Origin of the sequence: Ruminococcus sp. RTP21204st1_B2_RTP21204_210225 (assembly GCF_040914135.1) — a bacterium.
GTDB classification, from domain to species: Bacteria; Bacillota; Clostridia; order Oscillospirales; family Ruminococcaceae; genus Hominimerdicola; species Hominimerdicola aceti.
Window position 1 is genome coordinate 55,120 of record NZ_JBCPGA010000003.1, and the last position, 107,701, is coordinate 162,820.

At 45.1% G+C, this 107,701-nt stretch carries 111 protein-coding genes, 1 tRNA gene, 1 riboswitch and 1 other annotated feature (1 of these 114 cut by a window edge); of the genes, 60 read left to right on the plus strand and 52 right to left on the minus strand.

Annotation, left to right across the window (positions count from 1 at the left end):
- On the minus strand, positions 1-616 hold the 5' portion of the coding sequence (locus AB5123_RS01875) for a glycoside hydrolase N-terminal domain-containing protein (RefSeq protein WP_368364483.1). Its footprint begins 1,664 nt before the window's first position; only the first 616 of its 2,280 coding nucleotides appear in the window; the start codon lies at positions 614-616; its stop codon lies beyond the left edge, outside the window.
- Between the two features lie 180 nt (positions 617-796).
- Here AB5123_RS01875 and AB5123_RS01880 point away from each other — a divergent pair, with 180 nt between their 5' ends.
- Positions 797-1,264: a hypothetical protein gene (locus tag AB5123_RS01880; RefSeq protein ID WP_038672616.1), complete on the plus strand. Its 468-nt coding sequence runs from the start codon at positions 797-799 to the stop codon at positions 1,262-1,264.
- An 84-nt stretch (positions 1,265-1,348) separates the two neighbouring features.
- Here AB5123_RS01880 and AB5123_RS01885 read toward each other — a convergent pair whose 3' ends face one another.
- Genes AB5123_RS01885 through AB5123_RS01920 form a run of 8 tightly spaced genes read right to left on the minus strand, consistent with a single transcriptional unit; the run spans position 1,349 to position 7,110 of the window.
- On the minus strand, positions 1,349-2,116 hold the full coding sequence (locus AB5123_RS01885; protein WP_038672614.1) for an urease accessory protein UreD: 768 nt from the start codon (positions 2,114-2,116) through the stop codon (positions 1,349-1,351).
- The gene (gene ureG, locus AB5123_RS01890) at positions 2,113-2,724 is read right to left on the minus strand and encodes an urease accessory protein UreG (RefSeq protein ID WP_002851818.1); all 612 of its coding nucleotides are present in this window, start codon (positions 2,722-2,724) and stop codon (positions 2,113-2,115) included. The genes AB5123_RS01885 and ureG overlap by 4 nt, the downstream gene beginning before the upstream one ends.
- A 36-nt stretch (positions 2,725-2,760) precedes the next feature.
- Positions 2,761-3,435, minus strand: coding sequence for an urease accessory protein UreF (locus AB5123_RS01895; RefSeq protein WP_117858858.1), 675 nt, complete (start codon positions 3,433-3,435; stop codon positions 2,761-2,763).
- Positions 3,436-3,451: 16 nt separating this feature from the next.
- Positions 3,452-3,940, minus strand: a complete 489-nt coding sequence (locus AB5123_RS01900) for an urease accessory protein UreE (RefSeq protein ID WP_051706758.1) — start codon at positions 3,938-3,940, stop codon at positions 3,452-3,454.
- Between the two features lie 15 nt (positions 3,941-3,955).
- On the minus strand, positions 3,956-5,668 hold the full coding sequence (gene ureC / locus AB5123_RS01905) for an urease subunit alpha (RefSeq protein ID WP_278340099.1): 1,713 nt from the start codon (positions 5,666-5,668) through the stop codon (positions 3,956-3,958).
- A gap of 3 nt (positions 5,669-5,671) precedes the next feature.
- Positions 5,672-6,352, minus strand: coding sequence for an urease subunit gamma (gene ureA / locus AB5123_RS01910; protein WP_002851772.1), 681 nt, complete (start codon positions 6,350-6,352; stop codon positions 5,672-5,674).
- A gap of 33 nt (positions 6,353-6,385) precedes the next feature.
- The gene (locus AB5123_RS01915; protein ID WP_117957507.1) at positions 6,386-6,703 is read right to left on the minus strand and encodes a hypothetical protein; all 318 of its coding nucleotides are present in this window, start codon (positions 6,701-6,703) and stop codon (positions 6,386-6,388) included.
- Positions 6,700-7,110 (minus strand): hypothetical protein, encoded by a 411-nt coding sequence (locus tag AB5123_RS01920; RefSeq protein WP_302413918.1) that lies wholly within the window; start codon positions 7,108-7,110, stop codon positions 6,700-6,702. The genes AB5123_RS01915 and AB5123_RS01920 overlap by 4 nt, the downstream gene beginning before the upstream one ends.
- A gap of 499 nt (positions 7,111-7,609) precedes the next feature.
- Between AB5123_RS01920 and speB (AB5123_RS01925) the strand changes: the two genes are divergently transcribed.
- The 18 genes from speB (AB5123_RS01925) to AB5123_RS02010 all read left to right on the plus strand — a co-directional run bounded on the left by speB (AB5123_RS01925) (position 7,610) and on the right by AB5123_RS02010 (position 27,174).
- On the plus strand, positions 7,610-8,572 hold the full coding sequence (speB, locus tag AB5123_RS01925; protein WP_022286952.1) for an agmatinase: 963 nt from the start codon (positions 7,610-7,612) through the stop codon (positions 8,570-8,572).
- 156 nt (positions 8,573-8,728) lie between these two features.
- A complete protein-coding gene (locus AB5123_RS01930; RefSeq protein ID WP_278340101.1) occupies positions 8,729-9,595 on the plus strand; it encodes a transporter substrate-binding domain-containing protein in 867 nt (288 codons plus the stop codon).
- Positions 9,596-9,652: 57 nt separating this feature from the next.
- On the plus strand, positions 9,653-10,315 hold the full coding sequence (locus AB5123_RS01935; protein WP_022286950.1) for an amino acid ABC transporter permease: 663 nt from the start codon (positions 9,653-9,655) through the stop codon (positions 10,313-10,315).
- Positions 10,316-10,329: 14 nt separating this feature from the next.
- Positions 10,330-10,989, plus strand: coding sequence for an amino acid ABC transporter permease (locus tag AB5123_RS01940; RefSeq protein ID WP_117858878.1), 660 nt, complete (start codon positions 10,330-10,332; stop codon positions 10,987-10,989).
- A 22-nt stretch (positions 10,990-11,011) separates the two neighbouring features.
- Positions 11,012-11,791: an amino acid ABC transporter ATP-binding protein gene (locus tag AB5123_RS01945; protein WP_046441104.1), complete on the plus strand. Its 780-nt coding sequence runs from the start codon at positions 11,012-11,014 to the stop codon at positions 11,789-11,791.
- 31 nt (positions 11,792-11,822) lie between these two features.
- On the plus strand, positions 11,823-13,097 hold the full coding sequence (locus tag AB5123_RS01950; protein WP_038672602.1) for a sigma 54-interacting transcriptional regulator: 1,275 nt from the start codon (positions 11,823-11,825) through the stop codon (positions 13,095-13,097).
- Positions 13,094-13,804, plus strand: a complete 711-nt coding sequence (locus tag AB5123_RS01955; RefSeq protein WP_117891335.1) for a trimeric intracellular cation channel family protein — start codon at positions 13,094-13,096, stop codon at positions 13,802-13,804. Before AB5123_RS01950 ends, AB5123_RS01955 begins: the two co-directional genes overlap by 4 nt.
- Before the next feature lie 3 nt (positions 13,805-13,807).
- Complete coding sequence (locus AB5123_RS01960; protein WP_046441110.1) at positions 13,808-14,413, plus strand: AAA family ATPase; 606 nt, start codon at positions 13,808-13,810, stop codon at positions 14,411-14,413.
- A 338-nt stretch (positions 14,414-14,751) separates the two neighbouring features.
- Complete coding sequence (locus tag AB5123_RS01965) at positions 14,752-15,696, plus strand: ABC transporter permease (protein ID WP_117891337.1); 945 nt, start codon at positions 14,752-14,754, stop codon at positions 15,694-15,696.
- A 13-nt stretch (positions 15,697-15,709) separates the two neighbouring features.
- The gene (locus tag AB5123_RS01970; protein WP_117864141.1) at positions 15,710-16,621 is read left to right on the plus strand and encodes an ABC transporter permease; all 912 of its coding nucleotides are present in this window, start codon (positions 15,710-15,712) and stop codon (positions 16,619-16,621) included.
- 3 nt (positions 16,622-16,624) lie between these two features.
- Positions 16,625-17,620 (plus strand): ABC transporter ATP-binding protein, encoded by a 996-nt coding sequence (locus tag AB5123_RS01975; RefSeq protein WP_022286942.1) that lies wholly within the window; start codon positions 16,625-16,627, stop codon positions 17,618-17,620.
- Positions 17,617-18,636 (plus strand): ABC transporter ATP-binding protein, encoded by a 1,020-nt coding sequence (locus AB5123_RS01980; protein ID WP_051706747.1) that lies wholly within the window; start codon positions 17,617-17,619, stop codon positions 18,634-18,636. Before AB5123_RS01975 ends, AB5123_RS01980 begins: the two co-directional genes overlap by 4 nt.
- A 28-nt stretch (positions 18,637-18,664) precedes the next feature.
- Complete coding sequence (locus AB5123_RS01985) at positions 18,665-20,299, plus strand: ABC transporter substrate-binding protein (protein WP_117891340.1); 1,635 nt, start codon at positions 18,665-18,667, stop codon at positions 20,297-20,299.
- 29 nt (positions 20,300-20,328) lie between these two features.
- The gene (locus AB5123_RS01990; RefSeq protein ID WP_046441119.1) at positions 20,329-21,999 is read left to right on the plus strand and encodes an ammonium transporter; all 1,671 of its coding nucleotides are present in this window, start codon (positions 20,329-20,331) and stop codon (positions 21,997-21,999) included.
- 32 nt (positions 22,000-22,031) lie between these two features.
- Entirely contained in the window at positions 22,032-22,931 is a 900-nt protein-coding gene (locus AB5123_RS01995) for a MerR family transcriptional regulator (RefSeq protein WP_117923536.1), read from the plus strand.
- A 2-nt stretch (positions 22,932-22,933) separates the two neighbouring features.
- The gene (speB, locus tag AB5123_RS02000; protein ID WP_051706745.1) at positions 22,934-24,031 is read left to right on the plus strand and encodes an agmatinase; all 1,098 of its coding nucleotides are present in this window, start codon (positions 22,934-22,936) and stop codon (positions 24,029-24,031) included.
- Positions 24,032-24,059: 28 nt separating this feature from the next.
- A complete protein-coding gene (locus AB5123_RS02005) occupies positions 24,060-25,814 on the plus strand; it encodes an adenine deaminase C-terminal domain-containing protein (RefSeq protein WP_278945320.1) in 1,755 nt (584 codons plus the stop codon).
- Positions 25,804-27,174 (plus strand): MATE family efflux transporter, encoded by a 1,371-nt coding sequence (locus AB5123_RS02010; protein WP_337812160.1) that lies wholly within the window; start codon positions 25,804-25,806, stop codon positions 27,172-27,174. The genes AB5123_RS02005 and AB5123_RS02010 overlap by 11 nt, the downstream gene beginning before the upstream one ends.
- A gap of 114 nt (positions 27,175-27,288) precedes the next feature.
- On the opposite strand, the gene AB5123_RS02015 is transcribed toward AB5123_RS02010, so the two are convergent.
- The 12 genes from AB5123_RS02015 to AB5123_RS02070 all read right to left on the minus strand — a co-directional run bounded on the left by AB5123_RS02015 (position 27,289) and on the right by AB5123_RS02070 (position 35,429).
- A tRNA-Leu gene (locus tag AB5123_RS02015) sits at positions 27,289-27,372 on the minus strand.
- 337 nt (positions 27,373-27,709) lie between these two features.
- Entirely contained in the window at positions 27,710-28,081 is a 372-nt protein-coding gene (rplL, locus tag AB5123_RS02020) for a 50S ribosomal protein L7/L12 (protein WP_022288201.1), read from the minus strand.
- A 66-nt stretch (positions 28,082-28,147) separates the two neighbouring features.
- On the minus strand, positions 28,148-28,657 hold the full coding sequence (gene rplJ / locus AB5123_RS02025; RefSeq protein WP_022288200.1) for a 50S ribosomal protein L10: 510 nt from the start codon (positions 28,655-28,657) through the stop codon (positions 28,148-28,150).
- A 42-nt stretch (positions 28,658-28,699) separates the two neighbouring features.
- Positions 28,700-28,833: a sequence feature (ribosomal protein L10 leader region), on the minus strand.
- A 64-nt stretch (positions 28,834-28,897) separates the two neighbouring features.
- Positions 28,898-29,323, minus strand: a complete 426-nt coding sequence (locus AB5123_RS02030; protein ID WP_117891383.1) for a F0F1 ATP synthase subunit epsilon — start codon at positions 29,321-29,323, stop codon at positions 28,898-28,900.
- A 27-nt stretch (positions 29,324-29,350) separates the two neighbouring features.
- Positions 29,351-30,745: a F0F1 ATP synthase subunit beta gene (gene atpD / locus AB5123_RS02035; protein WP_138336522.1), complete on the minus strand. Its 1,395-nt coding sequence runs from the start codon at positions 30,743-30,745 to the stop codon at positions 29,351-29,353.
- 28 nt (positions 30,746-30,773) lie between these two features.
- Positions 30,774-31,658 (minus strand): ATP synthase F1 subunit gamma, encoded by an 885-nt coding sequence (atpG, locus tag AB5123_RS02040; protein WP_337812225.1) that lies wholly within the window; start codon positions 31,656-31,658, stop codon positions 30,774-30,776.
- A gap of 29 nt (positions 31,659-31,687) precedes the next feature.
- Complete coding sequence (gene atpA / locus AB5123_RS02045) at positions 31,688-33,202, minus strand: F0F1 ATP synthase subunit alpha (RefSeq protein ID WP_333632093.1); 1,515 nt, start codon at positions 33,200-33,202, stop codon at positions 31,688-31,690.
- A complete protein-coding gene (gene atpH, locus AB5123_RS02050; RefSeq protein ID WP_038672505.1) occupies positions 33,199-33,705 on the minus strand; it encodes an ATP synthase F1 subunit delta in 507 nt (168 codons plus the stop codon). Before atpH ends, atpA begins: the two co-directional genes overlap by 4 nt.
- The gene (gene atpF, locus AB5123_RS02055; protein WP_046441676.1) at positions 33,702-34,187 is read right to left on the minus strand and encodes a F0F1 ATP synthase subunit B; all 486 of its coding nucleotides are present in this window, start codon (positions 34,185-34,187) and stop codon (positions 33,702-33,704) included. The genes atpH and atpF overlap by 4 nt, the downstream gene beginning before the upstream one ends.
- Before the next feature lie 34 nt (positions 34,188-34,221).
- Positions 34,222-34,440: an ATP synthase F0 subunit C gene (atpE, locus tag AB5123_RS02060; protein WP_022288193.1), complete on the minus strand. Its 219-nt coding sequence runs from the start codon at positions 34,438-34,440 to the stop codon at positions 34,222-34,224.
- Between the two features lie 47 nt (positions 34,441-34,487).
- Positions 34,488-34,706, minus strand: a complete 219-nt coding sequence (gene atpE, locus AB5123_RS02065; protein ID WP_022288193.1) for an ATP synthase F0 subunit C — start codon at positions 34,704-34,706, stop codon at positions 34,488-34,490.
- 27 nt (positions 34,707-34,733) lie between these two features.
- Complete coding sequence (locus tag AB5123_RS02070; protein WP_022288191.1) at positions 34,734-35,429, minus strand: F0F1 ATP synthase subunit A; 696 nt, start codon at positions 35,427-35,429, stop codon at positions 34,734-34,736.
- A 275-nt stretch (positions 35,430-35,704) separates the two neighbouring features.
- Here AB5123_RS02070 and AB5123_RS02075 point away from each other — a divergent pair, with 275 nt between their 5' ends.
- Positions 35,705-36,610 carry a LysR family transcriptional regulator gene (locus AB5123_RS02075; protein WP_022288190.1) on the plus strand — a complete coding sequence of 302 codons (906 nt, stop codon included), beginning with the start codon at positions 35,705-35,707 and terminating at the stop codon, positions 36,608-36,610.
- A 98-nt stretch (positions 36,611-36,708) separates the two neighbouring features.
- On the opposite strand, the gene AB5123_RS02080 is transcribed toward AB5123_RS02075, so the two are convergent.
- Positions 36,709-37,608 (minus strand): FAD-dependent oxidoreductase, encoded by a 900-nt coding sequence (locus AB5123_RS02080; protein WP_337812227.1) that lies wholly within the window; start codon positions 37,606-37,608, stop codon positions 36,709-36,711.
- A gap of 71 nt (positions 37,609-37,679) precedes the next feature.
- Complete coding sequence (locus AB5123_RS02085) at positions 37,680-38,132, minus strand: Rrf2 family transcriptional regulator (RefSeq protein ID WP_117865194.1); 453 nt, start codon at positions 38,130-38,132, stop codon at positions 37,680-37,682.
- 286 nt (positions 38,133-38,418) lie between these two features.
- Between AB5123_RS02085 and AB5123_RS02090 the strand changes: the two genes are divergently transcribed.
- The 7 genes from AB5123_RS02090 to AB5123_RS02120 are packed head-to-tail and all read left to right on the plus strand — an operon-like array spanning position 38,419 to position 42,514.
- Complete coding sequence (locus AB5123_RS02090; protein WP_117858170.1) at positions 38,419-39,645, plus strand: O-acetylhomoserine aminocarboxypropyltransferase/cysteine synthase family protein; 1,227 nt, start codon at positions 38,419-38,421, stop codon at positions 39,643-39,645.
- A 12-nt stretch (positions 39,646-39,657) separates the two neighbouring features.
- Positions 39,658-40,521 (plus strand): 4Fe-4S binding protein, encoded by an 864-nt coding sequence (locus tag AB5123_RS02095; RefSeq protein WP_022288186.1) that lies wholly within the window; start codon positions 39,658-39,660, stop codon positions 40,519-40,521.
- Entirely contained in the window at positions 40,514-40,759 is a 246-nt protein-coding gene (locus tag AB5123_RS02100) for a sulfurtransferase TusA family protein (RefSeq protein WP_022288185.1), read from the plus strand. Before AB5123_RS02095 ends, AB5123_RS02100 begins: the two co-directional genes overlap by 8 nt.
- On the plus strand, positions 40,759-41,076 hold the full coding sequence (locus AB5123_RS02105; RefSeq protein WP_117891388.1) for a co-chaperone YbbN: 318 nt from the start codon (positions 40,759-40,761) through the stop codon (positions 41,074-41,076). The genes AB5123_RS02100 and AB5123_RS02105 overlap by 1 nt, the downstream gene beginning before the upstream one ends.
- Positions 41,077-41,088: 12 nt before the next feature.
- Positions 41,089-41,295: a sulfur carrier protein ThiS gene (gene thiS, locus AB5123_RS02110; protein ID WP_022288183.1), complete on the plus strand. Its 207-nt coding sequence runs from the start codon at positions 41,089-41,091 to the stop codon at positions 41,293-41,295.
- Complete coding sequence (thiF, locus tag AB5123_RS02115) at positions 41,295-42,107, plus strand: thiazole biosynthesis adenylyltransferase ThiF (protein ID WP_117858162.1); 813 nt, start codon at positions 41,295-41,297, stop codon at positions 42,105-42,107. The genes thiS and thiF overlap by 1 nt, the downstream gene beginning before the upstream one ends.
- Positions 42,104-42,514: a M67 family metallopeptidase gene (locus AB5123_RS02120; RefSeq protein ID WP_329963891.1), complete on the plus strand. Its 411-nt coding sequence runs from the start codon at positions 42,104-42,106 to the stop codon at positions 42,512-42,514. Before thiF ends, AB5123_RS02120 begins: the two co-directional genes overlap by 4 nt.
- A gap of 173 nt (positions 42,515-42,687) precedes the next feature.
- Here the strand turns inward: AB5123_RS02120 and AB5123_RS02125 are convergent, their stop codons facing one another.
- Positions 42,688-43,965 carry a glycoside hydrolase family 5 protein gene (locus AB5123_RS02125; RefSeq protein WP_081856010.1) on the minus strand — a complete coding sequence of 426 codons (1,278 nt, stop codon included), beginning with the start codon at positions 43,963-43,965 and terminating at the stop codon, positions 42,688-42,690.
- A gap of 256 nt (positions 43,966-44,221) precedes the next feature.
- Here AB5123_RS02125 and AB5123_RS02130 point away from each other — a divergent pair, with 256 nt between their 5' ends.
- The 15 genes from AB5123_RS02130 to AB5123_RS02200 all read left to right on the plus strand — a co-directional run bounded on the left by AB5123_RS02130 (position 44,222) and on the right by AB5123_RS02200 (position 62,926).
- Positions 44,222-45,391: a cation diffusion facilitator family transporter gene (locus AB5123_RS02130; protein WP_347503242.1), complete on the plus strand. Its 1,170-nt coding sequence runs from the start codon at positions 44,222-44,224 to the stop codon at positions 45,389-45,391.
- 97 nt (positions 45,392-45,488) lie between these two features.
- Positions 45,489-45,692 (plus strand): DUF1858 domain-containing protein, encoded by a 204-nt coding sequence (locus tag AB5123_RS02135; protein ID WP_022288179.1) that lies wholly within the window; start codon positions 45,489-45,491, stop codon positions 45,690-45,692.
- A 75-nt stretch (positions 45,693-45,767) separates the two neighbouring features.
- Positions 45,768-46,430 (plus strand): class I SAM-dependent methyltransferase, encoded by a 663-nt coding sequence (locus AB5123_RS02140; RefSeq protein ID WP_195249506.1) that lies wholly within the window; start codon positions 45,768-45,770, stop codon positions 46,428-46,430.
- 23 nt (positions 46,431-46,453) lie between these two features.
- The gene (locus AB5123_RS02145; protein WP_038672486.1) at positions 46,454-47,215 is read left to right on the plus strand and encodes a Nif3-like dinuclear metal center hexameric protein; all 762 of its coding nucleotides are present in this window, start codon (positions 46,454-46,456) and stop codon (positions 47,213-47,215) included.
- Positions 47,216-47,231: 16 nt separating this feature from the next.
- Positions 47,232-48,983, plus strand: a complete 1,752-nt coding sequence (locus tag AB5123_RS02150) for an NFACT family protein (protein ID WP_117891394.1) — start codon at positions 47,232-47,234, stop codon at positions 48,981-48,983.
- A 161-nt stretch (positions 48,984-49,144) separates the two neighbouring features.
- Positions 49,145-49,292, plus strand: a riboswitch (cobalamin riboswitch).
- A complete protein-coding gene (locus AB5123_RS02155; RefSeq protein ID WP_368364484.1) occupies positions 49,284-51,521 on the plus strand; it encodes an NPXTG-anchored protein in 2,238 nt (745 codons plus the stop codon). (Overlaps the previous riboswitch by 9 nt.)
- An 81-nt stretch (positions 51,522-51,602) precedes the next feature.
- The gene (locus tag AB5123_RS02160; protein ID WP_347512789.1) at positions 51,603-53,582 is read left to right on the plus strand and encodes a DUF4430 domain-containing protein; all 1,980 of its coding nucleotides are present in this window, start codon (positions 51,603-51,605) and stop codon (positions 53,580-53,582) included.
- 10 nt (positions 53,583-53,592) lie between these two features.
- Positions 53,593-55,323 carry a prenyltransferase/squalene oxidase repeat-containing protein gene (locus tag AB5123_RS02165; protein ID WP_347503237.1) on the plus strand — a complete coding sequence of 577 codons (1,731 nt, stop codon included), beginning with the start codon at positions 53,593-53,595 and terminating at the stop codon, positions 55,321-55,323.
- Positions 55,311-56,243 carry a MoxR family ATPase gene (locus AB5123_RS02170; protein WP_267300856.1) on the plus strand — a complete coding sequence of 311 codons (933 nt, stop codon included), beginning with the start codon at positions 55,311-55,313 and terminating at the stop codon, positions 56,241-56,243. The genes AB5123_RS02165 and AB5123_RS02170 overlap by 13 nt, the downstream gene beginning before the upstream one ends.
- The gene (locus AB5123_RS02175) at positions 56,240-57,208 is read left to right on the plus strand and encodes a DUF58 domain-containing protein (RefSeq protein WP_267300857.1); all 969 of its coding nucleotides are present in this window, start codon (positions 56,240-56,242) and stop codon (positions 57,206-57,208) included. Before AB5123_RS02170 ends, AB5123_RS02175 begins: the two co-directional genes overlap by 4 nt.
- 17 nt (positions 57,209-57,225) lie before the next feature.
- A complete protein-coding gene (locus tag AB5123_RS02180) occupies positions 57,226-59,247 on the plus strand; it encodes a transglutaminase family protein (protein ID WP_337812237.1) in 2,022 nt (673 codons plus the stop codon).
- Positions 59,244-59,774 carry a DUF4430 domain-containing protein gene (locus AB5123_RS02185; protein ID WP_022288170.1) on the plus strand — a complete coding sequence of 177 codons (531 nt, stop codon included), beginning with the start codon at positions 59,244-59,246 and terminating at the stop codon, positions 59,772-59,774. Before AB5123_RS02180 ends, AB5123_RS02185 begins: the two co-directional genes overlap by 4 nt.
- Entirely contained in the window at positions 59,771-60,637 is an 867-nt protein-coding gene (locus AB5123_RS02190) for an energy-coupling factor transporter transmembrane component T (RefSeq protein ID WP_278642873.1), read from the plus strand. Before AB5123_RS02185 ends, AB5123_RS02190 begins: the two co-directional genes overlap by 4 nt.
- Positions 60,610-62,250, plus strand: a complete 1,641-nt coding sequence (locus tag AB5123_RS02195) for an ATP-binding cassette domain-containing protein (protein ID WP_337812238.1) — start codon at positions 60,610-60,612, stop codon at positions 62,248-62,250. Before AB5123_RS02190 ends, AB5123_RS02195 begins: the two co-directional genes overlap by 28 nt.
- Positions 62,240-62,926, plus strand: a complete 687-nt coding sequence (locus tag AB5123_RS02200; protein WP_368364485.1) for an ECF transporter S component — start codon at positions 62,240-62,242, stop codon at positions 62,924-62,926. Before AB5123_RS02195 ends, AB5123_RS02200 begins: the two co-directional genes overlap by 11 nt.
- Before the next feature lie 31 nt (positions 62,927-62,957).
- On the opposite strand, the gene AB5123_RS02205 is transcribed toward AB5123_RS02200, so the two are convergent.
- The gene (locus AB5123_RS02205) at positions 62,958-65,639 is read right to left on the minus strand and encodes a cation-translocating P-type ATPase (RefSeq protein ID WP_368364486.1); all 2,682 of its coding nucleotides are present in this window, start codon (positions 65,637-65,639) and stop codon (positions 62,958-62,960) included.
- 236 nt (positions 65,640-65,875) lie between these two features.
- Between AB5123_RS02205 and AB5123_RS02210 the strand changes: the two genes are divergently transcribed.
- A complete protein-coding gene (locus AB5123_RS02210; protein ID WP_181982802.1) occupies positions 65,876-66,667 on the plus strand; it encodes a Bax inhibitor-1/YccA family protein in 792 nt (263 codons plus the stop codon).
- A gap of 130 nt (positions 66,668-66,797) precedes the next feature.
- Here AB5123_RS02210 and AB5123_RS02215 read toward each other — a convergent pair whose 3' ends face one another.
- From AB5123_RS02215 to AB5123_RS02235, 5 genes are all read right to left on the minus strand, one after another.
- On the minus strand, positions 66,798-66,914 hold the full coding sequence (locus AB5123_RS02215; RefSeq protein WP_278642903.1) for a hypothetical protein: 117 nt from the start codon (positions 66,912-66,914) through the stop codon (positions 66,798-66,800).
- 9 nt (positions 66,915-66,923) lie between these two features.
- Positions 66,924-67,244, minus strand: coding sequence for an AzlD domain-containing protein (locus tag AB5123_RS02220; protein WP_368364487.1), 321 nt, complete (start codon positions 67,242-67,244; stop codon positions 66,924-66,926).
- Positions 67,238-67,948 carry an AzlC family ABC transporter permease gene (locus AB5123_RS02225; protein WP_022288163.1) on the minus strand — a complete coding sequence of 237 codons (711 nt, stop codon included), beginning with the start codon at positions 67,946-67,948 and terminating at the stop codon, positions 67,238-67,240. The genes AB5123_RS02220 and AB5123_RS02225 overlap by 7 nt, the downstream gene beginning before the upstream one ends.
- 34 nt (positions 67,949-67,982) lie before the next feature.
- The gene (locus AB5123_RS02230) at positions 67,983-68,513 is read right to left on the minus strand and encodes a cysteine hydrolase family protein (protein ID WP_117938997.1); all 531 of its coding nucleotides are present in this window, start codon (positions 68,511-68,513) and stop codon (positions 67,983-67,985) included.
- 591 nt (positions 68,514-69,104) lie between these two features.
- Positions 69,105-69,311, minus strand: a complete 207-nt coding sequence (locus AB5123_RS02235) for a DUF378 domain-containing protein (RefSeq protein ID WP_022288161.1) — start codon at positions 69,309-69,311, stop codon at positions 69,105-69,107.
- 274 nt (positions 69,312-69,585) lie between these two features.
- Between AB5123_RS02235 and AB5123_RS02240 the strand changes: the two genes are divergently transcribed.
- From AB5123_RS02240 to AB5123_RS02255, 4 genes are all read left to right on the plus strand, one after another.
- The gene (locus AB5123_RS02240; protein ID WP_368364488.1) at positions 69,586-70,590 is read left to right on the plus strand and encodes an aldose 1-epimerase; all 1,005 of its coding nucleotides are present in this window, start codon (positions 69,586-69,588) and stop codon (positions 70,588-70,590) included.
- A gap of 172 nt (positions 70,591-70,762) precedes the next feature.
- Positions 70,763-73,222 (plus strand): glycosyl transferase, encoded by a 2,460-nt coding sequence (locus AB5123_RS02245; RefSeq protein ID WP_038672461.1) that lies wholly within the window; start codon positions 70,763-70,765, stop codon positions 73,220-73,222.
- Positions 73,223-73,248: 26 nt separating this feature from the next.
- Positions 73,249-73,761, plus strand: coding sequence for a hypothetical protein (locus AB5123_RS02250; protein WP_022288158.1), 513 nt, complete (start codon positions 73,249-73,251; stop codon positions 73,759-73,761).
- A gap of 99 nt (positions 73,762-73,860) precedes the next feature.
- The gene (locus tag AB5123_RS02255; RefSeq protein ID WP_242843639.1) at positions 73,861-74,082 is read left to right on the plus strand and encodes a DNA-binding transcriptional regulator; all 222 of its coding nucleotides are present in this window, start codon (positions 73,861-73,863) and stop codon (positions 74,080-74,082) included.
- Positions 74,083-74,202: 120 nt separating this feature from the next.
- Here the strand turns inward: AB5123_RS02255 and argF are convergent, their stop codons facing one another.
- From argF to AB5123_RS02300, 9 genes are all read right to left on the minus strand, one after another.
- Positions 74,203-75,117, minus strand: a complete 915-nt coding sequence (argF, locus tag AB5123_RS02260; protein ID WP_046439882.1) for an ornithine carbamoyltransferase — start codon at positions 75,115-75,117, stop codon at positions 74,203-74,205.
- Positions 75,118-75,195: 78 nt separating this feature from the next.
- Positions 75,196-76,380, minus strand: coding sequence for an aspartate aminotransferase family protein (locus AB5123_RS02265; RefSeq protein WP_117876979.1), 1,185 nt, complete (start codon positions 76,378-76,380; stop codon positions 75,196-75,198).
- A 32-nt stretch (positions 76,381-76,412) separates the two neighbouring features.
- Positions 76,413-77,270, minus strand: coding sequence for an acetylglutamate kinase (gene argB / locus AB5123_RS02270; protein WP_022288154.1), 858 nt, complete (start codon positions 77,268-77,270; stop codon positions 76,413-76,415).
- A gap of 34 nt (positions 77,271-77,304) precedes the next feature.
- Entirely contained in the window at positions 77,305-78,561 is a 1,257-nt protein-coding gene (gene argJ, locus AB5123_RS02275) for a bifunctional glutamate N-acetyltransferase/amino-acid acetyltransferase ArgJ (RefSeq protein WP_337812244.1), read from the minus strand.
- Between the two features lie 464 nt (positions 78,562-79,025).
- The gene (argC, locus tag AB5123_RS02280) at positions 79,026-79,973 is read right to left on the minus strand and encodes an N-acetyl-gamma-glutamyl-phosphate reductase (RefSeq protein WP_195550883.1); all 948 of its coding nucleotides are present in this window, start codon (positions 79,971-79,973) and stop codon (positions 79,026-79,028) included.
- 134 nt (positions 79,974-80,107) lie between these two features.
- Positions 80,108-80,551 carry a hypothetical protein gene (locus AB5123_RS02285; RefSeq protein ID WP_117891410.1) on the minus strand — a complete coding sequence of 148 codons (444 nt, stop codon included), beginning with the start codon at positions 80,549-80,551 and terminating at the stop codon, positions 80,108-80,110.
- Entirely contained in the window at positions 80,532-81,905 is a 1,374-nt protein-coding gene (argH, locus tag AB5123_RS02290; protein WP_038672451.1) for an argininosuccinate lyase, read from the minus strand. The genes AB5123_RS02285 and argH overlap by 20 nt, the downstream gene beginning before the upstream one ends.
- Before the next feature lie 107 nt (positions 81,906-82,012).
- Positions 82,013-82,447, minus strand: a complete 435-nt coding sequence (locus tag AB5123_RS02295; RefSeq protein WP_022288149.1) for a pentapeptide repeat-containing protein — start codon at positions 82,445-82,447, stop codon at positions 82,013-82,015.
- Positions 82,448-82,526: 79 nt separating this feature from the next.
- The gene (locus AB5123_RS02300; RefSeq protein WP_256321613.1) at positions 82,527-83,762 is read right to left on the minus strand and encodes an argininosuccinate synthase; all 1,236 of its coding nucleotides are present in this window, start codon (positions 83,760-83,762) and stop codon (positions 82,527-82,529) included.
- A gap of 475 nt (positions 83,763-84,237) precedes the next feature.
- On the opposite strand from AB5123_RS02300, the gene AB5123_RS02305 reads away from it, so the two are divergent.
- From AB5123_RS02305 to trxA, 3 genes are read left to right on the plus strand one after another with little or no spacing between them, the layout of a single operon-like run.
- Positions 84,238-84,774: a flavin reductase gene (locus AB5123_RS02305; RefSeq protein WP_022288147.1), complete on the plus strand. Its 537-nt coding sequence runs from the start codon at positions 84,238-84,240 to the stop codon at positions 84,772-84,774.
- 30 nt (positions 84,775-84,804) lie between these two features.
- Positions 84,805-85,002: a ferredoxin-thioredoxin reductase catalytic domain-containing protein gene (locus AB5123_RS02310; RefSeq protein ID WP_022288146.1), complete on the plus strand. Its 198-nt coding sequence runs from the start codon at positions 84,805-84,807 to the stop codon at positions 85,000-85,002.
- Positions 85,003-85,019: 17 nt separating this feature from the next.
- Entirely contained in the window at positions 85,020-85,343 is a 324-nt protein-coding gene (trxA, locus tag AB5123_RS02315) for a thioredoxin (protein ID WP_118059401.1), read from the plus strand.
- A 196-nt stretch (positions 85,344-85,539) separates the two neighbouring features.
- Here the strand turns inward: trxA and AB5123_RS02320 are convergent, their stop codons facing one another.
- From AB5123_RS02320 to fabD, 13 genes are all read right to left on the minus strand, one after another.
- Entirely contained in the window at positions 85,540-86,499 is a 960-nt protein-coding gene (locus AB5123_RS02320; RefSeq protein WP_022288142.1) for an ABC transporter permease, read from the minus strand.
- Positions 86,492-87,598 carry an ABC transporter permease gene (locus AB5123_RS02325; protein WP_022288141.1) on the minus strand — a complete coding sequence of 369 codons (1,107 nt, stop codon included), beginning with the start codon at positions 87,596-87,598 and terminating at the stop codon, positions 86,492-86,494. The genes AB5123_RS02320 and AB5123_RS02325 overlap by 8 nt, the downstream gene beginning before the upstream one ends.
- A complete protein-coding gene (locus AB5123_RS02330; protein WP_022288140.1) occupies positions 87,591-89,126 on the minus strand; it encodes an ABC transporter ATP-binding protein in 1,536 nt (511 codons plus the stop codon). The genes AB5123_RS02325 and AB5123_RS02330 overlap by 8 nt, the downstream gene beginning before the upstream one ends.
- A 153-nt stretch (positions 89,127-89,279) precedes the next feature.
- Complete coding sequence (locus AB5123_RS02335) at positions 89,280-90,431, minus strand: BMP family ABC transporter substrate-binding protein (protein WP_117858079.1); 1,152 nt, start codon at positions 90,429-90,431, stop codon at positions 89,280-89,282.
- A 45-nt stretch (positions 90,432-90,476) separates the two neighbouring features.
- Positions 90,477-91,052 (minus strand): xanthine phosphoribosyltransferase, encoded by a 576-nt coding sequence (locus tag AB5123_RS02340; RefSeq protein WP_022288138.1) that lies wholly within the window; start codon positions 91,050-91,052, stop codon positions 90,477-90,479.
- A gap of 202 nt (positions 91,053-91,254) precedes the next feature.
- A complete protein-coding gene (locus AB5123_RS02345; RefSeq protein WP_278945360.1) occupies positions 91,255-92,037 on the minus strand; it encodes a hypothetical protein in 783 nt (260 codons plus the stop codon).
- A 124-nt stretch (positions 92,038-92,161) separates the two neighbouring features.
- Entirely contained in the window at positions 92,162-94,702 is a 2,541-nt protein-coding gene (locus tag AB5123_RS02350) for an EAL domain-containing protein (RefSeq protein ID WP_368364489.1), read from the minus strand.
- Between the two features lie 184 nt (positions 94,703-94,886).
- The gene (locus AB5123_RS02355) at positions 94,887-95,015 is read right to left on the minus strand and encodes a hypothetical protein (RefSeq protein WP_260647585.1); all 129 of its coding nucleotides are present in this window, start codon (positions 95,013-95,015) and stop codon (positions 94,887-94,889) included.
- Positions 95,016-95,044: 29 nt separating this feature from the next.
- Complete coding sequence (locus tag AB5123_RS02360) at positions 95,045-95,560, minus strand: shikimate kinase (RefSeq protein WP_117905015.1); 516 nt, start codon at positions 95,558-95,560, stop codon at positions 95,045-95,047.
- Positions 95,561-95,586: 26 nt separating this feature from the next.
- On the minus strand, positions 95,587-96,435 hold the full coding sequence (locus tag AB5123_RS02365) for a shikimate dehydrogenase (protein ID WP_278339707.1): 849 nt from the start codon (positions 96,433-96,435) through the stop codon (positions 95,587-95,589).
- A 164-nt stretch (positions 96,436-96,599) separates the two neighbouring features.
- Entirely contained in the window at positions 96,600-97,079 is a 480-nt protein-coding gene (locus AB5123_RS02370) for a dCMP deaminase family protein (RefSeq protein ID WP_022288133.1), read from the minus strand.
- An 18-nt stretch (positions 97,080-97,097) separates the two neighbouring features.
- Entirely contained in the window at positions 97,098-97,625 is a 528-nt protein-coding gene (locus AB5123_RS02375; RefSeq protein WP_278339706.1) for a hypothetical protein, read from the minus strand.
- 18 nt (positions 97,626-97,643) lie between these two features.
- Positions 97,644-98,567 carry an ACP S-malonyltransferase gene (gene fabD / locus AB5123_RS02380; RefSeq protein WP_118162737.1) on the minus strand — a complete coding sequence of 308 codons (924 nt, stop codon included), beginning with the start codon at positions 98,565-98,567 and terminating at the stop codon, positions 97,644-97,646.
- Positions 98,568-98,980: 413 nt separating this feature from the next.
- Here fabD and AB5123_RS02385 point away from each other — a divergent pair, with 413 nt between their 5' ends.
- The 10 genes from AB5123_RS02385 (at position 98,981) to acpP (ending at position 107,476) form a co-directional block, all read left to right on the plus strand.
- A complete protein-coding gene (locus tag AB5123_RS02385; RefSeq protein WP_265290572.1) occupies positions 98,981-99,988 on the plus strand; it encodes a beta-ketoacyl-ACP synthase III in 1,008 nt (335 codons plus the stop codon).
- A gap of 90 nt (positions 99,989-100,078) precedes the next feature.
- Positions 100,079-101,017, plus strand: coding sequence for an enoyl-[acyl-carrier-protein] reductase FabK (fabK, locus tag AB5123_RS02390; RefSeq protein ID WP_022288129.1), 939 nt, complete (start codon positions 100,079-100,081; stop codon positions 101,015-101,017).
- A gap of 18 nt (positions 101,018-101,035) precedes the next feature.
- Positions 101,036-101,770, plus strand: coding sequence for a 3-oxoacyl-[acyl-carrier-protein] reductase (gene fabG / locus AB5123_RS02395; protein WP_038672431.1), 735 nt, complete (start codon positions 101,036-101,038; stop codon positions 101,768-101,770).
- A 91-nt stretch (positions 101,771-101,861) separates the two neighbouring features.
- Positions 101,862-103,094, plus strand: a complete 1,233-nt coding sequence (fabF, locus tag AB5123_RS02400; RefSeq protein ID WP_118162741.1) for a beta-ketoacyl-ACP synthase II — start codon at positions 101,862-101,864, stop codon at positions 103,092-103,094.
- 15 nt (positions 103,095-103,109) lie between these two features.
- Positions 103,110-103,586, plus strand: coding sequence for an acetyl-CoA carboxylase biotin carboxyl carrier protein (gene accB, locus AB5123_RS02405; RefSeq protein ID WP_038672426.1), 477 nt, complete (start codon positions 103,110-103,112; stop codon positions 103,584-103,586).
- A 20-nt stretch (positions 103,587-103,606) separates the two neighbouring features.
- Positions 103,607-104,038 carry a 3-hydroxyacyl-ACP dehydratase FabZ gene (gene fabZ, locus AB5123_RS02410; protein ID WP_022288125.1) on the plus strand — a complete coding sequence of 144 codons (432 nt, stop codon included), beginning with the start codon at positions 103,607-103,609 and terminating at the stop codon, positions 104,036-104,038.
- A gap of 38 nt (positions 104,039-104,076) precedes the next feature.
- Entirely contained in the window at positions 104,077-105,447 is a 1,371-nt protein-coding gene (locus AB5123_RS02415; RefSeq protein ID WP_038672424.1) for an acetyl-CoA carboxylase biotin carboxylase subunit, read from the plus strand.
- Positions 105,447-106,325 (plus strand): acetyl-CoA carboxylase, carboxyltransferase subunit beta, encoded by an 879-nt coding sequence (gene accD / locus AB5123_RS02420; protein WP_046439842.1) that lies wholly within the window; start codon positions 105,447-105,449, stop codon positions 106,323-106,325. The genes AB5123_RS02415 and accD overlap by 1 nt, the downstream gene beginning before the upstream one ends.
- Positions 106,318-107,133, plus strand: a complete 816-nt coding sequence (locus AB5123_RS02425) for an acetyl-CoA carboxylase carboxyltransferase subunit alpha (protein WP_022288122.1) — start codon at positions 106,318-106,320, stop codon at positions 107,131-107,133. Before accD ends, AB5123_RS02425 begins: the two co-directional genes overlap by 8 nt.
- 109 nt (positions 107,134-107,242) lie before the next feature.
- Positions 107,243-107,476 (plus strand): acyl carrier protein, encoded by a 234-nt coding sequence (gene acpP, locus AB5123_RS02430; protein ID WP_038672418.1) that lies wholly within the window; start codon positions 107,243-107,245, stop codon positions 107,474-107,476.
- Positions 107,477-107,701 lie beyond the last annotated feature (225 nt).

The following is a 107,701-nucleotide window of genomic DNA, read 5'->3' on the forward strand; positions in this document are numbered from 1 at the left end:
TTATATAAGCGGCAAAGTTTATGCCGTCCTCTGAGCCGCATCCACCGTAAAAGAGGATATCGTTGTCATGAACGGGCGAGTTATCATCAAAATAATCATCTCTGCCGTCAATGCGTACACGGACGCTTATCGCTTTTTTATCGGAAGCCGTTATGTGCATAACAAGCACCTGATCGGGCTGTGAGATAAACACTTCTCTTGTGTAGTCAACGCCGTTTATGGCATATTCTGTGGTGCAGACAGCGGTGTTAAGGTCAAGGCTTCTGCTCTTGAAGTTACATTCGCTCTCTTTATAATGTATAACGTTCATGTCGCCAAGGGGCATATAGTGCCTTTGATTTACAGGCGTGCCGCAGAAAGCGTCATAGATTATTTTTTCAGCCTCGTTTATTTTCTCCTCAAAAAGCAGTTTTCTCACTTTTTCGAGATTAGGCAGTGCGGACTTATTATTTCTTTCACGGAAGCCGCCCGACCAGACGGAGTCCTCATTGAGCTGAATCCTCTCTTCAAGTGGCTGAGAGAACACCATTGCGCCTATCCTGCCGTTTCCAAGGGGCAGTGCTTTGTTCCAATCGTCTGCAGGGGTCTTATACCAAAGAAGTGCGGAAGTATCCATAGCTATTCCTTTCGTTATCTGTATTTTAATATGGTTGTAGGTTACAATCCCTTATATTATAGCATATTTTGTTTGGGTTGACAAGGGGGGAGGGGGTGTGCTTGTGAGGCATTCGGAAAATGTTGACATGGAAGATAGTTTGTGATACAATAAAGGTATATAACAAAAGGGGGAGAGCATATGGCTATAGATAAGGCAGATTGGCATTGGGACGATACTGAAAAGCTGTATAGGAAAACAAATAATGTTGAGGGCAAGCTCACGGAGGAACAGCAGGAAGAAATATGGCTGTTGGCGTCAAATCATATAGGATTATTTTTAAGGTGGCTTATTGACAGGGGTTTTAACGAGCTTATTGATGAAAGTGACGAGGAATCCTGTGTGCAGGTCCGTGAGGGCAAAATGAGCGGTGCGGAATATCTTATGCACATATTGGACGGTGCATTTTGTGAGAATGATATAAAACCCAATGTCCGTGACTTTGCGGTAAATTATTACGATAAGCAGTATTTTAATGATTATGGTAAGACTTGTCCTGCTAAAGATCTGTGTGTGCCGTGCTATAGCTTTATATCAGGTGACGATGACTACAACGCCTTGAGACCTCTTATAGACGAAGCATACGAAGAATATTGTCGTGAGAAATAACAAAACCAGTGTAAGCCCACAGCAGGCTTTCACTGGTTTTGTTTATCATTTATAAAAAGTTTAACAATATTTTATACGCTGTTTTTATGTGCGAATTTTTTCTGCAATGTTCTGAAAAGCGTCAAAAATCTCTTCTCCCGAACGTCCCAAGGCTCTTATGGCTATGCCACGTTCCGTGTGAGTGGCACAAAGCTGTGCGCTGTCAGGGTCGCCTGTGTAGTCGGCTTGGTAAATGCTTTCCAGCATTGTCTTGTCAGGGGTGTAGATATACATAAATCCCGTGTGGGTGAAGCTCTCGAAAAAGCCTTTTTGCCGTATGGGCAGTGCGGCGGGGTCGATAAGAGTGTTGTCGATAAAATCCGCCCTGCCGTCAATTGCTATCTCGGTGCGTGAGCGAAAGCGCTTCAAGCCAAACTCCTCCCCCATTGCAGTTCTGCCACAGCAGTATATCTCAGAGAAAATAAGCTCAGAGCTTTCTGTGATGTTCACCTTGCCCATAGAGATATGCTCACAGCCTGTGAAAGTCATAATAGGGTGGGGCATATAGCAAAGCCTTGCGTTTTTGCGCACAACAAGCTTTATGCTCTGTTTTGATACGCCGCCGTTTGTGTTGAAAAGCTTTTGATAGCCCTGATCTGTGAAAATGACCTTGCAGTTTTCCCCCACAAAAAGCTTTATCTCGTTTTTGTCACCTGCCAATACTCCTGCTGAGCCACACATTGAGATATATTTCGCCCAGCCTTTTTGGTCATAAAATGGTGAATACACCTTGAAAGGGGGAGCGAAATATAAGTCCTCAGTAACGTTTTTTTGTCCGTCAAAGGCTGTTGACAGGCTTAGTCTGCCGTTCATTTCAGATCCTCAAAAAGCACTGATTTTTTTATCCAGTCTATGACCTGAGAAACGCCCTCACGGCTCATGAGATTTGTGAAAAGAAACGGTCTGTCGCCCCTCATGCGCTTTGAGTCGGAAGCCATTACTTCAAGGGAAGCTCCAACAAGTGGCGCAAGGTCTGTCTTGTTGATAACAAGCAGGTCGGAACGTGTCACGCCAGGGCCGCCTTTTCTTGGTATCTTTTCACCCTGTGCAACGTCGATAACATAGATAGAAGCGTCTGCAAGGTCAGGGGAGAACGTGGCGGAAAGATTGTCGCCGCCGCTTTCAATGAAAACTATCTGCGTGTCAGGGTGCTTTTTCACCATTTCGTCAACGGCTTCCAGGTTCATTGAGCAGTCTTCTCTTATGGCAGTGTGAGGACAGCCGCCTGTTTCAACACCAACTATCCTGTCAGCAGGCAGGCATGAGTTTTTTGTAAGAAATTCTGCGTCCTCTTTGGTGTAGATATCGTTTGTTACAACGCATATGGAATATTCTTTTGACATTTCTCTTGTAAGGCGTTCGATAAGTGCGGTTTTTCCCGATCCCACAGGTCCGCCTACGCCTATTTTTACATAGCTCATTTTTGGTACTCCTTATTATATTATATAAATCATAGCTTATGACATATACTGTCTTGAATACAGCCGTTCGTGCTGCATTGCACGCAGGTCAAAGCCTGCGCCGCTTATGCCGATATCGTTTATATCAGTGAAAAGGGCTTTTTCTGAAGCGGAGGATATAAGCTCAAAGCTCTCTCCGAGAATTTTCTGCCCCGCAAGCTGACTTAGAGGTACAAGCTTCACGCAGTTTGTGACTATTGCGGAGCATATGGAATAGCCGTATACCGCAAGCCCCTCTGAAAGCTCGATACCATTGTCACGCATATAAAGCCCATAGGCGATGCACTGATGACCCTTGCATATGCCCTGCTCCGTCAGGCTTTTATAAAGCCCTGTGAAGCTTTCCCGACCATTGTTGCATATTTTGAAAAAACGCCTTGTGACCTTTTCTGAGCCGCTTCGTATCTCAAATGGTGTTTTCACCGCAGAGTATATCTCATCAAGACGGCAAAGCTCCTTTTCGTCAGCATTGTATGCCGCTGCCGCCGCACCAAGCTCATTGTAGGGCAGCACTGAGATGTAAGAATGGAGATATTCTTCAAGCCCTTTTGGCGAAGTGATGATATCATGCTGAACGTAGGTTTCAAGCCCGTTTGAAAGCGTGAACGCACCCACTGGGAAAAGGCTGTCGCATATTTGCAGAATGTGCATAAGTCCTGCGGTATCGGTCATTTTTTATCAGCTCCGTTTAGTGTGAATGTTCGTGGTGATGATGTTCCCCATGCTCGTGGGAGTGGCTGTGTGAGTGTCCGTGAGCTTTGCAGACGATAAAATCGTCAAATCTGCCTATGATGTTCTCGCACTCAAAGCCGAGGTTTTTCAGGTGCTTTTCTGTAGGCTCGTCATGTGGGATAAGCACGTTGTCTTCAGATATTTTAAGTGACAAATGCCTGTTGCCTATCTCAAAGCAAAGCCTGCCCATTTCCTGCATAGTGTGAACGTTTATCTTGATAAGAGGACATCTTGTGAGCTTCACTGCTACGCAAAGCTTATCGTCAAGATAGATGATATCCCCGTCCTTTAGGTTTTCGTCAATGGCAATGCCTATGTCACGTCCTCCTGCGGTGGTTTTTCTTATGCGCTTTTTCTCGGCTTCAAACCAATCAAGCTCAACTGTGTCTACTTCTACAGAGGGGGTGCTTTCAGAAAGATTGCCTAATATTTTTTCTGCTATCATTTTTGTTTCCTCGCTTTAGAACATAAAGTAACGCTGTGCCAATGCAAGCTCGTCAAAAGGCTCGCAGGTAATAACTTCGCCGTCAACTGTGACAGTGTAGGTCTCAGGGTCTACTCTTATATCACCGCAGACGTTGTTGTATACCATATCAGCCTTTGAGATGTTTCGGCAGTTTTTCACAGGAAGCACCTGCCTTTTAAGACAAAGCTTCTCTTTTATGCCGTCCTCGTAGGCGTATTTTGATACGAACGTGATACAGGTGCTTGAAAGGGCAAGCCCGTGACCACCGAACATTTCTGTGTAACACACAGGCTGAGGGGTAGGGATAGAAGCGTTTGCGTCGCCCATTTTTGATGCGAAAATAAATCCGCCCTTTATTATCATGTCAGGCTTTGCACCGAAAAATGCAGGATTCCAAAGAACAAGGTCTGCCACCTTGCCAACTTCCACTGAGCCTACATATTCTGATACGCCGTGGGTTATAGCAGGGTTGATAGTGTATTTTGAAATGTAGCGTTTTATTCTGAAATTGTCGTTTCGCTGGCTGTCCTCTGGGAGTGCGCCACGCTGTTTCTTCATTTTGTCAGCGGTCTGCCATGTTCGTGTGATAACTTCGCCTACACGTCCCATTGCCTGAGAGTCGGAACTCATCATTGAGAATATTCCCATATCGTGCAAAACGTCCTCTGCGGCGATAGTTTCAGGACGTATCCTTGAATCCGCAAAAGCAATGTCCTCCGGTACGTTCTTGTCAAGGTGATGACACACCATGAGCATATCCAGATGTTCGTCAAGAGTGTTTGCGGTGTAAGGCATTGTAGGGTTCGTTGAGGAAGGGAGAACATTCGGGAACGCTGCTGCTCTGATAATGTCAGGAGCGTGTCCGCCGCCTGCACCCTCTGTGTGATAAGTGTGGATAGTCCTGCCCTTGAAAGCATTGACGGTATCTTCAACAAATCCGCCCTCGTTAAGAGTGTCGGTGTGGATAGCCGCCTGAACGTCATACATATCCGCAACAGTAAGTGCGTGGTCGATAACGTCAGGGGTAGAGCCCCAGTCCTCGTGTATCTTCAAGCCTATACAGCCTGCCTTTATCTGCTCCTCAAGAGTTGTGATGTCGCTTGAATTTCCCTTGCAGAGATAGCCGAAATTCATTGGCAGGTCTTCGGATGCTTCCAACATTCTGTGGATATTGAACTCGCCAGGTGTACAGGTGGTGGCATTGGTGCCGTCAGCAGGACCTGTACCACCGCCTATCATGGTGGTGATTCCGCTGTAAAGGGCTGTTCTCACCTGAGTTGGAGAGATAAAATGAATGTGCGTGTCAAGTCCGCCAGCGGTGAGGATAAGTCCCTCGCCTGCGATAGCTTCCGTGGAAGCGCCTATTATCATGTTTTTGTCAACGCCATTCATGATGTCAGGGTTGCCTGCTTTGCCTATTCCTGCTATCCTGCCGTCCTTTATGCCAACGTCAGCCTTTATGATGCCTGTGCTGTCGATGATAAGAGCGTTTGTGATAACAGTGTCAAGGCACTCCTTGTCAGTGGCTTTGCAGGATTGCCCCATGCCGTCACGGAGAGATTTTCCTCCACCGAACTTTGCTTCATCGCCATGAACTGTCAAATCTTTTTCCACTTCTGCAATAAGAGAAGTGTCGCCCAAGCGCACCCTGTCGCCAACTGTCGGACCATACATATCGCAGTAAGCTTTTCTCGATATCTCGATCATTTCCTACACCCCCTTGAAGCCAAGCTTTTTAGCCTTTTCAAAGGCTGCCTGCTTGATGTTTTCATCGTCCATTTTTCCGTTTACAAGACCATTCAGACCATAGCCTATGCGGTCGCCGCCGATAGGTATAAGACGGACGGTCTTTTTCTCTCCCGGCTCAAATCTTACCGCTGTGCCTGCGGGGATATCAAGCCGCATACCATAAGCCGCCTTGCGGTCAAACTCCAAAGCCTTGTTTACCTCAAAAAAGTGGAAGTGGGAGCCTGTCTGGATAGGTCTGTCCCCTGTGTTTGAAACTGTAAGCTCAATGCTTTCTGTTCCCTCGTTGAGCTTGACAGTGCCTTCCTCAACGATAAATTCCCCTGGGTGAAGCTTGCTTGCACCCTTTATAGGGTTGTGTACTGTCACAAGCTTTGTGCCGTCGGGCATTGTGGATTCTATTTGTATTTCGTGTATCATTTCAGGAACGCCGTCCATGACGTCATCAGCGGTAAGAAGCTTTGTGCCGTATTGCATAAGCTCAGCGGCTGACGCTCCTGCTCTTGCTTTTTCCATTACTTCCATGCTTATGTATGCCACAGCTTCAGGGTAGTTGAGCTTTAATCCCTGTGCCTTTCGGTCACGGGCAAGCATACCCGCATAATGGAGCATAAGCTTATCCTGCTCTCTTGGAACAAGTCGCATTATTATTCCTCCTATTTATATAGTATAGTGTATCTACTGCTTTTTCTCTGTAAGGGCTTTTCTTACTACTCCCTCAGGGTCGCTTATGAGCATAGTGCCGAGCCATACGACGGTGCCGAGTGCAACAACGCAGATTCCTAAAAAGCTGTCGTTTATCATGTCTGCGGTGGCAGGGGTGAAATATCCTGCGCCCTGCTCTTTGTATTCAAAAAGTGCGTCCACGAGCCACATTATAGATGCGCCCCAGTACATATAGCACATCAGCCCCACTTTAAGCTTTCTGGCTTTTGGTGATGTGTACCATACTATGGTAACGATAACGGCAGCTATGAGTGTGATAAGAAGTGTCATACGGCGTCACCGCCCAGCTTTGCAGTCTCTTTTGACTTACGTTTCAGTATCTTGTCAGATACCACAGTCAGCACAGCCCATACCGCTGTCACAAGAACAGCCATTGATGTTCCGACAGTCGCCATTTCGTGGAATGCTACTGCCATTTCCGAAGGGTCGTTAGCCGCTGTCAGGAATGGGAAGAACGGAGATATCTCGCCATGCCACAGATGTTCAAATGTCAAAAGTCCTGAGCCGCCCCACAGAAAGCCTGAGAGCCTTGTTATCTTTTTAGAAAGAGGAAGCTTGTCCTCTGAAAGAGTTTTGACCTTTGTCTGCTCCTCTGCCTTTGCCTCGTGAGACTTTACTGCCTTTGCCACAATAGTTGTAACGATCGCTTCTGTTGCTGGTACTAAAAAACAAGCCATAATAAAACTTCCTTTCAAAATTGTTTTCTGAGTTTAACATAGTGATAATAAAAAAACAACGCCCTTATAAACCGACAGGCATTGCCGTATCGGTTATAAGAGCGTCATTGCTTTGATTATCAGTATAGCACAGAGCTTTTTATTTGGCAATAGTGTTAATGAAAAATTCTTATTTTATTCAGCTTTGAATAAAAAATAGATGTGAACAAAATGAAAGTCTGACACCTGAATGTTGCATTATTGTCATTTGTAGATTTGCACAAAGAAACTATTCAAAAATGAATAGTTGCGACTTCAATATAGGCTAAATGACGTAAATACGCTATATAAGTGATAACAAAGCTTATTCCAAAGTGAATAATTTTCAGAAAAATTGAAAAATAGCTCTTGACAACTTGCAGGAATGGTGATATAATTCTGCACATAGAGCAATTCAGAAATGACTTGAACGGTCATGCGGATATGTTTCTCAGTGATTTTGAAAGGAAAGTGACCTCAAATGATCAACAACAATTGTCAGCCACCGAGCGCCTCAGGCTCTCCTCGTTTTTGTAATATGGGTAATTTCATGAGGCTTCCTCACGCGACCTCAGCAGAGGGATTGGATTTCGCTATCGTTGGTATCCCGTTTGATACCGCCGCTTCTTTCAGAGCAGGCGCAAGATTTGGTCCTAACGGTGTAAGAAACATCTCGGCAATGATAAAGCCTAACAATGTTGCAATGGGCGTAAACATTATGGATTCACTCAAGGGTGCAGACCTTGGCGACGTTCCTGTGATCCCTGATTATATCCACGAAACATATGCAGCTATCGAGCAGACCTTGGACGGTGTTCTTGAATGCGGTGCAGTTCCGATAAGCATTGGCGGCGACCACGCTATCACCCTTGGCGAACTTAGAGCTATCGCAAAGAAGCATGGAAAGGTAAGCCTTGTGCATTTCGATTCACATCTTGACCTGTGCGATACAGTTTTCGGTCAGAAATACAATCACGGCACACCATTCAGAAGAGCAATGGAGGAGGGTCTTATTGATCCTGAGAAGTCGGTTCAGATAGGCATGAGAGGTTCTCTTTACGATCCTGACGATTTCAAGATCGCCGCAGACCTTGGCTTCACGGTTATCCCAGGGGACAAGCTCCACACATATTCTCCTGAAGATCTTCTCAAGGTCATAAAGGAAAAGGTGGGCGACAACAAGGTGTTCCTTACATTCGATATCGACTTTGTTGACCCGGCTTATGCACCAGGTACAGGTACTCCTGAGGTGGGCGGATTTACTTCCTTTGAAACACTTCAATATATAAGAGCGCTGAAAGATCTGAACTTCACAGGCTTTGATGTAGTAGAAGTTGCTCCTCCATATGACCACTCAGAGATAACAGCTTATATGGGCGCAAATATCATTTTTGAGTTCATGTCTATCCTTGCTTATCAGAAGAAGATCGGCAAGAGAAAATAAAGATAGAAAAATAATTCACTCTCCAATAAATATAATATCAAACGCAACGGAGCGTTGACGGCGGCACTAGGGTGTCTGGCTTGTCAGCGCTCCGAATTATTTAGAAAAGTAAGTGAAAGGTTGGAATCAGTTATGAAAAGCGGAAGAAGATTTGGAATGTTAAGAAAAGTTTGTGCAGTGGCAGTGGCTTCGGTACTTGCGGCAGGATGTCTTACAGCCTGCGGAAGCAGCAAGAACGCAGGTCCGCTCACACTGGATCAGATCAAGAAAAACGGTAAGCTCACAGTTGCGACGGAAGCCGCTTATGAGCCTTTTGAATACATGGACGGCGATAAGATCATAGGCTACAACGCAGATCTGTTCGCTAAGATTTGCGACGATCTGGGGGTAGAGCTTGATTATATCGACCTGCCGTTCCAAGGAATACTTGCAGGACTTGAAGCAAAGAAATATGACGTTGTTGGGGCAACACTCGGCGTAACTGCTGAACGTGCAGGCAAGTATACGATGACTTATCCTATCCAGAACGGAACTACAGTTTTCGTAAAGAGAAAGGGCGATGACAGCATCAAGTCTATCGAAGATATGTCAGGCAAAAAGGTCGGCACACAGACTTCTTGCTACAATGAGGACGATACAAAGAAATTCAACGAGAAGCTAAAGTCAGAGGGCAAGGACGGCTATGCTGAACTGCTCAAATACGACTCATTCCCTGAGGCTTTTGCAGAGCTTAAGAACGGCAAGATAGACCTTGTTGCTCAGAACTATGCAAGCTGCGCTGCAGTTGTAATGAAGAATCCTGACGATTATGAGATAGTGGCTGACGATTCAGGCAAGGCTGAAATGGTCGGCACAGACACTTGGGTATCATGGGCTGTTCGTAAGGAAGACACAGAGCTTTCTGACTATATCAACTCTGAGATACACAAGTTCAAAGAGGACGGAACTCTTGCAGAGCTCCAGAAGAAATGGTTTGGTGAAGCCGTTGACCTGCCTGAGAGCGATTATATCCCTGCCGAGTAAAAAGCACCTTTGAAAGGAGGAAATGCTCCGTCGCAAACGGCGGAGCATTATATATCAATGGAGAATTTCAACATAGTATGGCATTATAAAGACCTGCTGCTGAAAGGTCTTGGCTATACAGTATTCGTATCCGTTGCAGCGATACTTATAGCGCTTTGCGTTGGTATGCTGCTTTCGGTGATGAGAATGGGCGGCGACTCGCTTCCTTCAAGGATACTGAAAAAGATAGTCGCAGTTTATATAAGCTTTGTCCGTGGCACGCCTGTGCTGGTGCAGATATACATTATATATCAGGCGCTTGCAGTAATGGGTCTGAACCTTTCAAACCTGGCGTCAGGCATAATCGCTCTGAGCCTTAACAGCGGCGGATTTATTGCAGAAATAATCCGTGGCGGGCTTACGGCTGTGCCAAAGGGTCAGACGGAGGCGGCCAGAGCCTTGGGCATGAGCGAGCCAAAGATACTAATGAGGATAGTTTTCCCACAGGTATTCAAGGTAGCTTTGCCGCAGCTGACAAGCGAGTTCATAAACGTTATAAAGGTGTCGCCGATGCTTTCTGTGTTGGCGATCGTAGAGCTTACAAGAACGGCTCAGCGTCTTGTAACGCAGACATACATAAACCTGCCTTTCTATATTGCTATCGCAGTTATGTATTTTGTTATCTGCGCAGGACTTGAAGAACTTGTAAAGCTTCAGAAGAAAAGACTTGAAAGAAGATAAGGAGGCGCAGATATATGGACGAATTTATGCACGTTGCGGAAATAGCGCTTCCGCTGCTTTTGCAGGGTCTTGGAACAACGGCGGCAATATCGGTGCTGTCTATCCTTATTGCAATGGTGTTAGGCTCGGCGGTAGGCTATATGTGCCTTTCAAAAAATAAGGCTGTTGAGCTTATCGCAAGGGCGTTTATAAAGATATTCAGATGCACCCCTTTTATGGTGCAGGTATATCTTGCATATTACGGACTCCCTGCTCTTGGTCTGAATGTTTCAGCGTTCTCAACAGGCGTTATAATTCTTGGAATGTACACAGCGGCTTATACCGCAGTTATCCTTGAAAGCGGCGTCAGCGCTATCCCAAAGGGACAGTTTGAAGCTTCATATGCAATGGGAATGTCAAGATTTAAAACAATGGTGAGAATAATTTTTCCGCAGACTTTGAAAATAATCGTTCCGTCACTGACAGGACAGTTTGTTCAGACTGTTAAGGACTCATCTATCCTTTCTATCATCACAGTTGCAGAAATGACAATGATGACAAAGGAAGCTATCGGTATAACTTTCAGCCCTCTGATAGTTTATATCTGTGCAGGCGTTCTTTACTGGGCGCTGAACCTTGTTATCGAGTTCGCATCAAGATGTATAGAAAAGCACAACAACCGTGTTGCTATCTGACGAAAAAGGAGTGTAAAATACAATGGCTGAAAGCAGAAAGCCTGTTATATCGGTTCACGATCTGGCAAAGAATTACGGGGAGCTTAAGGTCCTCAGAAAAATAGATATGGATATTTACAAGGGCGAGGTGGTAAGCGTTATCGGCCCCAGCGGCTCCGGCAAAAGCACTTTTCTCAGATGCCTGAACTATCTCGAGGAGCTGACATCAGGCGAGATAGATATAGGCGGAGTTTCCCTAAAGGGCATCGACGAGGACAAGCACAACAAAAAGCTCAACGAAAAGGCTGCAAAGGTCATAAGAAAGAACGTTGGAATGGTGTTCCAGCAGTTCAACCTTTGGCCGCACAAAACAGTGCTTGAAAACGTTATGGAGTGTCCTGTTCAGGTTAAAAAGGCTAACAAGGAAGAAACAAAGAAGAAAGCCATGGAGCTTCTTGCGAGAGTTGGAATGGACGGCAAGGCAGACGCTTATCCTACTCAGCTTTCAGGCGGTCAGCAGCAGCGTGTGGCTATTGCGAGGACTCTTGCAATGGAGCCTGAGGTCATACTCTTTGACGAGCCGACTTCCGCCCTTGACCCTGAGTTCGTTGGCGAGGTTCTGAACGTTATGAAAGACCTGGCTAAGGCAGGAATGACAATGATAGTTGTCACACACGAAATGGGCTTTGCGGCAGAGGTGGCAAACAGAGTCTGCTTTATGGACGGCGGCTATGTTATCGAGGACGGCACCCCTGAGGAAGTGTTCAAGCACCCTAAGAGCGACCGTGCAAAGCAGTTTTTCTCAAAGATACTTAATGTGTAAACTATAAAGCCGCAGAAAGGAGTGCAGACAAATGGATTATGAGCAGCTAGGGCACATTCTCGAAAGTATCCACCCAGGAGTGACTATTGCCGACAGCAGCGGAGTGTTCAGATTTGTTTCAAACTCCTATCTCAGCGGCAGAAGCGTAAAAGGCTCTGACATAATAGGTAAATTCGCAGGCTCAGAGGAAATGATGAAGATGTTTTCCCCTTGCGTGACGCAAATGGTTTTTGAAAGCCACAAGCGTGTCACAACGGTGCAAAAAGGCGTTGACAATGACGAAACTTTCGTCACGGGAATACCGGTATTCAAGGACGGAGAGCTTGAGATGATAATAAGCTATTCCTCTTGGGAGATAACAGGCTTTGACGACCTGAGGGAGCGTTACAATGTTTTGCAGTATCAGAACAAAAAGCTTCTTGATGAAATAGAGCTTATGACAGGACGTGACGGTGGACAGCGTTATATCGCCCAAAGCAGCCGTTCAAGAGACGCAAGGCGGCTTGCAGGAGTTTTCTGTGACGCAGGCTGTCCGTGTTACATCTATGGTCCCACAGGAAGCGGCAAAAGCTATCTTGCTTCCACTATATACGGCAAAAAAGGAACGCTTTACACCTATGACTGCGCACCTGTCGGGGAAGAAGTCATAGAAAAGGAGCTTCTTGGAGAGGGGTCGATGATATCGCCGCTTTCGGGCATTTACGCTGTGATAATAAAGCATATAGACAGGCTGTCGCCTAGGCTTCAAAGGGCAGTCCTTGAAAAATGCGCAAAAGCAGGCATTGTGCCTGTGGGGCTTTCTGAACATTCGGTGGAGGAGCTTAAAGGTGCTGACAAGCTGTCGGAGGAGTTTATAAGCGAGTTCGAGCCTTATCAGGTGCAGATGTATTCTCTTGGCGAGCGTGCGGAGGATCTTAAAAGCTTTATCGACTATTATCTCGGCTCGGCAAACAAGAAATACTCACGGAGCGTTGAGTTCACCCCTCGTGCCATGGGCTGTTTGTTGGGATATGATTGGAAAGAAAATATCGACGAGGTGCATAGGACTATCGAGCGTATCGTTCTTACTACCGAGAAGAAAAAGGTGGACGTTTTCGACTTGCCTGACAGGATAACAGGCGGTTCGTCTGAGGTATTTGCACAGAATGCCTCCCTAAAGGATATGCTTGAATTTTACGAAAGCGGACTTGTGATGAGAGCCTATGAAAAATACAGAACATCTGTGGCTGTGGCACAGAAGCTTGGCATAAGTCAGGCGACGGCGGTGCGGAAGATACACAAATATGCAGGCAGGGACGTTGAATGAATGAGCGTTTTGATGTTATCGTTACGATACTTGAACTTATCGGCACTGCAGCGTTTGCGGCAAGCGGTGCGCTGACAGCGATAAAAAGGCGTTTTGACCTTTTCGGCGTTATAATAATAGGAGTGACAACGGCTGTGGGCGGTGGGATAATGCGTGATATCGTCATCGGAAGTCATCCTGTGGCGGCGTTTCGTGACCCCCTCGCAATGAGTGCGGCGGCTTTGATATCGGTGCTTGTGTTTGCTGCCTTGGCTGTAAAAGGCGACCTGGGGGGCAAGGCGTTGAAGCTTTATGATACTGCAATGCTCATGCTCGATACTATAGGGCTTGGCATTTTCACTGTTACAGGTATAACAGCGGCAATGAGGAGCGGCGTGTCAGACAACACTTTTTTGCTTGTGTTTTCAGGAGTTATAACAGGCGTTGGGGGCGGAGTTCTCAGGGATATTTTCGTGAACAAGAAACCTGAGATATTTGTGGGCAACATTTATGCCTGTGCTTCTGCCACAGGTGCAGTGGCTTTTCTGCTTTGCTATGGCATGATGTCGTTCATGCTTGCCTGCATGGTGAGCCTTGCGGTGACGTTTTCTCTAAGGCTCATGTCGGTGAAATTCGGTTGGAATTTGCCGAAGATCCAGATAAAAGCCAGACAGGAGCGGAGGATAGCCGCCACGAAAGAAAATCTCATAAATAAAAAAGGAGCATAGACTATGAAAAAGTTTATTATTACCATAAGCCGTGAGTTCGGCTGCAACGCAAGAGAGGTCGCAAGAAAGGCGGCGGCTGAGCTTGGCGTGGAGTTTTATGACAAGGACCTTGTAGATATGGCGGCAGAGCGTGCAGGCATAAGCCGTGACTCGTTTCTTGATAGTGAGGAAATGCTTGACAAGAACGCTGACCGCCTGCTGAAGTCATTTGGCTACGGCTCATCAACTCAGTTTTATTCCGACAAGGCTGTAAAAGCACAGGTGGATATCATCAGAGATCTTGCAAACAAGCGTGTATCCGCCATATTCTTCGGCAGATGTGCAGACTATGTTCTCAGAGAATATCCGAACCACATGAACGTTTTTCTCTATGCGCCTTTGGAAGCAAGGATAAAGCATATGTGTGAGACTTATGACCTTTCATGGCCGGAGGCTGACAAGCTCATAAAACGTGTTGACCGCCAGCGCCACAACTATTATAAATACGTCACAGGCAAAAATCGTGGTGACCGTGACAACAAACATCTTATGATCGACGTAAGCGAATACGGCACTGATCTCACTGCCGAGATGATATGCTTCGCTGCAAGAAAGATGTTTGAGGACTAAGCTTTCTACTGATTACCAAATCTTCATTTGTGGGGTGCTTCTGCTTTGGAGCGCCCCTCTTTTCTTATATTTGTGAATATGAACAAAATGCAGGATATAAAGTTTCTTTATTCATACAACATTTTCTGTAAGTTTAAAAGACAGCTTGCGTTAATAAAAAGTTTATATATAAAATATAAAATGACTGATTTTCAGTATTGCAGTTGTAGTTGCTGCAGGATATATCATAGGTATATCGAAAGAAAAGTTTCGTGGAGTAAATTATTTTCAAAAAGTAAAATGAAAGTCAAACAAGAAAATCCTGCAAAGCGCAGCTGTAAATATAGGAGGAATGTAAAGTGAAAAGGTTCAGATTTATAATCAAACGGCTGCTTTCAATGATAGTCATAATGTTTTTGGTATCCTTTCTGGTGTTCGTTGTTCTGAGAATGTCAGACGCAGACCCTCTCACAGTAATGATAGGGAACAATCAATCCACTCCTGAACTCAGGCAGGCTCTTACAGAAAAATATCACCTTGACGACCCTGTGCATATACAGTATCTCAGGTGGATAAAGGGAGTTCTTTCAGGCGACTTCGGCACAGACTATGTTGACGGTCAGGACGTAAAAGGTCTTATAATGTCAAGGCTTCCAATAACATTCGGACTTGTGATAATGAGTTCCGTCATAGGCTCAGTGATAGCTGTTATAATGGGAGTTGCAGCGGCGCTGAGAAAAGGCAGACCCTCAGACGCAGCAATTTCGGGACTTATGCTTGTGCTTTCAGGTGCGCCGTCATTTTTGGTAAGCATACTGATACTTATTTTCATGACAAAGTACGTTCCTGGATATTCGTTTATCGGAACATATACAAATTTCGGAGAGTTCTTACAGCGTATAATGATACCGAGCCTGATAATGGCACTGACGTTCGTTGCGATGCTTGGACGTATCACACGAAGCAACATGATAAATCAGCTTCAATCTCCTTATATCGCAACGGCGGCTGCAAAGGGATTAAAGCAAAGCAACATAACCTACAAGCACGCTTTTCACAACGCCGTTATTCCTGTTATAACAGTTGCAGGATATATGATAGCAGGCTCTATAGGCTCGACAGTAATAGTTGAGCAGGTCTTTTCTCTTCCTGGTATAGGTGGCCTGCTCATATCGGCGATAGAGGAAAACAATTTTCCAATAGTTCAGATACTTGTGCTTTTCATGCTTGGAGCTTATCTTGTAATGAGTTTTGTTATCGACATACTTTATACCGTTCTTGATCCGAGAGTTGATCTTAAATAAGGTGGGATTTTTAATGAAGAAGAAAAATAAAGCAGGAACGTTTTTCACACCTGTTGTGGCGGTGACGGGAATATTCCTTGCGGTCATAGTTTTCGTATCGCTCTTTGCAAGCGTTATCGCACCGTATGACCCTCTTGCCACAGACGTGAATGCCATATATGCACCCGCCTTTTCTGAGGGACACATTTTCGGAACTGACGGACTTGGCAGAGATCTTTTTTCAAGGCTCATATGCAGTGCAAGAACTTCCATTCTGAATGCCTTTCTTATAGTTGCCATAGAGGTAGTAATAGGTGTTCCTCTTGGGCTTATCTGCGGATACTACAGAGGTCCTCTTGACAGTATCGTAATGAGGGTGTGGGACGTTATAAGTGCAATACCGCCACTTCTTCTTTCCTTTATCCTTATTGCGGTAATGGGAAAGGGCATGATGACAGGTATCATCGCCATAGGCATTTCTTATATCCCTCTTACAACAAAGACCGCAAGATCAATGATAATGACAGAGAAAAAGGCGGTGTATGTTGAAGCCTGCAAATCAATGGGCTTTTCAGACGCAAGGATAATTTTCGTGCATATCCTGCCGAACATCATCACACCTATGATATCGCAGTTCACACTTGATATCGGTACAGCTATCACATCAATGGCGACTCTGAGTTTTCTGGGACTTGGTGTTCAGGCTCCGAATGCCGACTGGGGAACGCTTCTCCGTGACGGCATGGGCAACCTTTATAATAGCTCGGCACTGCTTTTTATACCTGCAATATGCGTAATACTTGTAACAGTATCCATAAACCTTTTCAGCGACGGTGTTCAGAACTATCTCGACCCGTCATCAAGAAAGCTTCCGTCATTCAAGAAATACGAAAAGAAACACGGCATAAAGAAGCTTTCAGCAGTTAAGGCAAACGGGGAGGCGTAAAAGATGAAAAAAGGAAACGTTCTTGAAATAAAAGACCTTTCTGTAGACTTTATGACAGTTAGAGGTATCGTATACGCCGTTCAGGGCGTTGACCTTGAAGTGAAGCAAGGGGAGATACATGGTATCGTGGGCGAGAGCGGCTGCGGAAAAAGCGTAACATCAAAGTCGGTCATAAGGCTCCATAACGAGGAGACCACCAGATATGCAGGAGATATCTACATAAGAGATGACAGCGGCGAGAAAGACGTTCTTGCAATGAGCAAAAAGCAGCTCCGTGATTTCAGGGGCAGCACAGCCGCAATGATATTCCAAGACCCTATGACTTCCCTTGACCCTATCATGAAAGCAGGCGAGCAGATAGCAGAAATGCTAAGGGCGAAGAAAAACTTAAATCGCCGTGAAGCAAGAGAAAAGGTCATCGAGATGTTTGAAAAGATAGGCATAACACCTGCGGAGAAAAGATACGAGCAGTATCCGTTTGAAATGAGCGGAGGAATGTTACAGAGAATAATGATAGCAATGGCTCTTATATGCGAGCCGAAGCTTCTTATTGCAGACGAACCTACCACGGCGCTTGATGTTACTATACAGGCGCAGATACTAAAGCTTATAAAAAAGCTCCAGCAGGAAAGCGGAACGTCGGTAATATTCATCACTCACAACCTTGGTGTTGTGGCTGAGATTTGCGACAGCGTAACTGTAATGTATGCAGGAAAGGCTGTTGAGACCGCAAGCGTTGTGGATATTTTCGACCACCCTGCTCACCCATACACAAAGGCGCTCCTTGAAAGCAATCCAAGAGAGAGCGACACAGAAAAAAGAATGAAAAGCATACCTGGCAGTCCTCCGCTTCTGTATGAAAAGTTCAAGGGCTGTGCCTTTGCACCAAGATGTAAGTATGCTGACGATAAATGCAGAAGCTGCGTGCCTGTTACAGAAAATGTGTCTGAGGGACACAGCACAGCTTGCTTCAAGTGGCGGGAGGTGACATCACAATGAGCAAAGAAAAAGACAGACAGCCTTTTATAAGCGTCAGAGATCTGAAAAAGTATTTCTGCCTTGACAATTACAAGCTTGCAAAGGCAAAGACAAGATATATCCACGCCGTTGATGATGTTAGCTTTGATATCTACAAAGGCGAGATATTCGGCATAATAGGCGAGAGCGGCTCGGGCAAATCAACCATAGGAAGATGCGTTCTGAAGCTTATCGACGTTGATTCAGGCGAGATATATTTTGACGGCAAAAACATAACTCATGTGAGCCGCAAGGAACAGCAGGAGCTGCGTTCAAGAATGCAAATGGTCTTTCAAAACCCTCTTGCTTCCTTTGACCCGAAAAAGACTATACGCTTTAGCCTTGAAGAATCTGCAAAGGTGCATAAGATAAAGCCTGAGGTCTACAAGGCGAGGATAAAACAGCTTATGGAGTATATAGCGCTTCCGGAGGACTTGCTCACAAGATATCCTAAAGACCTTTCGGGCGGTCAGCTCCAAAGGCTTGCAATAGCAAGGGCGCTTATGCTGGAGCCTGATTTCATTCTTGCAGACGAGCCTGTTTCGGCACTTGACGTTTCTGTGCAGGCGCAGATATTGAATCTTATGCTCGACCTGAAAGAGGATAAAGGGCAGACGATACTTTTTATCTCCCATGATCTGAACGTTGTCCGTCACGTTTGCGACAGGATAGCGGTGGTATATCTGGGAGCGGTAATGGAAATGGGTACGGTGGAGCAGGTATATAACAGCGTTGCTCACCCTTACACTCAGGCACTTATTTCAGCAAAGCCAAAGGAACATCCTCTTGAAAATAAGAAGCATATCCTGCTGGAGGGAGATATACCGAACGCAGTGGATATCCCCGAGGGCTGTCGCTTTGCAGGCAGGTGCAGATATTTCAAAGAGGGCTTGTGCGACAACCGCACGCCAAAGCTCAAAGACATTGGAAACGGGCATTACGTTGCCTGTCATTTCCCACTAGGCATTGACCGCAGCAAGACTGCTTCGGATATGTAATAAATCTTTTGAAGAAAGGAAAGTTATCATGAAAAAATTCTCACGCAAGATCGCGGCCGCTGCTGCATTGGCAATAACAGTTTCAAGCTGTATGACAGGCTGCTTCAACAACACGGGTTCCGGTTCAGGCTCAGGTTCTTCAGGAGGAAATTCAGAGACAGTTCTCAGAGTAGGCTATACTCAGGAGCCGTCATCATTTGACCCTGCCGACTTCACTATCGTGGCAGCAACTCTCACAGGTTATGACTGCTATGACACGCTTCTTAACTTCTCACATGACGGCACAACAGTTGAGCCCGCCCTTGCAGAATCCTGGGAGCAGGTTGACGATACTACATACACATACAAGATAAGACAGGGAGTAAAGTTCTCAGACGGCAATGAAATGACAATGGACGATGTGCTTTATTCTCTTAACAGAGTAACAGAAGACAACTATTATATGAGCTATCTTTTTGCAAACGTTGACAGCTTTGAAGCCGACAACGATACTTGGACGCTGACAGTTCATCTTAAGCAGCCTGACTCATCATGGCAGTATGTTCCTGCAACATCAGCCTGCACTATAGTCGAGAAGTCTGTAACAGAGGAGCAAGGCGACAAGTACGGCACTGCTGACGGAAAGACTGTCGGCACAGGTCCTTACAAGCTTTCTTCATGGTCATCAGGAAGCGAGATAGTTCTTGAAAAGAACGAAAACTGGTGGGGCGACCCTGATACTCTCGATATCGACAAGGTAGAATATTACGTTATCGAGGACGAAAGCGCATTAGCACTTGCGGCAAAGGGCGGACAGATAGACTTTGTCGAGGGTATGTCAAACAGCGTTATGTCTGTATATCAGAGCTGTCAGAACTTCAATATCCTCTCATGCGAGGGAACGACTTCAAACTATATCGCATTCAACACAGCTTCAAAGCCTTTTGATGACGAGTGGGCAAGAAAGGCTGTTGCATATTGTATCGACCGTTCTCAGATAACAACAACTATCGGCGGCGATTATGCAAAGCAGTCGGCTGTTGTTCCAATGAGCGAATCCATGATGTATATGGATAAGGATAAGTGGGATTCAACTATCGCCGAAAGCGATGTTTATACTCAGGATTATGACAAGGTAAAGGAATGTCTTGCAAAGTCAAAGTATCCTGACGGCTTTGAGTTTGATTTCTATACGACTTCACAGACGCAGAAGCAGGCTGAGCTTCTCAAGTCAATGGTAGACGCAAGCGGCTCTATCACAATGAATCTTGTGGAAGTGCCTGACAGCGATATCTTCAGCTATATGTTCGGCTACAAGACAAAGGATAACGGCGAGAGATATTACAACGCAGTCGGCACATACATGATGTCAGATTTCCTTGACCCTATGGGAATGTTAAAGACATTATATGCAGGCTCTAACGCTTGCGAGGGCGGAACGAATGAAACACTTTGGACAAGCACAGAAGCAGACGGACTTCTTGACAAGGCGGCTCAGACAACAGACGACGCTGAGAAAATGGGTTACTATACTGACGCATATAAGATATTTGCTGATGAGTGCCCTTACCTTGGACTATACACATCATCTGATGTTTACGCAGTAAGCGACAAGTTCACATATGACCCAAGTCCGATGTTCTGGTATAACTTCAGTTACGCAGACGTTCATGTGGCAAAATAAGAAATAATATGAAAAAAGGAAGTGCGATAATGTATTCATCTCTGGATACCGTGTGGGTTCTTCTCTGCACAGCTTTGATATTCTTTATGCAGGCAGGCTTTGCAATGCTGGAAACAGGCTTCACCAGAGCAAAAAATGCAGGCAACATAATAATGAAAAACCTTATGGATTACTGCATAGGCTCTGTTCTTTTCTGGGTTATCGGCTTCAGCTTTTTGTATGGCGACTCCATAGGAGGATTTATCGGAACGCCAAGCCTGTTCGCAGCAGGAAAGTTTGCAGCCGCAGGAGATCTGCCTAAGCGAGTGTTCCTTATGTTCGCAACTGTCTTTTGTTCAACTGCCACGACTATAGTTTCAGGAGCAATGGCTGGCAGAACAAAGTTCAAGGCTTATCTTACATATTCGGCTGTTATGAGCGGAATAGTTTATCCTATAACAGGTCACTGGATATGGAACAGTGCAGGCTGGCTCAAAAGTATAGGCTTCCACGATTTCGCAGGCGGAACTGCCGTTCACGTTGTTGGCGGAACTACTGCACTTATAGGTGCGCTGCTTGTGGGAGCAAGGATAGGCAAGTTTGATAAAAACGGCAAGGCGAGAGCCATACCGGGACATAATCTCACTATCGGAGCTTTGGGCATATTCATTTTGTGGATAGGCTGGTTCGGATTTAACGGTGGCTCGCTTCTCACCGCTCAGGGCGACAATGCGGCGGCAAAGCTTGGGGATATCTTTTTTAACACAAACATATCTGCGGCGGCTTGCGCAATAGCTGCAATGTTCATCACATGGGTGCGCTACGGCAAACCTGACGTGACAATGACCCTTAACGGAGCACTTGCAGGACTTGTGGCTTCAACCGCAGGCTGTGACACAGTTTCGGCAGGAGGAGCATTCTTTATCGGCATAACAGCAGGCTTTGTAATGGTGTTTGGTGTTGAGCTTATAACAAAGCTAAAGGCTGACGATCCTGTGGGTGCGGTAAGTGTTCACGGTCTTTGCGGAGCATGGGGAACGCTTATGACGGGCGTTTTCGCAAAGAAAAGCGGTCTTATATATTCAGGCAGCCCGAAGGATCTGCTTATACAGCTTGCAGGCGTGCTTTCAGTGGCGGCATGGACAGCGCTTATTATGGTGATAGTGTTCACAGTGATAAAGAAAACAATGGGTCTGAGAGTTAGCGAGAACACAGAGATAGTTGGTCTTGACAAGTGCGAGCATGGACTTTCAAGCAGTTATGCGGATCTTCTCAACACTGCTCAGTTCATCACCGCTGCCGCTGACGAGCCTTCAAAGGTGAGGGCTATAGACGAAGCCTCAGAGCTTAACGCTTCTGACTACAAGGCGGACGGAAAGATGCACAAGGTGGTCGTTCTTATGAACGTCGCAAAGTTCGAGATGCTGAAAAATGCTTTGGATAAGCTTGATATAACAGGTATGACAGTTACGCAGGTGAGCGGCTGTGGAATACAAAAAGGAAGCACTGAGCTTTACAGAGGCTCTGAGCTTGAATCAAGGCTTCTGCCTAAGATAAAGGTGGAGATAGTTATAAGCACTGTTCCTCTTGGACTTCTTATCGACACTATCAGAAAGGTGCTTTATACGGGCAAGATAGGCGACGGAAAGATATTTGTTTATGACGTTGCAAACGTTGTGAAGATAAGAACAGGGGCAGAGGACGAGCAGGCTCTTGAATAAGCTGCCATAATAATTGGAATGGTGGACAAGATATGACTGATGATATGAAATACACTGTGTTTTATACAGACGAAAACGGACAGCTTGTCCCGAATGGGGAAAAGCTTCTGAGCATAACCGAGATAGCAAAGTATCGAAACATACCTACCGAACGGCTTAGATATTACGATAAGATAGGGCTTTTAAGACCTGACTATGTTGACAAGCTCACAGGGCGGAGGTTTTATTCGGCACAGCAGTGTGAAAAGCTTGGCACTATAAAAGAGCTTCGCAGGCTGAACTTATCACTGAAAGAAATAGAGGACTATTTCAGCGACAGAAACCTTGAAAAGTCCGAGCGTGTTCTCAGACAGCGTTATGAGCTTTTACAGCAGGAGATAGCGGATAAGCTTGAAATAAGCTGTGTGCTGAAAGAAAAGCTTAAATTTATCAGAGAGCTTAACAACACAGACTTCAAGCTTGACGACCCTGTTATAAAGGAGCTTCCTGAACGATATGCCCTCAAAGGGGAGAGCAACAAGTTCAGGACAAATCTCACTGGTATAGAGTTTATGAAGCTTGAGGAGGCTATAGGCGGAACTTCACCTGTGCTTGCCACTGATAAGGTGGCAATGACCATAAAAAACTCAGTTGACCCTGACGGTATGGATTCCGAGGTCTGCCCTATGGTGTTCTGCTCGGCAGATCAGGCTGACAAGGAAAGCTTCACAACAGTGGCAGGAGGAAAATACGTTTGCGCTTTTCACAGGAATTGCTACAGCTATTTCGGTGAGCTTATAATGAAAATGCGCTGTCTTGCACAGGAGCATGGCTACACCCTTGGAAGCGTCGGGGTGATGATATACCGTATAGACATAACCCTTACGGACAACAGTGATGAAACTATTGCGGAGCTTCAGTTTCCGCTTATAAAAGAAAGCAGGGAGAAATGATCATGATAGACAGAAATGAACTGCACGCCATGAAAACGGCGGCAAGATTTGATGAATTTGGCAACACAAGATTTCCTACAATGGCAAAGAGAGCCGTTGAGCTTGGATTAGAGCCTGCGGACAGCATTAAAAGCGAGGGCATGAGCTGTTTTGCAAGAACAAATCTCGGCCCTACATACACAAGCCACGAAACTTTTCTCAGAAGTCCTTTCTGCGAGGATATCCATAAGGTGTCGGAATATGACGTTGCAGTGGTGGGTATCCCATATGACAGCGGAGCGTCAAACCGCTCAGGCACAAGACTTGGCCCTGCCGGCATAAGACACGCTTCTTCGCAGATATCCCCTTTCAACCCTGACTATGGCGTTGATCTATACGAAAACATAAAGCTTTGCGACGCAGGAGATATCTACACACTTCCTGCAAATGCCGAAAAGACTTTCGACCAGATAACAAAGGGCATAGGCTATATATTCTCTCAGGGGGTAACGCCTATCGTTCTTGGAGGCGACCACTCTACCACTTTCCCTACGCTCAGGGGCATTTCAAAGTATATCGACGGCAATATCGGCGTTATCCATATCGACCGCCACAGCGATTGCGACGCTATCCAAATGGACGAAAAAATGCACGGCACAGAATGGTATCATTCCACTCACCTGCCTAACCTCAGCGCAAAAAATCTTGTGCAGATAGGCATAGGCGGAAACTGCTGCAAGTCATGGTCAAAATTCACCCGTGACAGCGGCTGTACTGCGATCTCAATGGAGGATATAGACAAGTATGGTATCGACAAGGTGGCAGAGCTTGCCCTCGATATCGCATGGAAGGGCTGTAAGGCAGTGTATGTGAGCCTTGATATAGACGTTCTGGAAGCTGCTTTCTGCCCGGGTACTGGCACACCTGATTTTGGTGGTATGCTCCCGAGAGAGCTTTTAAGGCTTCTCAAGCTCGTGACAGCTCCCGGTATCTGTGGAATGGACGTTGTGGAGGTATCTCCTCCGTTTGATGTGAGCGAGATAACTTCACTTGCGGCGTCAAGATGTATAATCAATGTGCTTTGCAATCTTGCGCTGAACAAGTCGCTATATAAACACTGATAATATTTGTATCTGAAAGAGGCAGCTTATGAATGATCGGCAGCTAAAGGAACTTATACTGGCGGCTAAGGGTAAGCTGCCTTTTGATATTTATTTTTACAACGCAATGATAGTTGACGTTTACAGAGAACGGATAATAGACAGCGGCTCGGTGGGGATAAAAAACGGCATTATCGCCGCAGTTTGCCCTGACTTTGAGCCTAGAGCAACAGAGTTTATTGATTGCAGAGAAATGTATCTTGCGCCTTCTTTTATCGACGCTCATATGCACATAGAGTCCTCAAAGCTCACGCCTTTTGCATACTGCGAGGGCGCAGTGCCACACGGAACGGGCTGTGTATTCTTTGACCCTATGCAGATGTCGAATACTCTTGATCTTAAGGGCATAAAAGCTATATGTGAAATGCTTGGGGAAATGCCCATAGAGAGCTTTTTGCAGCTTTCTTCGCAGTATCTTTCTACTCTGAAAACGCAAGACGATATCACCAATGTTATCAAAGAGTGCAGGGCGAAAACTGTGGGTGAGATAAGCGGTGCTGTGGTCGGGAATGAGGAGATAATAAAGCTTCTCGGTGCGGCAAAAAGGGCAGGTGTAAAGGTGAACGGTCACTGTCCGTCAATGGGATTTCGTGATGTTCAGCAGGCGGCTTGCGCCGGGCTTTGTGACGACCATGAGTGCGAAAGCATAAGCGACCTTGAGCAGCGGCTAGCCTGCGGAATGGCGGTGTTGGTAAGAGAGGGAACTATAGAGCCGAACTGCCGAACTCTTTGCGAGGGGATAGTAAAAAATCATATCCCTACGGACGATATAATGTTCTGCACTGATGACAAGTCTGCGGAGGATATAAAGGAAAACGGCTGTATAGATAATGCTCTGCGCATTGCAGTGAAATGCGGTATTTCCCCTGTGTCAGCAATAAAAATGGCAACTCTCAACGTCGCAAGGCACTATGGTGTTGACGATATCATAGGCTCGGTCGCTCCCTCAAAAAAGGCGAATTTTCTGCTTATGGATAGCCTTGAAAATGTGACAGTGAAAAAGGTCTATCATCAGGGCAGGCTTGTGGCTGAAAACGGCGAGTTTCTTTGCAGGCATGAGTTTGATATAACTTGCTATCCTGAGCTTAAAAACACTGTGATATTGCCCAGAGGGCTTGACAGCCATTCTTTTGAGATAAAAGCAGGCTTTGAGAGGGGCTATGTTACTGCAAATGCAATTGAAATGCCCGAGGGTGGCATAGTCACAAGGCTTGTAAAAGGCAGGCTTGAAGTCAGCAACGGCATTGTATGCGGTGATACAAAAGCCGATATTCTGCCCATATTCGTTGTGGAGCGTTTCGGCAGGAGTGGTGAGATAGGAAGTGGCTTTATAAAAGGTCTTGGCATTAAAAGGGGAGCTGTTGCCGCAAGCTTTGCTCAGGAGAGCAATAATGTCGTTGTATCGGGCGTTGACCCTGCGGATATGCTTTGCGCTGTGAAAGCTGTTGAAGCGAACGGCGGCGGTGCGGCTATGGCTATTGACGGTAAGGTGGCAGGACTTTACTCCCTTCCTGTGGCAGGCATACTAAGCGGTGAAAACATCACAGGCGAGATAAAGGCACAGAAAGCTTTCAGAGAAGCCCTTGCCCTCACAGGCGGAAACATACAGCGTATGACGGTGGTGCTTACAGTGTCGCTGTGTCAGACTATCCCAGAGGTGGGGCTGACGGAAAAAGGGCTTTTTGACGTAAATCAGCAAAGATACATACCCACATTCACAGGCGGTGAAGAATTTGAAGAATAAGCCAGAAAATGTAATAATGACAGAGGGCGACCCTAAGAAAATAATATTCCGATTTGCACAGCCTCTTATATTTGCAAACCTTTTTCAACAGCTTTACAACACCATGGACACCATAATAGTGGGCAAGATAAATGGTGACGAAGTTCTTGCGGCGGTGGGAGTTTCCTTTGCAGTGACAATGGTCATGATAGCCGTTGCAACCGGTACGGGCATAGGAACATCGGTGCTTATAGCGAAATACTGCGGTGCTGGAAACAAGTCAAAGGTCAAGACGGGCATTTCCACTGTGCTGATATTTTCACTTATGGTCGCAGCGTTGATAGCGGTTCTTGGGGTGGTGCTTAGTATGCCGCTTTTAAGACTTCTGAAAACGCCTCAGAATATCATAAATGACGCCGCAAACTATCTGCGGATATATTCCTTAGGTATGCCGTTTATGTTTCTTTACAACGTGCAAGCGTCGGTATTTAGTGCTCTTGGCAACTCAAAGACGCCTTTTCATCTGCTTGTGATGTCCTCTTTGCTGAACATAGGGCTTGACCTTTTGTTTGTAGGGGGATTTTCCATGGGCGTATCAGGTGCGGCATGGGCGACTTTCATTGCTCAGGGAGTATCGGCAGTGATATCGTTTCTGCTTCTTACTGACAAGGTATACATAAAAGACCATGAAAGAGCAGAGTTCAGCTTCTTTTCGGGGGCAGTGTTAAAAGAGATGTCGTCCTATGCGGCAGTATCGGTGATACAGCAGTCAGTGGTGTCGGTGGGAATGTTAATTGTGCAGTCTGCTGTCAATCCCTTTGGCTCGGACGTGCTTGCAGGGTACACGGCGGCTTCAAAGATAGACTCCTTTGCGATAATGCCGTTCATAGCTTGCGGAAATGCGGTATCCACCTACACAGCACAAAATCTTGGGGCAGGCAAAAAAGAGCGTATCAGAGAGGGCTACAAGGCGAGCGTGCTGTTATGCGCAGGCATAGCGGTGATAGAATTTGCAGTGATAATGCTTCTCAGACGGCGATTTTTGGGCTTTTTTATGGACTTGTCAAGCTCCTCAGCTTCCGCCATAGAAACAGGCATGGGCTACATGACAGACCTTGCGCTTTGTTATATAATAATGGGAATAAATTCAAGCTTCAACGGAATGTTAAGGGGGCTTGGGTGTTTGAAGCTGTTTTTATCCGGAAGCATAATAAATCTCACGTTCCGAATTATTTTCACCTACGCTCTAGTATCGGTCATAGGCGTATCGGCAGTATGGCTGTCAATGCCGGCAGGCTGGGTTCTGAGTTTTATTTACGGGAGAGTGGGGTATAGGATCATGTGCAAGAAGAAAGATAGTGCAGGGATAAGCGATATATGATAGGTAAAGCATTAGCTTCCGAGCAGTTGTCAGCGGCTGTTCGGAAGCTGTTTTTATTGTAAAACAAAAAACTCGCAAACCCTCATAAATAAAGGATTTGCAAGCTTTCTAACTTGGTGCGGCAAACGGGACTTGAACCCGTACGTCAAGGACACACGCCCCTCAAACGTGCCTGTCTGCCAATTCCAGCACTGCCGCATTTGCTATTCTTTTCGCTGAACTCTTTCGTTCTGTTTGTGTTCCGTGTCATTCAGCTTAATTATTATAGCATTTATTTTTTCTATTGTCAAGGCTTTTTTTCAAAAAAAATCGACTATTTATAAATATACATATTACATACTTATTTGTATATGGTTAAACTCCGCTATTGACAAATCAGTCAGGCGGTATAACAGTTCTGTTGGGCTAGATATTCTAAACCAAAGCGGAAATTGAGCTGTTCCACCTATACAAAACAGTTTCACTCATTATGAATTTTTTCAACAAAAAAAGGACTTCATTACGAAGTCCTTTAATTATTTGTGTAAACTCAGAATTACTTGAGCTCAACAGAAGCGCCAGCAGCCTCAAGCTTTGTCTTGATCTCCTCAGCGTCAGCCTTTGAAGCACCTTCCTTGATAGCCTTAGGAGCACTCTCAACGAGTTCCTTAGACTCCTTAAGACCAAGACCTGTGATCTCCTTAACAGCCTTGATAACAGCCATCTTAGCATCGCCGAATGAAGTCAGAACTACGTCAAACTCTGTCTTCTCCTCAGCAGCAGCGCCAGCAGCACCAGCAGCTGGAGCAGCAGCAACAGCTGCTGTTACACCGAATTCTTCCTGGATAGCGTCAACAAGCTCTGAAAGCTCGAGAACGGAAAGTTTCTTGATCTCTTCTACAAAATTCATAATCTTCTCTGAAGCCATGATAAAAATCTCCTTTTTATTAAATAATTTTTCGGGTCAAAGCCCATTCGTTAAGCAGCATATAAATTATGCAGCCTCGTTGTCCTTGTCCACAACAGCCTGAAGTGTTGCGGCAAGCTTCTGGATAGGACCCTGAAGGGAACCAACCAGCTGTGCGAGCAGAGTTTCTCTTGAAGGGATCTTCGAGAGAGCCTTAACGCCTGCCTCATCGTAAACGTCCTCACCAATGTAACCAGCCTTGAGGAAGAACTTTTCGTCCTTGCAGTCCTCAGCAAACTTACCGAGTATTCTTGCAGGAGCTGTCTGGTCGTCGTTAGAGATAGCGATAGCTGTTGTACCCTCGAGTACGTTTGTGATACCGTCAAGACCAGCTTCCTTAAGAGCAAATCTCAGGATAGTGTTCTTCTCAACGAAATAACTTACGCCAGCCTCTCTCAGCTCTTTTCTGAGCTTTGTATCCTCTTCAACAGTGATACCCTTGTAATCAACGAGTACGCCTGCAGCAGAGTTCTTGAGCATTTCAACGAGCTGTGCAACTCTTTCCTTCTTAGCGGACAATGTCTTTTCGCTTGGCATTTCAATTTCACCTCTTTGAACTAATTTACGCAAACCGTAAACTAACAAAAGAAAAAATCCCTTTCGTCGCAAGACAAAAGAGATACAAAGTCATAATTACTTTGCTATTCCTTTCCTCGGCTGGACTTCCGCAGTTTCCTGCTGCCAACTGTCTTTAGATACGAATGCTCTAATATTATAACAGACCCTTGACCTTTTGTCAAGAGTCTGTTATGCTTTTGATGTAAACTTTTTGTGAACTTAAATATTTATCTTGTGCTTGTTATACTTGCTTGATATCTTAAGCCTTGCCACAGCCTTGCTGAGAGCCGCCTGCGTGTGATAATATTCTGAAATGCTCTGCTTCTGCCTGAGCTTCTCCTCAGCTCTCTCCTTGGCGGCTTCCGCACGCTTTTCGTCTATCTCCTCAGGACGTTCCACAGTGTCCGCAAGAAGCGTCACATATGACGGCATTATCTCCACAAAACCGTCGCTTACCACCGCATAGTGCCACTGGTCGCCCGTTCTGTAACGCAGCTCACCTGCGTTAAGACAGGTTATCATGGGCTGATGATTAGGCAGTATTCCGAAAGAGCCGTCCTGACCCGGGAATATAAGCTCGTCACATTCTCCCGAATAGAAAACGTGGTCGCTGGCAAGTATTTCAAGCTTGAATGTCTTTACCATTTCAGCTTCTCCTTTCGGTGAGGGTCATCACTCGTTTTCAAGCTGTTTAGCCTTTTCGATAACATCGTCGATAGTGCCTGCGTTAAGGAATGCAGCCTCTGGATATTTGTCCATTTCGCCGTCGATGATCTTCTTGAAGCCTCTGATCGTTTCTTTCAGAGGAACATATTTGCCCTCTATGCCTGTGAAGTTCTCTGCAACATGGAAAGGCTGTGAAAGGAATTTCTGTATCTTTCTTGCTCTGTAAACAGCCGTCTTGTCGGCGTCATCAAGCTCCTCCATGCCCAGGATAGAAATGATATCCTGAAGTTCCTTGTACTTCTGCAAAAGTTCCTGAGTCTTTCTTGCAACTTCGTAATGCTCCTGACCTACTACGTCAGGCTCAAGTATTCTTGAAGTTGACTCCAGTGGGTCAACGGCAGGATAGATACCCTGTTCAACTATCTTTCTTGAAAGCACCGTTGTTGCGTCAAGATGCGAGAACGTGATAGCAGGTGCAGGGTCTGTCAGGTCGTCCGCAGGGACGTATACAGCCTGAACAGATGTGATAGAGCCCTGCTTTGTGGAAGCGATACGCTCCTGCAAAGCGCCCATTTCGTTTGCGAGGGTAGGCTGATAACCAACGGCTGACGGCATTCTGCCAAGAAGTGCAGATACCTCAGAGCCTGCCTGAACGAATCTGAATATGTTGTCTATGAAAAGCAGTACGTCCTGATGTTCCTTATCTCTGAAATACTCAGCCATTGTAAGTCCTGTCTGAGCAACTCTCATTCTTGATCCTGGTGGCTCGTTCATCTGACCGAACACTAGGGCTGTCTTTTTGATAACGCCTGAATCTGTCATTTCGTGCCATAGGTCATTGCCCTCTCTTGAACGCTCTCCAACGCCTGTGAATATGGAATATCCGCCATGCTCTGTGGCAACGTTTGTGATAAGCTCCTGAATAAGCACAGTTTTACCAACGCCTGCACCGCCGAACAGACCTATTTTACCGCCCTTTGCATATGGCGCAAGAAGGTCTATTACCTTTATGCCTGTTTCAAGGATCTCTGTTGCAGGCTTCTGATCTTCAAATTTTGGCGGCTCTCTGTGTATCTCCCAATAATCATCAGCCTTGACAGGCTCGCCGCCGTCAATGCTCTCACCAAGGACATTGAACATTCTTCCAAGGGTAGCGTCGCCTACAGGAACTTTTATGCAAGCGCCTGTGGCAGTGACCTCCATATCCTTTTCAAGTCCGTCGCTTGAAGCAAGCATGATAGCTCTGACAGTGTTGTTGCCAAGCTGCTGAGCCACTTCCATGACCTTTGTCTTGCCGTCAAGCTGTACAGTAAGAGCGTCCTTTATCATAGGTAGCTTGCCGTTTTCAAATTCAACGTCAACGACAGGTCCCATTATTTCAACGATCTTTCCTTTTTCCATTTTAATCTCAACACCTTTCCCGAAAGCCTTAACTCTCGTCCTTTTGAGCATTTGCTCCGCTGACGATCTCGGTTATCTCCTGTGTGATAGCCGCCTGTCTTGCTCGGTTATACTGCAATGACAGCTCCTTTATCATCTCCGAAGCACTTGTGGTAGCACCGCTCATGGCGGTCATTCTGGTATTCTGCTCACTGGAGAACGCCTCTACCAAAACGCCGAATATAAGACCTTTCATGTAGTTCGGCACAAGATGATCCATTACCTTTTCAGGACTTGGTCTGAACGTCACGATATCGTGATCCTGCTTTTGCAGAGGGTGTTCAAAGTCCTCACGCTCCAGCGGAAAAAGCTTGAGCATCTCAGGCTCCATATCCATGGAATTTATCATCTTGGTGTAAATAACATAAACCTCGTCAAGATATTTTCTCTCAAAAAGATCTGTGACAGTTTCGGCGATCGCCCTCGCCCTGTAAAGGGTAGGATTTTGAGCCGTGTAAAGGAACTCGGCGTCGATAGTCACGTTCTTTCTTGAAAAATAATGTCTTCCGATCTGTCCCACAACGAAAAGGCAGGTGTTCTTGTGCTTAGCCATTTCCTGCTCTGCAAGCTTTAAAACGTTGTGGTTATAAGCTCCTGCCAGACCCTTGTCGGCTGTTACCACTATGTAGCCTATCATTTTGTCCTCAGGCTTTTTCTCCTCACGCTGGTCGAAATACTTGTGCTCGAACTCAGGTGTGTGGAGCAGTATGTGGTGAATGGTAGATTGGAGCTTTTCAAAGTAAGGCTCGGTGTTTTCAAGCCTTTTCTTGGCTTTTTTCAGATTTGAGGAAGAGATAAGGTACATAGCGTTTGTGATCTTCATGATCTCGCTTACGCTTGCGATCCTTTCTCTTATCTCTCTCATTCCTGCCATGCCTTATGCCTCCTTTCGGTGCAGAGCCTTTATCTGCCCTGCTTAAATTCCTTTGCGGCAGCAACTATCTTTGCGTCAAGCTCGTCTGTCATGACCTTCTTGTCATTTATCTCGGCAATTATATCGCTGTGATTTGCCTCAAAGTAGGAAAGCATATCGAGAGTGAATTTTCTTATCTCCTTAACAGGCACGTCAAGCAAAAGCTTATGCTGTGCGCAACAGAGGATAATTACCTCCTCGTGCATTGAATAAGGGTGATAGAGCGGCTGTTTAAGTATCTCAACGAGCCTGTGACCATGGTCGAGAAGCTCCTGCGTTGTCTTATCAAGCTCAGAGCTGAACTGTGTGAACACTTCCATTTCTCTGAACTGCGCAAGGTCGATACGCAGATTGCCTGATACTTTCTTTACTATCTTGGTCTGTGCCGCACCGCCTACACGGGATACTGAAAGACCAACGTTTACAGCAGGTCTTACGCCTGAGAAGAACAGCTCTGTTTCAAGGAATATCTGTCCGTCTGTGATAGAAATAACGTTTGTAGGGATATATGCGGAAACGTCGCCTGCCTGTGTTTCGATTATAGGCAGGGCAGTGATAGAACCGCCGCCGTGAGCGTCGTCAAGTCTGCATGAACGCTCCAGAAGTCTTGAATGAAGATAGAATACATCTCCAGGGTAAGCCTCACGTCCCGGAGAACGTTTCAGAAGCAGGCTCATTGCTCTGTATGCAACTGCGTGCTTTGAAAGGTCATCGTATACTATAAGAACGTCCTTGCCCTTATCCATGAAATATTCAGCCATTGCTGTGCCTGCGTATGGGCATATGTACTGCAAAGGCGCAAGGTCGCTGGCCATAGCTGTTACAACTATGGTGTAATCCATAGCACCATGCTTTTTAAGATCCTCAACGAACTTTGCGACTGTGGAAGCTTTTTGTCCGATAGCCACATATACGCATATCATATCCTTGCCCTTTTGGTTAAGAATGGTATCAAGAGCAATGGAAGTTTTACCTGTCTGACGGTCGCCTATGATAAGCTCACGCTGACCTCTGCCGATAGGGAACATTGAGTCGATAGAAAGTATACCTGTTTCCAGAGGCACTGTAACAGACTTTCTGTTGCAAACGCCTGCGGCTTCACGCTCGATAGGGTAATAATCGTCATACTCTATCTCGCCCATGCCGTCGATAGGAGCGCCCAGAGCGTCAACAACTCTGCCCAAAAGCTTTTCGCCAACGCCGACACCTGCCCTTTTCTTTGTTCTGACTACCTTTGAACCTTCCGTAAGACCATGGTCAGAGCCAAGAAGAACGCAGCCGAGAGTTTTTCTTTCCACATTCTGAACTATTCCTTTAACGCCTGTTTCAAATTCAACAAGCTCACCATACATTGCATGATTAAGACCGTAAATATTTACGATACCGTCATTTATGGATATTATCCTGCCTGTTTCGTTGACCTGAGTTTTCGCCTCAAAGTCAGCTATCTCACTTTTAAGCACCGAGATAATATCGCTTCTGCTTGAACCTGCCAAGCCGTTCACCTCCCTGATATCCTGTTCTGCAAAGCTTTTATCATACCCTGAACGCTCTTGTCATACTCGACCCCGTTCACTTCAAGACGATAGCCGCCCATGAGGGCTTCGTCGGTATTCACTTCCAGCAGAACATCGCTCACGCCGTATTTCTTTTTCAGCGTTTCTTTTATTTTATCCGTCTGTGCCTTTTCAGGCGGGCAGACGCAGTAAAGCTCAGCTTTAAGTATATTTTTGCTTTTGAGGACTTCATCGTCATATGCGTCAAAAATGTCCATGATGTTATCCATGTGACCCCACTGACACATGACCTTGAGAAAGTTTCTCATGTCCTCAGGAAAAAGCCTGTCTATAACTTTCTCCTTTTCCTTTATTTCCACAGCAGGGCTTGCAAGAGCGTCCTTAAGCTCGTCACAGCTTTCAAAAAGCTCTCTTGAAGCCTTTACGCTCTCAGCCTTTGGCGAAAGCTCAAAAAGCACTCTGCCGCAGACTTCCTCGGGATAAAAGATCATTTGGCAGCACCTACCTCGGAGAGAAATTCATCAACAGTTTCTCTGTCGGAGTCGCCTCCCACATTTTTCTTAATGACCTTAGCAGCTGCCAGTATAGCAAGGTCTGCGATCTGGTATTTTGCGTCGTCCATAGCCTTTTCCTTTTCGTTTGCAATGGACTTTTCAGCTTCTTTCATTATCTTAGCAGACTCGGCTCTTGCATTTTCAAGCATAAGGTCGCATTCTCTGCCTGCCTGTGCTTTAGCCTTGTTTGTTATCTCAACAGCCTGACTGTGTGCGTCGGCTATCTCAGCTTCATAGTCAGCTTTTATTTTTTCAGCGTCCGCCTTAGCCTGTGCCGCACCGTCAAGGTCGCTTTGTATCTTTGCAGACCTCTCGTCCATCATTTTGCACACGGGCTTGAAAAGAAACTTTTTAAGGAGCAGATACAGTACCAGCAGATTTATTATTACCCATACCAAACTTATATCAAGACTTATCATAGCTATGCTCCTTTCATAAAGATGTTTTGTTTTATTACTTCAGGAAGAAGATGATAAGGATAGCTACGATAAGACCGTAAATAGCGGTCGCCTCTGCAAGTGCGCAGCCGAGAAGCAGCGAGCTTCTTATATCCTTTTTAGCTTCAGGCTGTCTTGCGATAGACTCTGTTGCTTTTCCTGTTGCAAGACCGATTCCGATACCTGCGCCTATACCTGTAATAACGGCTACAGCCGCACCAATTGCTACTAACATGATATATACCTCCGTTTTTATTCTTTTACTTTTCTACGCTTATTCTCTTACTTCAGGAAGAAGATGATAAGGATAGCTACGATAAGGCCGTAGATAGCTGTTGCTTCTGCAAGTGCGCAGCCGAGAAGCAGTGAGCTTCTTATATCCTTTTTTGCCTCAGGCTGTCTTGCGATAGACTCTGTTGCTTTTCCTGTTGCAAGACCGATTCCGATACCTGCACCTATACCTGTAATAACGGCTACAGCCGCACCTATTGCTACTAACATAGATCATACCTCCGAATTTCTGTTATCTTAGTCGTCGTCCTCTATTGCTTCATTTATGAACAGGGACGTGAGGAACACGAAAACATATGCCTGAATGAAGCCGTCGAAAATATCAAAGTATGCCGAGAATGCCAGCGGTATCACTATCGGGCAAACGGCGTCGATAAGCTCCATGATGATATAAGACGCAAGCACGTTTCCGAAAAGTCGCATACAAAGCGACAGCGGTCTGATAACAAGCTCCATTACATTCAGCGGAGCGATTATCGCCACAGGTTTGGCAAAGCTTTTCAGCCAGCCCTTCGTTCCTTTTGCTCTTATTCCTGCAACCTCCACAAGCACAATGCTCATGATCGCAAGTCCTGCGGTAACATTCAAGTCTTTTGTAGGCGGTGTAAAGCCCAGCAGACCGATGATGTTCGCAAAGCCTATGTAGATAATGACAGTTGCAAGGAACGGAAAATACGCCATACCCTTTTCTCCCAGCTGTTCTCTGAAGAAATCTCTGAGAAAGCCTACGAATGATTCAAGCATCATCTGTTTCCTGTCAGGGATAAGTTTAAGGTTTCTTGTGAGAAGTATTGAAGCTATCACAAGTATCGCCATTATTATCCATGTTACCACGCAGGACACAGGAACGGGTATACCTCCGAAAATCGGTATCCTGAAAGCTACTTTGTTTTGCATAGCCTCGGAAAGATTTTCGGAAATTCTCTCCAGCATTTTATCACCTCCAAAAAAATAAAACCAATAAGAATGCCAGCCTCATAAGGGTAGAATAAGGTCCTTACCGTTCACCCCCCAGCGGTCGAATGCAATCGTCATTGATTTTATCATGATAAAACATTTTTTGTATGCGTCCCCCTATGGGCGCAGTGATGTAAGACTTGCTTTTTGTCTACGAATATATTATAATACAATCATAAGCATATGTCAAATAGATATTTTCTATTGTAAACATACTCATAGTGTATGGATAGAGAGGAGAGAAACGGTTTATGAGAGAGATAAATTTCGAGCATTATAAGATATTCTATTATGTGGCAAAGTTCCAGAACATAACAATGGCGGCGAACTATCTGTTTTTGTCGCAGCCGAGCATAAGCCGATGCGTAAAAAATCTTGAGGACGAGCTTGGGTGCAAGCTTTTTGTGCGGTCAAAAAAGGGCGTAGAGCTAACAACGGGCGGAGAGATGCTCTTTAAGCATATATCCATAGCCTGCAAGCATATATTCTCGGCAGAGGAGGAGCTTGCGCTGATAAGCGAGCGTGACAGGGCGATAGTAAGGCTTGGAGGAAGCGAGGTGGCACTGCAAAGCTTTCTTATCGACCGAATAGTAGAGTTTCACAGAGAACACCCGAAGATACAGATAAAGATAGACAGTATGTCAACCCCTGACGCTATAGAAGCGTTGAGGGCAAATCTAATAGACGTGGCGGTAGTTACCTCGCCGTTTGCAGACAAAACGGGGCTGAACATAAACGTCATAAAGAAACTTCAGGATATCGTTGCCGCAGGAAACGGTTTTTCCTATCTTAAAGACAAGGAGATATCCCTGCATGAGCTTGTGAAATATCCTCTTATCTGTCTTAAAAACACCACCACCACCCGAAACTATCTTGACCATATATTCAGACAGCACAACCTGCTGTTAAGACCTGATATTGAGCTTACCTCCATAAACTTTGTAATGCCAATGGTGAAGAACAATCTTGGCATAGGCTTCATGCAGTATGCCACCACCAAGGCGGAGATAGAGGCAGGGAACATCTTCAGGGTGAACACAAAAGAGCAGATACCGCCAAGGAGCATATGTGCGGTGACGGCTTCCCAGTATGAAACTCCGGAACCTGTACAGAGGTTTATAGACAGCCTGCTTGAAAAGGAAAGCGTGAATATATAAAAGCAATTTGGGGCGTTGGTGACAGCGTCCTTTTTGTGCTATAGAATAGAACAAAGCGGTGCAGAGTTTTACGCTCCGACACCGCTTTGTTTTGCTTTTTACAGCTCCATTATATATTTTTCCGCAGAAGAAAGTGCGTTTGCACCGTCTGCCGCTGCTGTTATTACCTGCCTGAGAGGTGTAGTACGGACATCTCCTGCCACAAAAAGACCCTTTGCAGTGGTGATCCCATCCTCGCCAGCTTTCACATATCCGCTTTCGTCAAGCTCGCAAACGCCCTCTAAAGCTTGTGTATTCGGCACGCTTCCGATTGCGCAGAACACTCCGTCCACGGCAATGTTCTTTTTCTCGTCGTTTTGCGTATAGGTAACGCCCTCTGCATTTTCGCCGCCTGTTACCTCTTTTATAACTGCACTCATAACAGGCACGATATTATCTGTTTCAGCGACCTTTTTCTGCAAAGCTTTATTTGCTCTGAACTCGTCACGTCTGTGGATAAGGTAAACAGTTTTTGCAAGCTTTGAAAGATAAAGTGCGTCACCAAGTGCAGTATCTCCTCCGCCCACAACAGCCACAACTTTATCCTTATAGAAGAAGCCGTCGCATACTGCGCAGTAAGAAATGCGCTGTTTCTCACCGCCTGCCACGTCAAGATGACGATATGAAGTGCCTGCGGTGTAAATAACCGTTTTTCCTTCTTTTACAGAGCCGTCCTTGAATATGACCTTCCAGCCCTCGGCTGTTTTCTCAAAGCTCTCAGCCTCACCCTCATAAAACTCAGCTCCAAGAGTTTCAGCCTGCTCTCTGAACTTTTCTCCAAGGTCATAGCCGTTTATGCCGTAAAGACCAGGGTAGTTCTCAACTTTGTCTGTAACAGATATCTGACCTGTACCCATGTAGTCCTTTTCACACACCAGTGCGGAAAGCATTGCTCTGCCTGCATATATCGCTGCAGTAAGCCCCGCAGGACCACTGCCTATTATTATAACGTCATACATAAAAACACATCCTTTATATATAGTATACACTCTCTGTCCCTAATTATAAAATGAAAACCGACTTTTGTCAATCAGATATAATACATAGGCTCTGAAACGTTCTCTGCTGACTCTTTATTATAGAAGTCAACGAGCTGTCTGAGGGTGATAGACTCAGTGTAGCTTTTGAGCTTGTTCTCTAATCTCAGCCATATATAATCGTCAAGCACCTGTGCAAATTCTGTGTTTTCGTCATTTACTACCGCAACATCGCTTCCAAGCACCGATGGGTCGAGAGCGTCGATTATTTCTTTGAGTGTTATCTTCTCTGGCTTTTTGTTGAGTATATATCCGCCCCTAGAGCCTTTTATGCCTTTTATGAGCCTTGCCTGCCTCAGAGAAGTAAGCACCTGCTCAAGATATTTTCCTGAAAGTCCACGTCTTTCTGCCACGCTGTATACTGTCACTGTTTCGCCGTTTTCTGAGTTCATTGCAATGTCTGCGATGGCAATTATGCCACATTCTACTTTTGTTGAAATTTTCATTTCTGCACCTCCCTAGAAATGACAATCTTGTCATCTCTCATGCTTTTTATACTTGTCCTATTATTCATAGTAATCCTATCAACATAATATATTTTATACTTTTTTGAGCAAACTGTCAAGAGTCTTCATAAAAATAAGGGCATAATTTAAAAGAAATGTTAAATCTATAGTAATCCTATTGACTTTATATGATTTATGTTGTATAATATCTACAGTAACAAAGAACATCGCACCTTGACAGGCTTGCGGTGATAGCTATATAATAAGAAAACAGGGGGCGTTTCCTTTGAAATTCAATACAAAATTGCTCCATGGCGGATTTGGACCTGAGAAAACAACAGGCTCAACGCTCACTCCGATATATCAGGTGAGTGCCTTTGCGCAGGAGTCGGCTGAGCAGCTTGAAAAAGTATTCAATAATAAAGCACCGGGATATGCTTACACAAGAATAAGCAATCCGACAGTGGCGGCTTTTGAGAACCGAATGAATACCCTTGAAAAAGGTGTTGGCGCAGTGGCTTGTTCATCAGGCATGGCGGCTGTTACAATGTCGCTTCTGAACATTCTTGAAGCAGGGGACGAGATCATATGCGGTGCAGGACTTTTCGGTGGCACTATCGACCTTTTCGGTGACCTTGCGGCATTCGGTATCAAGACCAAGTTCGTAAAGCACGTTACAAAAGAGGAAATAGCCCCTATTATAAATAGTAAGACCAAAGCGGTCTTTGCCGAGCTTATCGGAAACCCTAATCTTGAAATAGTTGATATAAAGTCGGTGGCTGACCTTGCCCATGAAAACGGTGCAGTGTTTATTCTTGACAGTACAACGGCTACACCTTATCTTATAAATCCATTTGACTACGGTGCTGATATCGTGGTACATTCCACGTCAAAGTATATAAACGGCGGAGGAAATTCCATAAGCGGCGTTATAATCGACAGCGGAAACTTCAAATGGGATTATGACAAATTCAAGGGGTTGGCAGAATATAAGAAATTCGGGAAGTTTGCTTATATCGCAAAGCTGAGAAACGGCATATGGAGAAACGTGGGTGGCTGTCTTGCTCCAATGAACGCATTTATGAACAGCGTGGGACTTGAAACACTGGGACTTAGAATGGAGCGATGTTGCCATAACGCTTTGAAGCTTGCGGAGTTTTTTGAAAGCTGTGAGGGCATTGAAGTGAACTATCCTGCACTGAAAGCCAGCCCGTTCTATGACCTTTGTCAGGAAGAACTTGGCGGCAAGGGTGGTGCTATACTCACCATAAGAGCAGGCTCTAAGGAAAGAGCCTTCAAGCTTATAAACGGCTTGAAGCTTGCAACAAATGCAACTAATATCGGAGATACAAGAACGCTGGTCATACACCCTGCAAGTACGATCTACGCTCACGGAAGCGAGGAGCAGAAGATAAACGCAGGCGTGTTCGGCGACACAATTAGAATAAGCGTCGGAATAGAGGACGCATCGGATCTGATCGAGGACTTTAAACAGTCCATAGAAAAACTTTAGGAGGAATTTACTATGGCAGTTGATTACGCAACACTTAAAAAAGGCGGTTTCATGCGCCAGAAGCAGAAGAATAATTTTTCACTTAGACTTAGAGTTGTGGGCGGAAACCTTACGGCAAAACAGCTTGCAACTATTGCAGAGGTGTCTGATAAATACGGCGAGGGCTATGTTCATCTTACATCACGTCAGAGCGTTGAGATACCTTTTATAAAGCTTGACGATATCGACGAGGTAAAGGCGGCTCTTGCAAAGGGTGACACAGAACCGGGCGTTTGCGGACCGAGAGTAAGAACTATCACAGCCTGTCAGGGTGCTGCGGTCTGTCCAAGCGGCTGTATAGATACATACTCTCTTGCAAAGGAGCTTGACGAAAGATATTTCGCAAGGGAGCTTCCTCACAAGTTCAAGTTCGGCATCACAGGCTGTCAGAACAACTGCCTTAAAGCGGAAGAAAATGACGTTGGTATCAAGGGCGGCATAAAGGTCGAGTGGCGTGAAGCTGATTGTATCGGCTGTGGCGTGTGCGTAAAGGCTTGCCGTCAGGGTGCGCTTACAATGGAGGACGGAAAGATAGTCCTTGACAAAGAGAAGTGCAATTTCTGCGGACGCTGCTTCAAGGCTTGTCCTACAGAAGCGTGGGATACTATCCACGGCTATATAGTTTCATTCGGCGGACTTTTCGGCAACCATATCAACAAGGGCGAAACTGTTATCCCATTTATCGAGGATAAGGAAACTCTTATGAAGATTTGCGATACCGCTATACAGTTCTTTGACGATAACGCAAAAGCTGGCGAAAGATTCAAGTTCACTATCGACAGAGTGGGCAGAGAGAAATTTACAAATACTATACTGGAGGTTTATAACAATGGCTGATTTTAAAATAGACGATACAGTGGATATCACCACAGTGGTTTGCCCGACAACATTTGTTAAGGCAAAGGTAGCTCTTGAGGAGCTTGACGACGGACAGATACTTTCCATTAAAATGAATGACGGCGAGCCTGTTCAGAACGTTCCAAGAAGCATTAAAGAAGAGGGTCACAAGATATTGAAGCTCATTGACAATGAGGACGGCACTTATGACCTTATCGTACAAAAGGTGGGAGATTAATGTCAGTAAGAGCAAATAAGGATACTTTCGAGAACGAGATAAACGAGGCAGGAAAGCTTGTTATCGCAGATTTCTATTCAGATTCCTGCGTTCCGTGTAAGCGAATGTCACCGCTTCTTGCGGAAACTGAGGAGGAAGACCCTGAGGGCATAAAGCTTGTGAAACTCAATATCAACTTTGACGGGGAAACCGCTCAGAAGTATAATGTCACAAGCGTTCCGACACTTGTGTTCTTCAAGGACGGAGCAGAAAAAGCAAGACTTACGGGAGCTGTAAAGAAAGCACAGCTCACCGAAACAATAAATTCTATAGATTAAGGAGAAATGGATATGACTATAACAGTAGCAGGCAATAAAAAGGACGTTGCAGAGGGACTTACAGTGGCACAGCTCGTTATCGACGAGAACGTTGAAACACCACAGTACGTTACAGTAACTATCAATGACGAATTTGTAGAGAGCGGTGCTTTTGAAAGCACAGTTCTTAAAGACGGCGACGTTGTAGAATTTCTTTACTTCATGGGAGGCGGACAGTAATGGCATTTACAGACGAACAGCTTGAGCGTTACTCACGCCACATCATTCTTAAAGAGGTTGGCGCAAAGGGACAGAAAAAGCTTCTTAACGCAAAGGTACTTATAATAGGCGCAGGCGGACTTGGCGCACCTGCCGCTATGTATCTTGCTGCAGCAGGCGTTGGTACTATCGGCATTGCAGACGCGGACGAGGTAGATCTCTCAAATCTGCAAAGACAGATCATCCACACAACTCAGGACGTTGGCAAGGCAAAAGTTCTTTCCGCAAAGGAAACAATGGAGGCTATCAACCCTGACGTCAAGGTGAATACATACCGCACCTTTATCGACAGCGAGAACATCATGGATATAATCAAGGACTATGATTTCGTTATCGACGGCACTGATAATTTCCCTGCAAAGTTCCTTATTAATGACGCCTGCGTAATGGCTAAAAAGCCATTTTCACACGCCGGTATCATCAGATTTAAGGGTCAGCTCATGACCTATGTTCCAGGTCAGGGACCATGCTATAGATGTGTGTTCAAGAACCCACCTCCGAAGGACGCTGTTCCTACTTGCAAGCAGGCAGGCGTTATCGGCGCAATGGGCGGTGTTATCGGAAGTTTGCAGGCAATGGAAGCTATCAAGTATATCCTTGGCGTAGGCGACCTTCTCACAGGCTATCTGCTTACTTATGACGCACTTAAAATGGAGTTCAGAAAGGTAAAGCTCCCTCAGGATACAAAGGGCTGTGCAGTATGCGGTGAAAACCCTACTATCACAGAGCTTATCGACTATGAACAGGCAGAATGTGACGGTGTACATCTATGATAAAACTCAGCAAAAGCGATTATGAAAAGATACTGCACCACGCTGAAAGCGAGCTGCCGAATGAGGCTTGCGGACTTATCGGCGGAGTAAAAGAGGGCAGTGACAAGATAATAAAAAAGGTCTATCTTCTCACGAACATAGACCACTCAAACGAGCATTTTTCTCTTGACCCTAAGGAGCAGCTTGCTGCTATCAAGGATATGAGAGCAGAGGGACTTGTTCCTATGGGCAACTGGCACTCACACCCTGAGTCACCTTCACGCCCTTCTGATGAGGATAAAAGGCTTGCTTATGACAAGACAGCAAGCTATATGATACTCTCATTTATGAACAGAGATGAGCCTGTGCTCAATTCTTTCCATATCGAGGGAACGGATTCCACAAAAGAGGAACTTGTAATAGAATAGCAAAAAGTAGGGGCGAACAGCGTTCGCCCGCAATTCGCCCACTCTCGTTTCGTAAGACACAAACAAAAAGCAGTACCCAAAAAAGTACTGCTTTTATTATTTCATCATGCAGATCAAACGGGCGAACGCTGTTCGCCCCTGCAAATGTATCAGCATATTTGCGTGTGAAAAACTTATGAAGCCTTTGCGCTCTTTCTGACCTCTGTGTAGCCTGCCGGTGACGGGATCTCATAATCGTCTGTGGAGTTTATGGCTCTCATCATGCCTGCGATAAGGTCAGGCTGTGTGATAGTGTAGTCAAATCTGTTTATGATGCCAAAGCCCTTGTTGCCGTTGTAGCCGTTGTCCCAGTATACACAAACAACGCCGTTTTTCTTTGCCGCCTTGATAAGATATTCAGACCAGTAGCGTCTGAACTCATTGTAGTCTGCAAACTTTTCTGTCTTGTCCTGTGCACCAAATTCGCCGATAACAACAGGATAACCCTGACTTACAAACTTTTCGTTAAGAAGTGCCATTTGGCTGTCAACATAATCCTCCTGACCCCAGTTGTCATAATTCTTTACCGCATATTTGCCCCACTGAGTTTTTGCGGTCTTGTTCTCGTCAATAGTGAAATTGAATGGGTCATAATAGTGAACTGATATCATGATACGCTTGCCGTCAGCCTTGCAGCCCTTGTCGGTCGGTATCTTGAAATTGTAATCATCTCCTGCTGTGTATTCGATATTGGTGTTCCAACCAGGGAGAAGCAGCCAGCGTTTTTCATTGTTTGAACCTGTTGCTCTCACTGAGTCAACAAATATCTGATTGTATGCGTTGATGTTATCATATGCTTTTTCGTCAGGCTTGCCGTAATCGTTGTTGAATTCCTCATTCATGGACTCGAAGATAAGGTGCTGGTCATAGTCCTTGAAACGGTCTGCTATCTGAGTCCAAACCTTGCCGTACTTGTCTTTTATTTCGGTCTGCTTGTCATCGTCTTCAGCACAAAGCAGCCAACTGTGGTCAACAGTGTAATATCCGTCACCATGCATATTAACTATAGCGAACATATCGTTGTTAACAACATAGTCAACGACCTCCTGAACTCTGTCCAGCCAGTCAGTGTCTATCTTGTAGTCAGGACCGTCGCCTATCATGTCAAGATAAGAAACAGGTATTCTTACTGTCTTGAAGCCCTGCGCCTTTATAGTGTCGATAAGCTCTTTGGTTATCTCAGGGTTGCCCCAGCAAGTTTCGCTTGGCAGCCCACCGCTGGAAGCTTCAAGCTGATTGCCTAAGTTCCAGCCAAGCCCCATGGCTTCTGTTATCTGTGTCTGGTCAAGCTCTGTCCACTTCTTTGCTGTGTCTTTTGCCTCGCTGTCGGAGTTTTTTCCGCAGCCTGCCACAGCCGCTGTCATAACTCCTGCCAGCAGCAGAGCCGCAGCTCTCGATATGAATTTTCTCATTTTTTATATAACCTCTTTCCTTTTTGCGTATGTAAACGATTAACGCTAATGACTATTATAGCACACTGCACAAATTTTTTCAATAGTGAAAAGAAAATTTTATTATGTGGTTGAAATGAGAAATAAGTGGCTGCATATTGCCTGCTGCGGCGAATATCCATATAAATAAGCATTTGCACTTGATTTTGTAATATTATGTGTTATAATAGTAGATAAACTTATAAGTTTACTTTGGTAAACAAAAGGGGATATTCATATGTCAGCACTTCTTATAAGATTATTTATAAAAGACAGAGATAACGTGAAAGATAAAAACGTCCGAAAAAAATATGGCTACCTAGGCTCATGTACTGGTATAGTCCTTAATATTATGCTTTTCCTCGGAAAGCTTATCGCAGGACTTGTGTCAGGGGCTGTGTCCGTTATGGCGGACGCCTTCAATAACTTGTCCGACGCCGGCTCGTCTATAATGTCGCTGGTTGGCTTTAAAATGGCGGCCAAAGCCGCAGACGAAGATCACCCTTTCGGTCATGGCAGAATGGAGTATATCTCAGGTCTTGTCATTTCGTTTATTATAATGATGATGAGCATTGAGCTTGGAAAATCTTCTTTTTCAAAGATCTTTGCCCACGATAAGCTTAGCTTCTCTACTATGACTTTCGTTATCTTAGCCTGCTCAGTGGCTGTCAAGCTTTGGATGTGGTATTTCTATAGAAAGCTTGGCAAGAAGATAAACTCCACCTCGCTTTTCGCCTCTGCCGCTGACAGTCTTTCAGATTGCGCCGCAACAGGAGCTGTTATGCTTGCAATGGTATTCTCTGCGTTCACAGACATAAACATAGACGGCTATATGGGCGTTCTCGTTGCTCTCTTTATCTTCCGCTCAGGCTTTATGACCTGTAAGGACAGCGTTTCGCCGCTTCTCGGCTCAAAGCCTGATAAGGAGTTCGTTCAGGATATCGTTGACACTGCAATGAGCTTTCCTGAGATAATCGGTATCCATGATCTGCTTATACATGATTATGGTGTAGGGAATACCGTTATCTCTTTTCATGCTGAAGTGCCATGCGAAATGGACTTTATGGCGGCTCATGAGCTTATAGACGATCTTGAGGATAGCATGAAAGAAAAATATCACTGCGCAGTGTCTATACATATGGATCCGGTGGCAGATCATGACGAGCAAACTATCGAAACTAAAAAGATAGTAACAGACGTTGTTAAGTCTATCGATCAGTGCTTGTCAATACACGATTTCAGAATGACAAAGGGAGAAAACCGTGAAAATCTTATTTTTGACGTGGTAGTGCCTTTTGATTTCAGACTTTCAGACAGCGAGGTAAAAGCAAAAATATCAAAACGGCTCACAGAATTTGACGGAAGATATAACGCTGTTATAAATGTTGATAAGGGCGATACATTATAATAAAAAGGGCTTGCTTTTTTTCGCAGGATTGGTTATAATATAGGTATAACGCAAAGCGTTTGCGGTGCGTGGTCTATCATGATAGGAGGAATATAAAATGGCATTCACAGTTACAAAGGATACTATTATAGGCGATATAATGGACGCTGATGAAAATACAGCACCATACTTTATGGAAATGGGTATGCACTGTCTGTTCTGCCCAGCGTCAAGAGGCGAAACTCTTGAAGAGGCTTGTGCTGTTCATGGCGTTCCTGTTGAGGAAATGCTCGAAAAGCTCAACAAGCATTTTGCAGAATAAGCGTTTGGAACTATTTTCGCCGCCCAGCCGCCTTTTCAGGGGGCGAGCGGCGATTTTTTTCTTTGGAGGACAGCTTTGGATAAAAGACTTGTGACCTGTGCAAAGCTTTGTACAGGAGATATTGTATGCGACGTGGGGACAGATCATGGTTATCTGCCCTGCTTTATGATAAAGGAAAATATGTGCAAAAAGGCTCTGGCTTGTGATGTTGCACCAATGCCGCTAAAGTCGGCTGAGGAGCATATCAATCGTGAGGGACTTTCAGACCGCATTAAAACTGTGCTTTCAGACGGGCTTGACAATGTTCCCCCGGAGGGCATAACAGACGTTGTTATGGCAGGCATGGGCGGTGAGCTTATTGCAAGACTGCTTGAAAAATGTCCGTGGGTGAAAAACGGAGTGAACCTCGTTTTACAGCCTATGACAAAATGGGACGTGCTTAGAAAGTGGCTTTATGCCAACGGCTTTGAGGTGAAAAAAGAGCTTGCCTGCACAGAGGGTCAGTTTGCATATTCTGTCATGCAGGCGGTGTATACAGGCAAAACTCCGTCTTATGAATGTGATGACAGATATTTGCAGTTCGGCTTTGTTAAGCCTGAGGGCGAGGGGAAAGAGTATATCGCAAGGCAGGCAAAAAGAATTTTTGTTGCAGGCAGCGGAATGATGAAGTCCGAGGACAAAAAGGAGCTGGGAGAAAGGCTTGTTAAGCTTGCACAGAGCGAGCTTGACAGACTTTGACACACAAAAAGGAGCTGACAAAAATGACGACAGTTTATGATATTTATAGTTTTATAGAGGATTTAGCCCCATACCGCCTGCAGGAGGGCTATGACAACAGCGGTCTTAACGTGGGAGAAATGTCCGCAGAGGTAAGGAGTGTGCTGGTGGCACTGGATTGCACCGCAGAGGTGGCAAGAGAAGCCTGTCAGCGTGACTTTGACCTTGTTCTCACCCACCACCCTGTTATTTTCAGAGGACTAAAGACCCTCGTGCCGAACGACCCTGCTGTGATACTTGCGGCAGGAGGAAAGAACGCTCTTTCCATGCACACAAATTTCGACTCCGCAGAGGGCGGAATGAATGACGTGCTTTGCAAAATGTTGGGTCTAAAACCCGAGAGCGCTTTGCATGAGGAGCATGGCGTTGGCTGTGGATATGTCTGCGAGTGTGACGGCATGAATGTCCGTGAGCTTGCACAGAGAGCAAAGGACGTTCTCGGCTGTAGAGTAGTCCGTTTCAGCGGCGGCGAGCGTGAGATAAGTCGTGTGGGAGTGTGCTCAGGTTCAGGCGGTTCGTTCCTTGCTGATGCAGCAGAAAAAGGCTGTCAGGTGCTTTTGACAGGTGACGTAAAGCATGACGTTTTTATAGACGGCGAGAATATGGGCGTTTCTGTTATAGACGCAGGTCATTTCTATACGGAAAATATCTTCTGCGAGTTTATCGCTGGTGAGCTGAAAAACAAGTTCAGTGATCTGAGAGTAGAGATAGCCGTAAGCAACAGGGATATAGTTGAAGTAATATAAAAAGCAGGTAAGTAAAATGGCATTGGACGGAATCTATCTGAGCTTGCTCAGAAAAGAATTTGACCCTCTTATTGACGGCAGGGTGGATAAGATACACCAGCCTTCACGAGAGGAGCTTATAATGACTATCCGCACTAAAGAGGGTGCGCAGAAGCTTATGTTCAGCACAGGTGCAGGCTCGGCAAGGGTCCATATAACAACGGCGGATATAGAAAATCCGAAAACACCGCCTATGTTCTGTATGCTCATGAGAAAGCATCTTGCAGGGGGCAGACTCACTGCCATTAGGCAGGACGGCTTTGAGCGTATACTTTTCTTTGACTTTGAAGCCACCAACGAAATGGGCGACAGGGTGAATCTCACACTTGCGGCGGAGATAATGGGCAGGCGTTCAAATCTTATCCTCTATCGTGAGGACGGCAGGATAATAGACAGCATAAAGCGTGTGGGACAGGAAATGTCATCAGTGAGAATGGTTCTTCCCGGTGCGCGGTATACTTTGCCCCCAAGAGAGGAAAGGCTGAATCTTCTTGACTGCACAAAAGAAGAATTTCTTGCAAAGATAGTCGAAAACCCCACGGCGGAGCTTTCAAAGGCAATAATGAAAACGCTGGAGGGCATATCCCCTGTGTTTGCAAGAGAGGCTGTCTTTTTTGCGGCAAGGGGTGCTGAGATAACAGCCGAACAGCTAAGCGGAGACACTGCGGACAGGCTGTGGTTTTATTTCTCGAAAGTCCGTGACAGCATAAATGACGGCACTAACGTCTACACAGTGCTGAAAACAAAAGAGGGCAATCTCAAAGATTTCTGCTTCTGCGATATCACGCAGTATGGTGCGCTCATGGTGACAAAAAGCTTTGAGTCGCCAAGTGTTCTTCTGGACTATTTCTATGCGGAGAGGGACTCCCTTTCAAGAATAAAGCAGAAAGCCAACGACCTTTTCAAGCTTCTTATAAACACCTCCGAGAGAACTCAAAGGCGTGTGCAAAATCAGCGTGAGGAGCTTAAAGAGTGCAAGGACAGGGAAAAATACCGCATTTACGGCGACCTTATCACTTCAAATCTCTATGCGCTGGAAAAGGGCATGGCGTATGCCGAGGTGCAGGACTTTTATGACGAGAATTGCCCTACAGTGAAGATACCACTTGACAAAAGGCTTACGCCAACACAGAACGCTCAGAAGTATTATAAGGAGTACAGAAAGCTCGACACCGCAGAGAAAAAGCTCACTGTGCTTATTGCAGAGGGCGAGCAGGAGGTCAAGTATCTGGATTCTGTTTTCGATTCTCTAACGAGGGCACAGACGGAGGGGGATATAGCCGAGCTTCGTGAGGAGCTTTTTCAGGAGGGCTATGTAAAGCGCTCAAAGTTCAAGGGCAAGCCTCCAAAGGCTCTGCCGCCTATAAGATACCGTTCTTCTGACGGCTACGATATAAGGGTAGGCAGGAACAATAAACAGAACGACCGCCTCACCTGCAAGGAAGCAGAGAAAACTGACCTTTGGCTCCACGTCAAAGATATCACAGGAAGCCACGTTATCGTCACCTGCGACGGGGAAATGCCACCTGACAGGACAATAGAGGAAGCGGCAATAATCGCCGCCTGCAACTCAAAGGGAAGAAATTCCTCCAGGGTGGACGTTGACTACACTTTCATAAGAAACGTGAAAAAGCCAAACGGCTCAAAGCCGGGCATGGTTATTTTTACAAACAACTACACTATCACTGTCAAGCCTGACACGGAGCTGGAGGAGAAACTGAGGGTATAGCCTAAAACTATATCCAACAAAGTTTCAGCCTATGAGTTTATGAAAATGCCACAAAAACGGCGTTGTATCGGACTTATTAGTGGTGTAAAAAGGTTATTGAATAATCCATAGCGATATGGTATAATTATCATGATGTGAATATTAAGAAAGCACAGTTTGAAAAGTTGTTAGCTGAGTAGAGCGTGTCAGGGCAAAAGCCTTACCGTCAGGGAAGCAGGTCCAAATCCTGCACAACCGCCATTACTGTGTTTGACAGGCTTTTTGTGTGCTGTCATAAGTCAGGTATCTGCTGTGTTTTCGTTGACTATTTCTGTCTTGGGCGATGAAGATGACGGTCTGCTTTATCGCTGTGCAGGCAGTAAAGCGGATAGAATGCTTTTTCGTTTCGGCGGAAAGGCATTTTTTGCTGTGGTCGGGGTGTTCATAAAAAGTGCATTGACGGCGGAACAGTGTGTATCAACGAAAGGACAGAAAAGAATGAAGAAGAAAATTTTGAGAACAGCTAGCTTCGCTCTTGCGACTGCTCTTAGTCTGAGCGTGTGTGTAAGCGCATTTGTTTCAGACGGAACAAACAACAACGTAACAACATCAGTCCTCCCTGACAGTGCGGATAACGCAGTGCTTAACTGGGCAACTAAGGTAGGAAAAAGCTGGAACGATGGTCCGTCGCCTGTGGCTATCGTTGGAGATGATATCGTTTATACATCTGGCGACAAGCTCATGAGAATGAACAAGGAAACGGGCGTTGTGGATTCAGTAGTTGGACAGCGAGCAGGCACAAACAGCGACGCCATCCAGCCTGTTACTTATGCAGACGGCATGATATTCTCAGCCTTTAACGGCGGAATTCAGGCATTTGACGCTGACACCCTCGAGTCGCTGTGGGTATACAAGGACAGCGTGGGTGGTCAGTCTGTAAGCCCTATCTACTATAATGACGGCTGTATCTACACAGGCTTCTGCAACTATGGTTCAGGAAAAAACGATCAGTATGTTTGCATAGACGTTAAGGACGAAGATCCTGACACAACAGATGAAGAGAAGTCACCAAAGTGGATATTCACAAACAAAAGCGGTTTCTATTGGGCAGGCGCATATGCAACTGACGATTTTGTCGTTCTCGGCATGGAAAATGCAAAGGCAAACACTACCGACCCTGCAAGAATAGTTACTCTTGACAAAAACTCAGGAAGCGTTATAGATACTAAGTATACAGTAGGTGGAGGAGTAAGAAGCACTATTTCTTACGATAAGGATACAGACGCTTATTATTTCACATCTAACGGGGGCTATTTCTATAAGGCAACAATAGACGATGAGGGCAATTTCACAAAGCTTGACAGCATTGCACTTGGTGGCGCAAGCACATCAACTCCTACAGTTCTTAACGGAAGAGCTTATGTTGGCGTAAACGGCTCAGGCTGGGGCGACTATAAGGGCAGTGTTATTGCAGTTATCGACCTTGACAGCTTTGAGATAGCATACAAGGCAGAAACAAAGGGCTATCCACAGACCTCAGGTCTTGGCGTTGTGAATGAGAACGGCTATAACTATGTTTACTTCTCAGAGAACGCATCAGCAGGCGCTATCCGCTATGTAAAGGATAAAAAGGGCGTAACAGAAGTTCTTGACGCTCAGATAGTAAACGGAAAGAAAACAGCTCCGTCACTTTTCACACCAACAGGTGCTCAGGCACAGTATGCTATAGCTGACCTTGTTGCAGACGAAAACGGCACTATCTACTTCAAGAACGATTCAGGCTACATAATGGCTGTCGGCTCAGAGGTGGAAAAGCTTGTGACCGAAAATGCTAAGACAGTATGCAAAGAGGGCGAAGCTTATGACGCTTCCGACTTGAAGGTTTACGCAGTTCTCAAAAACGGTGTGAAGAAAGACGTTACAGATTATGTGACTATCGACGATACTGCTCTTACAGCAGACGATGATTTCGTTACTGTTACATACAAGTATGGTATGTACAGAGATAAGACAAACGAGGGTGCTGCAAACACAACCGGCGTTGCCGTTTCACCTGTTGAAACAACTATCAACGTAACAGTTCTTGCTGCAGAGGATTATGACAGCGTAAAGGCTGTTGAGAAGCTTATCAGTGACCTTGGCGAGATAACACTTGACAGCGAGAATGACATCAAGGCAGCAAGAGTCGCTTATGACGCTCTTGGCGACCTTAAGGAATATGTAGGCAATGTTGACGCTCTTACGGCCGCAGAGGAAAAGCTTGAAGAACTCAAGACACCAAGCTCTTCATCAGAAGCAGAAAGCTCTGTAAGCTCATCTGACGTATCTTCCGAAAGCACAGTATCTTCTGCAAACTCTGAGGATACATCTTCTGCCACTTCATCAGCCGCAGAGTCAGTAAGCAGTGCTGACACATCAAAGGCGGCTGACAGCTCATCAAAGACAGCAAATAACGCAGGTGCGGCTAACCCTAACACAGGTGCGACAGCAGGCGTTTGCGTAGCAGGTCTTGCACTTCTTATCAGCGGAGCTCTTACAGTTTCAAGAAAGAGAAAGTAAAAAAAATTAAGACAATTAAGATATAAGTTATTTTGCAGGATACTCGCCCTCTATTTTCAGGGGGCGGGCATTTTCTGTGATATGAAAAGTGAGAATATTATGAAAAAGCATACACAAAAAAACAGGCAAATAATAATGCTGTCAGCAGCGGCGTTTTTTATCGCAGCGGCTTTTTTGTGTATGCGTTTTTATAATATGAGCAGTTATAAGACCCCTGAAAATCCGTTTTCAGCACTGTCTGAAAGCCTTGCGGAGGAGGACGGACAGGGCGGAGAGGGCTATGAAACAAGCTCTCAGCCAAAGGACGAAAGCTCAGATATGGACAGCTCACAGGCAGATGACAGTGATAACACTGATAGTAGCGACAGCAATACAGATACAACAGAAAGCTCTCCGCAGGCTGACAAAAGCGACGGAAATTCCCCGACAGTAAATGGCGGGAACACGAATGTTACCATAAATACCCAAGGTGAAAATAAGTCTGACGAGGTAAAGAAAAAGCCTGACAGCAAGACCGAAACTGTCACAAAGAACACCGACACAGAATATTTCACCACCTCTATAAAAGAGGGCGAGCGTGTAAAAAAAAACCTGTATAAGTTCACAATAACACATAAAAACAAAGCTCTCACAGTGCAAAAAGTTCAGGTCACTGTGAACGACAGCGTTGTAAATCAGTTTTCGGGCAGCGTTACCCTTCACGCAGGAAAAAATACTATCCGTGTTGCCTGCACTTATACAGACAAAAGCGGTCAGGTGAAAAGGGCTTATAAGGACTATACAGTTTATTTTGATAAAAAGGAGATAACCTTTGACACCGACCTTGCTGATAAGGATACTGACACAGAAAGCATAACATTTTCAGCCACAGCTTTTTACGGCAGTGATAAGATACCTTTGACAGTAAAAGTCAACGGTGAAAAGCTTTCCGGTGGTGAAACTTTTACCGCACAGCTTTCTGAGGGCGAGAATACTATAACCCTCTCTGCGGAAAAGGGCGGCTCAAAGGCTGAAAAAAGCTTTAAGATAAAATACACTCCTGCGGAGTTTTCCATCGATACCGACCTTTACGACCGCACTGTAAATGACGCCGATTTTAGCTTCTATGCGAGAATGAAAGGTCAAAGCGGCAGTGCAAAGCTAAGCGTTATTCTAAACGGCAAAAAGCTTTCGGGCAGAGATAATTATACCTGCACCCTCCAAAGCGGTGATAACCGTATAAGACTTTATGCAAAAGACGGTGACAAAAATATAGACAGATATTTCACTGTCACCTATGTACCCATTGCTGACGATACCACAAGACCTGAGATAACGTATATAAACGTCACCAACGGACAGACAGTGAAAGGCTCGGGCTTCACCCTCAGATTTAACGCACAGGACTATAAGGGCGGAAGGATATATGCCGACAAGACCGAGGTCTGGCTAAATGGGCTTTCTGTTGAGTGTATCGCACAGGACAGGAACTCAGCCTATTATCTCCAGCTTTCTGGCGGGGCAAATCTTCTTGAAATAAGGGTGTATGACCCCGAGGGCAGATATGCGGATCATGCCTATACCATAAATTCTGTCAGCGCACAAAAGGGCGAGCAGACAGGCGTTATAACAATGAGCTTTGACGCCGATACCATAGGGCTTGGACAGCTTGCCGCAGGCTCTGAGGTGGCAATATACGAGGGGGACACAGGCGTTGACGTTATAGAGCGTTTTCTTCAGCAAAACGGCTTCACAGGCGACTTTACAGGCAAGGGCGATCAGAGATATCTAAGCCGAATACACAAAAGCGGTGCGTTTTCAGGTGGAGCAGTAAACAGCGAGCTTGCGGAGCTTGTAAAAAATGATGGCATTGCAGACAGCAACACACAGTATGCCGACAGCCTTGGAGAATTTGACTACACCTACGGCTCAGGCTGGGTGTACACTGTAAACGGCAATATGCCTGCATACGGCATGGGCAAGGTGAACTTCACCGACGGCGACACTGTTAGGCTTGCGTTCACAGTTGCCTACGGCAGAGATATAACAGGTTCACAGGATAGCTATGACAAAACATGGTAGGAGGATATCGTTGAAAACGAGAGGTTTTCTTGGCAGATTAGTGGCGGCGTTTGCAGGGGCAGTAATGCTTCTGACAAATGTTCCTGCGGTGAATGCAGATAACGCAGATAAAAGGGACAGGATAACTGAAAGCGCAGAAAAGGTCTGTCAGTGGCAGCGTGACAAAATGGGCATTTCTCAGGACGAGAGCATTTTTTCGGGGGATTTTCTGCAAAACGCAGGCATAGGAAGCTCCGATTGGCTTGCCATAGGCATTTCACGCTTTGGTTTTGAGGAGGACTATGAGGCTTATCTCACTGCGCTTTCTCAGCGTGTGAAAGCTCTTTCAGATACCGACAACGCTACCGAGTGGCAGAGGTGCGCCATAACAGCCTCCGCAATGGGAGGCGATCCTGCCGACCTTGGGGGCATAGACCTTGTAAAAGGCGGTGTTTACGACAGAGATGAAAATAATTCCGTAGGCAAACAGGGCCTTAACGGCTGGATATTTGCACTTTTGACCCTTGATACAATGGGCTACAAGACCCCAGAGGGTGCAGAGTTTGACAGAGAGCGTATACTTGACGAGATAGTTTCTTCGCAGAATACCGATGGCGGCTTTTCGCTGTCAAAAGGTGAAAGCGATATTGACATCACCGCAATGGCTTTGCAGGCGATCGCCCCATATTACAATGATTTTTCCCGTGACGATGTTAGAAAAAGCGTTGACAAAGCGGTGGAGTATCTAAGCGGTAAGCAGGACAGCTCAGGTACGTTCGGAAGCGCAGAAGCTGATTCGCAGGTAGTAATAGCACTTTGTTCGCTTGGTATAGACCCCGAAGCTGACAGCCGTTTTGTGAAAAATGCCGACCTTTTGACCGCCCTGCTTTCCTATCAGAACAGCGACGGTGGATTTTCACATGAAAAGGGCGGCGATTCTGACGAGCTTGCCACAGGGCAGGCACTTTGCGCACTTGCGGCACAAAAGCGTTTTGAACTTACGATGCGACGTATTTACGATATGAGAGAGGAGCTTTCAGTTCTACAGCGTGAAAAGCTTGACGGCATAAACGGCAGGCTTTCGGATATCTCAGACGAGGAGAGCGCAGAAAAAGCCTTGAAGCTTTTCAATGACCTTGATTGTGATGAACGCACATATGTGAGATACGGTGCAGAGCTTGAAAATGCGGCAGAAAAATACAGCCTGACCTTGAGCGACAGGGCTTTCACAGTGGAGCTTGCACAGACAGACCATGGAAACGGCTGTGTATACAGTATCGAGAAAACGGAAATATATAAGGGCAAGAAAGGCTTTACAAAAAGCGACAGGAACAAGCTTGAAGCCCTGAGAAAAAACGGTGTTACTTCGGGGGACTGCACTGCTACGGCTGTGCTTTTAGTCCATGCAAAGGCTGACGAGAGCCTTTCCGACAGGGATAAGATAATATCAGAGCTTGAAGAAATGAACGCCAAAGCGAACGAGCTTTACAGTGAGATATCAGACCTTAACAGTATCATAAGCTGTGAGCTTTATCCTGTTGATAGTGTTGGAAAAGACAAAAAGGAGCTTTTGGAAAAGACCGCAGAGAGGATAAAAAAGCTTCCTGAAGGCGAGCGGAAAAAGGTCACTTCTGCTGATGAGATAATAAAAGAGGCAGAGGATAAAAACGTGACAGTGTATGTGATATCTGCGGCAGCGGTGCTGTGTGCAGTGGGAGTTTTCACAGTGGTAAGAAAGAAGGGTAAAAAATGCGTGAGATAACAGATGAAGTGAAAAAGGTCATAATCGGCAAGGACGAAGTGGTGGATATGGTGTTCGCCGCAATTTTGGCGCAGGGTCATGTGCTTATGGAGGACGTTCCGGGCGTGGGAAAAACTACTCTTGCGGTAGCGTTTTCAAAGGCTTTGGGGCTTGAAACGAAGAGGATACAGTTCACCCCTGATACTGTGGCTTCCGACATCACAGGCTATACGGCTTTTGACAGACAGGCGCAGGGCTTTACTTTTCACAGCGGTGCGGCAATGACGAATATACTTCTTGCAGACGAAATAAACAGAACCTCAGGCAAGACGCAATCTGCCCTTTTGGAGGTCATGGAGGAGCGGGCCTGCACAGTTGACGGCAGAACATATCCTCTGCCTGAGCCTTTTGCAGTGATAGCAACACAAAATCCTACAGGCACAGTTGGCACGGCGGCACTGCCTGTTTCACAGCTTGACAGATTTATGATAAAGCTTTCAATGGGCTATCCTGACAAGGCGGCAATGCGAAGCATAATGTCAGACCGAAGCAGTTCAGATCCACTGGTAGATGTGAAAGCCGTCTGCACCGCTGAAAAGCTTATAGAAATGCAGAAAAAGGCAAAGGCTGTTTTTGTTGACGACAGCGTTTATGACTACATCTCAGACCTTTGCGACGCCACAAGGCATAATGAAAATATTTCTCTGGGCGTATCCCCAAGAGGTGCGTTGGCACTTTGCAGGATAGCAAAGGCGTGGGCGTGCTATAAGGGCAGAGAATATGTCGTTCCCCAGGACGTAAGAGATTTTTTTGCCCATGTTTGCAGCCACAGGATATCACTTTCTGCAAAGGGCAGGCTTTCAGGACTTGCGGCAGAAAGTGTGCTTGACGAGATACTTGGCAGCGTAAAATGCCCTGAGAATGAGGAAAAACGCAGATGAAGAGGCTATGCTTCTGCCTTTGCACAGCTTTGGGCATACTGCTTTTTGTGCTGAAAAAGCCCATTGGCATATCGGTGCTTGGGCTGTGCGCAGTGCTTTTTGTATTGTCAGTATGTATAAATATATTCTCGAAGAAAAAGCTGTCAGCAACACTGGTAAGCGACGGCACAGGCTTGAAAAATAAGGACATGAGCCTAAAATTTATCTTCACAGGAACTTGCGGCGAATACAGCAGTAAACTGCGGCTTAGAAATATGCTCACAGGACAGTGTGAGGATATAAAGGTGCATTTTATCATCAGCAGAGAGCCTGCTCAGGTGGATATCACTGTAAAAAGCGACACCTGCGGAAAGATAAAAGCAGAGTTTCTGACACTTAGAGCCTTTGACTTTACAGGGCTAACATGGAAAAAGGCACAGTGCGAAATAAAGGGCAGTGTGAACATAATGCCTGATGCAGCAGAGATAGATGAGAGCGAGGAAGCAAAGCTCAAGGAAGCCCTTGAAAGCGACTTTTTCAGCAATGAAAACGAGGGCTTTGACCACAGTGAGCCTATTGGAATAAGAGAATATCGTCAGGGGGACAGCTATAAATCGGTGCACTGGAAGCTGTCTTTCAGACTTGGCGATATCTACGTCCGTGAATATGGCGAGCCTGTTACTGACAGCCTTTGTATCTACGTTGAAACAGGCGGAAATGTCCCCGCAACGGATTATGACTGCATTGCTGCAAAGGCACTGAGCCTTTCAATGTATCTTTCAGACGGTGGTATAGGGCATTACATGGCGTTTTACAGCTTTTCTCAGCAGAGAAAAGTTTTCGAGCATATCGACAGCGCAGACAGCTTCACTGTCGCTCTGGACAGCCTTCTTTCTTCACAGCCTGAGCAGGGAAAAGAGCGACTGACGGAGTTTTCAGAGCTGTTTGAAAGAAGCGGCATAAGCCGTGTTATCGAGATAAAATAGTAAAAGAGGTGACAATTTTGACAGCAAGTATTTGCTATGTGGAAAAGCACTTTTCAAAGGGTGTTTATATCATGCAGAGCCTTTTTGGTGCAGTGACAATGCTCCTGCTGTCATTGTCGCTTGGTATGGGCTGGCGAGCCTTTGTCCTGATAGGTGTGTGCATATTGACAGCCCTTGCAGGGGTATCAAAAAAGACTTTGCCTATACCATTTTTCACCGCACTATTGTCGGCGGTGATATTCCACAAGAAGTTTTTAACAAGCCTTGCAGGGCTTTTGAACTGCGTCTTGATCGCCCACGGTAAAAGCGCAGGAGTAGTGGAAATGCTTGTGGAAAAAAGCTCAGACCCTTGGCTTGCTCTTTGCGTGGGTGCAGTGATAGTTTCCACAGTGCAGAGCATTTTCAGCCGTCTTGACAGCAGAGTTTTTACAGTGGCAATGCTTGCGCTGTTTTTGTGCGCAGGTATCTTTATTGATATCCCTCTGTACTATGCCACTGCAGAAGTTGCGTTAGGTATCCTTGCATTGACGTTTTCCGGCAGCATAAAAGGCGATTTGAAGCCCTTTGTGCTTATACTTACAGCATTTTGCGCAGTGCTTATAGCCTGCCTGACAGGGCTTTTTGATAAGCTTTCCAACTTTGCATTTGCCGATCGCTTTAATACGAAAAGTGAGTATGAGATCATAATGGAGCACCCACAGCCATTGTATCTTCTGGAGAGCCGTTTTGAGAAAGAAACTAACGGCGTGTGGGGGGAGCTTAGCGGTGAGGAGAAATATGCCTACTCAGACGAGTTCTATTGGCTTGATAAGCTTGATTTTTCCCCTGCTTTTCAGACTTCTTCCCTTGACAATGCCCTTGGTATATCCGACAGCGGCAATGTTACAGTAAACATCAAAAATGGCGGAAAGCCCCTTTATACCTATGGTATGACCGCCGCAGAGAACGCTTTTTCCGACCCAAAGATAATAGGCGGAAGCTTTGAGAACACCAAAAGCTATTACAGGCTTGCGGTGTCGGAAGGCTATCTCACAAAGCCTTTTGGCACATTTGATACCCTGCGCACTTCTGAGCCTGCGGATTATCTTGCCGCAGAAAAGGGTTATCGTGAATATGTTTATTCCACCTGCCTTGACATATCAGCCGAGGACAAACAGCTTGCCGCAAACCATTTTGATCTGCAAGGTCCTCAGGGTAAACTGCGGTCTGATATGCTAAGCTTTTTTGTGTCAGACGCAGTGCTTGACAGGTCAAAGACCTATGGGGGCGAAAGCTCTTTTGCAGATATGCTTGAGGTAACTTGCCGTGGGGGCGAGGAGGATTTTGCTGCCGCCGCTGTGAAGATCTTCCGTGCAAAGGGCGTTCCTGCCAGGCTTTGCAGAGGATATTTTATCACATCAGATATGACCAAAGGCCTTACAGATAACTCAGCCCTGACCGTCACTTCAAAACAGCTCCACTATTGGGCGGAGTATTACAAAGACGGCATAGGTTGGCAGCCTTTCGAGGTCTGCCCCGATTATGTTGGCATGATAAAAACTGACGACAGCTCTGTAAAAGCAAAGCCCACCAACCAAGGCGGCGAAGCCCTTGCTCCCGAGGACGAGGACAAACCAAGGGAAGAGATCTTTGAGGAGAACAAGACTAAACCTGCGGAGAAAAGCTATGCGGTATATATCGTAATCGGTGCGGTAATACTTATACTCTGCCTTATTGTGGCAATAATAGCTTTGGTAAGAAAAATAAAGTTTGCCGCTCTGCCTGACAGCAAAAAGGTGGAGAAGCTGTTCTTTGCAGGCAGAAAAAAGCTTTGCGGCAGGGATTTCTCAGACCATACGCCAAGGGAGCTTTCCGAGAGCATAAAAAAGACCTTTGGCGCTGATATGGCGGAAAGTTTCGCAGAGTGCGAGAAAATATACGAAAAGGCGAGATTTTCAAGGCTCGAGATTTCCCCACAGGAAATGCATATAGTGAAAAACTTTGCAGTTTCGGCAAAGAAAGCCAAAAAGCTCAAAGTTCAGGAGGGAGCAGAAAAGTGAAAAAGGATATCGCTCTGCTCATAGTCATAATTTTGGCAGTGGCAGCGGTCATAAAGGGCGTTGATATTCAGTCCGTTGACGAGTATTACAGCCTGCACAGCGACGATACCGCAAATGCCGCTCACACTGTCACTCTGACAGTGGATTGCTCTGATATTTTGGATAATTACGATATGCTTGACAAAAATCTTCGTGACGAGTGCTATGTTCCCTCAGACGGCATTGTTATGCCTGCGGAAAAATATGTCCTCCGTGAGGGCGACACCGCCTTTGATCTGTTGGAAAAAGCTACAAGGTGTGAGAAGATACCCCTTGATTATCAAGGCTCAGAGGATAATATTTACAACACTGTGTATGTCCGTGGCATAAACAATATCTACGAGTTTTCCTGCGGTCCGTCCTCAGGGTGGACCTATACGGTAAATGGCGAAAGCCCCGATAAGGGCTGTTCACAGTATGTCCTCCATGACGGTGACAGCGTGGAGTTTTACTACGTTTGCGACTACACAAAGGAGGCGGTGAAATGAGGTTGTCAGCTTTTCACCCTTTGACCGCCCTTGTGTATTTTGCGGCTGTGCTTGCGGTGACAATGTTCTGCTTTTCACCAGCCGTTGGTATATGCTCGGCAGTGGGAGCGTTCCTGTTCTGTGCCGTAACTCAAAGCTGTAGACAGACCGCATCAGACCTTGCTTTCTACATCTTTCTTACCGCCGTTTTGACTGTCACAAATCCACTTTTTTCACATAAGGGCGTAACGCCGCTGTTTTTCGTAAACGGCAAGGCTTACACAAAGGAAGCCCTTTTTTATGGCTTGACCGCTGGATTATCCCTCACCGCTGTGATAATGTGGTGCAAAGCTCTTGGAAAGGTGCTTACAAGGGAAAAGCTCCTATACATTTTCGGCCGAAAAACGCCAAAAGCTGCCCTTGTGATAACAATGACAATGGGCTTTATCCCAAAGCTCAAAAGGCTTCACAGACAGCTTTTGGACGCTTTGAATTGCTCTGGTGCGAACATCTCCGACAGCCGTTTTGACCGCCTGAAAAAAGACTGCACAGTGTTCACAGCCCTTTGTGCAGGCACGCTTGAAAGGGGAGCGGACACAGCCGCTTCAATGAAAGCCCGTGGTTATGGTATCCAGAAACGAAGCTTTGCACATTCGTTCAAGTTTAGAGCATGGGACGGCATTTTTGTGGCGGCTTTTGCAGTTATCTTTGCATTGGTGCTGATATTTTCCGCAAGGGGCGAGCTGTCCGCCGCTTTTTACCCTGTGATAAAGCTTGAAAACAGCGTTTTTCCTGTGGGAATGTTCGCATTACTATGCGTTTTCCCGTTTATTCTTGAAGTAAAGGAGAGCATAAAATGGAAATATTGTCTTGCGAAAATGTAGCTTTCAAATATAACGAAAGCACGGACTATGCCATTTCTGACTGCACTTTTTCAGTGAAAAAAGGCGAAAAAATAATGCTCTGCGGTGCTTCGGGAAGCGGAAAATCTACTTTGCTCAGGCTCCTGAAAAGAGAGCTTTCCCCAAGGGGCGAGCTTTCCGGAAACATCACCCTTATGGGCAAGGACAGAAGCGAGCTTTCTGATAGAGAAAGTGCCGAAAAGATAGGCTTTGTAATGCAAAGTCCTGACAGCCAGACGGTATGCGACAAAGTATCGGCTGAGCTTGCTTTCGGGCTTGAAAGCTTTGGTGTGAAAAGTGGTGAGATACAAAGCCGTGTTGGTGAAATGGCGGCTTTTTTCGGTATCGAGCCGCTCTATGACAGGGATATCTCCACACTTTCGGGCGGTCAGAAACAGCTTGTCGCTCTGTGTTCCGTCATGGCCACAGACCCTGATATCCTGCTTCTTGATGAGCCTACCGCACAGCTCGACCCCGTTGCCGCAAGGGAGCTTCTTGGCATTTTAGACCGCCTTAACAAAGAAATGGGCGTGACTATCATCATTGCCGAGCATGACCCCGAGGAGCTTTTTGACTCCTGCGACAAAATTTTGTATCTCGCAAAGGGCAAAACCGAGTTTTTCGGTACGCCTGCCTTGACCGCAAAACATTTTGTGAAGAACGCTCTGGAGGGCTTTCTTCCCGAAACCGCCAAGGTGTTCGCAAGGCTTTGCGATGACCTGCCCCTCAATGTAAGACAAGGCAGGGCGAAGCTTGAAAAGCTTGGCGTGACGGATATTCCAAAGCAGGCTGTCACTGATACAGAACGTGCTGAGCCTTATGCCCTGCAGTGCAAAAATCTGTGGCAGAGATATGAAAAAAACTCCCCCGATATCCTCAAAGGCTGTGATCTTGGTATCAGAAAAGGGGAGTGCTATGGGCTTTTAGGCTCAAACGGCGGCGGAAAATCAACGCTCCTGCGTGTGATATGCGGACTTTGCAAGCCTTATATGGGCAATGTTTCACTTTTCGGAAAAAAGCAGAAAGCCTATAAAAACGGCTCGCTTTTCCGTGAAATGCTTGCATTTTTGCCCCAAGAACCTGTGACAATGTTTGTAAAAGAAAGCGTCCGTGAGGATCTTTTGCAAAGCGGTGACAAAGTCACAGTGGAAAATGTTTCTCAGCGTATGGGCATAGAACATCTCCTTGACCGCCACCCTTGGGATCTCAGCGGCGGCGAGATACAGAAATGTGCCTTTGCGAAGATACTTCTTGCCGACCCGAAAATAATAGTCCTCGACGAGTTTACAAAGGGCATGGACAGTTTCGCCAAAAAGGCTCTTGGTGATATTCTTTTGGGTCTAAAAGACGAGGGCAGGACGATACTTCTCGTGACCCATGACCTTGAATTTGCCGCACAATACTGCGACAGGTGCGGACTTCTTTTTGACGGGAAGATAGTCGCAGAGGATAATGCCGTGGAGTTTTTCTCTCACAATCGCTTTTACACCACCGCCGCCGCAAGGCTCACAAGGGGCTTTTTCAGTGGTGTAGTGACGTCAACAGCCGTAAGAGAACGGCTCGCAATGGTGAATAGAGGTCAAAATGAGCAGTAAAAAACTTGTGTCAGAGCTTATCTATCTTCTTGTCATACCCCTTGTGTGCTTTGGCGGTATAATGTTTTTCAGAGAACGCTTCTATTCTTTCGTCACCGCAGCACTTGCCATTCTTACCGTGGCAGGCTATTTTCTCCACTTTGAGAAAAAACACTCCGACAGCACACAACTTGTGATAATAGCCGCCATGACCGCATTGTCCGTTTTCGGCAGGATAGTTTTCAGCTTTCTGCCGGGCTTTAAGCCCTGCACCGCTATAGTCATTATCACCGCCCTTTATATGGGAAGAGAATCGGGCTTTATGACAGGCGCAATGACTGCCCTTATCTCAAACTTCTATTTCGGACAAGGTGCGTGGACGCCTTTTCAAATGCTGATTTGGGGTCTGACAGGATATTTTGCAGGAATGTTGGCTGATAAGCTTATAAAAAGCAAGCCACTCCTTGTGACCTTCGGCATAATCTCAGGAACGGCGTTCTCTCTCATCATGGACTTGTGGAGCTGTCTGTGGGCTGATAACGCCTTTATTCTCAGCAGATACCTTGCCCTTGTTGGCTCGTCAGCAGTTTTCACACTTATATACGCAGTCTCCAACGTGTTCTTCCTGCTGGTTTTATCAAAACCTTTTGGCAGGATATTTAAAAGGCTGGATAAAAAATATGGATTAAAAAATTAGACCGACAAAGCTTTGCCCTGTCGGTCTTTTGCTATCCTTGCGGGGCGTTCACTGTTACGTCAGGAGATTTTTTGCCCGTAAAAAGCTTTGGTATTATGCCTGCCCCGACAGGCACGATAGCCGCCGCTGACGCCGCCACAAGAAACTCTCCAAGGCTCGGAACGGCTGTGAAAAATACCTTTTGCAGAACAGGGAGCCATATGCCTGCAAACAGCGCTGCCGCTGATATGAATACAGAGAAAAGCAGGAATGGGTTTGAAAGATAAGGCACAGTGAAAAGCGTCTTATCTTCTGATTTACATTCAAACACATGGATAAGCTGACTAAGTACAAGTGTTATAAGCGCACCTGTCCTTGCAGTGACGAGAGAATGGGTGTTAGTGAGCAGAACAGTGAAGCTTGCAAGGGTGCAGATACCGATAAGAAGCCCTCTTATTACGATATGCCACATAAGTCCGCCGCTGAAAAAGCTGTCGTCCTCTTTTCTAGGGGGCTTTTTCATTACCGAGCTTTCCGCAGGCTCAAGCCCCAGCGCAATTGCAGGCAGGCTGTCTGTAACAAGGTTTACAAGAAGTATCTGCGCTGGAAGCAGTACCATTGGAAGTCCCATTATAATTCCACCGAGCATTGTTATGACCTCGCCTATGTTGCAGGAAATAATGTAGCGCACGAATTTTCTTATGTTCTGATATATGGTCCTGCCCTCCTCAACGGAGTTCACAAGGGTGGCAAAATTATCGTCAAGAAGTATCACGTCAGCCGCCTGCTTTGTGACCTCTGTGCCTGATATTCCCATTGATACACCTATGTCGGCTTCTTTTATAGCAGGTGCGTCGTTTACCCCGTCGCCTGTCATTGCACAAACGTGCCCACGGCTTTTGAATGCCTTTACTATCCTGAGTTTGTGTTCAGGTGTCACCCTTGCAAACACACGGCAGTTTTCTATTACCTCGTCAAGCTGTTTGTCGTCCATTCTGTCAAGCTCGTCGCCTGTCAAAGCGATAGAGCCTGCTTTCATAATGCCGGCTTCTTTTGCAATAGCCTGAGCGGTGAGCTTGTGGTCGCCTGTTATCATAACTGTCTTTATGCCTGCACGCTGACATTCCGCCACCGCTTTTGCGGCTTCAGCCCTGAGAGGGTCTTTCATTGCCATTAGTCCAAGAAAAGCCCATTCCCCGTCCACCTGCTGTGAAAATGCTATCACACGCAGACCTTTTGAAGCGTATTCATCGCACTTGTAAAAAGCCTGTTTTCTCATTGCTCCGCCAAATGTCAAAAGCTCGCCGCTGTCAGAAAAAACGTGGCTGCATTCTTTTATGATAACGTCAAAAGCGCCTTTCCTGAATGCCGTTGTAACCCCCTTTTCATCAGCGCATATTACCGTCATGGAGCGTGTTTCACTTTCAAATGGCAGCTCGTCAGTTCGTCTGTAACCAAGGGAGCTGACGTTTATACCTGAGTTTGCGCAGGCTATGAGTATAGCTGTTTCTGTAGGGTCGCCCTCTGCACAAAGCTCGCTTTGCCTGCCGCCCCTGTCACGCTTTTTTATCTTTTCAGGCGGGCAGAGCCTTGCGTTGTTGCAGGCTGCACCGCACAAAAGTATCCTGCCAAGGTCAGGGCTTTCCCATGCTTTGAGGGCTTTGTCATCAAAGCTTGCTCCCTCTTTTGTTACGCCGTAAGCACGGCTTTTCTCGGTGCAGGTGAAAATATCAGTGACGGTCATTTTGTTCATTGTCACAGTGCCTGTCTTGTCAGTGCAGATAACAGTGGCACAGCCAAGAGTTTCCACTGAATGAAGCCTGTGTACAAGTGCTTGACGCTTTAGCATTTTTCTGACAGCAAGGGCAAGCGCTATAGTCACAGTGGCAGGCAAGCCTTCAGGTATTGCGGCAATGGCAATGGTTATTCCTGTCATTGCCATGTTGAGAACAGGCTCGCCCCTTAGTACGCCTGCAATAAAGACTACCACGCACACTGCAAGGCAGATGACAGCAAGAGTTCTGCCAAGCTCTCCGAGTTTCTTTTGCAATGGAGTTTCAGGCTCTTTTATCTCATCAAGCATGGTTGAGACCCTGCCCATTTGGCTTCGCTCACCTGTTGCCACCGCCGTGACCTCGCCAACGCCCTTTGTTACCACCGTTCCCATGTAGACCATGTAGTCTTTGTTCAAAGCGGTAAAATCTATCTCAGATGTACGGCATTTCTTTACCGCAGGCACAGCTTCGCCAGTGAGTGCAGATTCGTCGCACGATAACGCCCTTGATGAGTTTATGTAGCCGTCGCAAGGCACTCTGTCACCTGCTTCGAGAGTGAAAACATCTCCTGCCACGACCTCCGATGCAGGAATTTTCACAAGCCTGCCATCACGGTATACCATGGCGGTGGGAGCGGTCATATTTTCAAGCTTTTCCAGAGTTTTTTCACAGCGGTATTCCTGAATAAATCCCAGCGCAGCGTTAATGATAACTATAAGCACGATAGGCACAGCGTCAGCGTATTGCCCAAGTGCTACGGATATCACCACCGACACAAGAAGTATCATCACCATAACGTCATGAAACTGTCCTGCAAAAATTTTCGCCGCAGAGGTCTTTTTCTTTTTGGCAAGGCGGTTCTCTCCGTCCGTACTGAGCCGCTTTTCAGCTTCCGCAGTTGTTAGCCCCTTTCTTGTGGTCTGGTTTTCCGTAAGCTTCTTTTCAAGTATATCCAGCACAATGTATCTTCCTTTCCGATTTTTTGGCATAGCCTTGATAACATTGTGCGAAACGTTTTGACTGCACAAGATTTTTCAGTGCTTTTGCCTTTGCTTACATCATATGCGGACAAGTCCCAAAAAAGAACCTTGCGTTGTTGCCTGAAAAATCATATTGACTTTTTTATGAAAATATGTATAATAGTATATAAGCCATGAAAATAAATATTGGCGAAAAAAATAAAGGAGGCAAATTCATGAACGATTATAATAATTTTTCTGAAAGCTATTCAAATCCACGAGTTAAAAAGCTGCGCTCTTTTGCACAGTCCACTTACGGCATGGAGGTGGCAAGCTATAAGGGCATTGCAATGAAGACCTTGTATTTTGTTGCAGTTTTCGCCGCAGGCATGGGAGCATATTTTTACATTCACAACTTCTTCGGCGGTGGTGCGCAGGCTTTTTCCACTGAGTATACTATCTTTGTCGGCGCTATTATCGCAACAGCAATAGCAGGACTTGTGGCTTCATTCGCTCCGAAAACAACGGCGGTAACAGGCTCTATCTATTCCGCAGGCATGGGATATGCCCTCACCTTTATGTCAATGATCTACGCAATGCAGTGGAAAGGCATAATAGTTGAAGCCGTTACACTGACGCTTCTCACAGTTGCAGTGCTTGCAGTTATCTATTCAAAGGGCGTTCGTGTGGGAAGCAGAATGAAAACTGCTCTTATCACCTGCCTTTGGGTTTCTATCATAGGCGGATTGCTTTTCATGCTTCTTGCATGGCTCGCACCTCATTCAGCTATCTACACTTCGATCGTTGCAATAAACAACGGCCCTATCGGTATACTTTTCGCTGTTATTGGCGTTCTTATCGCCGCAGCGCTTCTTATGTGCGATTTTGAAACTATCCAGATGACAGTTGAACAGGGGCTTCCTGCTCAGTATGAATGGTATGCAAGCTATGGTCTTATCGTAGGTGTTATTTATCTTTATCTTAAAATACTGAATCTTCTTGCAAAGATAGCAAACAACAGAAAGTAATTTATAGACTTAGCACTTTTTATCCCTCGTCGCAAGGCGGGGGATATTTTTATGCACAAAAAAGGAACTTCCGAATAAATGGAAGTCCCTTTTTGTGTGGGTATATTTAATTAATAGAAAGGCTTTTTTATCAGATATCCCATTTCCAATCTCTGATCTCAGGCATATCAAGACCATACTCAGCAATATACTGCTTGTGTTCAACAAGCTTGTCCTGCATGAGCCGGTGTGCTGTCGAGTACGCCAGCCCCTACATTTAGATAAGCTGACAAATAAGTATCACGCAGAAGCTTGCAAGGCAGGCAAATGCCGCAACTATGATAAGGCTTTTTTCCTTGAATGCAAGCACGCAGGCTGTTATAAGTCCTGCTATGGAAGCCGCAAGGTTTCCCGTTGAGAATAGTATGGACGGGAACGTCATTGCTCCAAGCACAGCATATGGCACATAGTAAAGAAAGCTTTGCACAAATCTGTTTGTTACCTTGCCCTTGAATATCACCAACGGCAGGGCACGAATAAGATAGGTCACTCCTGCCATAATGAAAAGATAAATGAAGAAATCTCTTATACTCAGCATTGACCGTCCTCCTCATTTTTCACAGGCATGAGAGCCGCCATTATCCCTGCGGAAAGAACGGTGCAGATTATTATGGAAAATCCTCCGGATACCTTATTAAGAATAGGCAGCCACTTGAAACAACAGCTAAGAAGAGCCGCAAATATCGCCGCCATTGCAATGCCCTTGTTTTTCTTTGCAGGCGGTATTATTATTGCAAGGAACATTCCGTATATTGCAATGCTAAGTGCGCTTATGACTATCTCAGGAAGTATTTTTCCTGCCGCCGCACCTATAAGAGTCCCCAGCGACCAGCCTGCTACAGGTAAAGCGATAAGCCCATACATATACTGCCTTGAAACTTCACCTATATTTCCCATTGCCATGACAAATATCTCGTCTGTCACTCCGAAGCCTACCAGCCAGCGGTGTATTCCCGACAGTGACTTGTCAGCTTTCTGCGAAAGAGATATTGACATAAGGGCATATCTCAGGTTGATTATAAACTGAGCACAAGCCATTTCTATCCAGAAACCGCCCCCCGACAGCATAATGTCAAGTCCTGCGAACTGACCTGCCGAGGTCACGTTGCAAATAGAGATAAGCACAGTTTCCCACCAGCTCAGACCACCTTTTACGCCTTGAAGTCCAAATGTAAAAGATACCGAAAGATACCCCAAAGCAATAGGTATGCCGTCTTTAAGACCTTTTTTGAAACCACTCATAAATCATTCCGCCGAAGCGGTGTTCCCCCTCAAATCAAAAATTATCTATCCTGCACTGACATGACGCCATTGTAACAAGTGCCGCCTTGTGGCTTTCTTCCGTTACTCCTGCGCAGGCGTTTGCGTCAACTATGACCTCGCATTCAGGACAAAAAGCTTTTATGAGCAGGGCATTCGATACCACGCAAATGTCTGTGCAAAGTCCGCAAAGCTCTATCTCGTCCCCTGCCTTTGTTATTTCAGCAAGGTGCTGTGCAAGCTCAGCCGAGCCGAATGTGCTTTTTTCATAGACTTCTGCGCTTCCACCGATAGCCTCAGCTACCTGAGTCTCAGGCTGCCAGCCCTCGGTGCCTTTTATGCAATGCTCCACAGGGAGCTTTTTTCCCTCAGGCGTTTCAAGATAATCCTTGAAATGCGTGTCAAGGGTCATGAATACAGTGCTGTCCTGAGCCTTGTAACTGCGTATTTTTTCACAGACAGCAGGAACGATCATTTCTGCCATTTTTGAACCAAGACTGCCCGTGACAAAATCATTCTGCATATCAACAACTATAAGATATCTCATATTCTATTTACTCCTTTCTCTCACGACGAAAACGTTTTGACAGGTAAGAACTGACATATTGTTTTATAAGTCCATAAAGTAACATTATAACTCTAAAATATGAATTTTTCAACGTGTGCATAAAATGGGCAAAAAAAATGCTGAGCAACGGTGCTCAGCAGAAAATAAAATAAAAAAAACTATGTGTAGAACAAAAGAAAGGAGACAACAAAACGGATGTTAAATCAAACAAATTATGTTCAATATCCTTAACATCAATTAAATTATAACCTCTTTTGTAGCGATAGTCAAGAAAAAGTTGCAAAGAACTTGTTAATTTTCTGAAAATTCGGGATTTTGCACAAATATTTCGTTGACATTATGCTAACAATGACATCTGCGTGAGGTCTGAACTTAAATCGACTTAAAAAAGTAAAATATCTTATCCATTTTTAGTGCCTGCGATGTTCAAATTTTAATATTTAAAACAAAAAAATAAGGTCATGACAGCAGGAAAGAGAGCCGATTTTAGAATATGCAGCAAGCAAACCCATGATAAAATGCTGCCCTCTGAAACAAGCTCCCTCTCCTGCCGTCATGACCTGCAGGGGACTACTGCTCGGTGACAAGTCTGTTGTCTTTGAAAAACAGTGAAATGCACCAGATAGCCGAAATAGCTACCAAAACGTAGATGATCCTGCTTAGTATCGCTGCAGCACCTCCGAAAAGAAATGCCACAAGGTCGAACTGGAAAATGCCCACAAGCCCCCAGTTTATGCCGCCTATTATGAGAAGCAGCAGTGCGATCCTATCTATCATGAGAAACTCCTCCTTTGATTGTTTAAGATATAGAGCAGTCCGTCTGTCAGCGGGCTGTTGATTGTAGTATTGTCATATTTTTTTGGATTATTCATTAAACGTTTGGTAAAAAACTACTAAAAAACACAGCTAAAATTCTATAAAAAAATCTGCGTTTTGTACTAGACAAAAGCGACGGGCTATGTTATAATGATTGTATGTTAATCGTTTAAGTAAAAATGTATGGTAAAGCGGGAGGCAGATCATCGCTTTGCACTATGGGGGCGTTACTTTTTTGAATAATATAGACCTTAAATTCATGTTTAAAGATACGGAATGTGTCAGAATGCAGTCGGGAAAGTATTCCTGCGTTATCGCACCAAAACTTGGTGCTTCTGTGCTGAGGCTTCGTGACGAGGAAAACGGCATAGAGGTGTTCAGATATCGTGATGACTGCACTCTCAAGACTATAAATAAGGCGAGAGAGATATGGGGACTGCCTACTCTTTTCTTGCCTAATCGCTTTGATAAGGGCATTATAAAGACCTCTGACGCAGTGTATCAAATGCCTGTAAATGAGAAAAAGCTTGATAATTTTATCCATGGCTGGGTGCATAAGAGAGAACACGAAATAGAGTGTTATTCAACACAGGATAAAAAAGCTGTGCTTGTTACTTCTTATACCTTTGACAAGAATGACGAGATGTATTCTTATTTTCCGGTGGATTTTAAAATATCCTATACGTTTACGCTTTCTGAAAACGGTCTTTTGCAGGAGATATACCTGACAAACAACAGCGACAAGGCTCTGCCTGTTTCTATATGTACTCATACCTGCCTTAATGCGCCAATGTGCGACGGCGGCAGGGAGGAATCAATGAGAATGTGCGTGCCGATAATCGAAAAGTGCGAGCTTGACAAGAGATGTCTGCCAACAGAAAAGCTTTTGCCTCTTAAAAAGAAAGACCTTGAATATAAAGAGGGTACAAAAATGCCTACTCTGAATAATATCTCAAACGATATGTATACCGCAGGCATGAACAAGCTTGACGGCAAGGATTTCCATGGCTCTTATGTTGTGGATACTGACAATGGTCATAAGGTTTGCAACGAGGTGTCAAAAGAATTTAAGTTCTGGAATATGTGGAACGATAAGGGCAATAAGGGATATTTCTGTCCTGAACCAATGACAGCTATGATAAACTCTCCTAATCTCAGCCTGCCTAACGAAGTGAGCGGATATGAGGAGATAACAAAGGGTCACACATTCAAGTGCTGGCAGAGATTCTTTACTGAATAATAGAAAAAACTATCATTATGCAGAATGAGAGTTATGTAACAGCTCTGTAAATGTAGGGGCGAACAGCGTTCGCCCGTTGGCTTGATCATTTTGTGACGGCTATACACTTCACAATGGTTATAATTAAGAAATTAATTAACAATAGATAAATTACGAAAGGTGGAAATTATTGATGAAATTTGGTCATTTTGATGACGTGAAAAAGGAATATGTCATCAGCAATCCAAGAACGCCATATCCATGGATAAACTATCTTGGCACACAGGAGTTCTTCTCACTTATCTCCAACACAGCAGGAGGCTATTCCTTCTATAAGGATGCAAGACTGAGAAGAATAACTCGTTACCGTTACAACAACGTGCCTATCGACATGGGCGGAAGATATTTCTATATCAAAGACGGCGAAACTATCTGGAATCCGGGCTGGTCACCGGTAAAGACAGAGCTTGATTTTTATGAGTGCCGTCACGGTATGGGCTATACTATCATCACAGGTAAGAAGAACGGACTTAAGGCTGAGGCTACATTCTTTGTTCCTCAGAACTATAACGGCGAAGTTCAGCAGGTAGTTCTCACAAACGAGAGCAATGAAGAAAAAACATTCTCATTCTTCTCATTTGCAGAGTGGTGCCTTTGGGACGCTCAGGACGACTGCACAAACTTCCAGAGAAACTTCAGCACAGGCCGTGTTGAGGTAGTAGGTTCAACTATCTATCACAAAACAGAATACAGAGACAGAAGAGATCACTTTGCATTCTATACAGTAAATGACGAGATAGACGGCTATGATACAGACAGAGATTCATTTATCGGTCTTTATAACGGCTTCCATAACCCACAGGCTGTTGAAGCAGGCAAGGCTAACAACTCATTTGCAGACGGCTGGTCACCTATCGCTTCACACTACAAGAAGATAACACTTGCTCCGGGCGAGTCAAAGACTCTTGTATTTATCCTCGGCTATGTTGAAATGCCTGTTGATAAGAAGTTCGAGGCTGACGGCGTTACTATCAATAAGGAAAAGGCTCTCGCAATGATCGAGCAGTATAACACTCCTGAAAAGGTAGCCGCAGGTCTTGAAGAACTCAAGGCAACTTGGGACAGACTTCTCAGCGTTATCAATGTTGACACACCTGATGACAAGGTAAACAGAATGGTAAATATCTGGAACCAGTATCAGTGCATGGTAACATTTAACCTTTCACGTTCCGCTTCATATTTCGAGAGCGGTATCGGCAGAGGAATGGGCTTCAGAGATTCAAACCAGGATATCCTCGGCTTCGTTCATCAGATACCGGACCGCGCAAGACAGCGTATCATCGACATCGCTTCTACACAGCTTCCTGACGGCGGCTGCTATCATCAGTATCAGCCTCTTACAAAGAAGGGCAACTCCGATATCGGCGGCGACTTCTCAGACGATCCACTGTGGATGATCCTTTCAGTTTCCGCATACATCAAGGAAACAGGCGACTGGTCTATCCTTGACGAAATGGTTCCTTATGATAATGACGAGTCAAAGGCTAAGCCAATGCTCGACCACCTTAAGGTATCATTCTATCACATTGTAAATAACCTCGGTCCTCACGGTCTGCCACTTGCAATGAGAGCTGACTGGAACGATTGTATCAACCTTTCATGCTACTCTGACACTCCGGGCGAGAGCTTCCAGACTTATACTAACCCTAAGTTTGCGGCTGAGGGCGGCTACTCAAAGGTAGCTGAGTCTGTAATGGTGGCAACACTCTTTACATACACAGGCCCTAACTATGTGTCTATCCTCAAGCACCTTGGCAAGGACGATGAAGCTGCCGCAGCACAGGCTGAGATAGACAAGATGAAGAAGAACGTTATGGAATCTGCATTTGACGGCGATTGGTTCCTGAGAGCTTACGATTCCACAGGCGCAAAAATGGGCTCAAAGGAGTGCGAAGAGGGCAAGATATTCATCGAGCCACAGGGCTTCGCAGTTATGTCTGAAATAGGCAAGGACGAGGGCGCTGACATCAAGACACTTGATTCTATCGACAAGTACCTCAATACAAAGTATGGTCTTGTTCTTAACAACCCTGCATACTCAAAGTATTATATCCAGTATGGTGAGATCTCCACATATCCGGGCGGATATAAGGAGAACGCCGGTATCTTCACACACAACAATGCTTGGATAATCTGCGCAGAAGCATATGCAGGCAGAGGCGACAAGGCATTTGAGTATTACAGCAAGATAGCTCCTGCATTCAACGAGGAGATTTCTGATCTTCATAAGACAGAGCCTTATGTATACGGTCAGATGATAGCTGGTAAGGACGCAAGCAGATTTGGCGAGGGCAAGAACAGCTGGCTCACAGGTACAGCCGCATGGAACATGGTAGCTATCTCACAGTACATTCTCGGAGTACAGGCTGACTTTGACGGCTTGAAGATAGATCCATCTATCCCTCACGAGTGGGACGGCATGACAGCAACACGTCAGTACAGAGGTGCAACATACAACATCACTGTTAAGAACCCTGACCACGTTTGCAAGGGCATAAAGAGCGTAACTGTTGACGGCAAGGCAGTAGAGGGCAATGTTCTCCCTGTAGCTGAAAATGGTGCAACAGTAAATGTTGAGGTAGTAATGGGCTAAGCCATACAAATTTTAAAGGCGAGATTATGTTTTTTGGAAAGACAAAGAAAAAAAATAAACCAACTACAATTGAGCATCCTGTATTAGGAACTTTGATTAAAAAAACAGATTGGTACACAAAGAAGAGCTTTATCATTACATTATGGGATAAAACTTTTGACCTGTATCTATGTATATACTCAAATCAAAAAGATGCTGTAATTTCATTTGAACAAGAAGAAGCAATCAGATATTATCTTGATAATCAGATTCAAATCGAACGAGATATTCAAAAAATGTTGTTGAATTTTTTTCACACTTCAGATTGTTCTTTGATTGAAAAGAGTATACAAATTGAAGGATTGAATTTTACAAGGAATGGAGCTATCAGCATTGGTTTAATATCTGATTTTTCTGATGAGTTTCTTGAAAAACATATTGGAGAAGATGTTATTTTTACAGATTCTTTTGGGATGTCAGTTTATCCGATTAAGGCAGTGCTTCCAAATGAGAAAGTATATTACAACTTCAATAATAAATACGAAGGAGACCAGCTTTAATATGAATGTGTTTGACAGCATAATTACTGGACTTAACGAGGCAGTTGACTACGAAAAAGGTAAAATTTCTGCTAAAAAACAACTCTTAGAATAGAGCCTTTGCCTGATATATCTGCTGAAGATATAAAAGCGATCCGAAAAAAGCTGGGATTTACGCAGGCGGTATTTGCCGCAGTGATCGGAGTTTCGACAAAAACTGTTGAGGCGTGGGAAACAGGTACGAACCAGCCTATCGGTCCTGCACGCAGAATGATCTCACTCATTCAGTTTGACCCAGAAATTCTGCAAAGCTACCATATCGTAAATGAAAATGTTATTTAACTATGACCGCAGTTCTTTGAGGACTGCGGATCTTTTTATCCCGTCACATCAAAGACCTTTTTGATGTGTTCAACACAAAAAAGCCGCCCACCAGCGTGGACGGCTTTTGTCATATGCGAATTATTCCTGCGGACCCATTACCTTGACCATAACGGCTTTCTGTGCATGAAGTCTGTTTTCAGCTTCCTCGAATATCTCATTTGCGTGAGCCTCGAATACCTTTTCGGTTATCTCCTCCTCACGGTGAGCAGGCAGACAGTGCTGTACCATTGCGTCAGCCTTTGCAACAGCCATGATATCGTCATTTATCTGATAGCCCTTGAATGCGATCTTTCTCTTCTCTGTCTCAGCTTCCTCGCCCATTGAAGTCCAAACGTCTGTGAAAAGTACATCAGCGTCCTTTGCAGCCTCAAGAGGAACGTCTGTCATTGAGAACTTGTCGCCGTAGCCCTTGGCAAATTCAAGAACCTCAGCAGCAGGCTGATAATCCTTAGGGCAAGCGATAGAAACTTCCATGCCTACCTTAAGTCCACCAACGATAAGCGAGTTTGCCATGTTGTTGCCGTCGCCTATGTAGCACATTTTCAGACCCTCGAAGCGTCCCTTGAACTCTCTGATGGTCATAAGGTCAGCAAGCACCTGACAAGGGTGGCAGAAGTCTGTCAGACCGTTTATTACAGGGATAGAGCCATATTTAGCAAGATCCTCAACCTCTTTCTGCTCAAAAGTACGGATCATGATGCCGTCAAGGTAACGTGAAAGAACACGGGCTGTGTCCTGAACAGGCTCGCCTCTGCCTATCTGGAGATCACGGTTTGAAAGGAAAAGTGCCTGACCGCCAAGCTGGTACATACCTGTTTCAAAAGAAACTCTTGTACGGGTAGAGGACTTCTGGAATATCATTCCGAGAGTTTTGCCTTTAAGAATGTGATGCTCGATACCGTTTTTGTTTTCGTATTTGAGCTGGTCTGCAAGATTGAGAATGTCGAGAATTTCCTCCTTGGAAAGGTCGAGCATTTTAAGTAAATGTTTCATAATATTTCCTCCGTATTTTGATTTTTATTTGATATTGCGTATCAAACGGTCGAACACTGTTCGCACCTACACACTTTGTTATTTCTCGTCAAGAACTTTTTTCAGAATAGCAAGTCCCTTGTCTATCTGCTCATATGAGATATTCAGCGGTGGCAAAAATCTCAGCTTGTCCTTTGCTGTGAGAATAAGAAGTCCGTTTTCAAAGCACTTGTTAAGCACATCAGCGGCTTTCTTGGTTTTGAGCCTTACGCCTATCATAAGACCAAGTCCGTCAACGCCCTCAACTTCGTCTATTTCTGCAAGCTTTTCTCTGAAATATTCGCCCTTTTTGCGAACTTCCTCAAGAAACTCAGGCTTTGTCACCTTGTCAAGAACTGCGTTTCCGCCTGCACAGGAAATAGGGTTTCCACCGAATGTCGAGCCGTGTGTACCCTTGCCAAGTACCTCACTGCACTTTTTGTTCGCAAGGCACACGCCTATTGGAACACCGCCTGCAAGACCCTTTGCAAGTGTGGTTATGTCAGGCTTTACGTTGTAAAGCTCAGATGTGAGGAGCTTGCCTGTTCTGCCAACGCCTGTCTGTACCTCGTCGGCAATGGTGAGAATATCCCTCTTTGCACATTCAAGCATGATAGTGTTCACAAAGCTCTGCTGAAGAGGTATAACTCCGCCCTCGCCCTGAACGAACTCGAACATTACAGCGCAAACCTTGTTGTCAAGCTTGTTGAGCTTGTCCATAAGATCGTCAATATCATTAGCGATAACATTTTCAAATCCACCAACGAACGGGAAGAAGTAGTTGTGGAAAACCTCCTGACCTGTTGCAGAAAGAGTGCAAAGCGTTCTGCCGTGGAAGCTGTTTACAAGGGTGATGATGATATTTCTCTCAGCGTCCTTGCCGTATTTGTCAAAGCTGTATTTTCTTGCAAGCTTGATAGCGCACTCGTTAGCCTCTGCGCCCGAGTTGCCGAAGAACATTTTCTCATAGCCTGTTGCCTCGCAAAGTCTTTTTGCAAAGTCAGCCTGTACCTTTGTGTAATAGTAGTTTGAGGTGTGCTGTATCTTGTGTGCCTGATCGCAGATAGCGTTCACCCAATCCTCGTCGCAGTAGCCAAGGCTGTTTGTGCCGATACCGGAGCCGAAGTCGATATACTCTTTTCCGTCCTCGCCAACAGCCGTCTGACCATGACCGCTTTCCATAACAAGACCTATTCTGCCATAGGTCTGCATAACGTGTTCGTTGAACTGTTCTATGGTGTTCATTTTTATCACTCTTTTCAATATGTATTGATATTTTATATAAACTGTGTACCGATACCCTCGTTAGAGAGCAGCTCGATAAGTATCGAGTGCGGTACTCTGCCGTCAATGATAGTGGTCTTTTTAACGCCACGTCTTACGGCTTCAACACAGCAGTCTATCTTTGGTATCATTCCGCCGCTTATGATGCCTTTCTTTTTGAGATAAGGCACATCGCTGACGTTTACCTGTGGGATAAGTGTGGAATCATCGTCCTTGTCCTCCAGCAGACCAACTATATCCGTCATAAGAATAAGTTTTTCCGCTCTCAAGCAAGAGGCTATCCTAGCCGCCGCAGTGTCAGCATTGATATTGTAAGACTGTCCGTCCTCGCCAACGCCAACTGTGGAGATTATAGGAACATAACCGTTGTTAAGTGCGTCAACTATAGGCTTTGTCGTCACCTTTTTGATGTCGCCCACAAAACCAAGGTCAACTTCGCTGTCAAGCTTCTGCGCAAGTATCATCTGCCCGTCACAGCCGCAAAGACCGAGAGCCTTTCCGCCATGGAGCTGCAAAGCGCAAACAAGCTCCTTGTTTACCTTTCCGCACAGCACCATTTTAACGATATCTATAGTTTCAGCGTCAGTGTATCTCAGACCGTTTATGAACTTGCTTTCAATGCCGACTCTTTTGAGCATTGCATTTATCTCAGGGCCACCGCCATGAACAAGAACTACCTTTATGCCTACCTCGCTTAGAAGCACGATATCGCTCATAACAGCTTCTTTAAGCTCAGCGTTTGTCATAGCGTTGCCACCGTATTTTACAACGACTATCTTGTCGTGGTATTTCTGAATGTGTGGCAGAGCGTCAATAAGTATCTGACTTCTGATTTTATTGCTTATGTCCATTTCTCATTCTTCTTTCCTATACTGATTTTATGTCTTAGCTTCTGTAATCGCCGTTTATCTTAACATAATCATATGTAAGGTCACAGCCCCATGCAGTGGCAGTGCCGTTGCCGTCGCCGATAGAAACGCTTATTGTGATCTCGTCCTCAAGAAGAACGGTCTTAGCCACTTCCTCAGAGAACTCTATGCCTGCGCCGTTGTGGCAAACGTGTATCTCTCCTGCCTTTGATGACAGTGAAACGTCCACCTTGTTTATGTCAAAATCAGCTTCAGCGTATCCAACAGCGCAGAGTATCCTGCCCCAGTTAGCGTCAGCACCGAACATTGCACACTTGAAAAGCGGCGAGCATATAACGCTCTTTGCAACGATTATAGCGGTGTCAAGGTCTTTTGCACCGGTAACAGTACATTCAAGAAGCTTAGTTGCACCCTCGCCGTCCTTTGCGAGCATTTTTGTAATGTTCATCATAACGATATAAAGAGCCTTTTTGAACACCTCGTAGCTCTCACCCTCGGCTGTTATCTCGGCATTTCCTGCAAGTCCGTTAGCCATAACAGCACAGGTATCGTTCGTTGACTGGTCACCGTCAACAGACAGGCAGTTATATGTTATCTTGACGATATCAGTAAGAGCCTTTTTGAGCATTTCGGAGGATACAGCGCAGTCTGTAGTGATAACATTTAGCGTAGTCGCCATGTTAGGGTGTATCATACCGCTGCCCTTGCCCATGCCGCCAACGTGGCAGATCTTGCCGTCAAGCTCAAACTCAACAGCCACTTCCTTTTTCACTGTATCAGTAGTCATGATAGCAATAGCGGCTTTTTCGTTGCCCTCATAGGAAAGCCCCTCATAAAGCTCGTCTATCTTAGCTTCGATAGGTTCAAGAGGAAGTATCTGACCTATGACGCCTGTCTGAGCGATAAGAATTTCCTCAGGCTTAACGCCCATTTTCTCGGCAGTCATCTCGCATATTTTGTAAGCCTTTTCCTCACCGTCAGCGTTGCAGGTGTTAGCGTTTTTGGAGTTGAGGATAAAGCCCTTAGCCTTGCCGCCTGTTTTAGCAAGATTTTTCTGAGAAATAGTAACAGGAGCACCCTTGACCTTATTCTGAGTAAAAACGCCGGCGGCTGAACACATAACGTCAGACTCCACAAGGCAGAGGTCAGGCTTTTTTGTAGGGTTTTCCTTTATGCCGCAATAAAGACCGTTAGCCTTAAAGCCCTTTGCAGCACACACGCCGCCGTCTACATACTTATAGCCGTCGAAATTTTTCTTTGATATCTCTTTCATATTCAAAACTCCTTACAAAATTTTCACACTAATTAGATCAGGACAGATTTTTTCTATTAATTATTTCTGTAGGGGCGAACAGCTTTCGCCCGCTTATTTTTTCCGCACTTTTATATTCGCACTCATTGGTCGGGGATTGCTCTCCTTTGTGGGGGAGCTTATTGTCGCCGTTGGCGAGTCATTTGAAGACGCTTCGCTGTTCAAATGACAAAAGCGGCGGAGTTTTGTTGGTTTTTAGGCTTGGTTGAGAAATTTTACTTCGGTTTGTTTTATTTTTTTGTCCGCCGCTTTTTTTAGACCGTACTTTTGTGGAGGGGGCTCTGCCCCCTGTTGGGTTTGATTTTGCTTTTGGCTTTATTTTGCCCCCGCTGGGGCTGCTCGCCCCCGTCCCTCGGCAGGGCTAACGCCGCCCTGCACCGGCGATTTTTTTGTGCGGTGCTTTTGGTTTGTTTTTTGCTTTTTTGTTATTCCAACCCCGTTGCTTCGTTTATCCCCAACATTATATTCATATTCTGTATTGCTGCGCCGCTTGCACCTTTTCCAAGGTTATCAAATCTCGACATAAGCAATATCTGATCCTCATTTCCGCACACGAATATCTGCATATTATTTGTTCCGGCCAATGTATTTGCTGCGATAAATCCGTCAGGAAGAGTTTCCGTTCCACCGAGCTCCATTACCTTAACGAAATGCTGACCAAGATAATGCTCCGCCATTATTTCATGGATATTCTCAGGTGTATACTTCTTTGTCAAACATCTTGTCACCAGCGGCACAGAAACAACCATACCATTATAATAGTCGTCCACTATCGGATTGAACATAGGCTTATATTTAAGTCCGCACACCGCCTGCATTTCAGGGATATGCTTGTGTTTCTGTGTGAGTGCATACTGACGTGGAGAATACATTTCCTTTGTTTTATTTTCGCTCTCCATAGCGGTTATCATTTTCTTTCCGCCGCCGCTGTAGCCTGAAACTGCATGGCAGGTAACAGGATAATCCTCAGGAAGCACTCCTGCCTTTACGAGAGGATAAACAAGGCTTATAAAGCCGCTTGCATAACAGCCTGGGTTTGCAACTCTTTTTGAATTGCGGATATTCTCTCTATGCTTTTCAGAAAGCTCAGGGAAGCCGTAATCCCAAGCAGGGTTTGTTCTGTGAGCGGTAGAAGCGTCGATTATCCTAACATCAGGGTTTGTGCAAAGTGAAGCCGCCTCTATTGCCGCTGCGTCAGGCAGGCAGAGAAAAGTGATATCCGATGAGTTTATCATCTTTGCTCTCTCGTTCACGTCCTTGCGCTTTTCCTCGTCAATGAGCAGTATCTCAACGTCATTTCTGTTCTGAAAACGCTCATATATCTGAAGTCCCGTTGTTCCTTCTTTTCCGTCAATAAAAACTCTTGTTTTCATTTTCTTCATATCCTTTTATAAAACTTTATGATTTTGTCTGTCAATAATCTGTATGCTCATGCAAATGCAAACTTTTGTAGGGGCGAACAGTGTTCGCCCGTTTGGCTGACAGCTCTTTAGCCGTCTGCATACTTTTAATTATCGTCCAAAATGTTCTTGTATTCAGGTTCTTTTTTCAGCTTTTTACGCTTTTTATCTTCCTTTGCGGCGTTTATTGCGTCCTTATCCGCAAAACAGTTTCCAAGACCTGCGGCAAAGCCTGCGGTCAACACAGTGAGTACGATAAAGTTCGGCACTACCGACCTTGCTTCCTCCACAAAGATATATTCTATCACCGAAACCGCTATCATCACAGGCGCAACATACCATTTCAAGCCGTAGTTCTTAGCGTGTCGGTAGCAAGCCCACCATGTACACACAGGGTACGCCACCGTAAATCCCACCGCAAACAGCGGATATATCACAAAAAGCTTAGCCGTAAAAAGCCACATTATAACTGTCGCAAGCTCCCACAGCACAAGATATAGCAGTGCCGCCTTAACAGGGGAGCAGTGTTTATCAAAGCTTATTTCTGACATATTCTATCTGAGCTTTTACAGACTCAGGCGCAGGACCGCCTGCCGCTTTTCTCTGCATTACGCAGGTTTCAAGGCTGATAGCGTCATAAACGTCCTCGTCAAAGTTGTCAGTGAGCTTCTTGTACTCCTCCAATGGGAGAGTTTCAAGGGTGCAGCCCTTTTCAATGCAGGTGTGAACGAGAGTACCCGTTATCTTGTAAGCGTCCCTGAAAGGCATACCCTTCTTAACAAGATAGTCAGCACAGTCTGTAGCGTTTATAAAGCCCTTGGCTGCGGCGTTTCTCATGTTCTCAGGGATAACTCTCATTGTAGCAAGCATCGGGTCAAACGTTTTAAGGCAAAGCTTAACAGTGTCGATTGCGTCAAAGATAGCTTCCTTGTCCTCCTGCATATCCTTGTTGTATGCAAGTGGCAGACCCTTCATCATAACGAGCAGTGTGTTAAGGTCGCCGTAAACTCTGCCTGTCTTGCCTCTGATAAGCTCAGTAACATCAGGGTTTTTCTTTTGTGGCATGATAGACGAGCCTGTTGCATAAGCGTCGTCAAGCTCGATAAATTTGAACTCCCATGAGCACCAAAGGATTATCTCCTCAGAAAATCTTGAAAGGTGCATCATAAGCAGTGAGATAGCTGAGCAAAGCTCAATGCAGAAATCTCTGTCCGAAACGCCGTCAAGTGAGTTCTGTGTTATCTCGTCAAAGCCAAGCAGGTCGCAAACTCTCTGTCTGTTTATAGGGTAAGTTGTAGATGCAAGAGCACCGCTTCCCAAAGGCATGATGTTCGTTCTCTTGTAGCTGTCCTCAAGTCTTGAAATATCTCTCAGGAGCATATTTGCATATGCCATAAGGTGATGAGCAAATGTGATAGGCTGTGCCCTTTGAAGATGAGTATATCCCGGCATAACAGTTGTGAGATTTTTCTCTGCAATGTCAAGGATAGTGTGTTCAAGCTTTTTCACAAGCTCGATTATCTCTTTTGTTTCGGCTCTGAGTATCATTCTCACGTCAAGTGCCACCTGATCGTTTCTTGATCTTGCCGTGTGAAGTCTTTTGCCTGTGTCCCCAAGCCTTTTGGTAAGCTCAGCCTCAACAAACATATGAACGTCCTCTGCAGTAGGGTCGAACTGTAATTTTCCCTCGTCGATATCCGCAAGAATACCCTTAAGTCCCTGGACTATTTTTTCGCTTTCGTGCTTTTCGATTATACCGCACTCGCCAAGCATAGTGGCGTGCGCCATAGAACCCTCTATATCATAGCGGTACATTCTTGCGTCAAAGGAAATAGATGAATTGAAATCATTGACTCTTTCGTCAACTTCCTTTGTAAATCTTCCTGCCCACATTTTTCCTGCCATTTTAAAACCGTCCTTTATGTTTATTTCAAGTTATCAAATATAAAAAATGTATGGGCAAAATGACCCCAAAGGATCATCCTGCCCCGATACATTTCAATAAGTGCGGATCAAATTTCCTTTTCGTGCTGTTCAAGCAGCTTCTGGATATCCACGCCGTTGATCTTCAGACCGTCTATCTTGCAATCGTTTATCTCAACGTTTGTAAGGTCACAGTGAATGAACTGTGAGTTCTTAAGATCAGGATTTTTAAACTCAACATTGTTCATGATAGAGCAGCCAAATCTCGAGTTGCTGAGATTTACGCCCAAGAACTTTGTGTTTACCATATACATATCTGCAAAGTCGCTTTCTTTCATGCTGACGTTGTTGAAATGTGTCTCGTCCATATTAACGTCATCGAAAACGGCTTCCTTAAGATTTACGTTCGAGAACTTTGCTCCGCCGAGGTTTACGTCCTCAAAAGAGGAGTTCGGCAGGCTGTCATAAGAGATCTCGACCTTCTTGTCTATTGCAGGCTCAAAAATGCTGTTATTATCTGACATATCAAAACCTCCGTGAAAAATATTATACAAACTTTTTAAGGTTATACACCTTTATGCCCTGTTGACCAGAGCGCCGCTATTAGTCTTTCTTAGCGTTTCTCTTCTGCTCGAGCTTAGCTCTTACCTTGATAGGCAGGCCGAAGAGGTTGATGAATCCTGTTGCATCAGCCTGATTGTAAACATTGTCCTCATCAAATGTAGCAACTTCTTCATCATAAAGTGTGTATGGAGATGTTACACCTGCGTTTATCATGTTGCCCTTGTAAAGCTTGAGCTTAACATCGCCTGTAACAGTCTTCTGTGTTTCTGTAACAAATGCGCTCATAGCCTCACGGAGAGGAGTGAACCACTGACCATTGTAAACAATGTCAGCAAACTTGATTGAAAGATACTGCTTAACTCTTGCAGTTTCCTTGTCAAGTGTGATAGTTTCAAGAACTTCATGAGCCTTGTAAAGGATAGCTCCGCCCGGAGTTTCATAAACACCTCTTGACTTCATACCAACAAGTCTGTTCTCAACAAGGTCAGCAAGACCGATACCATTTGCACCGCCAAGCTCGTTAAGCTTTGTAACAAGCTCCTTGCCGTTCATCTCAACGCCGTCAACTGCTGTTGGGATACCCTTTTCGAAGTGGATAGTTACATAAGTTGGCTTGTCAGGAGCCATGATAGGTGAAACGCCCATTTCAAGGAAGCCCGGCTTCTCATACTGTGGCTCGTTTGCAGGATCTTCAAGATCCAGACCTTCATGTGAAAGGTGCCAAAGGTTCTTGTCCTTTGAGTAGTTTGTTTCTCTGTTTATCTTCAGAGGAATGTTGTGTGCCTCAGCATACTCGATCTCCTGCTCTCTTGACTTAAGATCCCAGATTCTCCAAGGAGCGATTATCTCCATATCAGGAGCAAAAGCCTTGATAGCAAGCTCAAATCTAACCTGGTCGTTGCCCTTACCTGTGCAGCCGTGGCAAATAGCGTCAGCACCCTCTTTGATAGCGATCTCAGCTATTCTCTTTGCAATGATCGGACGAGCAAATGAAGTGCCGAGGAGGTACTGGTTCTCATAAACAGCGCCAGCCTGTACTGTTGGATATACATAATCCTCGATGAACTCTTCTGTAAGGTCCTCGATATAGAGCTTAGAAGCGCCTGTCTTGATAGCCTTTTCCTCAAGACCGTCAAGCTCTGTGCCCTGACCAACGTTTCCTGAAACAGCGATTACTTCGCAGTTGTTGTAGTTTTCCTTGAGCCACGGAATGATGATAGATGTATCAAGTCCGCCGGAATAAGCAAGGACAACTTTTTTGATCTCTTTTGCCATAACAAAATTCCTCCATTGTTTGTAGTAAGTATGTTTGTATAATATTTTCACGGCTTTCATGCCGATAAAATTATTATACACCTTTATACAGCATTGTCAAGTGCTTTTGCATAAAAATTTTATATTTATACACATTTTAAGGCTTTTTAATGTATATTTTTAGATAATATACAATTTATTCTGTATAAACTTCAAAAGATATACATATCAAGTATTGTAACGGCATAAAATAAAACAGCTAAACCAAAAACACAAAAACAGCTTTACAAATACTTAATTCAATTATATCACTATTCTTCAAAAAAAGCAACACAAAAAAGCCCTGTTTTAACGATTTTTGTACAATATTTCAGGGCTTTCAAGGGGTTGCAATTTCATAAGAAATGATATATAATATACTCAGACATTTTCTATACGATATTGGTGTACAATAAGTATGATAAGTCTGACATAATACTGAAAGGCGGTAATGAAAATGAGCAGTTTCAACGGTTTCAAAGAGGTAACAGAAAAGCTTGACGCTATTGACTTCAATCCATACAAAAAGATAGGCAAGGAGTGGTTTCTTGTAACGGCAGGCGACGAGAGTGGCTGGAACACAATGACAGCTTCATGGGGCTTTGCAGGCGTTATGTGGGGAAAGAACACCTTCACCACAGTTATAAGACCACAGAGATATACAAAGGAATTTATCGACAAGGCAGAATATTTCACCATAAGCTTTTTCAAAGAGGAGTATAAAAAGGCACTTTCATTCTGTGGCTCACATAGCGGACGTGACTGCGATAAGGCAAAGGAAACAGGTCTGACCCCTGTGTTCGTGTCTGAAAACGGCGTGGAGGTAACAGCTTTTGCGGAAGCTGATATGGTGCTTGTGTGCAAAAAGGCTTATGTTCAGGAGATGAAGCCTGAGTGCTTTGTTGATACTGAAAACGATGAGAAATGGTATTCTGACAAGGATTATCACTATCAGTATATCGGCGAGATTGTAAAGGCATTTGTCAAGGAATAATCTAAGCATATCTGCAAAGGATAGGTAGTAATGGTACGTCTGAATGATGATAAAGAAATGGTAAAGAGCATAAAAGAGGGGCTTAAACGCACAGGTGGCTATTGTCCGTGCAGGATACAGCGCACAGAGGAAAACAAGTGTATGTGCAAAGAGTTCCGTGAGCAGATAGCCGACCCGAATTTTGAAGGCTTCTGCCATTGTATGCTATATTACAAAAGCAAGGACTAGAAAAGGAGCTGTGAAAAATGTCTGTAAAGGTCATAACAAAGGATAATTTTGAAAACGAAGTAATGCACTCGGAAAAGCCTGTCCTGCTTGACTTCTGGGCAGCATGGTGCGGTCCATGCAAAATGCTTTCACCGCTGGTGGATAAGTATTCTGATGAGGACAGTTCTGTAAAGGTGGGGAAGGTCAACGTTGATGAGGAAAACGAGCTTGCATCCGCTTTTGGTATCTCGAGCATACCTGCCCTTTTTGTTGTGAAACATGGCAAGGTAGTTGCTTCAACTGTCGGCTATATGCCTGAGGAGGAGCTCAAATCTTTTGTGGCTTCGGCAAAGGCGAAGTAAAAACAGTTTATCATAACAAAACAAAGCGTATGGGCGACCTGTGGTCGCCCACTTTTTTTGTATCGTAATTGGGCTATGAACATCTTCTGCATTTTGTCACTAGGGCAAAAATAAAAGCCCTGCAAAACGCAGAGCTTTTAAATATGATACTTTTTCAACATTCTCGGGGCGAACAGTTCGCCCGTTACGTCACGTTTTATCTCTCCTCACGGAAATAATTTATACCGCAGGATTGTGGCTGTGAACGCTCTCTTGATTTTTTCACTGAAGTGATGATAAGAACAAGAGCCGTTACAAGATATGGGAGCATATCAAAGAATGACTCAGGAACAGTGAAGCCGAGGTTTTTCGGGAAGTAGTATTTCAGCACCATGAATGCACCGAAAATATACGCTCCGTAAATAGCCCTTGCAGGATTCCATACAGCGAAGATAACAAGCGCTACAGCTATCCAGCCAAGACCGTTCACGCTGTTTGCCATCCAAACACCGCCGTTTATTACCATTGAGCAGAACGCTCCGCCTATTCCGCATATTCCTCCGCCGATAAGAACGTTTATGTATTTGTATTTCACAACGCTTATTCCCACAGCGTCCGCAACAGCAGGATTCTCACCGATAGTTCTAAGGTTAAGACCCACTTTAGTCTTTTTCAGATAGATAAACATTATCACAGCGATAACAATGCTCAGATATGTGAAAATGTTCTGTGAGAAAAGCACCTCTCCAAGAACGGGTATCTTGCTGAGAAGCGGTATGTCAATGTTTTTCAGACTGCTCATCACTCCGTCAGGCAGTTTGAGATTTCCTGTAGGTGAAGCGGATATCATCTGCTCGCCTATGAAGTTTGAAAGTCCCGTGCCGAATATAGTCAGTGTAAGACCTGTTACGTTTTGGTTCGCCATCATTGTTATGGTAAGAAAAGCATAGATAAGCGAAACAAGCGCACCCATAAGAAATGCCGCAAGTATGGAAAGCCAAAGGCTTCCTGTCTTGTATGCTACCATAAAGCCTGCGCAAGCGCCCATTGCCATTGTTCCCTCAACGCCAAGGTTAAGGTGTCCCGCCTTTTCATTTTGTATCTCTCCTACTGTGCCGAAAAGCAGAGGAGTACCCATATATACCGCATGGGCAAGGAATGAAATAAGTCTAGTCATTTTTCCTGCCTCCTCTTGTTACAAATCTGTATCTGATGAAGAACTCACAGCCAAGCACGAAGAACAGGATTATTCCCTGCAAAACGTCCGAGCAGTAAGGTGAAAGAACAAATTCAGACGATACCACAGTGCTGCCCTTTTCAAGGACTGCGAATAAGAATGACACCACAAGTATGCCGAATGGATTGAGGTTTGCAAGCCATGCAACTATGATAGCCGTGAAGCCTACTCCGCCTGCAACAGATGTTGAAAGTGTGTGTTCTGTTCCGCAAGCCTGCACCATTCCTGCGATACCGCAGATAGCACCGCTGAGGAACATCGTTCTTATCATTATCTTGCTAGGGCTCATGCCTGCATATCTTGCAGTTGCGTGGCTGTCTGATACTACAGTTATCTCGTAGCCCTGCTTTGTGTATTTAAGATAGATAAATACCAGTACCACAAGCACCAGACCTATCAACCAGCCTATCTGCACACCGCCCAGCGAGTCAAGCCATGCGTTAAGGTCAAATCTTGCTATCTTAGGATATCCCTTTGACTCAGGATCCTGCCATGCGCCCTTTGTGAGCCAATCTATAACGTAAAGTGCAATATAGTTGAGCATAAGGGTGAGCAAAGTTTCGTTTGTGTCGAATTTTGCCTTGAAAAATGCAGGGATAATGCCGTACAGTCCTCCGCCTATCATCGCCGCAACGAACATTACAATGAAAAGCAGATAGTGAGGCATATCGTAATGATAAAGAGCAAAGTATGAAGCGAAAACTCCGCCCATTATTATCTGACCCTCTGCACCGATATTCCAAAACTTCATCTTAAACGCAAGCGTAATGCCAAGAGAAGATATAAGAAGCGGTATCATTATCTTTATGGTCTCTTTGAACGGCATAAAAGGGCTTGCGGCGTTCTTGCCGATAAAAGCACCCTTTACCATTTTCGCATAGTAAGAAAACGGATCTTTGCCAAGAATAAGAATGAATATTCCGCCTGCACAAATAGCCAGAAGCACCGACAGAAGCCTTATGATAAGCTTTTGCTTGTTTGAGCGTTCAGCACGCTTGGCTATTCTTATAAGTGGCTCTTTTTTTATAATATCAGCCAATGCCCAGCACCTCCTCCATTGTCGAGCCTGTCATCATCATGCCCACCTGTTCCTTTGTGACCTTTTTGGCGTCACAAATACCTGTTATCTTGCCGTGACAAAGCACCATTATCCTGTCGCAAAGCTCCAGAAGAACGTCAAGGTCCTCGCCTATGAAAAGCACAGCCGTGTTCTTTTTCTTCTGCTCGTTAAGAAGCGAGTATATAAGATATGATGAGTTGATGTCAAGTCCACGAACAGGATATGCGGTTATGAGCAGGTCAGGCTCACTGTGTATCTCTCGTCCAAGCAGGACCTTCTGAACGTTTCCGCCCGAAAGCATTCTTACAGGAAGCTCCGTGGACGGAGTTTTTATTTCAAGCTTTTCTATAAGCTCCTTTGAAAGCGCCTTAGCAGGCTTTCTGTCCACAAAGCAAAGCTTGCCCTGCTTGTATGTTTTAAGAAGCATATTGTCCGTCATACCCACCGAAGCGATAAGACCCATTCCAAGTCTGTCCTCAGGGATAAAGCTCATGCTTATGCCGAGATTTATTATCTCCTTAGGTGTCTTGCCTATGATGTTCTCCTTGTTGTAAAGCACTGCGCCCTTTTCTATCTTCTGAAGCCCTGCGATAGTCTCGCAAAGCTCTTTCTGACCGCTTCCTGCAATGCCTGCCACACCAAGTATCTCGCCCCTGTTTATAACAAAGCTTACGTCATCGAGAGCAATGCTTCCCTCAGAGTTCTTTACCGTCAGATCGACTACGTTAAGTATCGGCTTTACGTTCACAGGTTCAGGTCTTTCTATTGAAAGCTCCACCGCCTTGCCCACCATAAGCTCAGTGAGCTGTTTTTCGCTGCTCTCTGCTGTGTTTACAGTTTCAACGCTCTTGCCCTTTCGCAGTATAGTCACTCTGTCAGATATATCCATTACCTCGCCCAGCTTGTGGGTGATGATAATGATAGCACAGCCCTGAGCTTTCATTTTTCTCAGGATATTGAAAAGCTTTTCAGTTTCCTGCGGAGTAAGAACCGCCGTAGGCTCGTCAAGAATAAGTATTTTAGCACCCCTGTAAAGCACCTTCAGTATCTCAACTGTCTGCTTTTCACTGACGGACATATTGTATACCTTTTTGTCAGGGTCAACTTCAAGACCAAGCTGTTCAGATATCTTTTTTATCTCATCTCTCACAGCGCCCTTGCTCTTAAGCTTGCCCTTTGTGCCTGCCACAATGTTGTCTGCGGCGGAGAACACCTCCACAAGCTTGAAGTGCTGATGTATCATGCCTATGCCAAGTTCGATAGAATCCATAGGTGAATTTATCGCCTCAGGCTTGCCGGCAATGTAGATATTGCCCTTGTCAGGGTGATAGATACCCGAAAGCATATTCATCAACGTGGTCTTTCCTGATCCGTTTTCGCCCAGCAGTGCAAGTATCTCACCGTATTTTACTTCAAGATCAATGCCGTCGTTTGCAACCACGCTTCCGAAAACTTTTGTTATACCGCTGCATTTTACAGCGATCTCAGCAGATATTTCTTCACTCATACTTTCAGCTCCTTTTTATGAACTTCCTTAGATTTGCTAATGTCATCAGAAACCGACAGCAGAATTACCTGCTGCCGTATGCTCATATCATTAACAAAACAGGCGGCAACCTGCACCGCCCGTATAAATGTTTTGTTAAGCTGTTAAGCCTTATTACTTGACCTCAACGTTCTTGAAGTACCAGTTGATTCCGCCTGTGATAGTAGCGTCGTCAAGAGTTTTGCCCTCTTCGCCAACTGTTTTGCCGTCGTTTGTTTCGATAACTCCGTCAAATACGTTGAATGAGCCGTCCTCAAGCTTAGCCTTAGCCTCGTCAACAGCCTTCTGCATATCCTCTGTGCAGAGATCCTTGTTCAGAGGAGCGATGTCTACAAGACCGTCAGCCATGCCGCCGTAGTAGTTCTCACACTTCCAGTTGCCATCTACGATCTGCTTTACCTGATATGTGTAGTATGCAGACCAGTTCCAAAGAGTTGAAGTAAGTGTAGCCTTAGGAGCGTCCTTAGACATATCTGTGTTGTAGCCTACGCCCCACTTGCCTGCGCTTTCAGCCTCGAGCTGTGGGTTAGGTGTGTCGCAGTGCTGAGCGATAACGTCGCAGCCCTCAGAAAGAAGAGCCTTTGCAGCGTTTGTTTCCTCTGTTGGTGAATACCAGCTGTTTGTTACCTTTACATATACCTTAGCGTCAGGATTTACAGAATAAACGCCCATTGCGAAAGCGTCGATACCGCCTGTGCATTCAGAGTTCTCGCTGCCCATAGCGGAAACGTAACCGATAAGATTTGACTCTGTCTTCATACCTGCAACGATACCGGTGAGATATCTTGCCTGATAAATTCTTCCGAAGTAGTTGTTAAGGTTCTTGCCGTTGTTCTTGTAGCCTGTGCCGTGGCAGAAATAAACGTCAGGATATTCCTCAGCGAGGGATTCCATTTTGTCCATATAGCCCCAGCTTGTGCCGAAGATGATGTTGCAGCCTTCCTCGATGCACTCACGGATAGCTGTTTCTGTAGCAGCAGGGTCGCTGTCTGATACGTTGTTCTTTCTTACGATCTGATCGTCTTTAAGTCCAAGCTCCTTCTGCATACCAACGATACCCTGATCGTGAGCATATGTGTAGCCTGAACCGTCGGCAGGGTTGCCGATGTGTATAACACCGATCTTTACAGTGTCATAGCTGAGAGTTGTCGTCTGCTTGTCAGCCGACTTCTGTGATGCTTCGTCCTTAGCAGATGTACAAGCTGTAAGAGCTGTTACAGCAAGAGCCGCAGAAAGAACGAGCGCAAGAATACGTCTTACCTTCATGTTTGATCTTCCTCCATAAAATATTTATTGGTAACGCCTTGTGCGTTAGTCCCTGAAAGTGATAGTGCCGTTGTCCATAGAGTCAACGATAGCAAGAGATTCGAGCTTTACGCCCATGTCACGGATAGTCTTTCCGCCAACCTGGAAGCCCTTTTCGATAACGATACCTGCTCCCGCAAGTTCAGCCCCGGACTGCTTCACGATATCTATAAGCCCCATAAGAGCACAGCCGTTAGCAAGAAAATCGTCAATGATAAGCACCTTGTCACCCTTGCCGAGATATTTTTCAGATACCATTACGTCATATGTAACGCCCTTTGTGTAGGACTTTACTTGAGTAACGAACATTTCGCCGTCAAGATTTTTGCTGAGAGTTTTCTTTGCAAAAATAACAGGGCAGTTGTTAAAATGCTGTGCCGCAATGCAGGCAATGCCGATACCGGATGACTCGATAGTGAGTATCTTGTTTACGCCTGTTCCTGCAAATCTCTTTGCAAACTCCTCACCGATATCGTTGAAAAGCTTGACGTCCATTTGGTGGTTAAGGAATTTATCGACTTTGAGAACGTTTCCTTCCTTTACTACTCCGTCCTTAAGAATACGCTGTTTTAAAATTTCCATGATCTTTTCCTCACGATACAAAAAATAGTTAAATATATTATTTTACATCAAAAAGCAACTATATAAGAAAATTATACTACACTTTCGACGATTATTCAATTGCTATGGCACGTTAAAAGTTTAACATTCTATTAATTTTCAACGTTCTTTTCTATATTGTGCAATAAAAAAATCCGCCTGAGATCTCAGACGGATAAAAGTTTTATTTTTCTTTTACTTTTCTTGAAGCTATCTTAGCCGTGTTCGGCATACAGAGCATAGCAGCGGAGCTTTCGTAAATCGTGACATATATAGGAGAGTTCGTCAAATTGCAGAAAATAAGGTTTTTCGTGTCACAGTCATAAAACTCCATAAGCTCGCTGTCAATATAATATCTCCCCAGCGTATCCCATAAATCCAGCTTTTCCTTGCTTTCCGCAAGCCCCACAGAATCAATGACCAGCCCAACGGTCACATATGCAAAAACAGGCACTACCATATCTTCTTTTTTGTAGAACATCTTGTTTCCATGTGGGTCAGTGCCGTAATAGCATATAACAAGAGTATCTTCAGGTAACTCATTTGCAACGTCAGCCTGTTCATTATCACAAAGCCTCTGGCAGATCGTGAAAAATTTATCAAGCTGTGCCATGAGCTTTTCTCTCTGCATTTTAGCTGTTTCAGCAAGCTCACTGCTTCCTGTTCTTTGTGCGGCATTTTCAGCGATATCGCAGTCAAAATAATCGCTTGGCGTTTTAAGCTCATAAACGTTGTTTATTGTTTTGGCAAAAAGCTTTCCGTCCTCGGAGTATACCGAGGTCACAGGAGAACTGCGTATGAATTTTCCGTCAGGGAACTTTTGACTGCCATATACAAGACCTTGAACGCAGTAAAACACTGTGTCGTCCGTGATAGGGTCAGGAAAACAGCTTTGAGCCGTGTTTGGATATGAAAAAAGCGAATTTTTCAAATTTCTTATTGCCACACGCCACTTGTCAAGATACATTTTTTCTCCCTCGCTTTCAGCATTCATACCTATATAATATCAGATAGTGTATATTTTGTCAATAAAGCTGATAGCTTAATAAGAGAAAAAAAAGTCCCCGCTTATCGCAGAGGACTTTTTCAGATCATTTTGTTCGGCTAAAATATTTTTCGTTTGCACTGCCTGAAATATTGATCTTTAAAAGATTGTTCGTTCTCAGACGTACCAGCTCATCTATATACGGCTTCATAACAAAGTCTGAAACTCTGTTCTTCAATTTTGTCATGCCTTTAAGTACGCTGTGAGTCTGGGTTATAGCAATAACGGGGAGTCTTCTCTCATCAATGTCAAGAGGAAATTCGTCGTCCTTGGAAATAAGCTGTATGTCAAAATAAATAAGGTCTATATCCTCGTTAAGAAGAAGCTTTTTTCCTGCCTGAATGGTTTCTGCAGTGAAAACGGTATTTTCCTGAGAAAGTATCTCTTCGAGCTGACAGCGTGTGTCGCTGTTGTTGCTGACGATAAGGATCTTGTGCTTTCGGTCTATTTCATCTTGGATATAGTTCTTATATTCGTTTATGCGTTTATCCGTCAGCACCATGTCGGTCACGTCCGTGAAATACGCTATAAGCACAGAGCTTACACCTGTTTCGCTGACAAATCGTAAATGCGTCTTGAACCAGTGCTTCTTGCCGTTTATCTCGTGCATACTGAGAACACATTCTGCTCTGTCCTTGCTCTCTATTGCCTTGTTTACAGAGCTTGTGAATTTCTCTTTGCATTCGCTGTCAATGCAGTTCTTAACATTGAGTTTGCCGTAAATACTGCTGCCATAGCCGTATTTTTGTGAAAATGCCTTGTTTGAACATACCATTACCACTGTGCCGTTCGGAAAACATTCATATATCGTAGCAGGCTGGTCGATGCTGTCGATATATGTCAGCAATCCTCCGCCCTTGCCCCACAGCAGGTCGTTTACTGACGTCCTGTTCTCAGGCAAAGGCTGTTCCTCCTGATCTGAAATAAGCTTTTCATAGTCTGCCGAAGGCAAAGGCTTTGAATAATAGAAACCCTGAATGTAGTCACAGCCTACACTTTTCAGAAATTCTACCTGCTCCGCTTTGTCAACGCCTTCCGCTATAACAGGGATATTGAGCCATTTGGCCATTCTGATAACAGAAGAAATTATAGTTTCTGCACGGCCGTCATACTTTGCCTTGAACATGAACATCATGTCCATTTTTAGCATATCCACCTGAACATCTTTGAGTACGTTCAGGGAAGAATAGCCGCTGCCAAAATCGTCCATGAGGATAGTAAAGCCATTATTTCTGAGCTGACTGGTGATATCATCTATCATTACATTGTCGTCAGTATAAACGCTTTCCGTTATCTCGATGTTGAAATACTTAGGGTCAACGTCATACTTTTTCGTAAGTTCGATTATTATTTTTGAAAGATTAGGGTTGTAAAGGTTCACCCGTGAAACGTTTACAGACACAGGAAAAAGTGGTACTCCCTTGTCTTTCCATTCCTTGAGCTGTTTGCATACGCATTCCCATATGTAGAAATCAAGCTTTGATATAAAGCCGTTCTTCTCAAATATCGGGATAAACACCCCCGGTGAGATAAATCCCTTGGTAGGGTGTATCCACCTTGCAAGAGCCTCCGCACCCACAGGCTTGTTTGTCTTTACATCATATTTAGGCTGATAGTAAGGCACGAACTCATTATTTTCAAGAGCGTCGCTCATTTCATTTATTATATTCTGCTCATTTTCAAGAGAAAGCCGCATTTTGTCATCATAAAAAGCATAGCTTTTCATATAATGCCCTTTTACAGTTTTAGCGGCAAGAGCGGCACGGTCGCACATGAAGGATATTGGCAGGCTTCTGTCAGTCACCACATAAACGCCGTAAACGATCATGATGTTATAGCTTGCGGACAGTTTTTTCATGTCTTCAACAGCCTGCTCTATCTGCTTTACTGTTTCTTCCTTGCCCTGATAAGGGGTGAAGATACCGAAAACGTCAGCGTCTATCCTACCAAAGGTACAGCATTCCGTTGTTCTTGCAAAATCTCTTATACGTTTTGCAACACGCTTTAGCAGTCTGTCTCCATACGCAGTGCCGAAAAATGAATTTATAAGCTTGAAACGGTCGATATCTAGTCTTAGAAAAGCGAACTGCTTGTCAGGATTATCCTTAAGAAGTGCCTTTGACGCACTGAAAAATTTATTCTTTGAATATATCTCCGTAAGAGGGTCGTAGTTCATAACGTTATTAAGCTCTTTGAGCAGCGATACCTGACTTCTTGCGATAACGTTTTTGAGCCTTAGCTTTATAATATCAGCGTCATAAGGCTTTGGAACAAAGTCCCACGCACCGCTTTCAAGCACCTTCTTTTCAGTGTCTCTGTCTGATTTTTCTGTTAGTATAATAACAGGTATCTGAGATAAGGTTTTATCCTGCTTTATTTTATCCATGAACTCATATCCGTCCATTTCGGGCATTATGATATCCAGTATTATAGCGTCAACTTTTTTATCCTGTTTTTTTAGCATTGTAAGAGCCTGTATGCCATTTTCTGCTTGGATCACAGTATAGTCAGAATGTAGTATGTCACAAAGTATAGATCGGTTCGTTGTGCTGTCGTCAACGACAAGCACGGTTTTCTGTATGTCCATTTGCAGCTCCCTTCTGTCATATGGCAGTTTAATATAACGTTTTCATATCATAAGTATACAACATGTCGGTAGAATTTTCAACATTTTTTATCAGTGCTTGCAGGCTTTTTGGATTATTCGTTATAAATAGCTATTTTTGATTATTCAAAATACAAATAATTTGGTACTGTTTGCACAAGCCGTACTATTTATTATGACAAAGCTTTTCCGTTTTTGACATCATCACAAGCAGAAGTATGAAGAAAAATGCAAGATAAACGGGCATAAGCTTAAGGCTCGCATGGTTTGCGATAAGCCCGAAAACAGTGGGCATGAAGGTCGAGCCTGCAGGGAAGAGCTAAATCAGCCCTGCCCGAAATCAAATCTCTTGTAAAGCTTTTGTATCTTAGAAGCGATGACGATAGGCGGATAACCACCGCTTATGACATAGTGTGAGTGGGCAAGATATAAAGGTCTTCGATAATCAAACCGCTCTGAAAGCTGTTCTCTGGTGGAGTTGTAAGCGATAGGTCTGTTAGGGTCGTTTTTTATGCGTCCGTAGCAGGTGTTGAAATATGTGTCGATAAAGACCACCATGCCCGATCTTTTAGCCACCTTGCCGTTCTCCTCCGAAAGCAATGCTCCGCCGCCTGTTGCAACAACGCCGCCAATGTCAGCAAATGCTGCAAGAGCCTCGGTTTCAAGCTTCCTGAAATGCTCCTCACCGTATTTGTCGAATATTTCAGGTATGCTCATTCCTGCCGTGTCTTCGATATACTTGTCAAGGTCAACGCACTGACAGCCCATTTTTTTCGCCAAGATCTTTCCCACAGTAGATTTTCCGCAGCCCATAAAGCCGCACAAAAAAATTGGTCTCATAGTTACTATCCTTATTATAATGTATTTTACTTAAAATCCTTCTCCACAGCGATCTCCATTTCGTCTATGATAGACTGAACTTCCTCATCTGTGTATTCGTCACCGTCCCATATCTCGTGAGCGGAAACCGCCTGCCAAACAAGCATTGCCATGCCTCCGACAGCATTCTTGCCCATAGCCTTGGCTTTCTGCATGAGCAAAGTCTCACGAGGATTGTATATAACGTCAAATACCGCACCGCTCGCCTTTATAACTTCATCAGGAACAGGGCAGGCGTTTGTCTTAGGATACATTCCCACAGGGCAAGCGTTCATAAGCAGCTCGTAGTGAACGTCGGTCGGTATCTCAGTGTTTAGAACAATAGTTATCCTAGCGTCAGACTTCATAGCCTTTATCTCTTTCTCTACCTGCTTAGCCAAAGGCATATCGCTCTCCAGTACCGCAATGTAAAGGTCAGCCCCGGCAAGAGCCGCCTCAATTGCCATCATTCTGCCTACTCCGCCGCAGCCTATAAGCAGTATCTTTCCCGTGAAGTCGATATTCATTGCACGAACAGTCCTGAGAAAGCCGTCGCAGTCAGTGTTGTAACCAACGTGCCTGCCGTTTTTGTTGTCAACGCAGTTCACAGAGTGATAACGCTTTGCCGACTGGTCAAGCTCATCAGTGTAGTCGATAATGCCTATTTTGTGGGGAATAGTGATGTTGTAGCCGTTAAGAGAATTAAGATACTCCGCCTTGCCTTTAAGCTCCTCAGGCTTTACCTCCAGTATCTCGTACTCGTATTCACGGTTTTTCAGTTCAAAAAGCCTGGCGTGAATAGGAGGCGACATAGTGTGTTTAAGCGTTTCTCCAAGTATAGCGTATTTTCTTGACATTTTACATTCCTTCTTATAAAAAATTTCTGTATATCATAATGTATATCTGTAGGGGCAACTTGCAATTTATTGCACAAACCTTAATAGCCGCACAATGTACAGTAGGGGCGAACAGTGTTCGCCCGCATTGTCGCCTGAAACTGTTTCGGCAGGATAATTGCCTTTTACAGCCTTATAGTTATCTCACGGTTAGTAGGTATATACCTGCGTATCTTTACCCCCGTCAGCTCAAACATTTTCTTTGAAGCCTTGACTCCGTCAGTGTCAGCGTATTTGTCCTCCCAGTAAACGACTTCCTTTATGCCGCTTTGAATGATAGCCTTTGCACATTCGTTGCATGGAAAAAGTGAAACATATATCTTGGCATTCTGTAAGCTTCCTGCCGCATGGTTGAGAATGGCGTTAAGCTCGGCATGACACACAAATGGATATTTCGTGTCAAGAAACTCTCCGTTCCTGTCCCAAGGCATCTCATCATCAGAACACCCGGTAGGCATACCGTTGTAGCCTACTGACAATATCTTGTTGTCCTGAGAAACTATACACGCCCCTACCTGCGTGTGAGAATCCTTGCTCCTCTGTGCAGATAGCAGTGAAATGCCCATAAAATATTCGTCCCATGATATGTAGTCATTGCGTTTCATTTTATACACCGCCTTTTATCAGGTATCTTCATCATCAATGTCTGATATGCTCAGCATTGTCACCTTGCCGTCATCATCAAAAAAGAAAGTCGCCAAAAAGCCCCTTTTCTTGTATTTCCATGCGTCTGCGTCAGGACTGTCAGGCTCGCCGAAAACTTTTTTGACTTCCGTCTTGTCATCACCGCATTTTACCCCTGCAATACTCATTCCCTTTTTATCGGAACTGCTTTGCGCCGCACTTATCTGACGTATCTTCGACTTCCTGTCAATATTGTCAACACTGTCCGCTTCTACCTTAACAGTGCCTATTATACTGCCGTCCTGCATAAGTGCCACCGAGAATATCCCCTTGCCGTTTGAGTTCCCCGAAAAAGGATAATCCAGCGTGTATTCATATTCCTCGCCAATATCGTCCAGAGTGCATGGTATCTGTATATCCTTACCGTTTATCTTTATCTCCCACGCACATTTTCCACAGGCACTCATACAAACAAGCATTGCCACCGCCAATGCCAACAGCAAAGCCCTTTTCATAGCCTTTTTCATTTTTCTCCCCTCGATATTTTAGCTCAGAGAAGCAAGAGCCTTTTCCATTGTGGCATTGTTCTCAATGTTCACAGCGTTCTTGCCCTTGAGAGTTTTCTTTACAAGACCGGTAAGCACCTTGTTAGGGCCAAGCTCGATAAAGTTCTCATAGCCTGCCTTTTCCATTTCTGCAAGCTCAGAAGTGAACTTAACGGGTGAAACGATGTGCTTGGCAAGCATATCAGGCATAGCAGAAAAATCTTCAAGCTTTGTTCCAAGAACGTTTGAGTAGAAATCAACGTTTGCAGTCTTGAACTCAACTGTCTTTGCAGTTTCAATAAATTCATCAGCCGCACTCTGCATGAGCTTTGAGTGGAAAGCAGAAGCGACGTTGAGTTTTATAGCCTTTTTCTTCATCTCCGAAAACTTTGCCGCAGCCGCCTCGCAAGCCGCAGTATCACCAGCGATAACTGTCTGAACAGCTGAGTTGTAGTTTACAGGAACAACATAGCCCTCTGTTTCCTCACATATCTTCTCGACCTCTTCAGCAGGCAGACCGATTATAGCATACATTGAGCCACTGTTAGCCTCTGCGGCTTTCTGCATTGCAGCCGCTCTCGCCTTGATGAGCTTGAAGCCGTCCTCAATAGTTACAACACCTGCGGCTACCATAGCAGCATATTCGCCCAGTGAGTGACCTGCTACGCCGTCAAATGTGATGCCCTCAGCCTTTGCAGCCTCAAAAGCGGCAAGCGAGCAAGCCATTATAGCAGGCTGTGAGTTCACTGTCTTGTTAAGCTCAGTGTCAGGACCGTCAAATGTTACCGCTCTCAGGTCATATCCCAGCACCTTTTCCGCTGTGTCGAAAACCGCATTTGCAGCATCATACTTTTCGCAAAGCTCCTTAGCCATTCCTACATACTGTGAGCCCTGACCTGAAAACAAAAAAATATTTTTTGACATAAAATTTTACTCCTTTGTGGTTAAATTTATACATAGCCGCCTGATAATATCAAAGCCGCCTCATCTCATATCTGTAAATTTCTGAAAGTTATCTACGCTTAATTATTGTTTTATGATTTAATTTTTGCAAGATATTTTCAAAAATAGACACATAATATTAACTAACGCCCTAAAACTTGTGAAAAATTCTCTAAATGTTTAAATTTATCAAGAGTTGTTCATAATTTGTTATTGACGTATCTAAAAAAACAGTTTATAATTATAATGTTATGATATGTGTTATATAGTTAAAAAATTAACTAATTATATTTTGATATAATATATTTTGATTTGCTCCATAGGAACAAGAACATTATAGCACAAATTGCGGAAATATACAATATATAATATAGAATTTTCAGGAGGAAAAATCAGTGGGAAGTAAAGTAACAGGCGTAAAGATCAAGGGCATAGGCAAATATGTGCCTGAAATGGTCGCAACAAACGAGGATTTCACAAAGATCGTTGAAACAAGCGACGAGTGGATAACTCAGAGAACAGGCATCAAGCAAAGACACATCACAAATGGCGAGCCTACATACTATCTTGGAGCAATGGCGGCAAAGGCTGCAATGGCTGACGCAGGAGTAAAGGCAGAGGATATCGACCTTATTATTGCCACAACAGTAACAGGAGATTATTTCACTCCGTCGCTTTCCTGCCTTATCCAGAGAGAGATAGGCGCGATAGGCTGTATCGCATTTGACCTTAACGCTGCTTGTGCAGGCTTTGTTTACGGCTTTGATACCGCAAAGAGATATCTCCAGACAGGCGACGGAATAAAGACCGTCCTTTTGGTGGCCTCTGAGGAGCTTTCAAAATTCGTTGATTATACCGACCGTTCTTCCTGCGTGCTTTTCGGTGACGGCGCAGCCGCTTTCGTCCTTGAAACAGCAGAGGATACTACATATTCAAGCTTCCTTGGCGCAGACGGAAACGGTGCAAAGTATCTTGCTTCCCGTGCTTTGAAGTCTGAGAACGCTTTCAGAACTAATAGCGAGGAATTTGATATGGATATGCCTGAAACAAAGGATTATTTCTTCAAGCAGGACGGCAAAGAGGTCTATAAGTTTGCCACAAAGGCACTTCCAAATGCAGTTGAGCAGGCTTGTGCAAAGATAGAAATTTCCCCTGATGACCTTGATTGGATAGTGCCGCATCAGGCAAATATAAGAATAATAGAAACTGCCGCAAAGCACCTTGGCGTTTCAATGGACAAGTTCCCGGTATATATCGACCGCTACGGCAACACATCTTCCGCATCTATCCCTATCGCATTTTGCGACGCAGTTGCAGAAGGCAGGATAAAAAGAGGCGACAAGATTTGTCTTGTAGGCTTCGGCGGTGGACTTACTTATGGTGCGGCTGTTTTCGAGTATTGATAATAAATATACAGTTTATATTCGGTACATAATAAATTGTTATTATGTATTATGGCATAAAATTTGCTTTTGACAATAAGGAGAACTACTATGACTACTACAAAGACAAGAATAACTGAACTTTTGGGTATAAAATACCCTATCTTTCAGGGCGGTATGGCTTGGATAGCTGAGCATACTCTCGCTTCCGCAGTTTCAAACGCAGGCGGACTTGGCATAATCGCAGGCGGCTCTGCACCTATCGACTACCTGAGAGATCAGATAAGACAGACAAAGGCGGCTGTAAACGGCAAGCCTTTCGGTGTTAATATCATGCTCATGAGCCCTAATGCCGACGACCTCGCTCAGCTCGTTATAGACGAGGGCGTACCTGTCGTAACAACAGGTGCAGGCAACCCCGGCAAGTATATGGCAGCTTGGAAAGAAGCAGGCATAAAGGTGATACCTGTCGTTCCGTCAGTTGCTCTTGCAAAGAGAATGGAAAGAGCAGGCGCTGACGCTGTTATCGCAGAGGGAACAGAGTCAGGTGGACATATCGGTGAGAACACAACCATGTGTCTTGTACCACAGGTAGTTGACGCAGTTGAGATACCTGTTATCGCCGCAGGCGGAATAGCAGACGGCAGAGGAATAGCCGCTTCATTCATGCTTGGCGCAGAGGGCGTACAGCTCGGCACACGTTTCCTTGCCGCAGAGGAGTGTCAGATAAACCCTGTTTATAAGGAGCTTGTTGTAAAGGCTAAGGATACAGACAGTATCGTAACAGGCAGATATACAGGTCACCCATGCAGAAACGTTAAGACAAAGTTCTCAAAGAAGCTTGCAAGCGGCGAAGCAAACGGCACAATCACACCTGAGGAGTTTGAGGAGATAACCCTCGGTTCACTGAGAAAAGCCGTTCAGGACGGCAACCTTGAGGAGGGTTCTTTCCTCTGCGGAGCTATCGCAGGCATGGTAAAGAAGGTCGAGCCTGCAAAGGATATGATAGAGGAAATGTTCACAGAAGCAGAAAAGCTTCTCGGCAAGTAAAAGACGGAGGAAGATAAAATGGCAACAGCATTGATAACAGGTTCCGCAAGAGGAATAGGTGCAGCAATAGCACTCAGACTTGCAAAGGACGGCTATAATATTGCTCTCAACGATATCTCTGAGGCAATGTTTGAAGATAACGATATAATGGATAAGATAAAGGCAGAGGGCGTAGAGTGTGAAAAGTTCATCTGCGACGTTTCAAGCTATGCACAGGTAGAGGAAACAGTCAAGGCAGTAAAGGCTCGTTTCGGCACTATCGACGTTCTCGTAAACAACGCAGGAATCACTCGTGACGGCCTTATGGCTCGTATGAGCGAGGAGCAGTACGATATGGTAGTTGCTGTAAACCAGAAGAGCGTGTTCAATATGTCAAAATTTGTGGGCAGCGTTATGATGCGACAGAAGTCAGGCAAGATAATAAATCTTGCGTCAGTTGCAGGACTTTACGGCAACCCTGGACAGATAAACTATTCCGCAACAAAGGCGGCTATCGTCGGCATGACAAAGACAGTTGCAAAGGAGCTTGGCTCAAGAGGTATCACCTGCAACGCTGTAGCCCCTGGATTTATCAAGACCCCTATGACAGACAAGCTCACAGACGCTCAGAAGCAGGCTATGATAAATCAGATAGCAATGAAGCGTTACGGCGAAGTTGACGAGATAGCAGGTGTTGTATCCTTCCTTGCTTCCAAGGACGCAAGCTACGTTACAGGACAGGTAATAGAAATAAGCGGCGGACTTATGATGTAGTCACTCACCGTGACGGGCATCTTACGTCATGTAAATTTGTTTTACGGAATGTAGATTTGATATGTTTTAAATGATACTAAGGAGTGTTTAAATGAGAAGAGTTGTTATCACAGGTATGGGTACAGTAAACCCTCTTGGCAAGAACGTAGAGGAATTTTGGGCTAATATCAAGGCTAACAAGAACGGCCTGTCTTATGTTGACCAGTTTGATACCGAAAATTTTCCTGTAAAGATAGTCGGCGCTGTCAAGGATTTTGACTGCACTGAGTATATAGATAAAAAAGAAGCAAAGAGAATGGATAGATTTACTCAGTTCGCTGTTTGCTCTGCAAAGCAGGCTCTTAAAATGGCCGGCACTGATTTCAAGGACGTTGATCCATTTAAGGCTGGCGTTATAATCGGTGTTGGTATCGGCGGTCTTAACATGACCGAAAAGGAAGTAACAAAGTTCAACGAAAAGCCTGATAAGGTATCGGTTTTCTTTATCCCTATGATGATAGGCAATATGGCGGCTGGTACTGTTGCAATGCATACAGGCTTTAAGGGCGATAATTTCTGTACCACCACAGCTTGCGCTTCAGGTACTCACGCTATCGGCGAAGCTTTCAGAAAAATAAAGGACGGCTATCTTGACGTTTGCCTTTGCGGTGGCTCAGAGGCTTGTATCTCTCATTTCGCACTCAGCGGCTTCAACAATATGAAGGCTCTCTCAAAGGCAACAGAGCTTGACAAGGCTTCAACTCCATTCGACCTGAACAGACAGGGCTTTGTCCTTGGCGAGGGTGCAGGCATACTTTGCCTTGAGGAGTATGAGCACGCTAAAGCAAGAGGTGCAAACATCATAGCTGAAATAGCAGGCTATGGCGCAACAGGCGACGCTTATCACATGACAAGCCCATCACCAACAGGCGAGGCTGCCGCTCATGCAATGAAGTATGCCTATGAAGAAGCAGGTCTGAAGCCTGAGCAGGTGAACTACATCAACGCTCACGGCACATCAACAGGTCTTAACGATAAGTATGAAACAACAGCTATCAAGCTTGCTCTTGGCGAAGAAGCCGCAAGAAAGACGGTCATAAACTCCACAAAGTCTATGACAGGTCACCTTCTTGGTGCGGCAGGCGGCATGGAAGCTATCGTTACTGCACTTTCTGTACAGAACGACTTTGTTCATAAGACAATAAACTACACCACTCCTGACCCTGAGTGCGACCTTGACTACTGCGTTGAGGGCAACAGAGAAATGCCTGTCTATGCAGCACTTTCAAACTCTCTGGGCTTTGGCGGACATAACGCTACTATCTGTATCAAGAAGTGCGACTAATAAGGAGAAACTGATATGAGCGAAAAAATTTATGGCCAGTTTGACCTTGAAACAATAGAGAAGCTTGCCGATATCGTGAAGAATAAAGACCTCGGTGAGATAACAATAGCTGACGGCGACAAGGTGATAACAGTAAAGGGCAAGAAATGCCCTCCTCCTGCACCAATGGGAATGCCTATGCCAATGGCTGTAGGCACAGCTTTACCTGCTGCCCAGACAGCACCAGAAGCGTCGGCAACATCAGCGCCGGTAACAGGCGGCAAGGCAGTTAAAGCCCCTATCGTGGGAACATTCTATGCCGCTCCGTCACCTGATTCAAAGCCGTTCGTAAGCGTTGGCGACAAGATAAAGAAGGGCGACACTATCTTCATTATCGAGTCCATGAAGGTAATGAGCGAAGTACAGAGCGAATTTGACGGCGTGGTAAGAGAGATATGCGTAAACAGCGGCGACGCTGTTGAGTTCGATCAGACCATAATGATACTTGACTAAACTGATTTGGAGGAAAGACAATGGCAGTTGTTTTGAATAAAGAGCAGATCATGGAAATAATCCCTCACCGTGACCCTTTTCTGCTTATCGACGAGGTAAACGAGCTTGAAGTGGGCAAGCGTGTAAAGGCTACAAAGTATATAAAGGCTGAGGACTTTTGGTTCAAGGGACATTTTCCGAACTATCCTGTTACCCCGGGTGTACTTATGGTAGAGATGTGTGCGCAGGCAGGTGCAGTTGCACTGCTTTCACTTCCTGAGAACAAGGGCAAGATAGGTCTGTTCGGCGGCATAAACAACTGTAAGTTCCGTCAGCAGGTAGTGCCTGGTGATAAGCTGGATATCGAGGTGGAGATAATCAAAGTCAAGGGTCCTATCGGCGTTGGAAAGGCACTTGCTTCTGTAAACGGCAAGAAGGCTGTTTCCGCTGAGATAACTTTTGCGATAAAGTAAGGTATCTCTTATTCTAGTCATAATTAGTGAGGCATAATATGTTCAAAAAAGTATTGATAGCGAACAGAGGCGAGATCGCTGTCCGCATTATAAGAGCCTGCCGAGAGCTTGGCATACATACTGTTGCGGTATATTCCACCGCTGACAGAAACGCTCTCCACGCTCAGATAGCAGACGAAGCCGTTTGCATAGGTCCTGCACCAAGCAAGGACAGTTATCTTAATGTCAGGGCGATAATCTCCGCCTGCGAGATAACAGGTGCAGACGCTATCCATCCGGGCTTTGGCTTTCTGTCTGAAAATCCGTCCTTTGCAAGAATGTGCGAAAAGTGCGGCATAACTTTCATAGGACCAAGAGCCGAGTCTATTGAAATGCTTGGCGATAAAGCGCAGGCAAAGGAAACAATGAAAGAAGCAGGCGTGCCTGTTATAATGGGTTCAGACGGTGCTATCTCAAATATCCATGCAGCCCATACGCTGGCAAGAGATCTTGGCTACCCTGTTATGGTAAAGGCTTCAGCAGGCGGCGGAGGACGTGGCATAAGGATCGTTCACTCCGACGACGAGCTTGAAGCGCAGATGACCGCCGCAAAGCAGGAAGCTCTTGCCTGCTTCGGCAATGACGAGATCTATATCGAGAAATTCATAGAAGACCCTAAGCATATCGAGATACAGATACTTGCGGATAATTACGGCGACGTTATCTATCTGGGCGAGCGTGACTGCTCCATGCAGAGAAGAAATCAGAAAGTCCTCGAGGAAGCCCCTTCCCCTGCAAGCTTTATGAATGAGGAGCTTCGTGCGAAAATGGGCAAAGCCGCTTGTACAGCCGCTAAGGTCTGCGGCTATAGGAACGCAGGCACTATTGAGTTCCTCGTGGATAAAAACGGCGAGTTCTATTTCATGGAAATGAACACCCGTATACAGGTGGAACACCCTATCACAGAGGCCGTCACAGGCGTTGACCTTGTAAAGCAACAGCTCCTTATCGCATCAGGACAGAGATTGTCTATAAAGCAGGAGGATATAAAGCTGACAGGTCATGCAATAGAGTGCCGTATAAATGCGGAAAATCCGCTTCTTGATTTCAGACCGTCACCTGGCAGGATAAAGTCGCTCTTTATCCCCGGAGGCCCTGGAATAAGAGTAGATACCGCAGTTTATCAGGGCTATGAGATACCGCCTTATTACGATTCCATGATAGGCAAGCTCATCGTTCACGGTAAGAATAGAGAAGAAGCTATTGCAAAAATGACATGGGCGCTGTCTGAGTTTATCGTGGACGGAGTTGCAACCAATGTTGATTTCCAGCTCAAGCTTATAAGACGCCCGGAGTTTTTAGAGGGCAATTACGATAACGGTTTTCTTAACCGTACCGACATTTTGGCAGATGAGAGGAGTAAGGAATAATGCTTGAAGATCTGTTTTCTGTCGTTAAAGTAAGATTTAACGGCGATAAGGCGGACGATGACAAGAAAAAGACCGATATCCCAAAGGGTCTGCTTTTCAAGTGTCCAAGATGCAGAAACGTTACTTTTATGGAGGAGTTTCAGGCAAACGGCAAGGTTTGTCCTCACTGTAACTATCATTCAAGACTTACCGCAAAAGAACGTCTTGATATCACCATAGATAAGGGTAGCTTTGAGGAATTTGATAAGGATATGGTATCAAAAAATCCTATAGATTTTCCTGACTATGAAGCAAAACAGCAGGCTTTGAGAGAAAAGACCGGTCTTAAAGACGCCGTTATCACAGGAAAGGCTGCCATAAGAGGCGAGAAGATAGTTATAATCGTTATGGATTCCAACTATATGATGGCTTCCATGGGCAGCGTTGTGGGCGAAAAGATAACACGAGCTATCGAATACGCCACCGCAAATAAGCTCCCTGTTATCGCATTCACAGCCTCAGGCGGAGCAAGAATGCAGGAGGGTATAGTTTCCCTTATGCAAATGGCGAAGACCAGCGGAGCAGTGGCAAGACATAACCAAGCAGGTCTGCTTTATATCGCAGTTATGACCGACCCTACCACAGGCGGTGTAACAGCTTCATTTGCGTCACTGGGCGATATTATAATCGCAGAGCCAAAGGTGCTAATCGGATTTGCAGGCAGACGTGTCATAGAGGGTACTATCAAGCAGAAGCTTCCTGACGATTTTCAGTCTGCCGAGTTCATGCTTGAAAACGGCTTTGTTGATATGATAGTTGAGCGAAAGAAAATGAGAAGAGTTCTCGCTCATATACTAAGACTTCATAAGCCAGCAAAGGAGGTGTCCTCAAATGAGTGAGCTGACAGCTTGTCAAAGACTTGATATAATCAGACACAAGGGCAGACCGACTGCTAAGGACTATATCCCTCTTATATTCGACGATTTCTTTGAGATGCACGGAGACAGACTTTTTGGTGATGACGGTGCTGTTATGGGCGGCATAGCCTATTTTAAGGGCATACCTGTTACAGTTATCGCAGAGGTAAAGGGCAGAGATCTTGCAGAAAATCAGAAGTGCAATTTCGGTATGCCACACCCGGAGGGCTATAGAAAGGCTCTCAGGCTTGCAAGGCAGGCTGAGAAGTTCCATAGACCTGTTATATGCCTTGTTGATACAGCAGGCGCATTCTGCGGCGTAGAAGCTGAGAAGCGTGGTCAGGGCGAAGCGATAGCCAAAAACATCATGGAGTTCATGACCCTCAAGACTCCTGTTATCTCCATAATACTCGGAGAAGGCGGCTCGGGAGGAGCGCTGGCTCTTGCAGTGTGCGATGAGCTTGCAATGCTTGAAAACGCTATCTATTCAGTAATATCACCGAGAGGCTTTGCAAGTATCCTGTGGAAGGATTCCACAAGAGAGCGTGAAGCCTGTGATATAATGAAGATAACCGCCGAGGATCTTACAAGACTTGGGGTGTGCGACCATATAATTTCCGAAGCCGACGGCGGCGCACATAACGACCCACAGCTCACTGCGGAGAATATCTCTGATTATATCGAGGGCGCTTTGAAAAGAAAATTGCAAAAAGGTCTTGACGAATTGCTTGAGGGGCGGTATAATAAGTTTAGAACTGTGGGCGAGTTTGAGGAAAGTTCGCAGGAATGAGTTTTTTGATGATCATGCCGAATGATTTGCCGACTTATGAGCGGCGGCGGCTGACATAAATGCTGCGCTGAGCGGCAGACCCAGTAAAGTACAGAATGGAGGTAAAGTAATGGTATTTGATAAGATCAAGGACATTATCGTAGAGCAGCTCGACGTTGAAGAGGACGCAGTAACTATGGAGGCTTCTATCACAGAGGATCTCGGCGCTGACTCACTGGACGTAGTTGACCTTGTAATGAGCATCGAGGAGAGCTTTGATGTAGAGATCCCTGATGAAGAGGTCGAGAACATCAAGACTGTTGGCGATATTGTTAAGTATATCGAGAACAAGGTTGAGGAATAATCTTTGACTGTTTCAAAAAGGCGCTGTAAAAAAAGCGCAACAAAGCCCGTGGATTCCCTCGATATGGAAGCCCACGGGCTTTAATATATCACACAGCAAAAAAGAACTATCTAATCTTGAAAAAAGGGTACAGCAAACACAGCGGCAAAAAAACTGCGTTTTTGCCGTGTTGAAAATGTGGAAAATATTTTTAATTTATGCCGCTTTTTTCATTGCAGGCTTTTT

What these genes read in the sequence shown, in the direction of transcription:
- AB5123_RS02100 (WP_022288185.1), top strand. Translation starts at nt 40,514, where the DNA reads ATGGCTGATTTTAAAATAGACGATACAGTGGATATCACCACAGTGGTT.
- AB5123_RS02175 (WP_267300857.1), top strand. Translation starts at nt 56,240, where the DNA reads ATGAAGAGGCTATGCTTCTGCCTTTGCACAGCTTTGGGCATACTGCTT.
- speB (WP_022286952.1), top strand. Translation starts at nt 7,610, where the DNA reads ATGATCAACAACAATTGTCAGCCACCGAGCGCCTCAGGCTCTCCTCGT.
- atpG (WP_337812225.1), bottom strand. Translation starts at nt 31,658, where the DNA reads ATGGCAGGAATGAGAGAGATAAGAGAAAGGATCGCAAGCGTAAGCGAG.
- AB5123_RS02340 (WP_022288138.1), bottom strand. Translation starts at nt 91,052, where the DNA reads ATGGAAATTTTAAAACAGCGTATTCTTAAGGACGGAGTAGTAAAGGAA.
- thiS (WP_022288183.1), top strand. Translation starts at nt 41,089, where the DNA reads ATGACTATAACAGTAGCAGGCAATAAAAAGGACGTTGCAGAGGGACTT.
- AB5123_RS01900 (WP_051706758.1), bottom strand. Translation starts at nt 3,940, where the DNA reads ATGATAGCAGAAAAAATATTAGGCAATCTTTCTGAAAGCACCCCCTCT.
- AB5123_RS01915 (WP_117957507.1), bottom strand. Translation starts at nt 6,703, where the DNA reads ATGACACTTCTTATCACACTCATAGCTGCCGTTATCGTTACCATAGTA.
- AB5123_RS02125 (WP_081856010.1), bottom strand. Translation starts at nt 43,965, where the DNA reads ATGAGAAAATTCATATCGAGAGCTGCGGCTCTGCTGCTGGCAGGAGTT.
- AB5123_RS02425 (WP_022288122.1), top strand. Translation starts at nt 106,318, where the DNA reads ATGAGTGAGCTGACAGCTTGTCAAAGACTTGATATAATCAGACACAAG.
- AB5123_RS02350 (WP_368364489.1), bottom strand. Translation starts at nt 94,702, where the DNA reads ATGGACATACAGAAAACCGTGCTTGTCGTTGACGACAGCACAACGAAC.
- AB5123_RS02225 (WP_022288163.1), bottom strand. Translation starts at nt 67,948, where the DNA reads ATGAGTGGTTTCAAAAAAGGTCTTAAAGACGGCATACCTATTGCTTTG.
- AB5123_RS02005 (WP_278945320.1), top strand. Translation starts at nt 24,060, where the DNA reads ATGAATGATCGGCAGCTAAAGGAACTTATACTGGCGGCTAAGGGTAAG.
- AB5123_RS01985 (WP_117891340.1), top strand. Translation starts at nt 18,665, where the DNA reads ATGAAAAAATTCTCACGCAAGATCGCGGCCGCTGCTGCATTGGCAATA.
- AB5123_RS02220 (WP_368364487.1), bottom strand. Translation starts at nt 67,244, where the DNA reads ATGCTGAGTATAAGAGATTTCTTCATTTATCTTTTCATTATGGCAGGA.
- AB5123_RS01885 (WP_038672614.1), bottom strand. Translation starts at nt 2,116, where the DNA reads ATGAACGGCAGACTAAGCCTGTCAACAGCCTTTGACGGACAAAAAAAC.
- fabK (WP_022288129.1), top strand. Translation starts at nt 100,079, where the DNA reads ATGACTACTACAAAGACAAGAATAACTGAACTTTTGGGTATAAAATAC.
- fabD (WP_118162737.1), bottom strand. Translation starts at nt 98,567, where the DNA reads ATGTCAAAAAATATTTTTTTGTTTTCAGGTCAGGGCTCACAGTATGTA.
- AB5123_RS02160 (WP_347512789.1), top strand. Translation starts at nt 51,603, where the DNA reads ATGAAAAGTGAGAATATTATGAAAAAGCATACACAAAAAAACAGGCAA.
- atpE (WP_022288193.1), bottom strand. Translation starts at nt 34,440, where the DNA reads ATGTTAGTAGCAATTGGTGCGGCTGTAGCCGTTATTACAGGTATAGGC.
- ureA (WP_002851772.1), bottom strand. Translation starts at nt 6,352, where the DNA reads ATGCGACTTGTTCCAAGAGAGCAGGATAAGCTTATGCTCCATTATGCG.
- AB5123_RS02335 (WP_117858079.1), bottom strand. Translation starts at nt 90,431, where the DNA reads ATGAAGGTAAGACGTATTCTTGCGCTCGTTCTTTCTGCGGCTCTTGCT.
- AB5123_RS02355 (WP_260647585.1), bottom strand. Translation starts at nt 95,015, where the DNA reads ATGCCCACTGTTTTCGGGCTTATCGCAAACCATGCGAGCCTTAAGCTT.
- argC (WP_195550883.1), bottom strand. Translation starts at nt 79,973, where the DNA reads ATGAAAACAAGAGTTTTTATTGACGGAAAAGAAGGAACAACGGGACTT.
- AB5123_RS02415 (WP_038672424.1), top strand. Translation starts at nt 104,077, where the DNA reads ATGTTCAAAAAAGTATTGATAGCGAACAGAGGCGAGATCGCTGTCCGC.
- AB5123_RS02345 (WP_278945360.1), bottom strand. Translation starts at nt 92,037, where the DNA reads ATGTATCTTGACAAGTGGCGTGTGGCAATAAGAAATTTGAAAAATTCG.
- fabF (WP_118162741.1), top strand. Translation starts at nt 101,862, where the DNA reads ATGAGAAGAGTTGTTATCACAGGTATGGGTACAGTAAACCCTCTTGGC.
- AB5123_RS02135 (WP_022288179.1), top strand. Translation starts at nt 45,489, where the DNA reads ATGGCATTCACAGTTACAAAGGATACTATTATAGGCGATATAATGGAC.
- AB5123_RS01960 (WP_046441110.1), top strand. Translation starts at nt 13,808, where the DNA reads ATGAAAAAGTTTATTATTACCATAAGCCGTGAGTTCGGCTGCAACGCA.
- rplJ (WP_022288200.1), bottom strand. Translation starts at nt 28,657, where the DNA reads ATGCCAAGCGAAAAGACATTGTCCGCTAAGAAGGAAAGAGTTGCACAG.
- AB5123_RS01880 (WP_038672616.1), top strand. Translation starts at nt 797, where the DNA reads ATGGCTATAGATAAGGCAGATTGGCATTGGGACGATACTGAAAAGCTG.
- AB5123_RS01955 (WP_117891335.1), top strand. Translation starts at nt 13,094, where the DNA reads ATGAATGAGCGTTTTGATGTTATCGTTACGATACTTGAACTTATCGGC.
- AB5123_RS01975 (WP_022286942.1), top strand. Translation starts at nt 16,625, where the DNA reads ATGAAAAAAGGAAACGTTCTTGAAATAAAAGACCTTTCTGTAGACTTT.
- AB5123_RS02375 (WP_278339706.1), bottom strand. Translation starts at nt 97,625, where the DNA reads ATGAAAAAGGCTATGAAAAGGGCTTTGCTGTTGGCATTGGCGGTGGCA.
- AB5123_RS02085 (WP_117865194.1), bottom strand. Translation starts at nt 38,132, where the DNA reads ATGAAAATTTCAACAAAAGTAGAATGTGGCATAATTGCCATCGCAGAC.
- AB5123_RS01920 (WP_302413918.1), bottom strand. Translation starts at nt 7,110, where the DNA reads ATGGCTTGTTTTTTAGTACCAGCAACAGAAGCGATCGTTACAACTATT.
- AB5123_RS02310 (WP_022288146.1), top strand. Translation starts at nt 84,805, where the DNA reads ATGGTACGTCTGAATGATGATAAAGAAATGGTAAAGAGCATAAAAGAG.
- AB5123_RS01945 (WP_046441104.1), top strand. Translation starts at nt 11,012, where the DNA reads ATGGCTGAAAGCAGAAAGCCTGTTATATCGGTTCACGATCTGGCAAAG.
- AB5123_RS01950 (WP_038672602.1), top strand. Translation starts at nt 11,823, where the DNA reads ATGGATTATGAGCAGCTAGGGCACATTCTCGAAAGTATCCACCCAGGA.
- AB5123_RS02030 (WP_117891383.1), bottom strand. Translation starts at nt 29,323, where the DNA reads ATGGTAAAGACATTCAAGCTTGAAATACTTGCCAGCGACCACGTTTTC.
- AB5123_RS01970 (WP_117864141.1), top strand. Translation starts at nt 15,710, where the DNA reads ATGAAGAAGAAAAATAAAGCAGGAACGTTTTTCACACCTGTTGTGGCG.
- AB5123_RS01940 (WP_117858878.1), top strand. Translation starts at nt 10,330, where the DNA reads ATGGACGAATTTATGCACGTTGCGGAAATAGCGCTTCCGCTGCTTTTG.
- atpH (WP_038672505.1), bottom strand. Translation starts at nt 33,705, where the DNA reads ATGATCTTTTATCCCGAGGAAGTCTGCGGCAGAGTGCTTTTTGAGCTT.
- AB5123_RS02210 (WP_181982802.1), top strand. Translation starts at nt 65,876, where the DNA reads ATGAACGATTATAATAATTTTTCTGAAAGCTATTCAAATCCACGAGTT.
- fabZ (WP_022288125.1), top strand. Translation starts at nt 103,607, where the DNA reads ATGGCAGTTGTTTTGAATAAAGAGCAGATCATGGAAATAATCCCTCAC.
- accD (WP_046439842.1), top strand. Translation starts at nt 105,447, where the DNA reads ATGCTTGAAGATCTGTTTTCTGTCGTTAAAGTAAGATTTAACGGCGAT.
- AB5123_RS02200 (WP_368364485.1), top strand. Translation starts at nt 62,240, where the DNA reads ATGAGCAGTAAAAAACTTGTGTCAGAGCTTATCTATCTTCTTGTCATA.
- AB5123_RS02245 (WP_038672461.1), top strand. Translation starts at nt 70,763, where the DNA reads ATGAAATTTGGTCATTTTGATGACGTGAAAAAGGAATATGTCATCAGC.
- AB5123_RS02150 (WP_117891394.1), top strand. Translation starts at nt 47,232, where the DNA reads ATGGCATTGGACGGAATCTATCTGAGCTTGCTCAGAAAAGAATTTGAC.
- AB5123_RS01995 (WP_117923536.1), top strand. Translation starts at nt 22,032, where the DNA reads ATGACTGATGATATGAAATACACTGTGTTTTATACAGACGAAAACGGA.
- AB5123_RS02195 (WP_337812238.1), top strand. Translation starts at nt 60,610, where the DNA reads ATGGAAATATTGTCTTGCGAAAATGTAGCTTTCAAATATAACGAAAGC.
- acpP (WP_038672418.1), top strand. Translation starts at nt 107,243, where the DNA reads ATGGTATTTGATAAGATCAAGGACATTATCGTAGAGCAGCTCGACGTT.
- AB5123_RS02105 (WP_117891388.1), top strand. Translation starts at nt 40,759, where the DNA reads ATGTCAGTAAGAGCAAATAAGGATACTTTCGAGAACGAGATAAACGAG.
- AB5123_RS02365 (WP_278339707.1), bottom strand. Translation starts at nt 96,435, where the DNA reads ATGTCAAGAAAATACGCTATACTTGGAGAAACGCTTAAACACACTATG.
- ureG (WP_002851818.1), bottom strand. Translation starts at nt 2,724, where the DNA reads ATGAGCTATGTAAAAATAGGCGTAGGCGGACCTGTGGGATCGGGAAAA.
- AB5123_RS02305 (WP_022288147.1), top strand. Translation starts at nt 84,238, where the DNA reads ATGAGCAGTTTCAACGGTTTCAAAGAGGTAACAGAAAAGCTTGACGCT.
- argJ (WP_337812244.1), bottom strand. Translation starts at nt 78,561, where the DNA reads ATGAAAGAGATATCAAAGAAAAATTTCGACGGCTATAAGTATGTAGAC.
- atpF (WP_046441676.1), bottom strand. Translation starts at nt 34,187, where the DNA reads ATGATAAGTCTTGATATAAGTTTGGTATGGGTAATAATAAATCTGCTG.
- AB5123_RS02190 (WP_278642873.1), top strand. Translation starts at nt 59,771, where the DNA reads ATGAGGTTGTCAGCTTTTCACCCTTTGACCGCCCTTGTGTATTTTGCG.
- AB5123_RS01895 (WP_117858858.1), bottom strand. Translation starts at nt 3,435, where the DNA reads ATGACCGATACCGCAGGACTTATGCACATTCTGCAAATATGCGACAGC.
- ureC (WP_278340099.1), bottom strand. Translation starts at nt 5,668, where the DNA reads ATGATCGAGATATCGAGAAAAGCTTACTGCGATATGTATGGTCCGACA.
- AB5123_RS01980 (WP_051706747.1), top strand. Translation starts at nt 17,617, where the DNA reads ATGAGCAAAGAAAAAGACAGACAGCCTTTTATAAGCGTCAGAGATCTG.
- argF (WP_046439882.1), bottom strand. Translation starts at nt 75,117, where the DNA reads ATGAAACATTTACTTAAAATGCTCGACCTTTCCAAGGAGGAAATTCTC.
- accB (WP_038672426.1), top strand. Translation starts at nt 103,110, where the DNA reads ATGAGCGAAAAAATTTATGGCCAGTTTGACCTTGAAACAATAGAGAAG.
- thiF (WP_117858162.1), top strand. Translation starts at nt 41,295, where the DNA reads ATGGCATTTACAGACGAACAGCTTGAGCGTTACTCACGCCACATCATT.
- AB5123_RS01930 (WP_278340101.1), top strand. Translation starts at nt 8,729, where the DNA reads ATGTTAAGAAAAGTTTGTGCAGTGGCAGTGGCTTCGGTACTTGCGGCA.
- AB5123_RS02300 (WP_256321613.1), bottom strand. Translation starts at nt 83,762, where the DNA reads ATGGCAAAAGAGATCAAAAAAGTTGTCCTTGCTTATTCCGGCGGACTT.
- AB5123_RS02120 (WP_329963891.1), top strand. Translation starts at nt 42,104, where the DNA reads ATGATAAAACTCAGCAAAAGCGATTATGAAAAGATACTGCACCACGCT.
- AB5123_RS02370 (WP_022288133.1), bottom strand. Translation starts at nt 97,079, where the DNA reads ATGAAACGCAATGACTACATATCATGGGACGAATATTTTATGGGCATT.
- trxA (WP_118059401.1), top strand. Translation starts at nt 85,020, where the DNA reads ATGTCTGTAAAGGTCATAACAAAGGATAATTTTGAAAACGAAGTAATG.
- AB5123_RS01935 (WP_022286950.1), top strand. Translation starts at nt 9,653, where the DNA reads ATGGAGAATTTCAACATAGTATGGCATTATAAAGACCTGCTGCTGAAA.
- AB5123_RS02170 (WP_267300856.1), top strand. Translation starts at nt 55,311, where the DNA reads ATGCGTGAGATAACAGATGAAGTGAAAAAGGTCATAATCGGCAAGGAC.
- AB5123_RS02080 (WP_337812227.1), bottom strand. Translation starts at nt 37,608, where the DNA reads ATGTATGACGTTATAATAATAGGCAGTGGTCCTGCGGGGCTTACTGCA.
- AB5123_RS02070 (WP_022288191.1), bottom strand. Translation starts at nt 35,429, where the DNA reads ATGCTGGAGAGAATTTCCGAAAATCTTTCCGAGGCTATGCAAAACAAA.
- fabG (WP_038672431.1), top strand. Translation starts at nt 101,036, where the DNA reads ATGGCAACAGCATTGATAACAGGTTCCGCAAGAGGAATAGGTGCAGCA.
- AB5123_RS02230 (WP_117938997.1), bottom strand. Translation starts at nt 68,513, where the DNA reads ATGAGATATCTTATAGTTGTTGATATGCAGAATGATTTTGTCACGGGC.
- argH (WP_038672451.1), bottom strand. Translation starts at nt 81,905, where the DNA reads ATGGCAGGAAAAATGTGGGCAGGAAGATTTACAAAGGAAGTTGACGAA.
- AB5123_RS02320 (WP_022288142.1), bottom strand. Translation starts at nt 86,499, where the DNA reads ATGACTAGACTTATTTCATTCCTTGCCCATGCGGTATATATGGGTACT.
- AB5123_RS02265 (WP_117876979.1), bottom strand. Translation starts at nt 76,380, where the DNA reads ATGAACACCATAGAACAGTTCAACGAACACGTTATGCAGACCTATGGC.
- AB5123_RS02235 (WP_022288161.1), bottom strand. Translation starts at nt 69,311, where the DNA reads ATGATAGATAGGATCGCACTGCTGCTTCTCATAATAGGCGGCATAAAC.
- AB5123_RS02250 (WP_022288158.1), top strand. Translation starts at nt 73,249, where the DNA reads ATGTTTTTTGGAAAGACAAAGAAAAAAAATAAACCAACTACAATTGAG.
- AB5123_RS02130 (WP_347503242.1), top strand. Translation starts at nt 44,222, where the DNA reads ATGTCAGCACTTCTTATAAGATTATTTATAAAAGACAGAGATAACGTG.
- AB5123_RS02145 (WP_038672486.1), top strand. Translation starts at nt 46,454, where the DNA reads ATGACGACAGTTTATGATATTTATAGTTTTATAGAGGATTTAGCCCCA.
- AB5123_RS02295 (WP_022288149.1), bottom strand. Translation starts at nt 82,447, where the DNA reads ATGTCAGATAATAACAGCATTTTTGAGCCTGCAATAGACAAGAAGGTC.
- speB (WP_051706745.1), top strand. Translation starts at nt 22,934, where the DNA reads ATGATAGACAGAAATGAACTGCACGCCATGAAAACGGCGGCAAGATTT.
- AB5123_RS02330 (WP_022288140.1), bottom strand. Translation starts at nt 89,126, where the DNA reads ATGAGTGAAGAAATATCTGCTGAGATCGCTGTAAAATGCAGCGGTATA.
- atpD (WP_138336522.1), bottom strand. Translation starts at nt 30,745, where the DNA reads ATGGAAAAAGGAAAGATCGTTGAAATAATGGGACCTGTCGTTGACGTT.
- AB5123_RS02360 (WP_117905015.1), bottom strand. Translation starts at nt 95,560, where the DNA reads ATGAGACCAATTTTTTTGTGCGGCTTTATGGGCTGCGGAAAATCTACT.
- AB5123_RS02095 (WP_022288186.1), top strand. Translation starts at nt 39,658, where the DNA reads ATGGCAGTTGATTACGCAACACTTAAAAAAGGCGGTTTCATGCGCCAG.
- rplL (WP_022288201.1), bottom strand. Translation starts at nt 28,081, where the DNA reads ATGGCTTCAGAGAAGATTATGAATTTTGTAGAAGAGATCAAGAAACTT.
- AB5123_RS02285 (WP_117891410.1), bottom strand. Translation starts at nt 80,551, where the DNA reads ATGTCAGAAATAAGCTTTGATAAACACTGCTCCCCTGTTAAGGCGGCA.
- AB5123_RS02075 (WP_022288190.1), top strand. Translation starts at nt 35,705, where the DNA reads ATGAGAGAGATAAATTTCGAGCATTATAAGATATTCTATTATGTGGCA.
- atpE (WP_022288193.1), bottom strand. Translation starts at nt 34,706, where the DNA reads ATGTTAGTAGCAATAGGTGCGGCTGTAGCCGTTATTACAGGTATAGGT.
- argB (WP_022288154.1), bottom strand. Translation starts at nt 77,270, where the DNA reads ATGGACATAAGCAATAAAATCAGAAGTCAGATACTTATTGACGCTCTG.
- AB5123_RS01990 (WP_046441119.1), top strand. Translation starts at nt 20,329, where the DNA reads ATGTATTCATCTCTGGATACCGTGTGGGTTCTTCTCTGCACAGCTTTG.